The organism is Gottfriedia acidiceleris (assembly GCF_050457485.1).
GTDB lineage: Bacteria > Bacillota > Bacilli > Bacillales > Bacillaceae_G > Gottfriedia > Gottfriedia acidiceleris_D.
In genome coordinates this window covers 57,672-173,014 of the sequence record NZ_JBCMJM010000007.1, presented here as the reverse complement: position 1 = coordinate 173,014, position 115,343 = coordinate 57,672, and the positions used below count along the sequence as shown (strand labels likewise).

The window sequence follows — 115,343 nt, the reverse complement described above, 5'->3', positions numbered from 1 at the left end:
TGGTACATTTGGTAAATTATTATTATTTAATATATATCTTGCTACTTCAGCTCCAGTTAACCCACCAGATGCTGGCACTTCAGCCCAGTGATTAAAGCTAGATTTCACTTTAAATTGTGCCCAAATCGATAATCCAAAGGCAATCAAAATTAGGAAATCCATAGGGTGAAAAAACATTTACATTCTCTCCTTTTAAAGAATAAATGACAGTAACGTCTGAATTAACTCTGATGTTTGTGACGTTAATTGACGGATAATATTTAGTTTTTGTTCCTCAGTTAAATTTTCTAGTAAAAATTTTAATTGTGATAATTCATTCTGTAACTGATTCATATGAACAGTTACTTCCTCTGTTAGAGGGGCTATGCTCTGATTCTCGACCATCGCAATTTTTTTCTTTTCTAAGATTTCTTTTATTTCTTGGAGTGGTAAGTGCATAGATTTGCATTGCTCAATAAATTTTAAAGTTTCTAAAGAAGTTTCGTTATAAAAACGATGTCCCGTCTCCGAACGCTCTGGTTCTAGTAATCCTAGGTTTGTATAATAGTCAATTGTGCGCTTTGACACTCCCACTTCTTTTGCTAATTCTCCAATTTTATAAACAATCCCAATGTTTTCACTCTCCTTATATTTGTATTATATGTGAATTCGATAAAAACGTACAGTAAAACGTTACGTTGTTCGAATCTGTTATGTAATTACTATACCTTCGCTGCTTTAAAAAATGAGTCTTAAAAAAATAGAAAGAAATAAAAAATCTACATCTTAAAGTCCAGAATAGTAAGAGAGTATATGGGAAAAAATAGGAAAATATTTCATTTGAAGAAAAGAGGAGTGTTTAATGATTGCTGACCGCGATTTAGATAAAAATGAAAAATCGCTCCGGGAATTGCTATTTAATAGTTCCGACTTCAAATCCAGCAATTTCGAGTCCGGTGACCGCCATTTTCGGATTTTTTATTTAGATACAATGATTGAAGATACTTTAGTACAGGAACATATTATCCGCCCATTACTTAATCATCCAACTGGTAGTGTACGTGAAGCTGTTTCCATATTAGATTACAGCGAGACAGAGCTTCTGTCTGTTGCATCGAATGCGCTAATTGAAGGTAAAACTGTAGTCCAAATTGAGGGCGACTCAAAATTCTATTTACTTAGAACCGAGCTAATTAAAGAGCGCACTGTAAATATTCCTTTAAATGAGCGTGTGCTACGTGGATCTCATAGGGCAATGAACGAAAACTTGAATACAAATCTCAATATATTGCGTAACTTAGTTGCTACGCCAGACCTAGTCATAAAGTCATATCAAGTTGGCCGTAGATCGAATACAAAGGTTGCGATTCTTTATTTACAGTCACTTGCTAACGAAGTTGTATTACATGAATTTGAACGTAGAATTTCTAATATTGATATCGATTACATAGAAGCACCAGGTTTTTTTCAAGAATTAATTCAGGATAAACAATTCTCGCTATTTCCGAAAATGCTTATAACGGAAAGACCAGATCGTGTAAAATCTTACCTAATGGACGGAAAAATTGCGTTTCTAGCAGATGGTGCGCCAGACTGTGCTATTGTTCCCATCTCATTCTGGGCATTCTTTCAAAGTCCAGATGATTATCAAGTCGGTTGGTTATTTGGTAGTTTCTTACGATTTTTGCGCATTATTTGCTTTATAATTGCGATTAGTTTACCTGGCTCTTATGTAGCGCTTGTTACTTTCGATCCACGGGTTCTCCCTTTGGATCTTGCTCTTACGTTACAAAGCTCTATGCAATTCGTTTCGATGCCACCAATACTAGAGGCCATTACAATGCTTGCCATACTTGAGATTTTAAAGGAAGCAACCGTCCGTTTACCTAATCCAGTTGGTCAATCAATAGGTGTCATTGGTGGGATCGTAATTGGAACGGTTGTTGTCCAATCAAATCTAATTTCTAATATGATGGTTATCATCGTAGCAATAACGGGGATTGCTTCATTTATTATTCCATCGTATGAAATGAGTAATACAGCACGATTGTTAGCGTATCCTTTTATTTTCATGGCAGCACTCTTTGGTTTGATTGGTTTGGAAGTTTCATTTTTGTTGATTCTGACCCATTTAGCCCGAATGAATACAATGGGGATTCCTTACTTTTATACATGGTTTAATCGCGATGCAATTAAAGATACTCTTTTTAGAGCGCCAATTAAGAGCATGAAAAAACGTCCATTGGAAAGCTTGGCTAAAGACGAAACAAGAATTAGGGATCCAAGGGGTGAGACTGAGTGATTCAAATAAAAAAGATTACGATTAATCAGCTTATTTGTCTCGTTATTCTCAACCAGGTTGGTGTTAGTGTTTTATCTATACCATACAAAATGTCTAAAACATCAGGCTACGATTCTTGGATGTCCCTCATTATTGGAGGAGTAATCTCTCAAATTGGAATTCTAATCCTGTACCAACTTGGAAAACGTTATCCCGATCGCCCATTTCAACAATACATAAAATCAATTCTTGGAAAACCACTAGGATCGATTATTAACTTACTATTTGCGGTTTATTGTGTACAATCTTTTTTAATGGTTGTTGTTTCTTATTCTGATATCATTAATCGCTGGATATTATTTGAAACTCCTTGGTTCGTCCTAATAGGCATATTAGTTATCATCGCAGGGTATGTTGCTACATCAACACTCAGGTCAATCGCTACCATTACCCAGTCGATTATGTTCATGTTTTTTATCTGTTTTGTCATCATCTTTATAAGTGGTTTTGGAAAAGGGGACATACGGCACTTTTTACCAATTGGTACTCATGGGATTGCTCCGATCCTAAAAGGGGCGATTCCTGCCTTTTGGGCATACGCTGGGTACGAGTTACTTCTTTATGTATTTCCATACGTAAAATGTAAAAAAAATAGCGATATCTTGATTGCTATGTCGGTTGCCAATGGATTTACGACTTTATTTTACGTATTTATTGCGTTTATTGTTACCTATAACTTTAGTGAGCATCAATTAAATTACATTCCTGAACCGATGGTCTTTATTCTTCGTAAATTCAGATGGCCAGTCGTTCAAAGTCTAGATATTCTCTTTATCTCAATTTGGCTATCTGTCGTTTTAGTAACAGCATATATTTACTTGTTTTTGTCCGCACGTTATTTAGCTTTTCTCGGTAAAAGTGAAATCAGTAAACACACTCTTTTAGTTTGGATTATCGGTATAATATGCTTCGTAGCAGGGGTTTTTTTCTCAAGCAGGCATTTTATTCCCGTATTTTCCAACTATCATAATATTACCACTGCAATAGTGATATTGGGATTGCCGACTTTACTTCTTCTAATATCATTCATAAAGGAAAAGGTGGCGAAAAGATGAAAAAAGCTTTTTTTTTAATTTTACTATTGCCACTATTGACCGGCTGTTGGGATCGATTGGACTTAAAAAAACTGGATTTAGTCGATGTAAATGGCTTTGACTTAAACGAAAAAACAGGAGAAGTAGAGGCCTTCTTTCTAATTACAAAACTAAAAAGCACCGGACAAGGTACCGGGGAGTCAATTTCAGAAGTGAGGGAACTTAAAGGACCAAGTTTAGCAGAAGCAATCGGTCAATGGGAATTCAAGGACAAATCACCATTTATAGGGATAAGCACGAGAATTTATATGATTAGTCAAAGTTTTGCTTCTGATGATCCCGTTTCAGAGCTTGACTTTTTACTAGGTGCTCCCTATTCATCTATAAACACTCCTTTAGTAGTTGTTGACGCTAAACTTTCTAAAATATTTGGAGATACTTCAAAAACGAATAAAGAGTTTTCAAAGGATATGAATGAGTTTATAGTCTCGATGGAGAAGAATCGAACGATCCCTACAGTTTCTATGATGAACTTTATACAATCCCGGGACGAATCATTGGGTGATTTAGCGTTACCTATGTTAACACTAAAAGATGAGTGGTTGGAATTAGGCGGTGCCTTATTATTCCGCAATGGTACACCTACAGGGATAAAACTTGATAAAAATCAAGTTAAAATGATGATGTTATTGGAAGGTGGAAACACGGGAAGGCAAAGGTTTACTGGAAATCTATCTAAAGAAAATGGTGAAAAATCCTCCTCTGATCAGACAATCAAAAACAATTTTGGATTTACAGTCAAAAGAAATTTTTCAAAAATTACTGTCTCCAATGCAAGTAATTTGCCGAAAATCAACATTAAAGTACAGATGCAAGTAAGTGTTTTCGAGCTTGGTAAACAAGGGAATAAGTTAAAACCTGATATTGCCAAACTAGAAAAAGAACTTAATAATCATTTTGATGAAAAGGCATTGGAATCAATTAAGACGATGCAATCAGCAAATTCCGATGTACTTGGTATTGGCAAGCAACTAAAGGCATACCATCCAAAAATTTGGAAGTCTTTAAATTGGAGGAAAGACTATCCTAATATGACAATTGAACCTGAATTTGACATAACGATTCTTAACTCTAATTAAAAAAATTAATTTAGTTTGATCGTAAAAAAAGGATATTCTCATCCTACGAGAATATCCTTTTTAGTGTGTAGACAAAGTCCAATGAACTTTATTTTCAGACTGATTGTGGGTGCTTATATACTTTGATGTAATTCTAGCTGGTCGATATTTAAAATATCTACTAGTTTATTTGATTTAAATAACGATCTACTCCTTTTGCTGTATGCCGAGTTGGTCTTCTATCCGATTAATCCGATCATGCAAAAGCTTCCCTTTTACACTTGAATTAAAATATGGATCGTCCTGCCACCAATTTAAACCAATCTCCATCGCTTTATCAATTGAAGCAACTACAAGTCGAATCTTAATTGTGAGTAATTCTACATCTGCCAAGGCGATTTTAATATCTCCTGCAATGACGATTCCCTTATCCAAAATTTTCTCTAAAATATCTAAAATATTAGTCGATTGTGCTGAATGTTGCATGTTTTCTCCTTTCTTACATTAAGTTCCCTAAAGGTCCTAAATCTATATTTAAGTCTTTTCCTTCAAGTCCAAATACAATTTTTAATTCTTCCATTTTTTCTTCTAAATTCAAAAGGGCCGTACCAAGTTTTTCAATTTCTTCATCTAAAAGTGTACCACCCTCTACCCTTTTAATAGCTTGCCGCTCTACGAGTTGCCTTAGCAATTCCAAAATTGTAAGCACAAGTTGAGCTAGTCCTTGTTCAGCATCTTCTGGATTCAAATTAATTCTCTCGGAGGCTATTCCCCGATTCGCTGACATTCTTTATCCCCCTTCCATGAATCGATTCTACTGCTGTCACTAGTAAGCAAATATTCACATATACCAAATCAATATCTGCAATAGAAAGGATGAGATCACCTGTAATAACTACACCTTTATCTAGGACTCCATCTAAAATATCTAATAATGTGATGTTATCATTTTGACTGTTCATGTAATTTTAGAATCCAAACTAGCAAAATGATAGAATGGCCATGGTCCAGAAATCTCTACAATAATTCCCTTATCCTCATACTTTTGTCTAAATTCTTTTATTAGCAGTTCAAAATTCTTTCTGCCGTCTTTTGAGACTAGAGAAGTACTATTGTAGATCATATCAACATTTCTTCCTGTAGCATTTCGGCTCCAATTTTCTCTTGTTTTATTGCCAACCGTTGATTTGATTAGATTATTTTCCAAGCACTGAGATATTAAACGCAACTCACTTTGTGCTTCATTTTCGAGTAGTTGTCCTTGCTTTTTCTTCACGAAGAATTGTTTCCCAGGAGATAATACTTTCAATTCGTCCCTCATACTTTGAATTACTTTACTATGTCGCTCCAATACTTTAAAAAATTTCGATTTATCATAGTACATCTTTACGTTCCATTCTTCTTTTTCTTTTAATTGCTCAAAAAGGGATACGATATTAAGCTGTTCCTGCGACAAATCCTCTCTTAATTTTTCAATACTTGAATAGACCGTACAAAACTTAGAAGGAAGAAATAAATAGTTTTTAGAATAAGTCACAATTGTTTCATGATGATGAACTGCATTTTTGTGTACCCATTTTGGATTGTCCATCTTTTCTCTTAGAACTGACTCGGCAAATTCTTCTTCTCTTAAATAACAGAAAACTGCTGTTACTTTTTCAAAAATTTCATAACAAGTTTGATCTTGATCAATCCCCTTTACTGAATAAAAAGGTGAATCTGTTAGTTGGATTGTCGGTAGCAAACCATATAAATAAATGCTCAACTCCTTGCCTCCCGTTCATTCATTTTTGCGACTTGATATCGCAAAAGTAGTTCCTCTTCTTGTTGTTCATAAATGTCCTGCGAAATTTCTCCTAATTCATACATCATTTGTAGACGGATCAATTGTTGCTCGATCGTTTTCGAGTCAAATAAAACGCGGTCAGCTTCCTCCTTTATTTTTTCACCTAATAGAATGATTGATTTTAGTGGAAAGGCTAAAGCTTTAAAAATCATGACCGATCTCCTGCCGTTATGGTTAACTGAATAAAGTTATATGCAGGCCATGGTCCAGAGTATTTAAATTCCACTTTATCCTTCCATAATTCATAAAATTCATTAACCTTTTCATCAAAAATTTCTTCTTGTTCTCGATCAATTAAAAAGGCTGTATTGAGTAGCATGGTTTCGTATATTGGAGGGTTTGATTTAGAAGCACTCGAAAGTGTAGAAAGAGGTAAATAAATCTCATTGTACAGATCGTGTTGCAGATTGTAGAAAAAGTCCTTCGTTTTTTCTCCAAGTTTAATCTTTTCGTAAAATGCAGCTTCTTTTTGCTGATTTACTTTCTCCTTAAGTTTTTGTATGTCAGCATTCATTCGTATTTCTTCTTCCAGCCACTCCTTACGCGCAATTACCTTTAAACCAACCTCAATTTTATTGTTTATTTTATGAAAGACTGATTGCAGTTCATCATTTAATTTTTCTAGTAATAAATGAATTTCTTCTGAAGAGGAAAATACATTATTAAAACTCATTGGAATAACCGTAAACTGTTTCATAACGAAAGAGATTACACTTTGATGGGCTAGTACATTTGCACGAGTTGGAAGATAATCTCGATTAGGAACATCTGCAACAATCATTACAATTTCTTTATATTGGATCGTATTTAGTTTTATTTCCTTTCCTTCCCACTTTGTGAAACCAAAATTGGGGACGACATTTGTTTGAATCATACAAAAAGGATATACACCTTCGCTCATTTTAATCTCCCTCCATTTGCAAACTGACAATTTTTACAATGAATTGTTTTGCTTGAGAGTATGTTTGAACTTTATCTGCTTGTTTGAGATGAAACCAAAAAATATCTGTGCATAAGATTTGAAACTGTTGATCATAAATTGTAATTGGAATATTATTTCGCTTTGCGATAGTGGCTAACTTGATTGAGGTACGAAGACTTTGAGGTTCAATCTTTCGGCAATGATGACGGACAATTTGCACTAAATTAGCAATATAAAGACTTTCTTTATCCGATAATCCAGTTAGATGTGATAAGATGGAGCACTCTGTTTCATGATCCATTTTTTCTAACGGAATCGTAATTAATCGATCAAGAAGTGCATCTTGTGCTTCAAATACACCAACATACTCCTGCGGATTGCTTATAAAAATAACTGAAAAGTTAGGATGTACTGGCAAAAAAGACTCTTTCCTTTTCATTCCATATAAGGGGATCACTCTTTCTTCCAAAATTGATAAAAATAGAGTGTTAGTTTCTGGATGTGAACGAGTGAATTCATCATAAATCAATGTATATCCTTTTGTTGCAGCTTCTATAATAGGGCCGTTAACCCAGTTTTCTTTAATCGTTTCTTCTTTTTTGTAGACAGAATGAATGTAGTTATCTATCACTTTTTTGTTTGTATAGCCATTAAAACTCCCAAGTAAATCCTTATTAGTCATTTCGTGATTTCCATGAATTAATAGAAACGGTCGACCCATTTGTTTTGCAATGTGAAGTGCAAGTGATGTTTTTCCAACACCAGCTGGTCCTGTAAGATGGACTGAAAATCCAGATTGTAAATATGACAGTACCCTATCTGTTAAGCTATTCAAATAAGGAGACGATCTAAAGCTTTTTTCCATTGTTCTCCCCCTCATTCATGTAGAATTGCGCCTCTAGCACGCAATGACTTTCTTTGAAATGAAACAATTTCTAATTCAGCACTGAGCAAAACAGTATAAACTCCTACTAACTCCTCTTTAGCATGAGCTTTCATATATTCTTTTTCTTCAATTACCTCAACGGTTAGCTCCCAACCTTTGTCAGATTTATGGAGGTGAGTAATTCTATGAACTGGTCGAATATACTGCCCAAAAAAAGTTTTTACTACTTCTAGTATTTTAATAATTTCCATAATAGCCCCCTTGTCTAAAAAAGTAGACCAAAGCATAAAGCCTTGGCCCTACTTGCTTAAGCAACTTCCTCTTCCTCTTCTTCTTCTTCGTCTTTCAGCAATCCTACTGCTTCTGCATATCGTAACCAAGTATCAACACTTGCGATGACAACACGAGCTTCAATTGCTAGAAGCTCGATGCCGACAAGTGATACCCTTACAAATGCATCAATTACCACCCCTTTATCAAGAATACGGTCGATTACTTCAGCTAGGCTGGAAGAATCTACACTTTTTTGAATGGAAGCCAACATGTATCCCTCCTTTCTTAATTAAAATAAGAAAGAAATGATAGAAAACGAGAAAATAGGTTTTCTCGATCGAGATCCTATCTCTTTCCATCTATCCTATGGGACAAGCAAGTTGAGAGTGATAGACTTTATTCAAAATGAATCAAAATTACCACACTCCAATTTTTTCCAATTGAAGCATAACCTCGTTTATTGGGCAATCAGCAGAGAAAAAGCGAAATAAATCTGGTATCATAGCAAATTGAAAAAATAAAAAACCATGAACAAGTGCAATTGTTCATGGTTTTTCAACGTTTCTATATTAAGAAAACTCTCTACTTAATTATTCCTCCCAATAACGACGAGCACCAGAAAACTCTTCAATATAGCCAGGTGTGTTTAACGGAATAATTTCAACACTTCTAGCAGCATTAGGAGCTTGAATCATTAAACCATCACCGATATACATTGCAACGTGATGTACTGATCCTGTTCCGTTTTTACTTGCAAAGAATAGTAAGTCTCCTGGTTGAATCTCATCTTTGTTTACTTCCTTACCACTCTTAGATTGAGGGCCAGAATCTCGTGGAATTGTTATACCATATGACTTAAATAAGCTATATGTAAATCCTGAGCAATCAAACCCAAATCCAGATACACCAGCCCATAAGTAACGTAAACCAAGGAACTTCTTCGCTGTATTAATTAAATTTTCAGGCGTTGCCTTAGGAAATTGATTTTCGTTTTGATATACGGAAACATCTTCTTTTTTAATAAATTTATTACCATCATCTGGTGTTGCAACCATTACGACATCCCCAAAGTCTTTAATAACAGGTAATCGTGTATTAAAGCTAATTTCCATAAACTTATGATTTAGAGCTTTTCCATCATACAACCAAGCCGTTTGACTAGATACCATAATAAACGGGGTATCCTTATAATTCTCTAAACGATTATCTGTTGTTAATTGTCTTTTTGGCATCCAACCTGGATAACCTAGGGTGTTACGTGGAGTAGGTTGTCCATCTACAGCAACCTTTACCCAGTCACCTGACTCTTCTAAAATGGTTACTTTTGTACCATATACCGCTTGAGTTTCAAGATAACTTGTTAGCCAACGACGAACTTCTGTATCTTCCATATTAGCAGACCATTGACGCGGATCAACTGGATTGCTTAAAGATGGCGCATCAATATCTCTAACTTGGAATCTACCATTTGTTGTCCATTGTGTTGAAACAGACACATCTATGTAAGCTGTCTCACCTGGAGTAAGTTCTTCTTGAGATTTTGCTAAAGATTGGTTTGCCATTGTAGAAAGTAAAGTACCTGCAACACATAAACTTAAAATTAAATTTTTTGTCTTTTTCATCGTAAAGCTCCTCTCCTTATTTTAACGAAGACTTTTAGAAAATCCTCGGTGTAGCCCTAAGCCAGGTAGTAAAGATAAGTGCACTTCATCACCTATAAATTCAATTCCATCAAAATCCTGGTTCTTTAACCAAAGTGGTGCATCCAAATCGATTTTTTGAATGTTCGGATGCGCTGTAGCAATATGTGCTGCCGCAAGTACTGAGACCGAAGTTTCCATCATACTTCCGATCATGCAAGGAATATTCGCTCTTTCAGCAATATCTGCAATTTGCAGTGCTCTTCTAATTCCCCCTGTTTTCATCAACTTAATATTTAGAAGATCAACTGCATTCTCTTTAATCAATCGTAGTGCATCTTGTGGAGAAAAAAGACTTTCATCGGCCATGATTGGTGTATTGACGTTTTGCTTAACAAATTTTAATCCATCAATGTCACCTGCATGTACGGGTTGCTCAATTAACTCGATTTTAGAATTCAGTTGTTCTAATTCTTGGATAATCGAAACGGCTTGTCTTGGAGTCCATCCTTGGTTGGCATCTACTCGGATTGTGACGTCATTACCGACTTTTTCACGGATTGCCATAATTCGTTCCATATCCCTTGTCCAGTCTTTTCCGACTTTGATTTTCAAAATAGAAAAGCCGTCCTTGATTATTTGCATCGCATCGTGACTCATTTCATCCACTGTTCCTACACTAACGGTCATATCGTTTTTTAATTGATTTGTCCGCCCTCCAAGATATTGATAGAGTGGAAGATTAAGATGTTGGCATAATGCATCATACAGTGCGATTTCCATTGCGGCCTTTGCACTTGTATTTGCCACACATGAGCGTTCAATTATTAAAGAGAGTTCATTAATATTTCGTATATCTCTTCCTAGTATTAGTGGTGTAAGGACAGTCTTTAAAATCGTTTCAATACTTTCTTTTGATTCACCAGTAATGGCTAAAGTTGGTGCTGCAGCTCCTACTCCGACAATCCCGTCTTCTAACTGGACATATACAAAGACGTTCTCTATTTCGGTAGCTGTCCTAAGAGCTGTTTTAAATGGCTTTTTTAAAGGGAAAACTTCTGTTTGAACTTGTATTGATTGTATAATCATTGTTTTTTTCCTTTCTATTTAGAATAAAATGAGTTTCTAGTAAACTTCAGAAAATCTAGTATTAAATAAAAAATCCAGCTATTAGAAAGGGACTTCCCCTGCTAATAGCTGGATTTCATCTACGAAAATAGATAAAGCAGCATTACGTTTCGATTATTTGCATGTATTTTATATGTGCATTTTTAAACGCTACAGTCAAAGCTTTTTGGGATGAACCAAAATACCGTGTACTAATTTCATCTATTACTCCATCCACATTTAACATCGATTGCCCTTCGAATAAATGCTTCACAAAGGATGAAGTTAGAGAAATAGTAGCTGAGCAATCAGCATCAACAATCAAATGACTCTTTTGATCGACTACCAATCCAATAAAAAAAGCATTATACTTCTGCATAATTGGATTATTAGATGAAGTCTTTGCATCTCCAATAATATAAATAGTATCTTTACTGAACAATTTATTTCCTCCCGCAAATCAGGTATTCCGTGCAAAACTCCAACCGGAAAGGAAAGAATTGGCAACGGCATATGTATTCGCTTATAGTATATCTTAATATACGAAACTGATTTTGACAATATATTATGAATATTCTGCTTTAACAAAAGGAAATGTGAACTAGATGGAGACTCTTACTTTTTTACTAGATTTTAAGCAAACATCTAAAATTTAAGTACGAAAGAAACCTCTTGAAGTACAAGAGGTTTCTAACTTCTTATTCATTCTTTTTTTACTATCCTCTTATTAAGATATAATTTTAAAACGATACAACTAAAAGTAGTCAGTTTTAAATGGAATTATAAGAATGTTTTATTGTATTAAAGCTACCAGTTCTTAGATTTGTTCCTTGAAAATATAATGTCCAAAGTTTGTAAATGAATTAAAAAGATTATTTCCGTACCCAAATACTGCAATTTGTTTTATTAACTTTATATTCTCCTTTATCACTATATTATCTCGTTTCACGTTTTAAATAGTTTGTTTTTTTATCTTTGCAATTAAACTCGAAATACTTAAACCTTGTACTAATAAAGAAAAAACTACATTTACAAATACAATTAGTACAATGCTTTTAAAATAAGGAAAATTATGAGGTAATGTTAATGCAAGTGAAATTGATAAAGCTCCTTTTAATCCTCCCCAATTAATAAGAAACTTTTCAGCACTTGTAAAACTCTTTGCTTTAAATAAACTAATATAAACTGCAATTGTTCTGGCAATTAAGGTAATTAAAATTGAAAACAAAGTTAATTTCCAATTAGAGAAAATGTTTAATCGGTACACTTCAATTCCGATAAGCAAAAATAAAATTGTATTTGAGATAAATGAAATAATATCCCAAAAACTATACATATAATTTTTTGTATTTTCATTCATTCCTATTTTTTTGCCATAGTTACCAAAAACAATACCACCAATAACGACAGCTATAACTCCACTTCCATGAAATATTTCTGCAATTAAATAGCTACCGTAAAATAAAAGAAATGAAACCATTGTTTCAAGCGGGTAATCATCAACTAAGCTAATTAAATAAGAAGCGATAAATCCTAACACTAATCCAACAATCACACCTATAAAGACAATCTTAAGAAATAAAATAAAACTTGCCCCTAAAGCACCAAATAACCCTTTATTCATGAAGCTTATAATGTAAACTGTAGAAATTTTGAATAGCACCACAGCTATTCCATCATTAAATAAACTTTCTCCTTCTAAACTTATCGCTATTGATTTTTTAGCCTTCATCACTTTTAAAATACCCATTACTGAAATTGGATCGGTTGCACACATTAAAGAAGCAATCGTAAGCGATACGACAAATGGTAAATGGCAAATATAAGTCAATACTAGTGCAATGATGATAAAAGTTAAGAATGTCCCAAATAATGCTAGTCTTGCAATTTCCCCTTTAAATTTATTTATATCTTTAAACTCTAATTTAATTGCTGCTTCTCCTAATAAAGAGGGTAAAAAGAAGCTTAAAACAATGACAGAAAAAAACTGATGGTCACTAAACATATAGGCTATTTTATTAAAAAAAGGAAAATTTAATAAACCAATTAATAAACCTAATATGACAAGGAAAATTGTATATGGTTTTTTTAACTTACTTGCCAAAATCCACACTAAAACTCCTGCTAACAAAAGAATTAATATACTTTCAATCCAACTATTCGCATTTTCAATTAAATTTGTTTCCATATCATTTTTAAACCTACTTTCTAACAGCCTAAAACTTCATAGTTCTATTTTTTTCCATTTAATTTTTTTAATACGATATGAAGACATAATTTTGAAAATAAGGATTGAAACATTCTCATCATATTAAGATCAATATATCCTTTATACAAAAATAGCTTGTAGACAATTGGAAATTACCACTTTGTCTACAAGCTGACATTTCATATATAGAATGCGTTTTTTAGTTAGAAAACCTTTGAAATACTTTTAATTCACTTTTTGAATTCTTCCTTCAACTTCATAAACGAAAGGTCTTGGAAGTGATTTAACATAATCTACAGTCGCTCGAAGATCTTCTGGTCCTACTTCTAAATCAGTAGAACGTTCGCCAATACCATATTTTGTATTTCCGTACATATAGTTGTTTACTACTACTGAATATTCTTTGTTTGGATCAATTTTACTACCGTTTGGTAAAAAGATGTCTACTACTTTTTTAGTCGATGAGTCCCACGTATACTTAAATCCAGCGATATGGAAATCTAAGCCCTTATCGGTAATTTGGTTATTTAATACTGTTTCAATGTCTTGACCGCTAAGCATTACTTTATTTAATACATTTCCAAAAGGCTGAATTGCGAATAAATCACCAAACGTAACTTGACCAGCGTTAAGTTGCGCTCTAACTCCTCCACCGTTCATCATTGCGAAGTCAGCATTCATCGCAGCTTTCATTCCATCTGCAATTAAATTACCTAATGCAAAATCACCATAAGTATCAGAAGATGGATATCCTTTTGGTAAACTTTGCATTGAGTCTCCAACAATTTCAGCTTTAATTGGCATAATTAAATCTTCATATTTTTTCATGATCGCAGAAACTGTCGGGTCTGGTGTATAGTCTTTTTGATAAACTGTTACTACTTCTGCTTGCTTCTTAACAATCTCACCTGTTACTGCATCTAGTTCTAAGTCTACATCTGAAAATGCAGAACCGTACGAATAAGCTTGTACAATTAATTTATTATCTACTTCTTTATTAACAAATACATGATTATGAGCAGCAAAGATTACATCTACTTCATCATCAACTTTTTCAGCAATATCAGTTGCATCAAATAAGTCTGCTTTACCCGTTTGTAGTGTAGGATTATGTGCTAGTACGACAATTGCTTCGATGCCTTGTTTTTTTAGAATTTCCGTATAGTGGTTAATTGCCTCAACCTCATCACGGATTTCAAGCGTTTCGTTTCCTTTTCGAACGATCATTGATGGCGTTTCTTGTGTAACAACACCGATGAAACCAATTTTTTTACCGCCAACTTCTTTGATTGCATATGGTTGTGTGATTAATTGTCCAGTTGAAGTATCGTATGCATTAGCAGCGATTACTGGAAAGTTCATTCCATCATATCCTTTTGTACCCTTTGGATGTTCACCACCATTAATCATACGGTTTAATTCAGCTATACCTTCATCAAATTCATGATTTCCAACTGTACCAACATCAAAGCCTATTGCTTCCATAACTTCTACAGTAGGTTCATCTTGGAACAATGCGGAAATCAGTGGGCTACCACCAATCATGTCACCAGCGTGAACTAGTAATGTATTAGGATTAGTTGCTTCACGTTGTTTCATAGCAGCAGCTGTGTATTCCATGCTTCCTGCTAGTACTTCTTGTCCATTCAGCGTAACTTTTGTGTCTGTATCAAGTTGTCCGTGAAAATCATTTAATCCAAGTAATTGAACTTTAATATTTTCTTTTGGAGCAGTACCTAAATCTATTTTAAAAATGCCAAATCCTGAAAGATCCGTTTTATTTGTAAATGTAATATCACTATTTGGCTTTATAAATTCTTCCGCTCTTGGTGAAGTCGTAAACGTTACATTTACATTTCCGCTAATCGGTGCAATCGACCAGTTATGATCTGCAGTTGGTGTAATTGTTTTTGATTCAGAAATGTAATCCATTAAGATTTGACGATTTTCATCAGCAGAATCTACTACAAGTTCACTACCTTTAACACCTGGGAAATTACCACCACCACCAGCACGATAGTTATTTGTTACAACGATGAATTCCTGATTTAAATCAATTGGTTGTCCATTATAAGTTAAATTTATTACTCGACTTGAATTACTATTAACAAGATTTCCGTTCAAATCATACTTTGCTGGTTTTGTTACATCAATTTGATAGTTCACACCATCAATTACATCAAAGTTATAAACAGGGAAAGCTGGATTTAATAATGCTTGTTCTTCTGCTTTATTAGGATCAATTTGATTGTATTTACCAGCCGTCATTTCAACCCATTCTTTAACAATAGAACCTTTTACTTTAATTGCTTTTAACGTATTATCATAAAGATAAAGGTCGCCTGCACTTCTTATCGTAAGATCGCCTTTTTTAATCTCAGTATATTCAGCTACACCATTGCGGCCAGCTTTGAATGGCGCACCCACTGATAAAATTGGTAATTCTTTATATTCTGGTTTCTTTTCAGCAATATATTTTTCTACAAACCATTTTTGTGCATTTGTAACTACTTGAATCGATGGATCGTCTTGTATCAATGAAAAGTAACTATGAATATCATCAGTAGTTGTTCCAATCGGTGTATTAACATACTTAACTGTTGCATCATGATTTGGTTTAACAGCATTTACGATTTCTTGATCTGGAACTACTGTACTTTCTGTTTTTGTTTTACCAGTAGAAGGATCCTTTACATCTGCCCATATTTCTCTTGTTGAAGACTGGGAATTGATTACTGACCATTTTCCTTTTTCTTTTTTAAGTGTTAGGTCAATTAATCCTAATGAACCACCACCGTATCCCGCTTGAACGGCAGGTACGCCATTAATTGTTCCTTTCGAATTATCAACACCTGGTAATGGCTTTTTATCTGCCCCTAAAAATAATGCATCAAGTGTAGCCTCTGATTTTGCTGGAAATACCTTATGTGTATGAGAAAACGTAATTGCATCAATACCAGGTACTTCACTTAATGAATAAATAACGTCTTCAGTATTTTCTTTATTTGCATTAAATCCTGAATGAGTCATTGCAACAATAACATCTGCACCGTCTTTTCTCATTTCAGGAATGAATTTTTTAGCTGTTTCTACTATATTTTTAGTGATAACTTTTCCATCAAGATTTGCCTTGTCCCACTCATTAATTTGAGGCGGTACAAACCCAATAAAGCCAATTTTAATTTCTTGCTTCTTCCCTTGTTCATCAATCATTTTTTTCTTAATGATTTTATAAGGATTAAATTTGTTCTGATCATTAGTAGGATTTTTATCGTGATCATCTACGTAAACGTTTGCATTAATGTACGGAAAATCAGCATCATTATATGCTTCGTTTAAAAAGTCTAATCCATAGTTAAATTCATGATTACCTAAAGTTGCAATATCATAATCCATTATGTTCATTGCTTTAAATACAGGATGAACTTCTCCTTTTTTTAACGGGTCAATTTTTGCTTCATAAGTACCGAGTGGAGTACCTTGTATTAAATCCCCATTATCGACTAAAACATTATTTTGAACTTCTTTACGAGCTTCCTTTACTAACGTAGCAGTCTTAGCTAATCCCACTTTTTCATATGCTGCATCTTTATAGTAATCATAGTTTAATAAATTTGTATGGATATCTGTCGTTTCCATAATTCGAAAGTTTACTAAATCCTTTTCATCTTTATTCTTTTTAGATGCAAGCACATTTACAGGTTCAGCCTCTTTTGATGTAGCATACGCCGGTGTACTCACAACTGACATACTTAATAAAGATAATGCTAATGAAAATGATATCGCTTTCGAATTTTTACGGTTCTTTCTCCTCATTTATATTCCCCTTAAATACTTTATTAGGATTTGATTAAAAATTATCCCCAAAATTATTATAAAATTAAAATAGGTTAAAATATATTTAATTATACTTAAATAAAGTTAACTATTTCTTAAGGAGAAAATAAATGAATTTAGACCATTTAGCATATATTGTAGATGTTTCGAAAACGAAATCACTATCAATGTCAGCAAAGAACCTACATATTTCTGTTTCCGCAATCTCTCAGGCTATAAATAATTTAGAAGAAGAATTCGGATTTAAAATTTTTACACGTTTACGTAATGGTACAATTCCTACCACTGAAGGTGAAAGATTAATCGAAAAATCCCTCAATGTATTGGAACACGCCGAAAAATTAAAGCAGCTTGCTATCAACCAAAATGCTAGAATGCAAAAAGAAATCAATTTAGCTTCCGTACCTGGATTAATGAACTATCTGATCAAAGTAATTAAATTGATTAAAACGGAAAGTCCAAATACAAAAATAGAGGTTTATGGAAAAAATACGCTAGATATAATAAAAGACGTAAAAGAAAATAAAATTCGTTTCGGTTTGATTTGGATTTATGATGAGTTACTAAAAGCTCACAATGAATTAGTTTTCGATATTTTTCATGAAGTTAATATCAAAGTTTGCGTAAGTAAAAACCACCCTTTAGCGGAATGTAAACAATTAACGATAGAAGATTTATCACACGAAACATTTGTCATACATGAGGAACAATATTTGAAATGGTATTATGATGAATTTTTAAAGAGCAAGACAGACATTTTATTCACAACAAATAATATTGATAGCATTAAAAGCGCAGTCTTAGAAAATATTGCTATAACAATTAGCACAGACTTTGTCGTACAAAATGAGCCTCTTATTAAATCTGGGGAAGGCATTTCAATTGATCTAATTAATCCATATCACCGTCCCTTTTATGTAGGTTGTGTCCGTAAAGAGTATCCACCACTTTCATTAGCTGAAAAAAAATATATTAATGAATTAAAGAAAGAATTTACCTTAAAGAAAATAGGAAATGAATAGGATTGAAAAAGCTGGTCTAAAAGGTAATTTATACCTTTTAGACCAGCCTTTTTAAATAGTCATTTATTTTTTATAATTTTAGATAAAAGTTTTCATAGTTGTAGGCATTAAATATCAATTGCTTATCCACATACTAATTTACAAGAGTAGAGATTCTATCTATTCTTGGTCATAATAGAAGAAATGAAAAGCCTAACTATGATATGACAGTCGGTGCGCACACAAGTATTTAAAATTTCCTATGCATGAACTTCAGAAGAAACAACTCCTATTTCAAGAGCTGACGTTAACCCTTCATACGTAGCTTCTTCAATGGTACGAGGTGCTAAACAATCCCCGATTTGTCGAACAACTGGAGCCATACCTTTCACTTGTTCAAAAAGCTCAAAATTTGGTACTCGTCCCATCGCAAGTACAATTGTATCCCAGTCGTTTATCAGTTCAATCTCATGAGTAAAAAGATTTCTCAATTTGACCTGGTTATTATGAATACCACCAAAATCATAATGCGGACGAACGTCCACCTTTAATTGATAGAGTCTTTTTAGATATTCATTTACTAGATATGAATGTAGTTCTTTTCCAATGTGAACCTTAGCGGAAAACAAGGAAACATCGTGATTTTTCTCTTTCAAATGTATAGCTGCTTCTATTCCTGGCCAATCGCCAATTAAATCAAATACCAATACCCGCTTTCCAATTTGGATAGAGTTTCTACCGAAAATGTCATCAACTGTTATGATTCTCGGGTCATCGATGCCTTCTACATGTGGAAAGTATGGTCTTGATCCTATTGCGCATATAATAACATCTGGTTTTATCTCTGTTATTTTCTCAGGGGTAATTTTCTTTCCAAGCTGGACGTCTATCTTACTTTTTGATAGCTTTCTTTTATAATTGTCTATCATCGTTTCAGCTACTTCATGTCGCATTGGAGCCTTTCTCATTTTTCTCAGTAATCCGCCAATCTCATCACTTTGTTCAACTAATATTACTTCATGTCCTTCACCATCGGCAGTTAATGCAGCATGTAATCCAGCAGGACCTGCACCAATGACAAGTACTTTTTGTTTTACTTTTACACTTTGGACAAGCGGTAATAATTCTTTTTCTTTACCAGCCATCGGATTTTGAACGCATCCAATAGGGAGGCCTTTAGAGTAATGTCCAATGCAAGCTTGAATACAACCTAAACATGCATCAATTGAATGTAAATCCCCTCTCATTGCTTTATTTGGTAATTCAGGATCTACAATTAAAGCTCGAGTCATTCCAACAACATCCGCTTTTCCTGAACCAACAATCCGATCTGCTTCCATAGGGTCTATGATTCTTGAGCCGACAAAAACTGGAACCGCTCCAGCCATCCGAATTTTAAATGAATGTGAAGAATTATAAGCATGTTTGATTGGGGAAGGTGGAACGATATGAGTCGAACCTGCATATGTACTTGAGTCACCAGATGTTACATTTATAAAATCTACTCTAACGTTTTCAACTAAATGCTCGACGATTTTCACCGCATCTGTTACATTCGTGCCATCCATTGTCATTTCATCTGCACTCATTCGAATTCCTACAGTAAAATCTTCACCAACTTTTCCCCAGATTCGTTGTACTATTTCTACTATAAAACGCATTCGATTCTCAAAGGTACCACCGTATTTATCTGTGCGATAGTTCGTATGACTAGACCAAAATTGAGCTGGTAAATAACCATGGGAGCAACAAACTTCTACTCCGTCAAGACCAGCTTTTTTAGCTAATAAAGCTGAATAAGCATATCCTTCTATGACATCTTTAATTTCATCAATGTTCATCGGTCTAGGCATTATTCCAAATCGAAAACTTGGTTCAGAAGACGGTGCCCAAGCAGCATTACGATAATCGCTTGATACGACTTCTCTACCTCCATGAAATAATTGACTAAAAACTTTCGTGCCATATTGATGAAGTTGTTTAGCAATTTCTGCATAAGCTGGTACCACTTTTTCATCAAATCCCGCAATCGTATGTGAAGTCAGCATGCCCGATGAGTGAACCGCAGCCGCTTCAAGAATAATAAGTCCAGCCCCTCCCTTCGCACGGGCAACATGATAGGCAATCATTTCAGGAGTAGGAATGCCATTTTCTACATAATTCGTTTGATGTGCTGTCGATAAAATTCTATTTTTAAGTTCTGTATTTCCAATCGTCACTTTTGAGAATAGGTGTTTAAAGTCAGTCATAATTGAACCACTTCCTTTCTCCTAAAATAAATAATTCGTTATACATTTTCTCAGAAATTAGTAAGCATCTGATCGTTCTTTTCTACTACAAATTTAGGTTTTCTTGTAACTCTACTTACTACTAGCGTTACTGCAAAATTAATAACCATTACAACTAAACCAACATCAATATCTTGTACGACATGAGGAAAAGAGGGAAACAGAGTTGCTAGCGTAGTACCAGTTAAAGTGGAATACGTAACAGCTGCAACACCAATGATGATTCCAGCAGAAGCTCCTTGAACTGTTACTGGATTCTTTTTCCAAAGACTAAAATACAATGCAGGGAACAATTGTGCCATAAAGCTGTACGCCATAATATACAGTGTCATAATCGTATCGCCACCATTTAAGGTGAAATAAAGTGTCACTAGTGCAATAATTGGAACTAGAATCCTAGTTAATTTTATAAGCTGATCATCTGTTGTATTTGGTTTCAAAACCTTGTAAACATTTTTCGATAAGATTGTAGTTGCAGAAGTTAAAACTAACGAACTTGGAATAAGTGCAGCTAAAGCGCCCGATGCACCAATAATTCCTACAAACCAAGGATCAAATGAAATCTTTGCGAGTTTAAATAAAGCTAAATCCACATCTCCACCTTTTAAAGTTGGAGCTTTTAAAATTGCAGCGAATCCAACAAATAGAGAGAAGACAATAATAATTTGATAGATTGGCATAAATGCAGCATTCCATCGAAGAGCTTTTGCACTCTTTGAAGAAAAAACACCCATAAGCATATGAGGAAACATGTAGAAAGAGAGTGCTAGCATGATACTAGTTGTAATAAACCAAGAAACACTTAAACCTTTATCTGGAAATATCAATAAATCAGGTTTAGCAGTTTGGATTGCCTGAAACATCGGCTGAAAACCACCGTAATAATGTACAGGAAAATAGATCCCTAAGAAGATTACAACAAATAAAATCAAAAAGTCTTTAATAACGGCCGTCCAAGCTGAACCATGAATGCCCGAAACCGTTACATAAATTGTGATCGCAAAGACAGCAATCGTAATAGCAATACTTTGAGGGATTTTTCCATATGAAGCCTCAGAAACAATAATACCCAACCCTTTTAACTGCATTGTTAAATATGGAATGATTGAAATAATACTAATAACTGAAACAAGAACACCAAGTGCTGAACTATTATACTTTTTCGTATAAAAATCAGATTGTGATACAACGTTATTTTCTTTTGCATATTTCCAAACAGGAGGTAACAGCCAATAAGCTATAATAAAATAGAAGGCATTAAAAGCATAGACTGCCGGCATTCCAAAAGAATAGGCACTTCCCGATGCCCCCATAAAAGTAAATGTCGTAAACATTTCTCCTGCCAACAATAGAAAAACAAAAAGAGAACCAAAACCTCGTCCACCAATTGACCACTGTTCAAAGGTCATTTCTTTACCCTTACGTGCTTGTAAGCCTAACCAAATTGATAAAGCTAGAAAGCCAAGGATAACAATTAAGGCTGAATTCACTATTGATCGCCCCCTTTATTAGCGGGATCTAGTTTATTCACAATTAATAAAAATATAGCCGTAAGAAAAACCCATAATATCGTCCAAAATAAAACAAACGGCATTCCAAGAACATATGGCTCAACCTTATTAATAACCGAGAGTGAACCAATAGCTGGTATCGCACTTAATACATACAATAATTTTTTCATTTGATACCCTCCTTTTTTAAACGACTAGATTAATAGGTAAAAATATAATTTAAGCGTTTTCAAAAATAAAAAAAGAAAAGCTGAGTATGATTCATTTGAATTTTTTATTATGAATTCGAATACTTAGCTTTTTAAAACACAAATTCCCACTATTTATCTGATTTCAAAAACTGTCTTCTCGAGTAATAATCTTTTTTCTCAAGAAACTAGATTATAAGTCAATTGCTTCTTTAATCAATTCGTGGAAGTGCTGCATCGCGTTCTCAGTTGGAGAATAAATTCCATTTTCAAAAGCTTTAGAATGTAAACCTGTTTGCAACAATTCTACTAAATCAAAATCCTCTTCTCGGACTTGATCAACAAATTTAATCATTTCTTCTTCTTCTTTCGAAATTTCTTCATTCATAAAGAAATAGCGATAGACTGCTAACGTTTGGTTGGCATCAATTGGGATCAATTGTGTTGTCGTCATATTTCCACTTCCAGGGAATACACTCATCATCATATTTGGCCAAATCCAGTAAAAACGAGTTAAGCTGTCATCTTGGTTCTTAACATTTGAACACTGGTAAGAGAATTTATCACAAGGAACGATGCTGTAATTCGATAAATCAAAAGTTTTCGAGAATGAAGGATGTGCCACTGGACAATGATCACACTCTAAGAAATTATCAACTACCGCTTTCCAATTTGCTTTAATCAAACGACGGTTTTCTTTTACTAATTGTAATGAATCCAGGAAAGAATAACGGTTTAGTTCATTTATTAATTCTTCATATTCAACAGAAAAAGCTTTGGCATTTCGATCCAAGTTTACAAATATCATAGAGCGCTGAATTTCTAATTGGACCGACTTTAAGCAGTTATATTCTCCTAAATCAATATTTTTAAAGTTTGGTGCTCTATTTACATGCCCATCTAAATTAAAGGTCCAACCATGATAAATACATTGTAGGATCTTTTTATTACCTGTTTCACTTTGCTCCACCTTTGTACCACGATGTGGGCAAATATTATAAAACGCACGTATTTTACCATCATTAGCATGTGTTACTAAAATAGATTCACCAGCAACCTCAAAAGTAAAAAAATCACCGACGTTTTTAACTTGACTTGTATGACCTACGAAGATCCAATTTTTACTAAAAATCTCTTTTCTTTCTGTATCGAATACCTCTTGGCTGACATATGTTTTATACGGCAATGAAGTTTGTAAAGTATGTGCTGTTTCCTTTGTAGACATAATAATGATTCCTCCCTTGGTTAATGATTTTTTAGATTTCATCTGAAACTGAATCCATCCTTTATTAATTAACTCTTGCAAGATTTATGCCAATTTTGATATAGCTTTACTATAAGGAGATACCACTAATTATCTATTTCCAAATCAAAATAATTATCTTATAATTTACTCAATTCAGTCAATTTTAACTCAACTTGCTATTTTGCGAGATTAGAAAATCTTTTTAGAGGAGGTTACGTTTTGCCAAATACAACAAATGACAAACTAAAACTTGAGTTCAGTAATGAGATCCTACAAAAAATATTGGACAATTCTCCAAATGAATTTTATGTACTTGATAAAGATGCTCGTATCGTGTATATAAACAAGGCTTGTGAAAGACATTATGGTATTAAACTAAAAGACGTCGTCGGAAAATCAAACGATGAATTAATTTCAAAAGAATATTGGAAGCCTCTTATTCTCCCACGTTTATTTAAAGAAAAGAAAACGGTCATAATGAAACAAATCAGTTATGTTGGCAAGGAAATCATCACAACAGCCATCCCTTTATTGAATGATCAGCAGGAAATTGAGCTAATTATCACCACTTCACAAGATGCAAGCTATAAAGATTTATACTTACCCGATGAGCAAGAAATAAATGAAGTAGATCAAGCTGCAATTTATAAAAATAATATTATTACGAATAACAAAGAAATGAGTAATATCGTTAAGATTTGTGAAAAGGTTGCTAAAGTAGATGCAACAGTATTAATTCAAGGAGAATCTGGTACAGGAAAAGGAGTAATCGCAAAATACATACATCAGAAGAGCAATCGAAATAAAGCACCTTTTTTATCTTTAAACTGTGCAACCATTCCGGAAGAACTATTAGAATCAGAGCTTTTCGGATACAAAGATGGAGCGTTTACTGGAGCAACAAAAGGTGGCAAACAAGGACTTTTAGAACTTGCAGACGGAGGAACCGTATTTTTAGATGAGATTGGGGATATATCACCTAAGGTTCAAGCAAAGCTTCTAAAAGTGATTCAAGAATTTGAATTTATGCCTGTTGGAGGCAAACAATCAAAAAAAGTCAATATTCGCATCCTTTCTGCTACGAATCGAAACTTATATGAAATGGTACAGAATAAGGAATTTAGAGAAGACTTATATTATCGCCTACATGTAGTTAATTTAAAAATACCTCCACTACGCGAAAGAAAAGAAGATATCATTCCACTAACCTACCATTTTCTTTCCGAGTTTAATAGAAAACACCAAATGAATACGATCATTTCTGAAGAAGCTTTGAATACTTTTTACAACTATTCATGGCCTGGGAATATTCGACAGTTAGAAAATATGCTTGAAAGCCTAGTCGTAACAAGTGATGGCATTATAAAAGTGCAGGACTTGACTGATCTATTAATTGAAAATAAAAAAGAGAGTCCGGTCAATGAAGAAAAAAGTGATTGCTCGCTTCTATCTTCTCTAGAAGAAGTTGAGAAAAACATAGTAATTAATTCTTATACAAAATTTAGGAATACAAGAAAAGTAGCAGATGATTTAGAAATCAGCCAGTCAAAAGCAGCTAGATTAGTTCGTAAATATTGTAGTGATTTAGACTTTTACAAATAAATGTGAAAATACAAAAATGCCCGGTAAATAGCCGGGTATTTTTGCATTGAAGGTCCATGAATATAATACAGATAGATGCTGAATATAACTTCCTCATAGAGGGGGCATGTGGAAGTATTAAAGCTAAATACTCTAATTTACTTCCTCATAGAGAGATCATGAGGAAGTTAAAAAGCTAAATACTCTAATTTACTTCCTCATAGAGGGGTCATGCGGAAGTATAAAAGATAAATACTCTAATTTACTTCCTCATAGAGGGGGCATGTGGAAGTATTAAAGCTGAATACTCTAATTTACTTCTTCATAGAGGGCTCATGAGGAAGTATAAAAGCTAAATACTCTAATTTACTTCCTCATAGAGGGGTCATGCGGATGTATAAAAGATAAATACTCTAATTTACTTCCTCATAAAGAGTTCATGTGGAAGTATAAAAGCTAAATACTCTAATTTACTTCCTCATAGAGGGGCCATGTGGAAGTATTAAAGCTAAATACTCTAATTTACTTCCTCATAAAGGGTTCATGTGGAAGTATAAAAGCTAAATACTCTAATTTACTTCCTCATAGAGGGTTCATGTGGAAGTATAAAAGCTAAATACTCTAATTTACTTCCTCATAAAGAGTTCATGTGGAAGTATAAAAGCTAAATACTCTAATTTACTTCCTCATAAACGGGGCATGAGGAAGTATAAAAGCTAAATACTCTAATTTACTTCCACATAGAGGGTTCATGTGGAAGTAGATACAAAAAAGGTGCACATAAGTCAATTAACCTGACTTATAGGCAGCCCTTTTATTTTTCAGCCTGACTGATTACAATTGATCCATATAAACCGTTTTAACTTGTGTATAAAAGTCTATTGCTGTCTTACCTTGTTCGCGGGACCCAGTGCTTGAATTTTTGATTCCGCCAAAAGGTACTTGTGGCTCTGATCCTGCTGTTTCATTGTTTACATGCACAAGACCAACTTCAATGTCTTCAACAAAACGCTGTGCAATTGTAAAATTGTTTGTACAAATTGCTGCACTTAATCCATATTCAGTATCATTAGCCATCTCTACTGCTTCCTCATAGTTTTTCACTTTAAAGAGTGCTATTACAGGTCCGAAAATTTCTTCTCTGGCAATACGAGCATCCTGGGAGACGTCTTCAAAGACTGTGGGCTGTACATAGAAACCATTTTTTAGTTCTTCATCCGCAGGAACTTCTCCACCGCATAATAGAGTTGCCTCGTCTTTTCCAGCTTCAATCATGGCAAGTACACCGTCAAGTTGTGATTGAGAAACAGCTGGACCGACAAACGTATCTTCATGAAGTGGATTTCCAACTTTTAATGTTTTTGTACGTTCTACAAGCCTGTCACGGAATTTTTCATAAATAGCTTCTTCCACAATCACCCTACTCGTTGCTGTACACTTTTGACCAGTAGATCTGAAAGCACCGCTCACGGCAATTTCAATTGCTTTTTCTATATCTGCATCAGCAAGTACGATCAGTGGATTCTTCCCACCTAATTCCATTTGTACTTTCTTTCCTTTTGTTGTAGCCTTCTGCTGAATCTGATTACCAACCTGATTAGATCCTGTAAATGAGATTGCTTTTATATAAGGATGTTCTACTAATTCTGTACCAACGACAGAACCTCTACCAAATACACAGTTTACAACCCCTGCTGGAATACCCGCCTCATCAAGCGCTTTTATAACATGGTAAACAGATTTTGGAGTCAAATCCGCTGGTTTAATAACTACCGTATTTCCGTAAACAAGTGCAGGAGCCAATTTCCACACGGGAATTGCAATTGGAAAATTCCATGGAGTAATCAATCCAATTGGCCCAATAGGCGTTCGAGTTGTATATAAAAAGGTATTTGTATTACCTGAAGGAATTACTTCTCCAACTGGCTGCCTCGCTTCACCTGCAAAATATTCAAGGATACTTATTGCACGCTGTGTTTCTCCAATACCCTCAGCAAGTGTTTTCCCTTCTTCTAGTGTTAAATCACGCCCTATTTCATGAACTTTTGCTTTTAATAAATCTGCTGCTTTTTGGAGGTATGAAGCTCGTTGTTGGTATGAAAGTTTCTTCCATGATAAAAAGGCGGTTTTCGCTGCAAGAATAGCTTGTCGTGCATCCTCTTGTGTACTTGAAGGAAATTCTCCTAATGACTCTCCATTATGCGGACTGTAATTTTCCCGATATTCACCTAGCGTAGGCTGTTTCCATTGTCCATTAATATAGTTTTCATAACGCATATCGTTTCCCCCAATTAGATTTTTTTCACTAATTAAATAAAGAGCCTATTATTTACTATAAGATAAATTCATTTTTGACTTATCTTGACCAGCAGATAAAATCTTCGGATTAGTTACAACTTCGATAACAGCTGGACGTCCCGATGATAATGCCCTCTTAAGTGCCGGCGCAAAATCAGTATTTTTTTCGACCTTCTGACCGTATGCTCCAAATAAACTCGCAAGCTCTGCAAAGTTCGGATTAGACAACTCTGTTCCAATTACCCGATCTGGAAAATGCTTTTCTTGATGTGTTCGAATTGTTCCATACATATTGTTGTTTATCACAATCGAAATGACAGGAATGTTGTAACGTACGGCAGTTTCAATTTCCTGAAGCGTCATCATGAAGCCCCCATCTCCTGAGAAGGAAACAACTGTTTTATGCGGCTGAGCGAGTTTTGCACCAATAGCAGCAGGCAATCCATACCCCATCGCTCCAGATGTTGGTCCGACATATGTATTTTCATACTCAAAGCGATAATATCGGGATAGCCACCCAAAGAAGTTCCCTGCATCATTCGTAATAATCGTATCTTTAGGAAGATGCGAGACGATATCATACATAAAACCATCCAGATCTACAAATTCGTCCGTGTAATCTTCCTTCGCCTTTGAAAAGTTCATGTATTCGTTATGAAGCATATCTACTCGCATTTCATCTGAATTTAATGGCGTAGACAAAGCAATTGTTAATGCTTCTACTAAAAAAGCTTTTGCATCAGCTGTAACTGCCAAAGAAGGAGCATAAACTTTTCCGAACACATCCTCTGAAATATCAATGTGAATCAGTTTTCCTTTTCCTGAAAGCAATGAATAATCTTGCGTTCCTACTTGGGAAAATCTTGTACCTAATGCGATCACTAAGTCTGCATTGTCAATCACTTCAAGTAAATACTTTGGTGTTCCAAAGCCAAGCCAGCCTGCGTAACAAGGATGTGAATTTGGAAACGCATCGAAACGACGGAATGCTGTAACGACAGGGATTTGAACTCTTTCAGCAAATTTAACTAATAAAGGGACAGCTTGTGAACGAATGACTCCCCCACCAGCTATAAGAATCGGCCGTTTGGCATTTTGAATCATTTCTACTACTTGCTGAACACTCTCTTTATGTGGACGAGCCGGCTGTGACTGATAGACTGGGATTTCTACCATTTCGGCTGTCTCTTCTAGCATGTCATGAGGTAATGCTACTAACACAGGACCAGGGCGACCTGAACGAGCAATATGAAATGCACGATGTAAAAGCTCTGGAATTCGTTCTACTTGATCAATCTCCACTGTCCATTTGCACAAATGGCTAAACATCCCAACAAGATTGACCTCTTGAAATGCTTCCTTTTCTTTAAAAGGACGCTCTACTTGTCCTATAAGTGCAACTAGCGGGGTGGAATCTTGACTGGCAGTATGAATTCCAATCGCCAAGTTTGAAGCACCAACACCACGAGTTGCCATACACACACCTACTTCACCCGATGCTTTTGCATACCCTTCCGCCATAAATGAGGCTCCACCTTCATGTCGAGCTGATATCAAGCTAATTTCCGGATGTTCATATAGCGCATCCATAACACCTAGATAACTCTCACCAGGTACACAAAAAACTTTATTTACCCCTTCTTTTGCCATAACATTGACTACTGCTTTTCCACCGCTAATTTTCATTACGAAACACTCCCTTCTCCTATGCAATTACATTAGAACACTATCGATCAATCTATTTTCTACTCAAATTTTTTATTAAGATTTAACAGTTTCTACATTAACCTCTTCGAATGGCCAAGCTGGAAGCATTTTTCTTAAAACTTTATCTTCCCTATAACCTAGGTCATATTCAGCCTGCATAATTGTATGAACCTCTCTTGTTCCTTCATAAATGACTGGTGCTTTTGAATTTCTTAAATAACGCTCTACTGGGAATTCATTTGAAAATCCATATGCACCATGAATTTGTACAGCATCATTAGCTGCCTCATTTGCTGCATTACAAGAAATCCATTTTGCTAGTGATGTTTCTCTAGTGTTACGTTTTCCACTATTTTTTAACCAGCCAGCTTTATAGACTAGTAGACGGGAGATTTCAAGATTTGAAGACATTTTAGCGATCATTTGTTGTACTAATTGATGTTTTCCGATTTCTTTTCCAAAGGTTTTTCGCTCATGACAATATTTTACGCTTGCTTCAAGTGATGCTTGAATCAATCCACAAGCACCAGCTGCTACTGTAAATCTTCCATTATCAAGCGCTGACATTGCAATTTTAAACCCTTCACCTTCGAATCCTAATAGGTTCTCAGCTGGTACTCTGACATCATCTAAAAATACTTCCCCAGTGTTTCCAGCTCTAATTCCCATTTTCCCCTTAATTGGTTTTGTAGTAACCCCTTCATAAGTACGTTCTACGATAAAGCAAGAAATTCCGTGATGCTTTAAATCATGATTTGTTTTTGCAAAGATTAAGAAATGATCAGCTACATCACATAAAGAGATCCATGTTTTTGATCCGTTTAAGATATAACTATCACCATCTTTTACTGCTGTTGTCGCCATTGCTACTACATCAGATCCTGCATTTGGCTCTGTTAACCCAAATGCGCCGATTTTCTTCCCTCGCGCTTGAGGAACTAGATACTTTTTCTTTTGTTCTTCAGTTCCCCACTGTAATAATGTCATGCTATTTAATCCCGTATGTACTGAAACAGCCGTACGGAAAGCAGTATCCCCGCGCTCTAGTTCCTCGCATACGATTGCTAAAGTATTATAGTCCATTCCAACTCCACCATATTGTTCTGGAATACATACACCCATTAGTTCCAATTCAGAAAGTCGTTTTAGAATATTTACTTCAAAATGTCCTTTTTCATCCCATTCCTTTATAAATGGTATAATTTCACGATCTACAAACGATCTAACTACCTTTCTTACACTTTTTTGCTCTTCTGTTAATGAAAAATTCATTTTATTTCCTCCTCAAATTGTATTATTTCGTTTCATTTCCTCTATTTCTAATTGTGAATAACCAAGTTTACTCATCACTTCATCAGTATGTTCTCCATGCAATGGAGGATGTCTTACTACTTCAACAGGTGTTTTTGATAATTTTAATGGTGAACCAACTAACTTTAGATCATCTATGAATGGATGATTTACTTCTAGCACCATATCCCTTGATCTAGCTTGTTCAGACTGCAGGGCTTCACTTACTTTATAAATCGGTCCATTTGGAATACCAATTTTATCTAAGAGAACTTTCCACTCATTTTTACTTTTTATTTTTATTTTATTTGAAATTAATTCCTCAATTTCTTTTCTATACTGCAATCGACCAGCATTAGTCCTATATAATTCATCTAATAAATTCGGTTCTTCAATAAGTAACGCAAATCGATTAAACTGATGATCATTACCGACGGCGATCACCATCTCACCATCACTAGCTGAAAAAACTTGATACGGAACAATATTAGGGTGATAATTTCCTAGTCTCTCCGGAATGGCACCACTACATAAATAATTGCTAGCCACATTTACTAAAGCAGCCAATTGAGAGTCAAATAGCGAGATGTCAATTTCTTGTCCTTCCCCTGTACGATTTCGATTTTGTAATGAGGCAAGAATTCCAATACATGTAAATAACCCCGTTAATACGTCTGAAATGGCAACTCCCACTTTTGTTGGTTCGGCATCTTTCTCTCCAGTAATGCTCATTAAACCAGACATCGCCTGAATGATATAATCATATCCAGGAAGTGAAGAGTTAGGTCCTCCGCTACCAAATCCACTAATTGATGCAAGAATAATATCTTCTTTCATCGTCTTCATTTCTTCATAGGAAAAACCTAGTTTTGCTAAAGTTCCAGGTTTAAAGTTTTGGACGACAACATCAGCTTCAGAAATAAGTTTTTTTAAAACCTCTTGCCCCTTATCATCCTTTAAATTTAAAGTAATCCCTTGCTTGTTTCGATTAGCACATAAATAATAAGCACTTTCTCCTTCTACAAATGGTGGCCCCCATCCTCGTGTTTCATCCCCACCACTAATACTTTCAATTTTGATTACCTCAGCCCCAAGATCCCCAAGGATCATCGTACAAAAGGGACCCGCTAGTACTCTAGTTAAATCAATAATTTTGATACCATGTAATGCCCCCGGCAATTTGATCACCTCTTCATTGATTTTCTTTCGCATATTCTAGTTTCCATTGGGCAATTAAAATGGTTACAAATGTATTTTTGTTATTGCGTGTATATAGAAAATTTAAGGTATAAAAGCCCTCCATTTTCGTTATACTCTTTACAATGCAAAACCCATGCCAACTTCGAAATTCCTATTATTATTAAATGTGGGCAGTATTTAAGGATCTAATTAGTGAAAAATGAAATTAAAATCCACTCAAAACCGTCATTTTTAACTCATTCAAAAAATTTGCTACTTGTGAATCTATTAACCTAGTTCATAAATATAAGAGGCTGTCGAAATAGCCTATAAATGATAAAAACCCACAAAGAAATTTGTTTTCTTTGTGGGCTTTAGTATTTTTAATTTCTTTTAACACTCAATATAATCTCTAACTGTAGGCTCAAAAAGTTCGCAAGCAATATCTCTTTGATATCGTTTTTGCTTCTTAGATTCTTTAAATAAGTTAAAGGTATTCTTTCTGCTTAATCTTTCAATATCATCGATAACTGTCTGAGGTTCAGGTTTCACTAATCCAAAAATAACGGCGTCATAAAATCTAATTGCGCCTAAGTTCGCTACAAAATCATTCACCACATCGATTCCTCTTTGTTTGATAATCTGATCTCCCTCAGCCGAGATTGGAATATTTGCAGCCTCTACAATTAAACTCGCCTTTACTTTACTAGCATTTGATACATTAATGACATCCTCTAAAGCTGCCGGAATCAAGATGTCACACTCTACATCAAGCCACTCAGTGTTGCTTCTTACCACATAGTTCGAATCAAAAAACTCCCGATTCATTTCTCCATGTGAATTTTTGTGGTCGATTAACTTCTGTACATCTAACCCCTCTTCACATGTAACTAGTAGATTTGCATCAGAAATGCCGACAATTTTATAACCTAACTGTGATAATTTCAACGCACAACTTGCTCCTACACAACCAAATCCTTGAATAACTACTTTCGCTACTTTATTTTCACCTTTAAATTTCCATGCTTCGTCTGCGCAAAAAGCAACACCGTAGCCTGTTACAGCATCATTTAGAAGGAAACAATCTATTTTAGAAGCTAGCAGATTATTAAAATCTTTTATTCCATTTTGAACACTTACATCTTCCTTCATCGATTTTGTTAAAGGTATTCCTACATTAAATTCATCAAATACTCTTAATACATCCTCATACTTCGTACCTAAATCACTTCCTAAAGATACTCCGGCTTCTACATATGGCATCATCGCAATCAAAAATCTTCTTAATACGTCATACGCATCCGGGGCTTTATAATCATAAGCAATACCAGCTTTACACCCACCTGTAGTGATACTTTCTGAAGCCATATATTTGTAAGCCATTGCCTCTGCCAAACGTTCAACTTCTTCCCTTGTCACTGTTGGATGCATTCTTGTCCCGCCACCAGCATACCCTTTGACAAAGTTATGTACTACTAACCACCCTTTTGCATCTGTTTCACTATCATTCCACTCTACAACTAGGTAAGGTTTTTTCATACTAAATAGCCTCCTTTTAAGATGATCTTTTGCAATAGATTACTTGTGTAAGAATCTTAAGCTGTATGTATAATGGTCAAATACTCTGATGAGTTGGTACATCCCCATGATCCTTCTTAATACCGATCTTTCCTTTATTTTTTCCATGGCGTAAAAAGTAATAAAGATAACTTACACCCATGAAACCTAAACCACCTATTAAGGAAGAACGTTGAGTAGGATCAAAAGCCATAAATACTATGGAAATTCCACATAATACAATACATAGAATAGGTATTAATGGGAACAGTGGAACTTTGTACTTTAATTCCTTAACATTTCCACCATTTTTAATAAATTGTCTTCTAAAATTGTATTGCGACAAGGCAATTGCCATCCAACTGAATGTTCCAGCTAGTCCAGTTACAGAAAGCAGAACGACAAAAACTGTTTGTGCAGATACTACACTTGTAAGTAATGAAATTAGTGCAAAAAGAAGACTAAACAATACTGCATTAAACGGAACACCTCGAGAATTTACTTTACCTAAAGCTGCTGGTGCCATACCACTTTTAGAAAGTGACCAAAGCATACGAGAACATACATATAATCCTGAATTACCTACAGATAGCAACGCCGTTAAAATAACTAGATTCATAATATCAGCTGCATATGGAATACCTACACTATCAAATACTGCAACAAATGGACTTTCTACTACTCCTGCATGCCTCCACGGAATCAAAGCCGCTAATACTAAAATTGCTAATACATAAAAAATTAGGACACGAAAAATGATACTTCGAATTGCTTTAGGAAGAGTCTTTTCTGGTGCTTCACTCTCACCAGCTGCAATTCCAACAACTTCTGCACCCTGAAATGCAAATACTACCGCCATCATAGTTGAAAATATAGCTGAAAACCCATGTGGGAAAAGTCCACCATCTTTTGTAAAATTAGTTAACAAAGGTGCCGAACTACCTTTATGAACAAAACCAAATATGGTTGCTGCTCCAATCAGTATAAAAGCTATCACTGCAAATACTTTAATTCCCGCAAACCAAAATTCTGCCTCAGCGTAACCTTTTACACTAAGTATGTTTAAACCCAACAAAAGAACGATAAACACAAGACACCAGATCCAAACTGCTACATGTGGAAACCACCTTTGCATCAATATTCCAGCTGCAGTGAATTCAAGTCCAACAGTTGTTGCCCAACTAAGCCAATACATCCAGCCAATCGTAAATCCGGTACCAGGACCAATGTACTTCGTAGCATAAGTCTTAAATGAACCTGTAACTGGCATTGTAATTGATAGTTCACCTAAACAAACCATCACAAGGTACATCACCAATCCACCGAATAAATACGCAACAACCGCTCCCCCTGGACCAGCTTGATTAATCGTTAGACCTGAACCTAAAAATAAACCTGTACCGATTACTCCTCCGAGTGAAATCATAAACAAATGCCGACTTTTCATGGAACGTTGTAACTGACCTTTTTCATTAGAAGAATCCATAAATGCCCCACCTTTATTTTAGAATATTCAGAAAAAACAAAGCGAAATAATAGAAAAAGATAAAGCTAATAAAATACTATAAACTTTTTGCTTTTTGTAAACATTTACAATTTCTGATCATCTCAAAAAAATCACCGCAGAAACCGAACATAGTAATAGTTGTACCTACACTTATAAAGTAAAAATGAATAAGAAATTAAACACCTCCTATGTCTGGCCAATTAAAATCGGAAGTAACTACTTCCTCTTCTTAGTATTCATTAAGCAAAATTCATGCCAACAAAAAAACGTGGCTAAACCAAACTATAAGCCATTCCTTAAATCTAAAAACAACTAGTTTATTTTAAAATCTACTCAATTCATTTATTTTAGACTCAATTACTTTTTTTAAAAAGAGACTTTTATCATTAAGATCATACTATTTACTTAAATAATCAATCTTAAACTCTATCCAGTTAGTACAGCAGGATTGCAGAAAATTTTTTTAAAAATTTAGTTACGGGAAAATTTAATGCTTCGGATTTTGGAAAATGGTACATTGAATTACAATAAATGGAAAAGTATAATATGAAACAGAACTCCTTGAGGAATATTGCATTTTAAATTTTATAAATACAAAAAAGCCAAGAAATTGGAGAAAAAATGTGAAAAAGAAATTTTTTATTTCATTTCTTATTGTAAGTATGCTTTTAGGTGGTTGCTCTAACTATAAAGAATTAAATCAAATATCGATTGTGGTTGGAATGGGGATTGATTACTTCCCTAAAGAAAAAAAATATCATGTAATCACTCAAATTTTTAATCCTAGTGCAATTGCGACTACAACACAGTCAGGTTCTCAAAGTGTTCCAGTAATTGCGTTAGATGCAAAAGGTAGAACCATTTCAGAAGCTGTACGAAATGTGTCTAAGAAAGGATCTCGGCAAAATATATATTCTCATGTTGCTCTTGTTATAATAGGAGAAACATTAGCAAAAGAAAACTCATTGAATTATATTTTCGATGTATTTGAAAGAGATTCTAATATTCGTGTAAATATTCCAGTTATTATTGCAAGAAATAAAAGCGTTGATGAAATAATGAATAACATAGCCTCACTAGATAAAATATCTGCTCAATCAATTGTAGGTAAAATTAAAAATACATCAGCCCTTTTAGGTGAAAATCGAGATACATTAATGCGTGAGGCAATTTCTGCAATTTCTAGTAGTGGAAGGGAACCAGTAATAAATGGCGTGAGCTTAGAAAATGAAAGTGAAGCATCACAAACACTTGAAAATGCTAATAAAGTCAATTCTAGTTATGATAAGATAAATGGCACAGGGATTTTCAAAGATGGAAAATTAGTTGGTTGGTTAGATGGACCACCGGCAAAATCAATACAAATTATTGATAATCTGATCAAAGAAACGAATGTCCAAATACCATGTAATAAAAAAGAATATGACTCGATGGAGATTACTCGGGTAAAATCTAAGACGGAAATTAAAATCAAGGGTAATATACCAATTATAAATATAAAAATCGAATCAATTGGCCATATTGACGAGGTATTTTGTAATTCCAATTTTGATAAAGCAAAAACTCTCAATAAATATGAAAAATCAGCTGAAAATGTTATAAAACAATCAATAGAAAAAGGGATTTCTGAAGTAAAAAAACTCGGTGGAGATGCATTTGGATTTGGTGAAAAATTATACATGGTTAACCCAAAAATTTATAAAAAATATGAGGGTAATTGGAATGATACATTTAAAAAGGCAAAAGTTACAGTAAGTGTCGACGTTCAAATTAATAACGTCGGAATGAGAAAGAAACCTTATCCTTATTAGGAAATGTTTGGTATCCACTTTTAAATTTCTCATTGAAACAACAAGACATTAGAGCTAAGTAAAACCCCATTTGGAAACTACAAAAGCCCCCTGTACTATTCGGGGGGCTTTTCAAATTCTTATCATTAAGAAATTTGTAGATATTTCCCGGGAATTTGTAAAAATTTGATATAAAATAAAATCTACTATTCAAAAGTATTATTTTGAAATTAACTGATATCAGTTGATTTTTCATTTTACTAGTAGCTTAGATGAAAAAATCTATTAACGATCGGATATCGCATAGTGATACATCGGTTCTGTTATATGTTACTTTTTTTTGTATCGTATACCAATTTTTACGATTAAAAAGATTTTTGAATTAATTGCAATTTGTATCAGCCAATGGATACGAAACAAAAAGCCGATACATCCTTAAGGAAGTATCGACAAGAAATTACTTATTAAAGTATTCATTTTTAAAAGTTTTAATCAAATTTGTACAAGATTAGCATAAAAAGATTTTAATAGGTCCTTTATTTTCTAAATAAAGAGAAAAGCCATCCCCATTTTTCTCTAGGCTTTTGTATCACAACTTCTAAACGTTTATTGAAATCATCTTGTGATCGCCATTCTATTCTTTGTTCTTCTCGTATGTTTTGTATTTCTTCTTGTAAAAAACCAATTGATTGTTTTTCTTGTTCCAGTAATGTCTCGTATTGGATTCTTTGTTGTTCGGCTAATTTTTCAATTTTCGTATAAGTTTTATTGGATGAATTCCCAATATTTGCACTTATATCATGATGATCTTGTTGAAGCCTGGAAACCGCCGTTTTAAGTTCTGCCATATCATTTTTCAGTTGAACATTCATTTCACGTGCAGCTGCAAGTTCACTGACTAAAAACCTTAAAAACTCTTTTAATTGATTTGGGTCATGTGGTAAATTTTCATATGTATCGGATATCGCAATTTGTGTTTCATCGTAACCTTCTAATCTTTCTTTTTGTTGAAATACGAGGTCTTTTGCAGTATCTTCCAGGGGCTTTTCTGAATCGCGTAACGCTATAAGCACTCTAATATCAGATTGAACAAATATACGACGATCGCCATCTTTCAAGAACTCATATCCATTGCGCTCTAAGATTTGGCCATACTTACGAACAGTAGGTGTTGCAATACCCAGTTCTTCTGCTACTTCCTTGGAAGAAAAAGCTCGTTCATTCGGTTGTATATCACTTCGCATATCGGACCTCCTTTTTAACAAATATGAAGGATTTTTCGGCATATTGCAACATATATCACTTTGATACAAAAAAACAAGTGATGATTTCCTATTTCAATAGTTTTGAGAGTAGCACTCTTACAAAAGCATTTTCCAAAATAAATGTTGGAAACGGAAAAATTTACAGTTTGAACATTTGATTTATGAATTCGTTCTACAAGTAAGTCTTAGAAAAGCAATATGAACGATATATATACAAAACTCTTCTTTATAATCTAGAGCTATTGATCGTGAAATCACCTAAAAAAACCCCTTTTCACAATTAAGTAAAATAGGGGATAAACTCATTATACTAAAATTGACATTAATTAGAGCCTAAAGCACCAACTACCGGATGTGGAACATAAGGCTCTTCCAAATACGCAACTTCTTCAGCCGTTAAATTAACCGACAATGCACCAACAGAATCTTTTAAATGTGAAATTTTAGTAACTCCAATAATTGGTGCTGATACTGGTTCTTTCTGCAGTAACCAAGCAAGAGCAATATTTGATTTTGTTACTCCATGTTTTTCAGCAATCTCTGCAACACGTTCCACAACAAGTCGATCCGTATTTTCAGTTGCACCGTATTTAGATTTTTGAGTTTCATCAGTTTCAGATCTAAGTGTCGTATTTGACCAATCACGTGTCAATCTTCCTGACGCAAGTGGACTATATGGAATGACACCGATTTTTTCTTCTTTACAAAGAGGCAGCATCTCCCTTTCCTCTTCACGGTATATGAGGTTCAGATGGTTTTGCATCGAGACAAATTTGGTCCATCCATTTTTCTCTGCAACATGTAGAGCCTTCAAAAACTGCCATGCATACATAGCGGAAGCACCAATATATCTTACTTTTCCAGCTTTTACTAGATCATGAAGTGCCTCCATTGTTTCTTCGATCGGAGTGTTATAATCCCAACGATGGATTTGGTATAAATCCACATAATCTGTTCCGAGGCGTTTAAGACTTTTATCAATTTCACTCATAATATGCTTTCGGGAAAGTCCTGAACCGTTGGGACCTTTATGCATAGGGAAATAAACCTTCGTAGCAAGTACTATTTCATCTCGATTGCCATAATCTTTTAAAGCTCTACCAACATATTCTTCACTAGTTCCATCTGAGTAGACATTCGCCGTATCAAAAAAATTGATACCTAAGTCTAGTGCTTTTTTAATGATTGTACGGCTACTTTCCTCATCGATTACCCATGGATGAATCCAACGTTTTGCATCTCCAAATCCCATACAACCAAGGCAAAGTCTAGATATTTCTAATCCTGTATTCCCAAGTTTTGTGTATTCCATTTTTTATCCTCACTTTCGGAAATATGTAATCTATTAATCTAAAAAAACTATACCTGGACTACATCACTAAAATTGTGATTGATAATCTCTACTAATTTAAATTCCCTGTTCTCATATTCAAACTTAAGGATGCAACAATTTCCAATTCGATCTTGTTGTACAATCGAACTTCTATGCTCCCAAACCCGCATGAAATTTCGTAAAGCTGCTCCATGTGAAACAGCTAATACCACTTCATTATCTTCTTCCATTATTTTTTGGCATGTAGTAGCCATTCTTTGTTGCAGTTCTTTTTGATCTTCTCCACCAAACTTAACAAAGAAATCACCATAAGGTAGCGGTGGATTTAAATCTTCACTTTCACCTTCAAACGTTCCGAAATTCCATTCTTTTAATCCTTTTAATCTTGTATACGGCAATTCCGTAACGATTTCCAACGTATCACTAGCTCTTTCTGATGTGGAACAATAGGCATGATCAAAAATAACTTTTTGTTCTTTAAAGTACGTTGCAGCGGCCTCTGCTTGTTTAATTCCTAATTCAGTTAGAGGTGAATCACACCAACCTTGAATCTTCCTTCTTTTATTAAATAATGTTTGTCCATGTCTCATTAAATAAAAAGTCTTTTTCATTTGTATCCCCCTTTTGAATCTTAAAAGCAGATTTTAAAAATCAAGTGGTACGAGTTCAATAGACCTTTTTTGGCTCAAAATTACTAACAACTTATAATCTTATATTATCAATATATTATTTTTAATCGTTAGCTTATTCCTCTCAAATAATTGCCTAATACTCTTAGTTCTAGAAAAAGTTTAACAAACTGACCACAAAAAAGCCCAAACCTTTGTTACGTGTAGGTTTGAGCTTTTCTAAATAGATCATTTTGCTGTAGTAGTGTATTTTTCTTCCAAAGTCTTCTTTAAAAATGATGCTAATTCGAGCATTCCGAATTTTCCAGCTTTTTCTTCTGCATCTGAGTTATAGTTCGTATTTGTATTGATATCGTAAGTAAAAATTGTACCTTCAGCATCTCTGATAAATTCGATTCCGGCAACTTGAACATTATTTTTAACTAGAACCTCTTTATATTTATTTATAATTTCGTCCTCAAAGCTTTCAATAATTTGGAACTTAGGCTTCTCTTCTACCTCTTCTCCTACTGGGCAGAATAAATCACCAATTTGGCAAGCATCAGCTGGGCAAAGTTCAAAGCCTTCAGAAGTATCAACTTTAACTGCATAAACAAAGTTTCCTCCTACGAATTCACAACGAGTGATGTAGCTTTCAGGTGATTGGATGTATTCTTGAATAAGTGTAATACCATCGACTGGTTCTTCAAAAGTCGGTCCTTCAACATAAGCTTTTAAAGCATCAACACTATGGAATAGTTGAACCCCTAAGCCTTTACCTGCACGATTATGCTTCGTAATAAATGACTGTCCAGCAAAACGATTAGCTGCCTTAATAATATTTTGTTTTCCAACTGCTGCAATCGTTTTCAGAGTCTTCACACCATATTTGTCTAGCTCTAAATATTGTAAAACTTTACTAACTTCTAATTTCAAGGCATTCGTTCCATTTAACACAGTACGACCATGTGCTTCAAGCCAAGCTAATACTTGCCCAGTAAATTCAGCTGCAAAACGATGATCACGTGTATGAGAAGAAGCACTCATGCGGCTATAAAAGATTCCTTCTGGTGGTACTGTTGATAAATCTACCGTACCTTCATCTAAATGCCATTCCTCATAAGGAACTCCAAGCTCCTCTAATCTTTTTGTTAAATGGATTGTCCACTCACTGTTTTCATGTATTACATATACCTTACTCATTTTTATTTCCCCTTTCTAGCATTTTATTAAACTACGTTTTTGTTCTACTAATGGCATAACCTGCTTGGAAAAGCGCTCCATTTCCTCTAACTGAGGTGAAAATTGTAATAATAATAAGTCTAAGCCAGCTTCTTCATATTGTAAAATTCGATCTGCTATTTTCTCTGGTGTTCCTACTAGATTTGGTCTAAGACCACGGTTTGAAACTGAGTAATCTTGTAATTGAATTTGTTGCTCTAATTGTGATTTTGTCGTGAAGTCTTTAAAGCCAGCATAACCACTTGAATCTTTCACAGTCGTAATTTTTTTAAGCTCAGCCAAAGCCTCTTCTTCTGTATCTCTACAAATAACATAAGCGGCCATACCGAAAGAACTTAATGGTGCATTGCCAGTTTGTTCACGGCGTACCTTCATATCTGTTACTTTCTGATTAATTTCTTCAACTGTTCCGCCGTGCATCACATATGCGTCACATTTTTCAACAATTGTTTGCTTACCTTTTTCACTTTCACCACCTGCATAAAGAATCGGGTTTGGTCTTTGTACAGGTTTTGGAGCAAGCTTCGTATCTTTTAAGTCGTAAAATTTTCCTGAATAATTGAACGTTTCTTCTGTCCATAAGCCTTTTAGAACATCAATAAACTCCTCTGTACGAGCATAACGATCATCATGTTCTGTAAAAATACCGCCATATTGACGAGCTTCCTCTGCCCACCATGCAGAAACAACGTTTAGCGTAAAACGACCGTTACTGATTTGATCAATATTAGCAGCCATTTTTGCTGTTACCGCAGGATTATGAAAACCTGGACGAATCGCGGTCATAATTTCGATTTTTTCCGTCACTGCAGCAAGTGCCGCTGCTGTTGACCAAGCTTCAAGTGAATCATGCTCTGGACCTTTAATATCGTTTAAATATAATTCAGCAATTAAAGTCGTCGAGTATCCCCATTTTTCAGCTGATTGAATGATCTCTTTAGCATATTCAAAAGTTGGTGGCATACTTTCGTCATCCACATTGCGTAACCATCCTCCAAAAATCGGTAACCAAAAACCATATTTCATTTCTATTCTCTCCTTCATCATTAAAATTATCTAGTTTTCGCATTGGTTAAGTTGGGTTTATATTTAATGAAATTCAGTTATGTTATACCTCCTACGTAAATAAATAAGAAAAGAAAAAGCCTCTTTCATTCAGAAAGAGGCATCGGAAACAATTGTTTTCGACTTATCTATCAGAATGATTTCATTCTGCAGGAAGTGGCACCGTTCCTTAATAAGGAGGTTGCCGGACGTCATAGGGCCTGATCCCTCGGTCACTCTCGATAAGTTTGTGTTATGTAATTTCAATAACTGAATCATAAATCCTAGTAAACGGATTGTCAATAAGGGAATTTAAGCGTTTACATTTAGAAAACGCTTTCATTATTGTTATTATTAGAAATAATTAAATTTTACAAAATTTCAAATGGGCAATATTTGATAAAATATGAAAATAACTTTATCCATATTTTTGCCAACAAAAAAATCGACTAATTGTCGATCATGATATTCTTTATCAAAGCAACTATTTATAAATTATTAATCTCATTAGCAGTACGGACTCCTGCTTCTATTGCCCCTTGCATCCAACCAGGAGTAGATGATGCATGGGAGCCGCCAAAATGAATTCTTCCTTCAGGTGAGCTGATATAAGGACCGAGTTCTTTTTGTTGATTTGGTTTATACATAACAAATGCTCCACCTGAGAATGAAAATTGCGTCCAACTTTGGGAATATCCTACTAAAAATTCTTTATAAACTACGTCACCAAAAATGGTTGAAAGATTGGCTAATGCCTTATCAATACGTGTATTATTATTCATATTTTCCCAAATTTGTGCATCGTCTCCCCAAGTGTAACTTGCTATCATTACACCCATTTCTTTTCCAAAATCATGACTAGGTAAATATGAACTCTTAATTGGTAAATCAGTTACTATTTTCCCACCAAACAAACCATACTTTTCCCAAAATCTCGTTCTGAACTGTATGGCAATTTTTGTTGAATCTGCATAATGTAATTCTCTTATCACTTTCCATTTTTTATAAGAAATAGACTCAAATGGAAGAAGATCTACAAAATTAAATAAAGAATAAGGGATTGTTGAAATAACATAATCACATTTATTAATATAATATTATTGATACTTTTTTTAAAAAATAAAAAGTAAATGCGCTATCTCAGGCAAATCTCTAAATAAAATAATCGTAAGGAGTGGGCTGTTTAAAACACTAAGTCCTTCTTGATATTGGGGCATGGTAAAAGATTGCTCCTATAGTTTACTAACTTCATAACAGCTTAAAGCATTATATTGAAAAAAGTACATTACTCCGAATATGGAATAATGTACTTTTTTTCAATATCTGGCATTTCTATTGGTAGTTACCAATCAATCCTTATCCCATCTCTAAAAAATCCTCCGTTAGGTCCTTCACTTCCAATTGTTGCTAACCAAATAATAGACTTAGCAGCTTGCTCAGGAGTTCTTGGGGCAGATGGTCCACCCATGTCAGTGCTTACCCATCCCGGATCGACGGCATTTATTTTGATATCTCCTTTGCTTTCTGCAGCTAGCAATCTGGTCAATCCATTTAGAGCAAGTTTAGATAGCTTATAAGCTCCTACTTTTGGATATGCCATTTCACTCATCTCTCCATATTCTGAAGAACCATTAATAATTCTCCCATAACCTTGTTGTTCCATAATAGGAATAAATGTACGAATCACATGGTATGCCCCGAAAAAGTTGGTTTTCATCGTTTTCTCGAGAATTGTAGGTTCCATTTTTAATAAGTCTTCATCTTCATGAAAAATCACGCCAGCATTATTAATCAATACATCTAATCTTCCATACATTTTATTAACAATTCCGGCAGTGTTATTGATACTTTCTTGATTGTTTACATCCATTTCTATAAAGGAAACGTCTAGATTGAAATCATTAAATTTCTGAGTTACCCTATGCCCCTTTTCTGGATCACGACTTGTTAAAATCACTTTAAAACCATTCAAAGACAATTGTTTGACTAACTCATATCCAATACCTCGATTTCCGCCAGTTACAAGTGCAATTCTTTTTTCATGTAACATATTTGCGCCTCCTTATATCGTTACTTAATTTTTTACTCATTAAAAAGGTAGTCTCCCTTATAAGGAGAGTTGTTTAGTTGAATTATATAAATAATTTCTAAATAGAATACTTACCAAACCAAGTATCAATGATAAAATTCCCACTAATATGACATATCGTGTACCTAACTCAGTTATTAATGCCCCACCAACAGCTGCACCGATTGTTGTTCCTATGTTACAAGCAGACAAAAATAAACCGTTAGCAAAATCTGGGGCCTCGGGTGCTGATGATGTAATCCAATATTGGTTGATATTACCTCCAATACCTGCAAGAATCCCCCATGCTAATGTGATAAACAAAACAGATACTGTAAAACCACCTGTAAAGAATAAAATGATATAAATGATCGCTAATATAAATGGATAGATGAATACCGTTTTATTCGCATTTTTCGTAAGTAATTTCCCTGCTACTACGTTACCTATAATATTAGCACTACCAAATATGAAAAATATTAAACTTATAAGTTTCGGAGACATATTCGTAACTGTTTTTAAATACTCAGCAAAATAACTATATACTCCAAATACCGCTGAATTTAATAAAATAACCCCCACGATTGAAAGCAAAGTAATCGATTTTTTTAAGACGCTTAATTGCTTTCCATATGAAAGTCTTTCCTTTACAGGCATCGGCGGTACAAAGAGCAATGTAGCAAAGAAGACAATAGTATTAACAATAGCAAAGAACGCCATTGCTAATTGCAAATTAACTGCACTTGCAATAAAACTTACGATTGGTACACCAACAACCATACCTGCAGAAACTCCTATAAATACTTTAGAGACAGCTTTTGTAGCTTCATTTTTACTTACTGAAGCAGCAGCTACTGTAAAAGCTAAAGAACAATAGATGGGATGAAAAAATGCTGGAATGATACGAGCTAGCAATAGAATGTTAAAATTACTTGTAAATATTGAAACCATATTCCCTACTAAGAAAATACCAAGAACAAGTAACATCACTTTCTTGCGATCGATCCCCGAAAATAATAACGGCAATGTTGGTCCAGCTAATGCAACAGCAAATGCAAATAAACTCACTAACAACCCTGCTTGTGATACACTAACATCATATTGCGCTGCAATGTCTGGTAATATCCCTATAACCCCCATTTCAGTGTTTAAAATGCCGAAAACACCAAACGATAGTATAAATATAAGTAAGTAATTATTTCTCACTCTAATCCCCCTTATTAAATAATCTTGTTGAATTTAAAATCCACCCGAAAGAATATCGAGAGTGTATACATATTTAGATTTTAAAAGTTACAAATCCACTTGTTTAGTTTGGCAAATGATTGCCAATTCATCTTACTATTTGATTTCACACTTTGTAATCTATTCTACTGCACACTTTTGATATAGCAATTACTTATATCTTATAACCAGATATGCTTGATAGGCATAGTTATTTTATATATACTGAAATCACTAAGGGGGAGTGATGTATGGAAATTAGAGTATTGCGATATTTTCTTACTGTAGCAAGAGAAGGAAGTATTACGGGCGCTGCTAATTTTTTGCATATTACACAGCCTACTTTGTCCAGACAGTTAAAAGATCTTGAACAAGAGTTAGGTAAAAAACTATTTATTCGCAGTAGTCACAGTATCATTCTGACAGAAGAAGGAATAATTTTGAGAAAAAGAGCAGAAGAAATCGTTGATATGGTTGATAAATTAGAGGATGAATTTAGCTCAATGGAGGAAACCATTAGTGGTGATGTACACATAGGTGGTGGAGAAACAGAAGCCATGAAACAGATTGCTCGAGTAATAAAAAATCTACAGTTAAGCTATCCAGGAATACGCTATCACCTATACAGTGGTAACGAAGACGATGTGACTGAACGGCTAGACAAAGGGTTACTTGATTTTGGGATTCTAATTCAACCCGCTGATTTATCAAAATACAATTATATAAATATCCCCGCTAAGGATGTTTGGGGCGTAGTAATGAGAAAAGACAGCCCGCTTGCCTTAAAAAATACGATTCAAGCAGTGGATTTATTAAATATTCCCTTAATCTGTTCAAGACAAGCAATTAAAAAGACATTTTCTAAAAATGAATTTGCGGACTGGTTTCGTGAAGAATTTGATAGACTAAACTTCGTGACTACATACAACCTTGCTTACAATGCAGCGATTATGGTAGAAGAGGGCATTGGTTATGCTATAGTACTTGATAAAATCGTGAATACATCTAGTGATAGTAACCTTTGTTTTCGACCGCTAGAGCCAAGGCTCGAATCAGGTTTAAATATCGTTTGGAAAAGGCATCAGGTTTTTTCGGCTGCTGCTGATTTGTTTTTAAGAAAAATCCAAGAGGAATTTTTAAAATCTTCAAATGTTCTACAAAATTAATAGCCACCAATATACACACATGTCATGTATATTGGTGGCTTCTTTTTGTTACTTAGTAATACTAGTCCCGATTTTACTTTTAAAAATATTTTCTGTTCCTGCTTCCAAAGCCGTCTTATAATATGAACATTTATGCTCGATGAGTACCATTGTTTTTTTCAGTTCTTCCATCTGTGCTTCCACAATAGCTTTTCTTTCCATAAACATGTCATATCTTTGTCGTATTGTTGAGTCCCCCTCAGAACACCATTCAATGAAATTTTTAATTTCCTTAATAGGCATCCCAGTCGATTTCAGGCATTCAATTATTTTTAATGCTTCTATATCGGATTCTTTAAACACTCGTATTCCACTGGTTGTACGTTCTACAAAAGGTATAAGTCCTTCTTTGTCATAGTATCGCAAAGCATATACTGTAAGATTCAATTCTTTTGCTACTTCGCCGATTGAATATGTCTTCAATATTAATCTCCCTTTCATTAAGGCTTAGACCTCGAGTTAACTCTATTTTTATGAATGGATTTTATCATGTTATTTTTTTTATGTCACATATAAAGAAAGCAAGGTATTGGATCATTTTTAATCGAGATAAAAATCTAATGCAAAAAAGTCATAGTCTATTTTTGTATGTCGTGAAATTTTTTAAAAAAATATAATTTAATCACTTGACCTAGAGTTAACTAGAGGGAATATCATGATGGTGCGAGAGAAAAAAGTTAGTGTAAAAATGAATTCAGAGTTAAACCTGGGTAATTTTTTTGTTCTCTTAAAAATATTTGTTTGGAGGTTTTATAAATGATAACTGCAAAAGCACGAGCTGTTGATGGTCCTGACAAAGCCTTTCGAGTTGCTGAAATTAAACGACGTGATCTTGATTTAAAAGATGTTCTGATTGAAATTAAATATGCAGGAATTTGCCATTCTGACATACATACTGCACATGGAGAATGGGGACATGTGCACTACCCACTTGTACCGGGCCATGAGATTGCCGGAGTAATTACAGATGTAGGAGCAGATGTCACGAAATATAAAGTTGGTGACAGAGTTGGAGTCGGATGTATGGTAGACTCATGCGGCGATTGTGAGAATTGTCGTAAAGGCGAAGAACAGTACTGTCTCAAAGGAAATATCCCTACTTATGCTGGTGTTGATAAATATGGCGAGCCAACTCAGGGAGGCTACTCAACCCACATCGTTGTAACGGAGGATTTTGTAGTTAAAATACCTGATAACATTGAACTTGATGTTGCAGCGCCACTACTTTGTGCAGGTATAACTACATATTCTCCATTAAACCATTGGGGAGCAGGACCAGGTAAAAAAGTAGCTGTTATTGGTTTAGGCGGTCTTGGTCATATGGCAGTCAAAATTGCAAATGCAATGGGTGCAGAAGTTACCGTTCTGTCACAAACATTGAACAAAAAAGACGATGGCCTACAATTTGGCGCAAGCGACTACTATGCTACAAACGATACAGAAACATTTGATAAACTTGATGGAACTTTCGACCTAATTATTAACACTGTAAGTGCAAAGATTAATTTGGATGCCTATTTAAGATTACTCACTCTTGATGGCACGCTAGTAAATGTCGGTGCTCCAGCAGAGCCGTTGTCACTAAGTGTTTTTTCACTTATAGGTCATCGTCGCTCATTTGCAGGTTCAATGATTGGAGGAATTCGTGAGACTCAGGAGATGTTAGATTTCTGTGGGGAACATAATATTGTACCTACTATTGAAGTTATTTCTGCCGATCAAATTGACGAAGCATACAAGCGAGTTTTAGCTTCAGATGTGAAATATCGATTCGTTATCGACACTAGCACTATGTGAGTTGTGCAATTTAATTTTTTCTTTAGATGTCCCAAAAGCATTCCTTTTGTGGCATCTTTTTAATATGTAATGCCCCGTAACGATCTGGACCTATATTGTCTATTAATAAAGCCTTTAATAAAGCCTAACTGTTCAAGTTGTTAAAAATAAAGTTATAGGAGGAAATAATAATGATAAAACATTAAGAAGTTAAGAATGGTGTCATATTCCCAGTTGGCGAAAAAAATGAAGCATTCGCACAATTTTTTGTAGGACAAAGCTATCTTAAAACCTTAATTGCCGATCCTAAAGTGAATGTTGGTGTTGGGAACGTGACATTTGAACCTGGTTGTAGAAATAATTGGCATATCCATCATGATGAATTTCAAATTTTATTAGTATCCGGCGGAGAAGGTTGGTACCAAGAAGAAGGTAAATCTGCTCAATTCTTAAAGGCTGGTGATGTGATTGTTACCCACGATGGTGTGAAACACTGGCATGGTGCTGCGAAGGATAGTTGGTTTGAACACATTGCAATAACTGCAGGGACACCAGAGTGGTTGGAACCTGTTTCAGACGAAGAATATGAAAATTTAACTAAATAAATTTTAAAAATACTACTATAAAAAAAAAGATTTTAGAAAAGTGGAAAAATACCACCTTTTCTAAAATCTAAATGGACATGGGAGAACCCATGTCCATTTTAATTATTATTAAATTTAAAGCATTATATTATTGGCGAACTGTTACCGTTTTAGGTAGTGTTGTTACTTTAAAACCGTCCTTTGTAACAGCATCAGCTGTGACATAGTACGTTCCATTTGGAAGCTCCGCTTTAGGTGTCCAGTTTTGTCTTATTTGATGTGCATTTTTCACTTCGATCGTATCAACAATATTTCCAGCTGCATCTTTGATTTTAATATTCCAATCTACTCTCGAATAAGCAAAGGCTGTGATTCTTGCCGGATTGTTTTGGTTTACGTTAGTAGATGGACTTACATTGATTGTCTGTACGACCATAGTTGGTTTAATATAGCTTGGATCTCCCCAAACCTTGTACGATTGATTACCAGCAAAATCGACAGCTAACACAACAATACTTTTTGGTTCAGCATTTACAAGGAATGATTTTTGTTCAACACCTAATGAATATTGTACTCCATTCACCCATACGATGGCAGAATGAAAATCACTTGCATTATCTTCGGCATTGAAGGAAATTTCATATTTGCCATTTTTTGGTGTTGAAATAATATCTGAAACTGTAGGTGAGACCGAATCCACAGTAATTGGCATTTTAACGATTTGTGGTCTAGCGCCTGGATAGCTTAATGTCGTTTTAACTACATATTGGTACACACCGTCCTGTACATACTGTCCGGATTCATCCTTCATATCCCATTGATAGCCTCTGTATGACATGCTATTTGCCATGACACTCTTTCTGAATTTCCATCCAGGATTTTCACTATAGTCACCTAAATATTTAATTAAATTTCCAGATGCATCTTCAATATACATATCGGCTTTTTGTAAATTACGTAAAACAGTAAACGTAGAATAGATACCAGATAAAAAGTAATTTGGAGAATAAGCAATACGGTTCGTATGGTATTTACCTGTTAATGGGTCATATCCTAATGGATAGTTTTCTGAGTTATCATCCCAAAGAGCTGTATATCCTAGGAATCGATCTTTCTCCCATGCTGGAGCATCTAAATTACGTAGCTCATCCCATTTTCCATAGAAGCCCATGTAAGGGACAGATAAAGGTACTGCTTTATCTTGAGATTTTTCTACAGGTACTAGACGGACAAATCCTTCTACAAAAATATTTTTCTTCAAATCTTCTGGTAATGATATATTTACTGTCAGCATTTTGTTTTGACCTGGTTTAATCTTTAACGAAGCTCCATCTGCATTCGTTACTTTTTGATCATTTACATACACTTCTGCACCGTTAATATGCTCACTAGAAAGTGTTAAATATTCTTTTGGATCTAGTGTACCATCTGCATCTATATCAAATTCCTTTGTTGTTGTTTTATCTTTTAGTACATCTACATAAACTTTGTATTCAATATCTTCACTATTATTTTTACCCTTAGGAGTTTCAAATGCTTCTACGTTTAATTTAAAGCTTGTTGTTTGACCGATTTCCTTTAACGCAACTGCTCCTGCTTGTTCTAATGGCGTATCTCTTCTTGATACAACAACTGGTGTATTGATCGCATTTTGAATTTGCATTAATCCCGACCCTTGAATTCTTGGTGAGTAAGGAGCTTCTCCATTAGTTCGTGGATCCATGACAACCTTCGCTGTATTCATTAATGCAAGCTTTGCTTTTAAAGCAGTCTCTTTTGAATGTGATAAACCTTTTTCGTAAAGAGCCTGTAATAATAATGCTGAACCACCAGCAACATGAGGAGTTGCCATAGACGTACCGCTTAAAACTTGATAATCATTTCCAGGAACCGTTGAATAAATCATTCCACCTGGTGCTGATAGCTCTGGTTTAAAGTCTAGTGTAGTAGGAGAACCTACTGATGAGAAATAAGACATTGTATTTTTAGCAGGGTTATCGACATAAGCCCCGTTTGATAAGTGCATAGAAACCCTTTGTCCACTTGACAGTTTTTGGATTAATTCTTCACCAATTGCTTTACTTGTTGTCGCAGAAAGTGTTGTTGCACTTAATTTTATATAAGCATAATCTGGTGTATTAGTTGGTGGAATAAAAATGATTCCCTTTGCTCCGTTACGTGCTGCTTCAGTTTGAATTGAACTATGAGTACTATATGTGTTTAATAGTTTCACTACTGCGATATAGTTCGTTTTACCGACAGGAAAGTCTGTCTTATATTTACCTTCGTTTACATAAACTAAATCATAATCAGTATTTGGTGATAATGCCTTAGAAAGCTTAAAATTAGCCCCTACTTGCGTTTGATCTTGGAACGGTAAAGTAAAACCTGTTGCATCAGCTAATGTATTTAAATGCATGTTTGTATTTTCGTAAGATGCCACTGAAATGGCATATGGGCTAACCCCCGGTTCGCCAACTGCTCCAATATCAGGATTTTCTGCATAAGGTAATAAAGAAGAAAATGTAACAGCGTTCTTTGTACTGTAAGCAGCGTTACCAGCCGCCGCTACTACAAGTGTACCTTGCTCAGTTGCTTCTCGTATCACTTTCTGAGTTGGATCATCCGCTTCACCTACATAGCCTGCATCTGTTCCTAAACTCAAGTTGATTACATCAGCACCCATTGAAATTGCATGTTCAATACCAGCGATAATATCATCTTCTTGGGCACCACCACCCTTGTCGGAGAATACCTTCTCTGCTAATAATTGTACACCCGGTGCAATTCCTTGGACTCCATTATTTGCTTCGTCTCCATTTGCTCCAACTGTCCCAGCTACGTGAGTTCCGTGTGGACTACCAGTGCTTGCAGGAATAGGGTTATTATCATTGTCCGCCCAATCATATCCAGATGGAACCTTATCAGAATACCAAATGTCATTTACCTCTGTTCCATCCAATTGAGTTTGGATGCCAAATTGCGTCAGCTTAGCTTTTCCTTTTGCATATTCCGGTAGATTAAAATCTTTATGTGTATAATCAAGTCCTGTATCAACAACAGCTACAAGTAATCCTTCTCCTTTATAGCCATATTGATTCCATACTTTTTGTGCTTGTACTAATTCTTTACTTGTTCCCATCGTTGGCTGGAATGTTCTTGCAACGTGTACATTCGTAACGCCCGGAATCGATTTGATTTCATCTAAATTTTGATACTCGGTTTCTACGCTAAATCCGTTAAATCCTTTAAAAAAGCGATGCTTAACTTTAATATCAGCATTCTCGTTTGAATTTTTTGATTTATTGATATGATAAATTACCTTGTCTTGCTTTTGCTTAAATAATTCTTTTTTATTTTTTTCAGTTATTTCAGTATCAGTTGGTTCCTCGATCTCTACAATTAAACGAACAACATCAGTTGGTTTATGCTGAGTAACTGAACTTTCGTAATTGACATTTTTATATGGAGATCCCTCTACTTCATTCTCTACCTTATCTCTATTAAAAAGTGTTTGTACTTGTTCAACGATCTCTTCCACTGATTGAGTATTTAGTGAAATGTCATTTGCATCTGCCAAAGCTGTTAGTGACGAAAACATTAATGAAGTTACAGCAGCTGTTGTCATTACTCTAAAAGCCGTCAATTTTCCTCTTTTCATGAAAACCTCTCCTTACATTCCTTTAAATAAAAACAGAAATATGAATAAATCTTTAACCACTAAGATGAAGAGATTTGTAGTAATCTATATTCGTATTTAGAGATAACATCCCATTATCTAGTTGTAGAATACTAACTTCATAACATAGTGAGAAAATATTAATATTTCAAAAAAAATAGTACATTAGATATATATGAATGTAAATTGGGGGAATTTAATAGATTAAATTAAGGAATGGTTAAGAAAATTGTATAATTTTAACATTTTGTGGTGTTTTTTATCAAAAAAACGAGGAATTTGACGTTTTTTTACACTTTATAAACATAGAGTTTTATTATAGCGAAAAAATTAATAGAAAAATCTCACTCTAAATTCAGCCTAATGACCTTTTTTATAAGTGTGAGCAAAAACAACAACTACTGGAAAAGACTCATTTTAAATAAATATAACTAGATTCCACTTAAATTTTAGTTGCAAATTATTTACCTTATTATATTGAGATAAATTTAAATAACAAAAAATGATACATTAATATTTGATTTAAAGTAAATTGGGGAAATTTCAATACACCTCATTAAAAACACATTAAAAACATTGTCATATTATTAAATTCAAGACTATTTTCATCAAAAAAACATGGGCTATATAAGAATTTTTTAATCTTTGATAAAAATTCTGAAGTGGCAAAACACCATCTTCTTAGCATATTTGATTCCCCCCTACCCTGTCATTTCTAGAATATAAGTTATATTCAATGTCTTGGAATTCCCACTACCTAATAATCCCCATTTAATCTAAATATTGAGTTTACTAGACTTTAATATTCAGTTGATAAGATTGGTTTAGCAACTAATAAGGAGGCATTATAAATGAATGTGCCTGCAATATTTATTGCTATGGACGGAACATTACTAAAAGCTTCAAACATTATATCCGTCGAAATAAAGAAGCCATTTATATGCTTCATTAATCAGGGTGTCAAGTTCTTTCTAGCCACTGATCGACATTATGAAGTAACCGCTCCCTATCATAAAGAACTTGGATTAGAAACTTCAGTGATTTGTTTAAACGGTTCCACTTTTCATGATGGAGAAACTGGAAAAATTACTCAAATGAAAACAGTCGGACTGAACGAAGAACTACTCCACCATCATACAGCTGAAAATCCTTGTAATGTTATTATTCATACAGCAAATGGGATTTATTGTAAGGAAACAAATGAAGAAATTGATTACTGGAGAAAAGTTGGGCAAATTCCACCAAAGTATATTGGAGATTTAAGACAGGCATATTATCAAGAAGTTCTTAAATATAGTGTTCGAATAGCAGCTACAAGTTCTGAATTATCTGCTTTGTTTAAAAATGAAGCAGAAGTCATCATTTGGGATGACGGTTTTGAAATGGTTGCTCCTAATGTTTCAAAATGGTCTGCAATTAAAAACTTACTTCATACACTTCGAATTAGTCCTAGTGAAGTCGTAGCGATCGGTGACGGACCGAATGATATTGAGATGATCCGTATGGTGTGGCTATGAGGAACGCTAACAAAGAAGTTAAAGATGTAGCTGATTTTGTTACCAGGCATCACGAAAATGATGGTTTAGCTGATTTTATAGAACGCTGTCTTCTTAAATCTAATAATCCATTTGCAATTTAGATTCTGGAAAATAGAATTTTAAAAAAAAGAAAAAACTCAAACTCTATTTATTAGGTTTTGAGTTTTTTGTATATGATATTTTGATTTGAAATAAAAAATACAGACTAAAAAGATATCTTCAGTCTGTACATAGCTAATTTATTTCATTCGTTTTTTATATACCTTCATCGAAATTACATAAAACAATATCCCAATTCCAACTAACCAGAACACTGCTGTTAAAATCGCACTATAGTCCGGTTGCCCAGCTAAAAGGGAACGCACACTTTCGGCAATTGGTGTCATTGGCTGATTTTCGGCAAAAGCTCGAAGCTTGCTACCCATATTATTTGTTGGAACAAAGGCAGAACTTACAAACATTAAGCCCATAAGTAGATAAGAGAACACGCTCGCACCTTCATACGATTTTGACATTAGTCCGCATGCTACTGCAATCCAAGTGAAAGAAAAAACCGTGAGCAGGATCATACCAACTGCTAATAGCCATTCAACAAAATTAGCATGAGGACGGAATCCCATGATAAATGAAATGAGAATCACCGCCGCAACCGATAATAAATTTAATAGCAATGTTGAGATGACATGCCCTCCCAAAATTGATGATTTGGCAATTGGCATTGAATGGAATCGATCAAATATTCCTCTAGTCATGTCAGTATTCACTCGAACCGCTGTATAGGATATCCCCATGCCAATACACATAAGCAACACACCTGGAACGATAAAATTCACATAATCTACTTTATCCATCGTCATGGCACTACCGAAAATATAGACAAAAGCAAGCATAAGCATGATCGGCATAAGAATTGTTGTGATAATTGTATCAATACTTCTAAGTGAATGCTTGATTACCCGACTACTCATTGTAATAGTATCACTGAAAAAATGGTTTCCACTCATTATTTTTCTCCCTTCTTTCCGGTAACAGCCAGGAAAATTTCCTCAAGGTTCGGCTGTTTTTCCACGTATTCCACTTTTTTAGGTGGAAGGATCGCTTTTAATTCATCCAATGTTCCTTGAACAAGAATCTTTCCTTCATGTAAAATCGCAATTCTGTCAGCTAGTTGTTCGGCTTCTTCTAAATACTGGGTAGTGAGAAAAACGGTAATACCAGCTTTCTCCATATCACGAATCACTTCCCACAAAGCTAACCGAGCTTCCGGGTCAAGTCCAACAGAAGGCTCATCAAGAAAAACAAGTTCAGGTGACCCGAGTACTGTCATTGCTAAATCCAAGCGTCGTTTCATACCGCCTGAATAAGTAGCAAGAGCTCGATCACCAGCTTCGATTAAATCAAAGCGGCGTAAACTTTCCTCCACAGCTTCTTTCCGATTAGGCAAGTGGCGAAGTTTTGCTACTAGTTCGAGATTTTCGCGCCCTGTCAAAATATCGTCTACTGCAACGTTTTGTCCGGTTAGACTGATTTTCTCACGTACTTGTTGTGGGTTCGTTTGAAGGTTGACATTACAAACTTCAATTTCCCCTTTATCTGATTGCAGTAAAGTAGTTAAAATTTTAATAATAGTTGTTTTACCAGCACCATTTGACCCCAGTAAAGCGAAGACACTTCCTTTCTTTACTTCAAATTCCACGCCTTTTAATACTGGGACATTTTTGTATGATTTTTCAAGCCCTTTCACTGAAATTGCTGTATTGCTCATAATTGTTTCCCTCCCATATATATGGTTGAAGGCGCGTGTTCATAGAAAAGTAGCGCCCGCAACTAGGTTTATCTATATTGACTGACTATTAAACAGTTATCCTACTTATTTGTTCAAAATCTAACTGAATAGCTCGTTTTCCAAAAAGCTATTCAATTAGGGTGTTCAATACTTATTTTTTCTTACCCACACGATCTAAAATGCTTTTATTCAAATTATCTCGTAACTTATCATCCCATCTTTTCGCTTGGTCGGTAAGTCCATTAGCGAATGATGTCAAGTCTTCACCTGTCACTTCCAATACGTCTTTGCCATCTGCCGCACCTTCTTCAAACAAATCAATGAGATCGTACTGGATTCTCAGCATATCCATGCCGCTTCCAGAGGCGAAACTCCACATATAGTTGCAGATTTTTTTATAAGCCTCTGGGTAGTCGCCTGGCAAAGCCTCCACACGCGCCATCATTTCTCTGTATTCTTTTTTATCATCAAGTATCTTTTTAATGAAATTTATCATGATATATAACCCCCTAGTTTATTTTTTATTCGTCCATATTTTTACTTGCTGTTCAACTCTACTCTCAATTTCTTTTTTCAACTCTACTTGACCTCCTATTATACTCGCCGATTCTCCATCGAGTTTTGAGGCAGCCATCAATTCGTCGGCAAATGCCGCCACGTCCTCACCAGTAACATCTAGCACATGCATGCCTTCTGCTGAACTAGCTTCAAACAGTTCATACAAATTGATAATTTCTTCACCAAATCCATATCCGAAATTCCACATGTACTTTTGAATCTTTTTAAACACAAAGGCGTAATCTTTCGGTAGGGAATTTACTTTTTTCATAAATGCTTTATATTCCTTCTTGCTTTCTAAATCACCAATAATTAACTCTATAAATTTCTTCATATTATTTCTCCCCCTTTAAGCTATTAATTTTTGTTGATACAAAATTCCACTTTTTCCAAAATTGTTGTAATTCTTCATGTCCAGCTTCGTTTAAAGAATAAAACTTACGAGGTGGACCCATTTCAGAGCGTTTTTTCTCAATATTTACTAACTCTTTCTTTTCCAGCCTTACCAAAATGGTGTAGACAGTACCTTCGACAACCTCTGTAAATCCAAGATCATTAAGACGGCGAGTAATCTCATAGCCGTAAATATCACCTCGACTAATGATTTCCAACACACAACCTTCCAAAGAACCTTTAAGCATTTCAGTTAAATTTTCCATAACATACACCTCCTTTTTTTGGGTTAAATTAGTTAAGGTCTAATAGTAATTGGTAAACTGTAACGTTAAGTAGCTTAGGTCAATCATATTGAACCACCTCTTAAGCTAATTAGTACTACAGATATTCAGTATCACTTAGTACTAGGTAAAAAAAATAGCCGACTATAGATCAATTTTTATATGAACTCATTCTGCTATTTAGCACCACTGATATTCTGTGTTACTTAGTATTAGTATATTGTATTACTAAGTAGTAGAAAATGTGCATCCTTTTTAAAATATATTTTTTATTATTATTACTATTTAGTGTTACTAATATTCAGTACCACTTAGTACCAAGCGAAAAAAAAAGACGCTTTTGGATCAAGACTTTCATATCATAATTTTTAAATGAACAATTTTCTATTGTCTAGCACGACTGATATACTGTGTATTACTTAGTATTAGTATATTGTATTACTAAGTAGTAGATAATGTGCATCCTTTTATAAAAAATTTTTTTATACGTAATCAACTATTTAGTGTTACTAATATTCAGTATCACTTAGTACAGGTATATTGTATCACTAAGTAGTGATATTGTAAAGTAGTTAATCTGATAATACATCAGACTCACTCATGCCATTGAAAAAAGATGTTGTCAATTAAATAAGTATTATCTTGTTGATTTCCACTACAGGATGCTCGCTTTCCACGGGGCATGAGCTGAGCCTCCGCCGTTCCTGCGGGGTCTCACCCTCCCTGTATCTCCCATATGAGTCGAGCACCTTTTCGTTTCAATCAACTTATTTATCTAATAAGTATTCCCTTTAAAAATTTATACAAATGAATTCAAGCTTATGAGCTATAGCTTAGCAATAGTCGGATTTTCTTATTAAAATAAACTTCAATAAAAGTTTTCTGCCCCAATTTTATTCATTGTTGTTCGCTTATTTCTATTCACTAATAATTCTATGCAATTTTTGTACACCAACTAATTAATGATTTCAAGAAGGCCAGGTGTTTTTTCTAAAATAAAAAAGTGGATAAATGATCATCCACTTTTTTATTTATCATCATTTACTTTTAACTCTTCTTTTAATTTCGTTATATAGTCTTCTATCAATTTTGAATATCTTTTCTTACTAGACATAAACCATACATATTGCATTTGTAGATCTTCGTAACCTTCGATATCTAAAACCTTAACCTCTTCCTTAATGATGTAATTTTCAGATAAGAATGGTACAAATGAGACACCTAAGTTATCACCAACAGCCTTATAAATTGCATCAGCATTTGTCGATGTAAATAATTCCTTCGTTTCACCAAACTTTTTATAGAAATTATTTTTAAACCATTGCATATATACACCGTTATAAACAACTAGAGTTTCTTTAACGATTTCTTGTGGCGTAACGAATGATTTTTTTGCCAGAGGAGACTTTCTACTTACTAATAACTTCATTTTAGCTGTAAATAAATTTTGATAAATTAGATTTTCATTACTTTCTAGTAGATGTTTAATAAATGGTGCAATTCCTATATCACTACGGCCCTCTAGTACATCTTCAATAATTTCTTGTCCTGGTTTAAGAAAGACATCGATTGTGATATTAGGATATTCTTCCTTTATAGCCGAAATTGGATTTAAAAGTTCTGAAATAAAGCCTGGAACAGTAGATACTTTTAAATTGCCGCTCATATTATCATTAGTTAATTGTACTTTATGGACTAGTTCTTGATATTTTAAAACGATTTCTTTCGCTAAAGGAATAATTCGTTCTCCATCAATTGTTGGAATCGCATTATTTCCTCCTCTTGATCGTTCGAATAATTTTATCCCTAATTTCTTTTCGATACTTACAATCGATTGGCTAATAGCAGACTGACTCACAAATAGATTTTGTGAAGCAATCGAGAAGGAACCGGTTTTTGCAACTTCAACTAGATACTCTAATTTTTGTATATTCATGCTGTAAATATTCGTACTGTTGATACTCATTTTCTTCTCCTTCATATTACATTATTAATATTTTAACATAATTTGAAATGAATATATCTAGTTAATGTTATGGTATTATATGTTAGAAAAAACCTGTTCTCAAATGTAGAGAACAGGCTTACTTTTATTGTACTCCTAATTGACTCTTAACTGATTCTAAAGTACTTCCTTTATACTGTTTAACTGGTTTTGGAGGAGCTGGAATCCAAGGGTTTTGCATTAAGTAATTCTTTTCAACAAATGCCAAGTCTTTCGCATCTACCGTACCGTCGAAATTAATATCTGCACTTCGTTTATTTGTACCCCAATATGTTTGGATTGCTAATGCGTCCTTCACATCGATTACATCGTCTTTGTTTACATCTCCAGCAGTTGCATATGGAGTACTTTCTACACCTACTCTATATTGTACACCATATAATTGATCATCTAGATCATAATGAGCATTAATTTTCGAATAATACGTTGTAAAATGACCTGGAATATCTTGGATTAACGTATAATCATCTTTTGATGGATCCATTCCTGTAATATCAAACGATCCATTTTTTGCGACGATATTTGTTTTTACTACTTTTCCATTACTATCAATTACCGTTAAAGTTGGCGAACTCTTTGAGTAATCTTTTGTAGAATCCAAAGTACCGGAAGCATTTTTAAATCCTTCTGCATGTATATATCCTATAAATTCTGTTTGATCAATTTTTAAAATCCTAATTGGTGTCACGCTTGTAAAAGGACTTGAAGTTACATTATCTACATTTGTAAATGTTGAAGTAACTGGGCTAAATGAATCATATTGGCTAAATGAAATAGCATCTCTTGGCAGAAGCTGTTTAGGAACTTGAAGTGTTAAATCTACCATTGGTATATCACCATCTACGCCAGTAGTTCCATTAAAATTAACAGTAACATCAGATGAGATCGTGCTTCCTGATGTAGTTTGTTTAACATCTAGTGATCCTCCAAGTTTTTGTGCTTCAGGATTCAATGAAATGTTTGTAATTTTTGTACCTGTAGCATCTGAGAACTTATAGTTTGCCTTCATTAGCTTACTCACATTATTTGCTGTTAACGTCATTGTAAATGTGTCCCCTGGCTTTGCCAATACCTTATTGTATGTTGTCGGAGCATTTATCTGACCATATACATAAGGCGTATGCTCATTTACGAAAAAATATTGACTTTGGAGATTACCATTTGTCGCTTCATCCATTCCTTCGAATTTTACAGGTAATACTTGTAAATTCGGTGACAATGCAATTTCATCAGATGTATTACCGTCTTTATCAATTGTTAAATTATTAGTTGGCAGGTAACTATTATAATAAGCTAAAAATTGATTTTGTGTCTGATCAGCAGTGATTCCAGCAGCTTGTTTTACCGCAACATTATCATCTGTAATATGCCCTGTTACACCAACTGTAGTTTGTCCATCTTTATATTCAACGATTTGTTTTCCTGGTACTTCACCTTCTACATGAACATCCCATTTTGGTTTTGTACCATCCACAAATAAATCTTGACTGATCGTATATTGTTTTCCGTCATCATCTGTACCAACTAATTTTAATACATATTGCCCCGCTTTTGGTACTACAGCTTGGTCATCTCTCATACCAATTGGATTATTCGGATCATTTGTAAATGGGCGGTAATATCCCCAATATACGAAACCAAGTGGAATATCAACACCTTCATCAAATGCTACTCCATCAAACGAATTAGCAATACCAAGATCTTTACCAGTTTTTGCATCCGAAATAACGACATCAATTGTTTTCATATGTGAACTTAAGCTAAAGTTAGCAGCATCTGTTCGATTCCATTTTTGACTGCTTTGAATTAGTGATTCAGGCACTGATTTTTTATAAAGTTTAAAGTAATTGAACCCTTGCTCAACGTAGTGTACACCAAATGGAACTCGGTAAGTTTCTGATGGATTGTCTTTGTTTGTATACACTACATAGCCTTCGTAAATCCCTTTTTCTGCTGTTTTTGGAATATTTAAAGTAATATTTGTTTTCTTTTGGCTAATCCCTTTTAGGGTAACGGTTGAATCAGTTTGAACAGTTACACCATTTGCTTGTGCATCTTTTGAACCGCGCAGATTTGATTGGAAATTGACTTTTACATCAAATGTTTTCGATTTTTCTCCTCTGTTCATTAACGTAACTGAACGTGAATCTGAATAATCTGAACCATCAAACGCTACATTTCCAAAGCTCAATGCACCTGTATCTTCATTAATTTGTTTTTCTTTTCCATTAATAATAGTTGACGTTTTTTCTTTGACTTTAATTTCGATCGTTGAATGAATTGCGTTATAAGGATCAATTCGTCCAGCACCTTGCTCAAATACACTATATGGCTTACTTAATGAATCAGCAGTATTCATTAAAATTGCCTTGATATCTTCTGGTTGTAAATCAGGTTGTGCTGATTTTAATAAAGCTGCAACACCAGTTGTAAATGGTGTAGCCATTGAAGTACCAGACATTCTTTGATACGCATTTTTATAATCAGTCGGATCATTTGGGCTATTAATAAAGCCTGGGACAGTTGATAATACACTCACACCCGGTGCCGTAATTTCTGGCTTAATATCATATGTTGCACGTGCAGGACCGCGAGAGCTAAAGTCTGCTAATGTATCTCCCTGAGTTTTCGCTTCACCTATGTCAGTAAATGTAAAGTTAACAGATCCTGATTGTAGCTTTTTCTTCAATGCAAGTCCATCTGCGTTAGATAACGAGAACGTTGGGATAAAATTCACACCATCTCCTAAGAAAGTTGGAATTTGCCCTTCAGTTGTATTGTCATTATACATAAGAACTGCTGCAGCGCCTTGTGATTTAGCGACCGAGATTTTAGAATCTAATGTATAAGTTCCACGACTCATTAGAACAATTTTACCTTTTACATCCTTACCAGTATATGCTTCACCTAGATTTACATCTACAACCGAGTTCGTAACACCTTTTAATTTTGAAATATCATCCCCAGCGCCTTTTGCCATCAAAAGTAATGATGCAGTTACATTGTCGATTGATCCTTTTCCACCAAGTGTCGTAATTGGAACACTGCTAGCACCTACTGTTAATGCTAGAGCTGCTGTACCAGGTGATCCTACTGTATACATCTTATTACCTGCATTTCCAGCTGCTACAACTGCTGTTACTCCATTTAAAACTGCATTGTTTATTGCGATACTAGTAGGATACATTGGGTCATTATAATTAGCACCTAAAGAAAGACTCATAATGTCCATTCCGTCTGCTACTGCTCGATCGATTCCAGCTAGAATGCCATCCGTCGTTCCACTGCCCCCAGGTCCAAGTACACGATATACATAAAGGTCAGCATCTGGAGCGATTCCAGTAGTTGCAAATTCACTAGTATTTTTTCCTTGTCCTACAATCGTTCCGGATACATGTGTTCCGTGTTCAGTTTCATAATTTGCTGCTCCAGAGCTTCCTCCTGGCTTCCCAGCTTTTACCCAATCATCATATGTCGTTTCCATCGGATCATTATCATTACTAATGAAATCATATCCGCCTTTAAAAGCACCTTTTATGTCCGGATGATTGTAGTCTACCCCTGTATCCAGTACAGCGACCTTTACCCCTTTACCTGTATAACCTTCTTGATGTAATTTATCGATTTGTAGGTATGATCGCTCGTCTGCCATTCCTTGGCCTTGTGTTTTAGTTGAATCTTCTGCTTTTTCTACTGGAAGATCTTCCTTTACAGTTTCATTGCTATAAATCGCTTTAACTGCTTTTGAATTTAGAAGAGATTTAACTTTATTTGCAGGAATCTTTAATGCGACTCCATTGAAAGCATTTTTATATTTTCTACTTATTTTATATGTCGTGTCATCATCGCTTGATAACTTTTGCAAGTCTTTGTCAAACGTTGCATGATCAGCATCTTCTAAACTTTTAGCCTCACTATCTGATAAGCTATTACCTTTTAAGGCTGCTTCAAGCACCGCTACTTTATGTGGCTTTTGGTTGAATTGTACAATTACAGAAACATCTTCTGAACTATCTATATTAACATCTGGATTTAAGAATAATCCCGATTGATCATTCTTCGAAAGCTGTGTTAATGCCTCTCTTTGAGCAGGTGTTAAATTAGCTAAAATCGACTCTGCATTCGTATCGTATGTTGCAGCCTTCACCTTTGACGATGAATTAAAATATGAAGCATGAAAACTACTAGAAATTAAACCTACACCCAACGTAATAGCTGTAGCATTTTTTACAATTTTTTTGTTTGTAAACTTCTTCCCCATTTTCCAGTCCTCCTGCATATTTTTTGATCTGTACTGATAGAAATTGTTATAACCTATTATTAATTTTTCTTTAATTAGATTCGAACAGATTACCTATCAAATTTCGACTAAATTCTTTCCCCTTCCCTATTTATTGACTTAATTATACGTAATCTGAATATTCTGGTAAAATTAAAAAAAATTCAAGATTAATAAGAGAATCTAATTTTTCCTAAATTCATAAAGTATACTAAATCACTTTCAGATCCTAACTTTTATGTGTCTTTGTTAAGAAAAACCCAAGATTCATCAGCAAATTATAATTTAATAGGAATAAAAGAAAGCCATAGACTGGTGAGCCTTTTAGACTAAGCCAGAGGTGCATCTACTCATTCCCTTAAATTGGCAACAACTTCATATAATCTACTAGACTGCTGATTTACACTCCCTTAATTTAAAGAAAACTAGCTGATTGGCGAGCCTCTAAACGAAGACAGAGACGTAGTTGCACTTATACTTAATTCCTAAAATTGGAAACTACGCCTCTATTTTCTTCTACGCTGTCAATTTATACATTCTTAATGTAAAAAAAAGAGAAGCCGAAAATTTCAGCTTCCCTTCTCTTTAATTACAAACACTAATATTAAATCTTTATTTTAATCCTAACTGACTTAATACTGTATCTAGAGTTACACCTTTATAAGACGTTTTCGCTTTTGGTGCATCTTTTACAGTAGGATTTTGTAAACCATAGTTTTCAATAATATAATTCATGTCTTTTGCATCCACTACTTTATCAAAGTTAAAATCTGCAGAAGCTTTATTTGTACCCCAATACGTTTGTACTGCTAACGCATCTAAAATATCGATAACATTGTCTTTATTCGTATCTCCTGCTGCAGCGATTGGTAAGTTGTATCTAATTCGTTTTCCAACGATTTCACCACGAACATCAGAGTACAATTCAAATTTTTGGTTCATCGTAAAGTAACCTGGTACATCAACTTTTAGTGTATAAGGATTTTTATCAGCCTTAAGTCCATCGACTAGATAACTACCATATTTATCTGTAATTGGAGACTCAACAACTGTTTTTCCATCAAAAGAGGTAACCGTTACTTTTGCACCGATTTTACTTTGATCAATTGAATAATTTAATCCTTTAATTGGATCAACTGCTGCTTCTACTCGTAATGCTCCCTCTAACCTTGAATACGTTGTCTTTACTTTATAGCTTTCCATATAACTGTAAATATTTTTTGTCTCAACATTTGACTGATCAATTATTGAAGCACTAATGCCATACCAATAAGGAGCATCAGTCGTCCACTTGTTTGCAGTTTTCACGTCAAAGTTAAATAACGGTAAATCTTCTGGTAATGCTTTATCACCTAAATAATTAAATGTAAAAATATACTGCGATGGTGTACTTTCTACACTAACCTGTGCATCACCATACTTTTTAACTGCATCATTTACAACTACATTCTCAACAGAAGCGTAAGTATCCTTTCTCATTGTAATTTTAGTTGTTTTTAAATTTTTCATATTATTCGAGCGAACAGTAAAGTTTACACCATCACCTGTCGTAACAGTTTGTTTATTTGCTTTCAAATAAAAATAAGGTAAATTTTCATTCACAAATACAACTCTTAACATATTAGATGCATTACCATTAAAGTTTCTTGCTGCATCAAAACCATAAAACTGAACTGGTAATGGCTCAGCTTGTTTTCTCACTAAAATTTTATCAGTGTAATTTCCATTTTTATCTGTTTGGATTGGATTAGTTGGAAATCCGTTATTATAAAATGAAACAACTGAATTGTTTGATTGATCGACTGGAATGCCTAAGCGACTTGCTTCTTCTGTTTCTGGATCATGTAAGTTAATGTTAAAGTCATATAGGAATTGTCCATTCGAATCAAATTGACTATCTTTAACTTCAATTACTCTTTGATCCAACGAATCAAAACTTGAAGTCATTGTTGGTGCTCCTAGTTCATAAATGAAATCAGACGCTGCTGAGAATGTTTTCCCTTGCTCATTTGTACCAACTAGTCTCAATTTATAATGGCCCGTTTTTATAAATACTGGTTGACTACTAATAGGATTTTTCGAATCACCTGTAAATGGATAGTAAATTGTATTGAATGCAGGCGTATAATATTCTTGATTTTCATTTACTGCAATCGCATTAAATGTTCCTACTAATCCAAGATCTTCGCCTGTAGTTGGATCTTGTAGTACTAGATCTATCGTCTTCATATGTGATTTTAGTGTAAATGTAATATCCATAAATGGATATGCATTTGCTGGCCATGCTGTGTCTGTGCCATACATTGGATTTTCAATATTAAATTTATCAATACCTTCGTTTACAACACGTCCACCAAATGGAATTTGGTAAGTTTCAGTCGGATCTTGAGTATTTGTAAAAGTTATATATCCTTCATATGTTCCTTTTTCGGCAGTTTTAGGAATGTTTAAGTTAAACTTAATCGTTTTTTGATTAATTCCATTTAATTTAACTGAAGTTGGCCCTTCTAACGTTACGCCATTTGATGCAGCATCCTTTGAACCTCTTACTCCCGTTTGGAATTTAACATTTACATTAAATGTTTTTGCTTTCTCACTACGATTTTTTAATGTAACAGTTTTTGAGTCAGAAATATCTTCACCATTAAATCCATAAGATCCAAAGCTCATTGCACCTGTATTTTCTGTAATTAATTTTTGTTTTCCATTCACAATCATAGGTGTCTTATCATTTACTTCTAACTCAACGTTTGAATGAATTGCTTCATAAGCGTCTACACGTCCACTTCCTACTTCATATACACTATAATTTTTAGATAATGGATCAGCTGTATTCATTAAAATCGATTTTACATCTTCTGGTTGAAGATCTTTATTTGATTGAAGTAATAACGCTGATACACCTGCGACATATGGAGTAGCCATTGATGTACCTGATAAGCGTGCGTATGCATATTTATAATCTTCTGTATGTGTTCCATCTACCGTTTGATCATTTACGTAAAACGGAACTGTTGAAAGAATTGAAACACCTGGTGCTGTTACTTCCGGTTTAATATCGTAGTTAACACGGCTCGGCCCTCTCGAACTGAACGTAGCTAAATCATCAGAAGCTGTTTGAATTTTCTTGAAATCACCAAATGTGAAATCTGATTTACCATCTTTTAATGCTGCAGAAATCACTGAACCCTCTTCAAATGAAACTGAGAATGAAGGAATCGCATTCATTGATTCACCAAGGAATGTTTGAATTGCTCCCTCTGCCTTGTTTGTTTCATCGTTAGCCATGATAACACCCGCAGCACCTTGTGCTTTGGCATATGCAACTTTAGAGTCTAATGTATAAACTCCTCGGTTCATGAACACAAATTTTCCTTTTACATCTTTATTTTTATAGCCATTTGGATCTCCAAGTCCTACATCGACAAGTTGTACAGTTTTTCCATTTAATGAAGATAGGTCATCTTTATAGTTTTTCGTCAATTGTCTTATATTGTAACTTTTACCATTATTTACGCCCGTATATTGATAAATATCAATTGCAACTGAAGATGCTCCAACCGTTAATGCTAATGCAGCAGCTCCTGGCGATCCAAGGGTAAACATTTTATCGCCGCTATTACCTGCAGCTACAACGGTCGTCACTCCACTTAATACTGCATTGTTAACAGCAATAGAAGTTGCAAAAAGTGGATCATTAAGTGTTGCACCTAGTGACATGTTAATGACATCCATACCATCTTGTACTGCTCGATCAATACCAGCAATGATTGCATCACTTGTCCCACCACCACCTGGGCCAAGTACTCGGTAAGCATAGAGGTCTGCTTCAGGGGCTGCACCGACTGTTGTATACTCACTATTTGATACACCGCGTCCACCAATAATACCAGCAACATGTGTTCCATGTTCAGTATAATAGTCCGCTCCATTTTGAGATCCCGGTTTTCCTGCCTTCACCCAATCCGCATATGTAGTTTCCATTGGGTCATTATCGTTATTAACAAAATCATATCCACCTTTGTAAGCATCCTTTAAATCTGGGTGGTTATAATCCATTCCGGTATCAAGAATTCCTACTTTAATCCCTTTACCGGTAAAACCCTCTGCATGTAAACGATCTAAGCCATCATATGGAGTATAATTTGCTACTTTAGCTTCATCAGTTTTTAGCTGGTCATTTTCTTCTGCTGGAGGGTCTATCGAAAATTTTTCGTTACTCCAAACTGTTTTAACAGCTTTTGATTTTAATAGATTTTTAATTTGATTTGCTGGCAGGCTCATTGAGACACCGTTAAAGGCATGCTTATATGAACGATTAATCTTATAATTTATTTTTTTATTTTCATCACCTGTTAATACTTTCTCTACATCATTTGAAAAAGATTCGTGATCCTGATCTACTAGCTTATTAGCATCGGTTTCAGATAAAGTTTTACCTTCTACACTTGCTTCAAGTTTAGCAATTTTTGCTGGTTTATTATTAAACTCTACTATGACACTAGTTTGATCTGAAGAGTTTAAGTCAGTGTCTTTAGAAATTTGAAGACCAGTCTCTTCGTTTGTTGAAAGCTGATTTAAGGCCGCTCTTTGTTCAGAAGTTAAATTTGCCAGAACATCATCTACATTCCTTGGACTAGCTGCTTTTGTGTTTTGAGTTACATGTCCAAGTGAACCTAATATAAAACTTGAAGTTAAAGCTAAAACAGTAAAACTTTTTAAAACTTTACTCTTATTCCTCATTTCTTCAATCTCCCCATATACTATGTTTATTTTGATAGAAATTGTTCGATTCCTCTCAAACTACATTGAAAACGAACGCATAATCTATCAATTTACGACTCTTTTCTTTCCCCTTCCCTATTTAATGATTTCATTATATGTAATCTGAATTTTCTGGTAAAATTAAAAATAATCTAACTTTAATAACGAAATCTTATTTTTGTGATATGTATTCTATAGAACTGTAATAACATTTTGAGAAGATCTTTTGTGTCTTAATTCTTTTATAAAAATAATTTCTAGATCAATACATACGTTTCTATGATAAAATGATCTGCACTTATCTTTAATCTACCTCCAATTTTCTTCTCAGCTGCCAGTTTACACTTTCTAATGCGCAAAAAAGAGAAGCCAGTATTAAAGCCTCTCCTAAAATTTTTATTATTAAATCCATACCAATTCCGCTTTTACTTGATTGGTTTCGATCGGAATATCACGTTGATTACCACTATCACTAAAGAACTGAATCAATTCGATTGCTTCTTTATATTGACCTAATTCCATATAGTATTTATATAATTTTTTCCCATATTGTTCATAATAAAAAACATTATTTGTTGAAGCAAACTGTGGAATAGCTACTTTTGCCAAATAGTCAAAATACTCACTTCGATTTTTTTTACAATTCAAAAGTAAGAGGTTAAATAATGTGAGATGAATCGGGCTATTATGTTTCTTAGCTAAAGCAATTCCTTTTTTTACTTCCTCTAAAAGATTTTCTATATTCAATAACTGTCCTTCCGAGCATGATTCAATATAATTGTAAAATCGTCGTAAGTAATAGAATGATGAATGATCTGTCATGACTAATGATTTCTTAAAATAATGTGCAGCTCGCTCGAAATCTTTTCGTTTAAAGAACTCTACCCCTAAATTATTTAAAAGAATACGTTTTTTTTCATTAGCGCCTAAATTTTCACAATTATGAATTAAATTCATATAACTTTCTATTAATTCCATAAAATCGATATCATTTTCACTTTCAAATTGCATTAACATTAAAGTTCGAGCATTTATTGCTTGCAAATAGTTATGTGTTTTAATGAAATAATCGTTTGCTTTTTGAGCATAAGTATAAGCTAGTACTTTCCCCCTTGCGTAATGATAGCCAAGAGCTAAGTGATAGTAATATTCTTCATTTTTGTATTCTTCTATATTAATTTGTTTTAAAATTTTAACTGCATCTCGAAAATCTTCACTTGTAGTAGTCCTATATGTACTAATACAATACATTCCTTTAATGTGTAGAAGAAGATTTTTTTCAAAATCAGAAATCCTCTGGAAATTTTTTTCCGCATATTCGATTATCGATTTAGTTTCAGGTAACATCTTCTTTTGAAGATAGTACCTTGCTGTTAATAAGTGATAATACACTGCATATTTAGAAGCTTTGATAAACGGTATATTTTCTAATTCTTTTTTTATCTCCTCAATTTGAATGGAATTTTGCATAATAATGGCAAGACTCCAATCTTTTAACTTCTGTTCAATATGATGTAATGCTTTCATTTCTTTGTTTAGATCAATCCCTAACCGTTCTGTTAATTTGGATAAAATATCAGGTGATATACTCACTTTTCCACCTTCGAATCTACTAATATATGTTTTACAGCAAATCTCTTTGCTTAGGTTTGATTGGCTGATTCCATTTTTTTCACGATAAAATTTGAAAATTTCTCCGACTAACATTTTAGCCTCCTTAATGAACAGACATTATTAGAAATAGTTCAGTTTAGTAAATTTTCGTTATGTCATTACATTTCTTTTAAGTTGCCATAAATTATTGTTTTTTCTTTCATTTGAGTAATGACGAAAATGTAGTATTCCAAAGGATAAGATTCGTTTTTTCGAATATTTTTTTAATTTTCTAACATCAATATTTATTGGTTTTATTATACAAGAACAATCTTTTCTAATAAAATTAATTAGTTTAAAATTATAATAAGATAATCTTATATTAAGAAGGAATAGTTAGAGGACTTCTAAAATTCCGGATCATAAAAAAACATTTTTCCAAATCTGGAAAAATGCCTTTCTTAAAATTAATACTTAAGCAATGAATGACTAAAATACACTAAAAATTCTAATCCCAATCCTTGGACTGTAACTTTTTCAAATACTTCAAGCGGAATCTTAAAGAATCAGAAGTTTATTTCTTACTTCAATTTTACCGTGTAAATAAAAATAGATCACAAAAATAAAAATGCAGGTAACATTCTTTCCTGCATTTTTATTTTTGATACATTATTTTTGTAAAACGGTAACTGTCTGTGGTTTTGTAGTTACTTTAAAGCCGTCTTTATTTATCACATCTGCTGATATTGTATACGTACCACTTGGAACAGTAGCTTCCGGAGCCCATTTTAAGTGAATTTCAACTTGATTATCAACATTAAAAGAATCAACAAGGTTGCCGTTTACATCCTTAACATTAATTTTCCAATTCACTTTGTTATTGCCATAACCGCTGATTAGAGCAGGAGTACTTGCATTAACATTTTTATTCGGGTATACACTGAAATAGCTAACAAGCATTCCTTCATTAATATAAGAAGGGTCTCCCCAAACCGTGTAACGATGGTTTAAAGCATAGTCCGAACCTAATACAACAACACTCTTAGGCTCTTCTTTTACAAGTACAGATGTTTGACCAGGTTGTAAAGGCTTATATTTACCGTTATACCATACAATCGCACCGTAATAGCCACTTCCTTTTTCATTATCTGTAGCTTTGAATGAAATTTCATATTGACCATTTATAGGCTTTACTTGAATATCGGATACAACAGGTGCAACTGAATCAACATGGAAAGGAAGTTTCACGATTTGTGGTTTCGCATCCTTATAATCTAATGTTGATTTAATGACATAGTTATAAGTGCCATCCTTAACAACTTTTCCGCTTTCGTCTGTTACATCCCATACATAACCACCATTCATATAGTCGCTGTAAGACATAATATTTTTACGGAACTTCCATGGCTTTCCAGTATATTCACTAAAGTCACCTAGGTATTTAATCATTTCTCCATTTTCATTCTCCACGTACATTTCAGTCTTTTCTAAATTACGTAATACAGTAAATGTTGGGAACACTGTATTTAACCCAGCATTAGGAGAAATAACAATTCGATCCTTATTAAATGTTGCTGTTTTTGGATCATATCCTAATGGGAATGTGTTTTCAGAAAATGGTTCGTCATTCCAAAGTGTTGTATATCCTAAGAACGCATCTTTTTCATATGCTGCAGGATCAATATTTTGTGGTTGATCCCATTCACCATAATAACCCATGTATGGAACCGTTAAAGGAACTGCTGACTCACTGTTTTTACCAGATGGAACTAAACGGACATACCCCTCAACAAATGTACCTTTCTTTAAGCTTGAAGGGAGTTGAATTTGAATATCGAGATTTTTTTCTTGTCCTGGTTTAATTTTTAATGTTTTTCCTGCTGTAGACGATACTGTTTCTCCATTCACAGACGCGATAGCACCTTGTACACGCTCGCTTTTTAACGTTAAATATTCTTTTGAATCCAATGTTCCATCATTATCTAGGTCAAATTCTTTTGTTTCTTTACCGTCCGTTAAAACGTCAACATATACTTGATATTCTAAATCTTTTATATTCAGATTTTGAAGCGCTTCTGCATTTAATTTGAAGTGTACATTATCAGATTTAATCTCTTTTAACGCAACTGCTCCTGCTTGCTCAAGCGAAGTTTTTTCTCTTGTCACAAGTACTGGTGTTTTAATCGCATTTTCAATTTGCATTAAGCCCGAACCTTGTACGCGTGGGGAATACGGTACTTCATTATTCGTAGAAGGATCAAGAACTAACTTTGCAGTATTCATTAATGCAATTTTTGCTTTTAAAGCTGTTTCTTCTGAATGAGTTAAACCTTTTTCATATAGTGATTGCAGTATTAATGCTGAACCTCCTGCAACATGAGGACTTGCCATAGATGTTCCGCTCATTACCTCATATTGATTTCCTGGAACAGTCGAATAAATTTTACCACCAGGTGCAGAAATCTCAGGCTTAAAGTCTAATGTATGTGGTGTACCATAAGATGAGAAATATGACATCGTATTCTTATTTGGATTATCAACATAGATTCCAGTTGACGGTTGCATTTTCACAATATGACCGCTCGTTAACTGAGAAATTAAAGTAGCCCCAACTGCTCTGCTAGTCGTTGCAGCAGGTGTAAAGTATGAGCTAAAATATACGAATGGATAGTCAACATCTTCATTCGCAGGTACAAGGATTACTGCCTTTGCATTCTTCTTTTTCGCTTCGGTTTGAATATAAGTATATGAACCATATTTTGCATTTGGTTTTGCAATGACAATTTTATTTGTCACATCTTTATCTTTAAAATCAGCTGTTTTACCTTCTCCTACATATACCATCTCGTAAGATTCAAGTGGCGATAATACACTAGAAAGTCTCATATCAAACTGTGTTTGGTCTTGGTATGGTAACTGTAAACCATCTTCAGATTTAAGAGATGCCATGTGTATACTCGTATTTTCATAGGAAGCAACAGATAATGCATATGGGCTTACTCCTGGTTCACCAACTGTTCCAATATCTGGATTTTCAGCATACGGTTTTACGGAAGACGGTATTAGTTTATTTTTTGTGCTATAAGCAGAGTTTCCTCCCGCTACAACTACAAGCGTACCTTGTTCGGTTGCTTCACGGATTGCCTTTTGAATTGGATCATCTTCTTCACTTACGAAACCTGCGTCAGTTCCTAAACTCATGTTAATGACATCTGCTCCCATTGTCACCGCGTGCTCGATACCAGCAATAATATCATCTTCATATGCTCCATTTGCATTATCAGAGAATACTTTTTCTGCCAACAACTGTACCCCTGGTGCAATACCTTTTACTCCGTCATTTGCTTCGTCACCATTCGCTCCTACTGTACCTGCAACATGCATACCGTGTGAATTCCCTGCACTGTGTGGAATGACATCTGTATCATGATCCGCCCAGTCATATCCTGTTGGTACCTTGTCGCTATACCATACTTCGCCCACACCAGTTTCCGCGAATTTTTTTTGAATACTTTCTTTCGAATACTTTTCCTTTGCTTTTCCTTTTTCCGTCAACGTCATATCTTTATGAGTATAGTCTATTCCTGTGTCGACTATAGCAACAAGTAATCCTTCTCCTTGATAGCCATAATCCTGCCATACTTTTTGAGCTTGTACTAATTCTTTGCTTGCCCCCATAGAAGGTTGAAATTTTCTTGCGATATGTACATTTGTTACACCTGGAGTCGATTGAATTTCCTCTAAGTTACGAAATTCAGTTTCTACACTAAAACCATTAAATCCTTCATAAAAACGCTGTTTAACTTTCACATCTGATTTCTTAGAAATGTGTTCAATCGCTTCATCTTGTTTTTGTTTAAAATGTGCTCTTTTACTTTGATTAGACTCTTCCGAAACTGTTGCCGGCTTCTCAACTTCAACGATTACACGTACTTTTTCATCTGGTTTATAAGGTTTTACTATTCCCTTCTCTTTTAAATCTTTATAGCCAAACTCATCTACCGCATCTTCAGCAGTTTGTTTTTGCTCATCAGCAAAAATTTGCTGACCTTGTTTTACAATTTCTTCAATACTTGGAGCTGGGATCTGATTCTCCTCTGTTCCCTCAGCAAATCCTGTTGATGTAAATAACATTGTAACCAAAGTTGTTGTTGCAAGAACTTTGTAAGGAAAACTTTTTTTCTTTTTCATTTTTACTCTCCTCTACAGTAAACTTTCATTTTCTTAATCTATTAAAATGAAATAGATTTAACTCAAAAGCACCAAAAAGATTGATTCTCATTCTTTGGCCAAATCTGGTACTATACTAATTTTAATTGCGTTGTTGCAAGAAACATATTGGGTTATTTATATGACCTTTAGACCTATGGATAAAAACTAAAAAACAAAAACTCAAGTAGAAAATAAGGGAATTTTGACTTATTTGGTCGAGAGGCTTCTAAAAAGAATGATTTAATCGGGATTATCCAACTAAGTCGGTGAGCAAATTTATTGATTAAATAACAAATTAAAGGAAAAAATTATGAATTTCTGACTTGAAGTACAAATAAAAATAGTAAAATAGAAAGAATTAAATAAAGCTTAAATAGTTCAACTTTATTATTTTCAAGACAAGTCACTATCTTCATTTTTGGATGTTATAGCGGTCAATGGCTACCTAGATGAAGAGACGAAAAGATAGTAGGCTCCATTTTATTCAATCTATCAAAAGAGAGGATTTTCTTGTTTTTTCAAAAAAAAGGTGCCCCTAAAAAGATTTACTTTTGGGACACACTCCTCTTCTAAGATTAATATTTAAAGCAATGGATTACTAAAATACTACCAAACTTCTAACCACTATCCCGAGTCGTACTTCAAGCGGAATTTTAAAAAATCAGACGATATTCAGACAACTCGGTAAGATTTTTTAAACTTGAAAAAAGACGACTTAATAACAGTCGTCTTTTCCATTAGAAAAATTAATTCAACCCTAACTCTCTCTTAATATCCTCAAGTGATTTTGATTTATATTTTTCTAGAGGTTTTGGAGCGTTTTCCACCGTTGGATTTTGCATTAAGAAATTATTTTCGATGAATGCAAAGTCTTTTGCGTCTACGATTTTGTCAAAATTAATGTCTGCACTGCGACTGTCAGTTCCCCAATTAGTTTGGATCGCTAAGGCGTCCTTCAAATCAATGACATTATCTTTATTAACGTCTCCAGGAATTGCAGCATTAAAATTGATTTCAGGATTCCAATGAGCAGTTAGTGCGCCTTCGTCATCTAGGAAGCCCACATGGAAAGGTTCATAGATTGTGAAATGGCCAGGAATATCGAGTGATACGACCATTTCATCGAGTGTTTTTGGTAATTTATCCACGGATACTTGGCCAAATTGATTAATAACTCCTGGGTAGATGTTACCGTTTTGATCCTTTACTGATAGAACTGCACCAATCTGCGAAGGGGCTACCCTCCATGAACTCTTACCTTCTTTTTGCAATGAGACTGGAATTCCAATACTTCCTGAAATTTTTGAATAAGTTGGTTTGAACCAAATTGGTGGTATTGTTGAATTCATTGCAATTGATTGGTTAGATTCATTTATATAAGATGCAGAAGATGATTTAAAAGGCGAATAAAAATTATAAGTATTATCTTTTACTTTTAACGTTACTTCTGCAAATGGTACATCACCTGTCACTGTTCCGTTAGTCATCTCTATATTTACATTTACATTTGTATTCAATCCTGATGGAGCTGAATTAGATGTGAGTTTCGCTGAACCAAATTTTTCAATTGCTGGATTAAGCTTTACATCTACAATTTCTAATTGATTATTTGAAAATGAAAGGCTACTAGCTATTTTTTTTGCATCAGTAACGTTATATGCTGTTAGGTTCACCTTTACATTTTCACCTGCATTTACCATTTTTTGATCAACACTTCCATAAACAAGTGGAGTGCCTTGTGGAATAAATGTAAAATATTTGTTTCTTGTACCAATCTTAGCTGAATTATATCCTGCAAGTTCAACATTGACGCTTTTTGCAGAAGGGTCAATCGGGATATTATAGGCAAAATTTCCTTTTGCATCAACATTGAAACCATTTGAAAAGGTAGTATTATTATTTTTTATCATCACAAAATTACCCGATTGATCAATAGAAATACCTTGCGTATGATAATCATCTTGCGTTTTATCAAAAACTGTACCTTTAATTGGATAAGATGTTGTACCAGGTTTAACCTCGATAACGCCTTCTTCTAAATCTGTTGTAAAAGTAGGACCAGTAATATCAACCATTACATGGTCAGTCATCGAAAATGTTTTACCATCTCTATTAGTACCGATCATTTTTATCTTATAATGTGCTGGCCCATAAGGTACTTTTACAATTGTAGATGATACTGGGTTTTTCGGGTCATTAGTGAAAGGATTATAGTATCCGGTAAAGGCACCAGTGACATAATAATCAGTATTTTCATCCAATTGCGATGCAGGGATTTGTCCTAAATAACCGATTTCTTCATCTGTTTCACTATCAAGTAAAACGAAATCAATCGTTTCCATACTAGAACTTAAATTAAAAGTTGCACCTGCGTTAAATTCAAGTAATGGGTAATAATTAGTATAATCTGATGTCATCATCTTATTGTATGTAGCCGCTGAATTAAATCCTTCTTTTACATAGTGAACACCGAATGGTATTTGATACTGTTCTGTTGGATCTGCATCATTCGTAAAGACGATATACCCTTCATAAATTCCTTTTTCGGCATTTGCAGGTATTTTCAAATGAAAGTTAATCGGTTTTTGACTACTTCCATCTAGAGTTACTGAGGAAGGACCAGTTAAGGTAACATCATTTAAGTTTGCATCTTTAGAACCTCTTAATCCAGTTTGATATTTAACATCAATACTAAATGTCTTCACTTGTTCACTACTATTGTTTAGTATAATTTGTCGGTTCGCCGCAATTTCTTCGTTTTTAAAACTAAATGACCCAAAATTCATCGCACCTGTTAGCTCTTTAATTGATTTTTCTTTTCCATCAATAATTGTTGGCGTACTATCTACCACATTTAATTCTACGTTTGAGTGAATTGCTTCATATGCATCTACTCTTCCGCTACCAACTTCATATACACTATAATCCTTCTTTAAAGGATCAGCCGTATTCATCAATATAGATTTTATATTTGCTGGCTGTAGATTTTTATTTGATTGTAGTAATAGTGCTGACACTCCTGCAACATACGGAGTCGCCATTGATGTTCCAGATAGGCGTTCATATGCAATTTTATAATCTTCCGGTTTTGATCCATCTCCTGTTTTATTATTTACATAAAATGGAACAGTCGAAAGAATTGCTGCACCTGGCGCCGTTACTTCTGGCTTTATGTCATAATTTATGCGAGATGGTCCTCTTGAACTAAATGATGTTAGTTCATCCTCAGGTGTTTTAAATTTCGTATAATCACCAAAAGTAAAGTCAGAACTTCCTTGTTTAATCGCATTTGAGATTGCTAGGCCATCTTCATTTGACATCGAAAATGTAGGAATGGCTAATAGAGATTCACCGACATACCCTTGTATGATCCCTTCAGCTTTGTTGACGTCATTATTATAAATTATTACTGCAACAGCCCCCTTAGCCTTCGCTAGTTTGATTTTATCAATAAAAGAAGTTTCACCTCTTTGAATAAAAGCAATTTTTCCTTTTACATCTTTTCCGTTATAATCAATACCTTTTCCTAAACCAACATCAACTAGATTAAACGTTTTTCCTTTTAATGCTGTTGGATCGTCTGTATAGTTTCTGGCTAATTCTCTAACAGTATATTCTTTACTATTTTGAAAACCTGAAAACTGGAAAAGATCTATTGCACTAGTTGATGCACCAACTGTTAATGCTAATGCTGATGATCCTGGAGAGCCAAGTGTATACATTCCATTTCCACTATTACCAGCGGCAACTACAGTCGTAACGCCACTTAGAACAGCATTGTTTACAGCTACCGAAGTCGCAAACAGCGGATCATTTATTGTTGCACCTAGTGACATATTAATGATATCCATCCCATCACTTACTGCCCTATCTAGCGCTGCTATAATGTCAGAACCTTTTCCAGTTCCATATGGTCCAAGAACCCTGTATGAATAAATATCTGCCTCCGGTGCAGCTCCAACAGTTTTATATTCAGTATCAGCAACACCTCGACTGCCGATTATTCCCGCAACATGTGTACCATGTTCTGTATAATATGTATTTGATCCCGAGAGCTCAGGTTTTCCTGATTTTTTCCAATCAGCATATGTAGCTTCCATCGGATCATTATCATTATCAACGAAATCATAGCCACCTTTATAGGCATCTTTTAAATCAGGATGGTTATAATCAATACCTGTATCAAGAATTCCTATCTTAATGCCTTTCCCCGTATAGCCCTCGGCATGTAAACGATCTAATCCATCGTAAGGTGAATAATTTGCAATGTTATATTCATCTGCCTTTAATTGTTCACTTTGTTCCTTATGATTAGGTGGATCAATTGAAAACGTCTCATCACTCCATACATTTTTTACAGCCTTCGATTTTAATAGATTCTTAATTTGGTTTGCTGGTAGGCTAATCGAAACACCGTTAAAAGTATGTTTATATATACGATTAATCTTATAGTTTACTTTTGAATTATTTTCATCTGTTAATATTTGGTCTACATCTTCTTGAAAGGTATTATGATCTTGATCAACTAATTGTGTAGCCTCAGTTGCAGATAATTGCTTCCCTTCTAAACTAGCTTCAATTTGAGCAACTTTTACAGGCTTGTGTACAAACTCAACAATTACATTTGCTTGTTCTATAGTACTTAGATCTATATCAGAAGAAATTTGAAGACCTGTTGTTGCATTCGTTGATAGTTTGTTTAAAGCAGCCCTTTGCGTTGGTGTTAGCTTAGCGAGAATGTCCTCAACGTTTGTAGAGCTAACAGCTTTTGATACATTCGTTACATTACCAAATGAAGCTAAAAGAAAACTAGACGATAGAGCTAAAACAGTCATGCTTTTTACAATCTTACTTCTTTGTACCGATTTCCCCATTTTCTTCCTCCTAGTAATTAATAATTGTCACTAAAATTAAATGATGGCTATGATCTGTTTAACGATCATTTAATTTCTCTCTATAATTATTCAGAAAATTCACTTTTTGGTCAAATGGGTTATTTTAACCCTTTATTATCGCAAGTACTATAAAAATATTACGATTTTCGACTATATTCCCTAAAAATATTGAACAACATTTACTTAGTAGTTTTAATCAAACCTACTAGCGGCCGTTAAAGCGAAAACAAAGACGTAGTTTGACTTATACTTAATTCCTAAAACTGGGCACCACTTCGAATTAACTTTTCTCTCTCCAATTTATACTTTCATAAACAAAAAAAACTATTGAAAGATATCATTCCAATAGGACATTACATGTGCGTCCTCACAATCGTCTTCAAGTGAGAATTCTTTATAACTAATTAAAAAAGGGTGTACGTCGGTTCCCGTACACCCTTTTAGTCACAACGTGAAATATTTTTCTAACGTGTCGGCTATTTTTTTATTTCTAGCGCGCTTTTTCTGCTTTATTTTTTCAAAAATGGGCTAATAATTTGCATACAATAATCCCAAATCTTTGTTTCGTTCTCTGCTGAATAAAATTTATCACTCGTTTTTTCCTCTTTCATGTTACCAAAGTATTTACCAGTAATATTCTCTACATCTCTGGATGTTGCTAAATAAACGGTTGTGTCAGCTCCTTTATCTGGATTCGTCATGAATGGAAGAGCCAATTTAAATATCATATTACTAATAAAACCTTTGTCACTATCCTGTCCAAATCTAGTTGCGACAGCACCTGGGTGATAAACATTTGCGGTTATATTATTTAATCCTCTATCTTTCAGAACATTTGCCAGGTGCCTTGTTACCCAAATAGTATATAATTTTGACAAAGCATAAGATTTAGATGGAGTGTAGTTTTTTTCTAGTTGTAAATCGTTAAAAACTGGTTTTGCTGCTGGCATTTTATGTGTTGCAGATGATGTATTAATAATTCTAGCTGAAGGGCTTTTTGACAGAACATCCAATAATAATTCCGTTAGAAGTAATGGTGAAAATAAGTTAAGTGTCATTGTTTTTTCATATCCATCTATCGTTACTTCTCTATTCTTACCGAAGAATGCACCTGCATTATTTATTAGTACATCGAGTCGATCATATTTCTGCTTGAAATCCTCAGACATGCGCTTAATGTCAGTAAACGAAAATAAATCTGCTATTAAAATATCCACCTTTGGATTTCCCGTTTCTATTTTGATTTCATCACAAACTAACTGAGCTTTTTTTCTATTTCGACCGTGTATGATGACAGTATGGCCTTGCTTCGCCAAAGTTTTAGCTGCTACCTTTCCAATTCCATCTGTAGCTCCTGTAATTAAAATAATTTTATTTTCCATATGAATGCCCCTTTTTAATTTAAGTTAGAAAGCTGTTTTTACTACTTCATTTCACTCTGGTGCAAGATGTAATAAATTAATCTCATTAGATGAACCTAATCTCCCTCGCATCATATATGTGCCAGCACCTTCAGAGACAAATACCTTCATTTTTCCATGTTCGTGAAACCCACGGTTGTATGGGAAAATCAACTCTGAAAGTAAAGTGAAAGGAAAAATTTGCCCTGCATGTGTATGTCCTGACAGCATTAGATCGATTCCTGCAGCAGCAGCATATTTGGCACCTACTGGACTGTGATGCATAAGCACAGATGGTATCTCTTTGTTTATTGAAAGATTGGCTAAAACTGATTTAATGGTATTTGTATTATCTGAAGGATGCATGTCAAAAGTTTTCTCGTCTGCGTTCATATAATCAAGACCTACTATTTGTATGCCATGCGTCTCAATAATCTCGTTATGCAAAATACGAACCCCTTGCTGTTCAATAAGCTTTAACACTTTATCGCTACCAACATATTTCTCATGGTTGCCTTCAATAAAATAGACAGGTGCATTAAAAGTAGAAAGTGGATCTAACACGCCAGGATGAAGTGCTGTCTCAGCATCTACCAAATCTCCAGTGATAAGCACTAGGTCAGGATTTCGTTCATTTGTTTCCTTAACGATCTCGGCAAGATAATCCTTTCCCCGATGATGGCCAAGATGAACATCGGTAATGTGCATAACCGATAATTCATTTTGAAGTCCAGCTATCTGAACTTCAGATTCCTTAACGACAAACGATGATCCTATTAACGCCCCTGCAGCTGTCACAATTAAGGCAATTGTTAATATCGTTATACCACTCACTACTAAAGGTGGACTCCATATGAGTTGAATAATATTAAATATAATTAACAAAATGAACAGATAAGCAAAATACATGAGGATATTGCCACCTATGATGTTAAGTGCACTAACAAATCGATTCTTAGATTTAACCGATACTCCAATAACAATCATTGATCCAATAAGCCCTATTGCAACGATGGTTTGTATCGTCCAAAAAGACGAAAAATTCAAGAGTGAATCCAACTGATAGCCAATGTACCAAATTGAAAAGCCGAAAAAACCTAACATGGCAATCGATATTACTATATTTAATATTTTTTTCATTCTTTTTCCTCCTCTCTTATAAACAACAAAACAAAAATTATAATCGAACGTTCGTTTATTTTAGAATAAAAATTAATTGGGATACATTAAGCTTTAATCGCATCCCAACTCATCTGGATCAAATCATTTATATTTTTTTCATTTAACTCAAACTCACCATTAAAATGCATTTTAGCAAGATCCGTAATAGGAGCAGTTGTTAAAACTAACAACATCATTGTATCGCACTCTTTTAATAGTTTTTGTTCTCTACCTCTTTTTACTAAATCAAATAAAGGTTGGAACATCCAACTATGATCTTCAATGCACAAATTCTTAATTAACGGAGAATTACTAAATTGTTCTAGAAACAAAAATTCATCTTTATGGCTAAAAATGAATTCAAGTTGATTTCGAAGCACCTGTTCAAATGCAATCTTGACCGGCATAGAGTCCTCAATACCAGCTAACACTTTTTGGCTTAGCTTTTGTTTAACATTCGAATACAGCTTGCTTAACATATCCTCCTTATTTTCAAAATAAACATAGATTGTTGATGGTGATACTTTTGCTCGTTTTGCGATTTTTGACATTGAGATATCGGAAAAACCGATCTCATTCAATAATTGAATCGTCGCTTGAAAAATTGCTTCGTTTTTATTTTCATCTTTTAATCTCATGAACCTATAATAAACGTTCGTTCGATTAAAATCAAGCATCCCCTTATTCCACTATCTTCCATTCACTTAAACAAAAAACTTTATTTTCTACTCGTGATCTTGTTGAACAAACGTACCCTTAAGTTTAAGCGCATTAAAGTGGTCAGCCGTGTATGCTACGAGTGCCCATCTCAATTTAGTCGAAGTATTCTCGATTGTTTTATTGTTTTAGCTCAATAAAAAAATCGATTAATATTGCATAAAAAAAAGAGAGCATCAATATAGATGATCTCTTAAAACGATTGTCTCCTCATAAATTAACTACAAATTTCCTATGCTTAAAATACCAAAAACATAGAACGATCAGTCCTATCTCAGAATGGACCATAATTAATAAGATGAGCAATTATAACCGCTATTAAACCGATTGTGTATTCAATTAGAATTAAAGGGAGAATCCACTTTGCCCACCTTGTCCAGGAAATTCCTGCAATTGCCAACCCAGCCATTAGTGTACCACCTGTTGGAAAAATAATATTTCCAATACCATCAGCGAAGGAAAAGGATAATACTGTTGTTTGGCGTGTAATGTGTAATAAATCTGCAAGCGGTGCCATAATAGGCATTGTCAACATCGCATGACCACTACCTGATGATAAAATGAAATGAATAGCCGCTTGGAAATTGTACATTCCGACAACACTTAAAAAAGCAGGAATATGTTTCATGCCTTCCGATACTTGGTGAAGTAGGGGATCTATAATATCTCCTTGATTCAATACGACCAGAATGGCGCGCGATACACCAATAATTAAAGCTCCACTGACTAAAGATGCCGCTCCCTGTGTAAAGGATTCTACGGTATCTTCAATAGATATCTTGCCGAGTATTGCAATTACTATCGTTAAGATAATAAATAAGGATGCAATTTCTGTTATATACCATTCATACTTAATAACACCGAAAACAAGAATAACATAATTAATAAAAAATGCTGTTAATATCCACTTATGTCTCCTTGTTAGCTCTACTTTCGCTGTTAATAGATTGTCTGATTTCTTTGTATCGAATTTCCCAAAAATTCCAGTTGATGGATTTCTCTTTACTTTCATAGCATGACGATAGACAAATGTAACAGCAATAAGATACATGACTATAAATAATACCAGGCGGAAACCCATCCCAGAATACATAGGAAGACCTGCAATTCCTTGGGCCATCCCCACTGTAAACGGATTCATAATTGCGGTTGTAAATCCGACCGACGCCCCTACCAATACCATCGCAGTTCCTGTTATCGTATCAAAACCAAGTGCAAGAGCCAATGGAATAAACAGAGGTACATAAGCCAAACTTTCCTCAGCCATCCCCATTAATGATCCTCCAAGTGCAAAGAAAAGCATTATAATAGGAATCATCAGCTTTTCACGGTTAGCGAGATTTTTTGCCATGGTTGAAACAAGAGCTTCAACCGTACCTGATGCCTTTAATACACCAAAAAATCCTCCGATAATAAGCACAAAAAAGATAATATTAGCCGCTTCTACCATCCCTGTAGGAATAGCTTTTACCATATCAAAAAATCCAAGCGGTGCTGATGCAATCCATCTGAATGAATCTGGATTTACCGTTGTATGCCCATTTTTTTCAATATGTGCATATTCTCCAGCTGGCATTATATGTGTAATTAAGGTTGAAATGACTAAAAAAACAAGTAACAGTGCAAATACGTTTATTTTCCATTCTCTTTTTTCCTTTTTTTCTCCTGACTCGGCTGAAATTAATTTTTCTGACATTTGACTCATATACCGATCCCCTTTTCAAAAAATTTTTGGCAACTGATCGTCTGGTTACCTCAACTGCGAAAGCGTACCAGACTGTCATATTACAAATAACTCTTTATCCCTTAAGAGGTAACTGAATGCCATCAATTCTATTACTTAAGACACTCTAGGATTTAACTACCTTTTTACTGGTTACATTAACAAAGTGATTAAATAAACGCTGTTGTAGAATATCCTTTTCGGACATCATTTCTGGATGCCATTGGACAGCTGTTACATAATGATGAGCTTTGGATTCGATGGCCTCTATCACACCATCAAACGACCAAGCACTTACTTCAAAATCTCTTCCCAACGTTTTCACTGCTTGATGATGGAAAGAATTAACCATTAAGGATTTTTGGCCAATAGCCTCATAAATTTTTCTCCCTTCAAGAAGATTAATAGAATGGGAGCCTTGCCATTTACGAAACTGTTCCCGAACATGGAAATGTTCAGGGCCCATCTCATGTTCTAAGTCTTGATAAAGAGTCCCACCAGATGCAACATTCAACACCTGTAATCCTCGACAAATTCCTAGAATAGGCATATCTCTTTCTAAAGCTTTTCTTGCCAGGTTTAATTCAAAGTTATCTCGTTCTTCCTCTACAGTACCTAAATATGATTTAGGAGTATCACCGTAATAAAGTGGATTGATATCCGCTCCACCAGCCAATAACAATCCATCTAGTTGAGTAAGTGTGGAATCGATTTCATCAACTTCTTCGATTGGAAGCAGTACAACCGTTGCACCCGCCCGTTGAAGCGAACGGATGTAGTCATAAGAAAAGATAGCCATATCTTGACCTGGTAGCCCCCTTAATCCTTCCTTCCCTATCTCACTATGGTCAACATAATACCCGGTAACGCCAATTAGTGGTTTCATTTCCTCTCACCTCATATATTCGTTGTTTTTCACTGTGTGGTTTTATATTCTTACCTTCCTCCTTTTTCTAACAAATGATAAAGAATTGAATATGTGGATTACTACTCTACTAATTTCATTAATTCTTTACACGCTATTTATATAAGCAAGTGTCGTGCCAACATTAAAATTCAAATAATTATTTACATTCTTTTAAATATTTCGTTGTTTCTCCAGTGCTTGCCATGTTGATTTGGTTTATAATTGGTTATTATTTGGTTATATAATAACCAATTTGATTAACCAACTTTAGACCAATAAACTTCAACTAAAGAGGTGTTCTATGACCGAAATTGAAAACAATCACATTGTATTGATTACCGTTTTAAAAGAAACACGAAAAGCCCTGCATCAACAACTAGCAGAGATGTTAAGTGACCTCATAGATATTGAAAGTTTTTCTGTAGAAGAAAGTATTCCAAAAGTATTTCATTCTACATTAATCGTATTACCTAATAAATATACGATAGAAACGGTCAAAGACTTTATTGGGGAGAATTGCGAAGTAATCATTGCAAAACGGACATTAAATTATGAAAACGTGGATCAACTTTTATTTTTGCCAGAAGGAACACAAGCCCTATATGTGAATGATAATCCCGAAACAGTATATGAATCGATTGAAACCATGCGTCAATTAGGACTGAACCATATTGAATATATCCCATACTATCCAGGAAAAACTAATATACAAATGATTAAGCTTGCAATCACACCTGGCGAACTTAAAATTATCCCCAACTTTGTAGAAAAAGTGATTAATATAGGTCATAGATTAATAGATATTACAACGATCATGTCCATTTTGGAGCGATTCCATTTAATGGAGGAATACGGTAACCATGTTTCCGAGAGATATTATCGGAAAATAGTAGATTTAACAAAGAATCTAGCAAAAGCTCATCGACAACTTCATCAAGTTATTGATGGTGTTGGCGACGGAATACTAGCTATTGATAAAAAAGGAAGGATTGTTGTTTTTAATGAATTCCTAGAAAATATGCTAAAAATAGAAAACAACCATGCTATCGGTCACCCTATTCATTCCTTTATTGATAATATTGATTTGTTAACTTTTATCCTTTCAAATAGTCAACAAGAAAGCGGTATATTTGTTGTAAACGGCTTAGACGTGATCGTGGAACGTCTGCATATAAATGATCAATCAATTATTGTAACTTTTAGAAATGCCCTTAAGACCCTTGGATTTGAACGTAAATTAAGAAAAGAATTTGTAAAAAAAGGATACATTGCAAAATACAACTTTCCTGATATCGTCGGGATTAGTTCTTCCATCCAAGAAACGAAACAGATTGCCAAAAGGCTAGCTAAGAATGATTTAACTGTTTTAATTGAAGGTGAAAGTGGTACAGGAAAAGAGTTGTTTCCAAGTGCCATTCATAATGCTTCTTATCGAAATAGCGGCCCTTTTCTTGCCGTTAACTTTAGTGCTTTATCGGATGATTTAGTGGAGAGTGAATTATTCGGTTATGAGGACGGAGCCTTTACTGGAGCAAAAAAAGGCGGAAAAATAGGATTATTTGAGCAAGCAAATGGTGGCACTATTTTTTTGGATGAGATTGGAGATATTAGTCTCAAACTTCAAGCACGACTACTGCGAGTATTGCAGGAAAAAGAAATTATGCGTGTTGGTGGAGGTCAAATTATCCCCATAGATGTTCGGATTATTGCAGCCACCAATAAGAATCTACTGAAAATGATTCAAGAAAATGTTTTTAGAGAAGACCTATACCATAGGCTTAAGGTACTCTTTATACACCTTCCCGAATTAAGATTTCGTCGAAATGACGTTGAATTATTGGCTAAACATTTTGTTGCGTTATCGGACCGTAAAGTCAAAATTGAACATGAATTAATTGAAGAACTTCAAGCGTATCCATGGTATGGAAATGTAAGAGAACTTAAAAACACCATTGATTATATGCTTGCTGTCCGTACTGGAAACCAACTAACGAAAAATGATTTGCCTAATCAACATTTTTTTCAAAAACCTCCTCATAGAAAAACAAATAGCGACCCGATCGAGAGTATCTCTTCCTTTTATTCAGGCTCAATCACTCTTGATGAAGAATCACTTTTCATCCTTAACCTCATCATGAATTATGAGGAAAATGGAAAGATCATCGGAAGAAGGATTATTTCTGAGAAGAGTCAAGAACTCGAAATAAACTTATCTGAAGCACAGGTTAGACACCGGTTGAATTCGCTAAAAATTAGAGGATATTTGCAAACAAAAAGAGGTAGGTCAGGAATTAATCTAACAAGCAAGGCTCGGGAGATTCTAAACACAAACTTAGAACGTAACCTTTAATTTCTTATCATCGGTGTAATTCAATTCTAAGCTTTTTACCTAGCCTTGGTTTTTCGTTTCTACAAAATAAATGGGGGCTGATCATCAGCTCCCAAGTTTTATGTAATATATGCATGCGTTAGCCAACCATAAATCCTCGGATATCTAAGATAAAACTCAAGGAAATCTTAAATTGGCTAAACGCTCTTCCAAAATTACCCGCAGCTCATTAGGAATCCTCTCGAAATCGACCCCTTTTCCCAAAAACAAAAGCCAATCCGCATAATACTCTAGCGCCTCAACATCGGTTACATTCAGCTGTACATTGAAAATCCCACTCGACTGAAACATCCCAGTTAATGACAAAACAATTCCTGGCGGGTGCATACGTTTAAAGCGCTGAATCCCGGTCGTATCAAGCTTCACTACAAGATTAGACTCACGTGCAAAAAGCAGTTTTTTGTTTAAAATCTCTTGTTCAGACCATTTCATCTCCTTCTCAGAAATTGCCGAATCCCGCAGCATCTCAACAGGTAAATAACGAAACTCATCCGAATCAAAATCATAAACCTCAACCAGCCACTGAGCGTTCGAGTTAAAAATATGTAGTAAAAAAACGTCCATCAACTGAGGCCAGCCAGGAGTCATCTCATAAGTCACGCGTAAATGTTTATCCCGTACAGCAAGAGAAATCAATTGGTTCAGCTCTTCAGGCGCAGCATCATCGAGCTCCAAAAGATTTGGATTTGCAGGATTTGTATTTTCAAAAAGCAAAATATTATTCAGCTCGATCAGCTCGTCTTGTTGGGTTTGCGACGCGATGCCGATGAGTTTTTCAGTGATTGAGCGGCGATTTTGTAGATACGGCAGCTGCGAATTTTTCGAGGCGATAAAGCTGATAAACATCGCCTTCAGCTCTTCTGGCGTAAAGCGGGTGGCGGGCAGATACTGATTTTGCATGACATAGTAGCCACCACCACGACCAGGCTCGGACGTCAGAGGAAATCCCATAGCCTGAATCTCGTTAATGTCGCGGATCGCCGTCGCGCGGGATATCTTGAACTCTCGCTGAATCTCAGCAATCGTAAAATGTGCTCGATTATTTATGTAGCGCATGATCAGGTTCACTCGTTCTATTTTCTTCATATTTTTATTGTATCAAAAATGTATCAAAATATATAACAGGAATGACAGATTTACATTTAATTATTGAAAATGTGAAATGAATCAAAATCACAAATACTTAATAGTTCAATCAACAAAGCAGCTTATGCTGACCAGCTCTCCTGAAAATATTTAAGGTGAAAAGTTGATAAAACTTTATTTATTTGATTTTCGAAAAACAGTATCATTTTTTGATACATTTGGCTAATAGAATCAATCTTGTAAAAAATAAATCCACAAAGGAGAGAATTAAATGTCTAGATACTCAATCAAAACAATCTTAGAAAACTATAAAATGACTGCTTTCGGTGTTTCACTTGAGGACTACAACGACTGGGCAGGTAATGCAGCAAAAACTACAGCGAAAAAAGCTGAAATCACAGAAAATGGCAAGCTAGCTGAACTTCTTGCGCTTGCTGACGGGCAAGAATATCAAATTAACTACGTCATCGACCACAAGGCTTGGCGCGGCTTTGGCGTGATGGGTGAATTTGACGTTGAAGGCGCGGTTGTCCTTGATTTCCTCGCTGGTGACTACCTCGTCGTGCCTGGCACAGGCACTAACAAAAATCACCTTGCTGACGAAATCACAGGTAAGGTTTTCAGCGGCATGTTGCAAGAAATCACAGACTACAAATACGTTGGCCCTGGTAACTCAACATTCGTCAAATCAGCTGAAAACGGTGAATTCTGCGGCGAAATGTGGCTTCGTGTAAAAAAAGTCGAAGGCTAAACTCTGCTAAATTTGTCAAAATTAAAAAAACATGATCTGAAAAAAGGAGCAATCACATGGAAAATTACACACTTGAACATAAAAAATCATTCACATTGACCGCTTATGGTTTTTCAATCCAGTCGAATTTCCAAGACATGCAAGCTATGCAAAAGGAAAAAGCTGAGTTTTGGAGTGTTCTTAAGGCTGACGGACGTTTTAATAAGCTCAAAGACGCAGCAAAAGACGATCGCGAATGGTCAGTCAACGAAGTTTATCAAGGAAAACCTTGGAATTATTTTGCAGTAGAAGCTGGCAAATCAGTGTCTGACGCAACGCGCATCATCGAATTTCCAGAGAGCGAGTACATCGTGGTCGCAGGAAGTGGCGATAAGGAAACTTTGTTTGATCAGCTAACATACCGTGCTTTTGGCGAAGTCTTGGCCCAAATCACTGACTATGCGTACGTTGGTGGTCCAAACGCGACTTATCGAAAAGATAACGGCGACGGCACTTTCTACGGTGAATTTTGGGTACCTGTGGTTAAAAAATAATAAGAAAAATCATGTAAAAAAAGGATTTTTCCAGTTAGTTGTCAATGCCTCGATTTTTCGGGGCTCTTTATTAGTTAATTCGATATCTTCTATCTGAGTACTGTAGCTGTGAATGTACCATCTGGATTTACTGGGACAGGACCTTTTCTGGGATTATGATGTAATAGAAAAAAATTTCCACATGTTTATGTATATGGCTAGTACGAAAAATAGAAAAAAAAATTGTCCGAAAAGTAGGCTTGTTCACAAATGAGACAACTTTCTTTTAGCTAAAATTATGGTTAATCTGTAAAATAGTAGCGCAGGCATAAACACCCACGCTACCATTTTCTATTTAATTTTTAATCTATTTGCTATTACTTAAGCAAATTATAAATAAGCGAGAACCACCGGATTCTACACTAAAATTCGGTATAAACACTTACAGAAAGTTTTTTATTAAGTACTCGTTAATTTGGTTATATTCATGCTGGTAAACTGGTCTTCCGATGGTTCCATATATAACCTTTACATTAAGGATTCCTAAATCCTTTAAGAAGTTCATATACTTTCTCGCTGAGACCCTTGAAATGCCAACAACATTTGCCACTTCTTCGGTGGAAAACGGCACCTCTTTCAATTCCTGAACTGCTTCCCATACTTGCTTTAAAGTATCCTTAGTTAACCCTTTTGGGAGCTCTTCAATTATTGTAGTTTCATCCCTGTGTAAAAGATAATTATCAAGCTCTTGTTGGCTGACTGCTTCCAGTTTATCTGAAAACCGGGTCTTTTGCTGATAGCTGACAAGAGCAGCATTAAACCTTTCAAATTCAAAAGGCTTTATTAAATAATCGACAACGCCGTACCTTAATGCCTTTTTGATTCGCTCTAGATCAGATGCTGCTGAAATAATGATTACATCAACTTCAAGTTCATTTTTTCGGAGGTACGTCAATAGCTCTAACCCCTGTTTGCCTGGCATAAAAATATCCAGAAGTATAAGCTGTATATCTTCCTTTCTAAGCAAAAGGATAGCATCATCTACTGAATTGGCTATTGTAGTTAAACGGAAACCACCAATCTTAGAAAGGTATTGTTTATTGATTTCCGCCACCATAGGGTCGTCTTCTACAATCATTACATTAATCATGCCTTTTCATCCTCTGCTTTATAAGGTATATAAACCGCAAAATTCGTTCCCTTTCCCGGCTTAGAAGAAATGATTAGGTCCCCTTCAAGTCTTTCAATACACTGAGCTAAAAGATATAGTCCGACCCCACGGTTATCTCCTTTCGTGGAGAAGCCTTTATCGAATATTTTATTTTGTATTGCTTTCGTCATTCCCATACCTGTATCCTTAACCTCGATTGTTAAAATATCCTCTGCGTAGTCAAGCTTTAAGTCAACTTTTTTGACAGGACTGTTCGCTATCGCTTCCATTGCATTATCGACAAGGTTTCCTATAATCGTTATGAGTTCTTGGGTGATTCCCAGTTTCACAGGCTGGGGGATCTTGTTGGTGCAATCAAATGATAGTGATGCACCTGATTCTCTTGCAAAGCTTAGCTTGCCAATCAAAAATCCAGCTAGAACCGGATCCAGGACATTCTTGGTTACAAACCCCATTTCCATTTCCCGATGGTTAACCGTTTCACTCACATAGTTCGCAAGTGTGTCGTATTGTTCGGTGCGGACTAGGCCAAGAATAACATGCATCTTATTCATGAATTCATGGGCATGGGCACGAAGGGCATCCGCATAATTGCGCACCCCTGTGAGCTGTTCGGCCAATAACTGAACTTCCGTTTTATCACGGAATGTAGCGATTGCTCCAACCGGTTGATTATCCACCACTACTGGCACTCTGTTTACCAAAATAGTAACCCCATGCAGAACCTGTTCCTGATCAACCTCAGTTTCTCCAGACTGCAAAATACGGGTTAAGCGGGTCTCAGGTAAATAATCTTCTATTTTGAGTCCTTTTGGATTCCCTTCTAGGCCGGCTTTTTTAAAAAGCTTTTGGGCAGCCCTGTTTACAAGGGTAATTTTTCCTTCTTGGTCAATGGCTATAATTCCCTCACGCACCGACTGGAGCATGGAACTCCGCTCTTCAAGTAGCTTAGCAATAGCGAACGGCTCGAGGCCCAATAGGATTTTTTTGATGAACCTGGCTAAGCCCACCGCACCGGTTACCCCGATTAATATTCCGATTATTGTCCCAATCATCATCCCCATCCGACCTTTATGTACAGCCTTCGTTACGTTTTCCAAAGAAATTCCTACCGCAACAGCGCCGATTTGTTTTCCATTTGAATTCATTATTGGTGTAAATGCCCGCATGGAAGGGCCGAGAATCCCCTTTGAGATTGATACATACTCTTTCCCTCGAAGGACTGGTCCTTCATCTCCTCCCCTAAATCTCTTTCCAACTTCACTAGGATCCGGATGGGAAAGCCGGATTCCTTTCATATCCATGACGACAACAAAGTTAACATGTGTTAAATCTTTTATTTGATTAGCAAAAACTTCTATTTCTGTCGAATTTGTTTTCCCCTCAAGAGACCCAATCACTTGCGGGTTAAGAGAGACGATCTTTGCAATATTGAGTACCTTTTCTTTCTGTGTCTCTTCCACACTGGAGGTAATTCTCTTACTGATTAGCAAATCGGTTATACCTAGTGACAAAGCGACCACAAGGCATACAAAAATAATGATGATGGCTTGTAAACTAAATCTGCCCTTTTTCATAAACTCCTCCAGGTTATCTGCTTAATTATAGTATGAATAAGGTTTATCCATTACATACTAAGAGACCGCAAAGCTCTCTTGAAGAGCTTTGCAGTCTCTATATTAAATCAACTTATTAGTAAAATTTCACCCGCCACGATTTGGTTAAGCAAGGTATTGTAAAGAAATAAAGATGGAGTCAACGTAAAACTATTGCTCCATCTTTATTTTTTTTCAATATTTAGGCTCTGTTTTATTAATAAGGACTAACTTTATTAGCTATACTCTTAATTTCTTTATACTCAGCTTTCCACATAGCATCTTCAATCGCATTTTCAACATCTTGAATATCTGCTCTTGCAATTCCTTCGTGTATAGCAGCATAGGCTACTTCAATGGCTACGTATTTTGAGACTTCATGTAGCTTTTCAATGGATGGCAAAAGGGATGCTCCTGGTTTACTGGTGTCAGACATACTTGCAACCGCATAAGCAGCAGCTGCAAACATTCCTTTTGAGATCACTTCAGCTTTTGCAACAATCGCCCCCAAGCCTAGGCCAGGAAATACAAATGCATTATTTGACTGTCCAATTTCATAGGAAACACCTTTGTATTCTACATTGGCAAACGGGCTGCCTGTTGCAATTAGAGCCTTGCCATCGGTCCACTTAATCAGGTTTTCCGGCACTGCTTCAGTCAATGCAGTCGGATTGGACATAGGCAAGATGATAGGTCGTTCAACGTGCTTGGCCATTTCTTTAATAATTTCTTCAGTGAACGCGCCGGCTTGTCCTGAAGTACCGATTAGGATTGTTGGCTTCACCCTTTGAACTACTTCCATTAATGAAATGATCCCTTCCTCATTCTTTTCCCAGTCCTTAACTTCATCCACCTTTCTTGCATAAGGCTTCTGGAAGTGCAGAACATCTGGTGTTTCATCTGTTAGTAGACCACGATAGTCTACAGCCCAGAAACGATCAAAGGCTTCTTCTCTGGTCGATCCCTCTAGAACCATGACATCTGCCATTTGGTCTGCGTTACCGATGCCAGCAGCCCCTGGTCCAAAGACAACAATGCGCTGGTTCTTCAAGGATTCTCCTGTTACTTTCAAAGCAGACATAATAGCAGCAAGAGTAACAGCACCTGTCCCCTGAATGTCATCGTTGAAGGTAAGGATTTTGTCACCATATTTGTCCAAGATTTTTCGCGCATTGACGTTGCCAAGGTCCTCCCAGTGAATGAGAACTTCTGGAAAGAACTTCCTTGCAGTCTGAACGAATAAATCAATGAATTGATCATAACGATTACCTCGGACACGTGCGAATTTGTTGCCGATATACATAGGATCTGCAATCAAAGCCTGATTGTTCGTGCCAACATCCAACACGATTGGTAGAACACGGTTTGGATCAATACCAGCTGCAGCCGTGTACACGGCAAGTTTACCAATCGCAATATTAATACCGCCTATCCCTTGGTCCCCAATACCAAGAATACTTTCAGAGTCGGTCACGACAATTAAATCAACACCATTTTTTGGTTTTCCAAGATTATAAAATGCCTTTTCAATACCCTCAGGATTATCGATCGAAAGATATAAGCCATCTGAACGTCGGTATCTATGGGAGTATGACTGGATTGCATCACCGACAGTTGGAGTGTAGATGATTGGGAGCATTTCTGCCAGGTGTTCTTTCAAAAGGCGGTAAAACAAGACAACATTACGGTTATATAAATCATAAAGCAGCCCGTTTTTGAATAGATTGGTCGTCCGCATCGAATATTGTTCATAGACCCTATTAACTTGTTCATCGAGGGTTATTACTTGTGGCGGTAACAGACCTTCAAGTCCAAGTTCTTCCCTTTCCTCTTTCGTAAAAGCTGTTCCTTTATTCAAAAAAGGATTGGAGAGAACTTCTTTTCCTTTTATTGTAGTTATAATAACATTCTCAGGTACACTCTCAAGTACATTCATGGTGTTTCCTTCCTTCTATCTTAAATTAGCTATTTTAGACAATACCGAAACCATGTTAATAAAATTTTCCTTATCACACTATTTTTTTAACTAAAAACCCTTTTTTGTAACTAAAAAAAGCAGAAAGTGAAACCGCTGACTGCTTTTTCTTTGTTTCTTTTTCAAATTGGCTTCAAAGCTTCGGAAGCATGATCGACAGGATTACAGTAAATTTTTACTTTATTGTCATGATGCTCTTGCAATTGATTTATTAGCTTTTTTCTTTTCGGACATTTTAAATACATAATTAACAATAATAGGACAGACTATTGCAGATATTACACATGCTGCTGCAACTTGCGCAGTAGCTCCTGGTGCTAAGGCAGCTAAGGTTGGATCTGCTGCTGCAACAACAGCTGGTGTAGCTACAGCATTCCCTGCAGTTGACCCTGTTGCTAAACCAACGATCGGATTTTCTTTAAATAACTTTAATAGTACGTAAGCTCCAATTCCAGTGAATGCAGCTATTAATCCTAGTAATATGCCAGGACCTCCCGCTTTTATAATAGTTGAAAGATTCATTCCCGCACCTAATGGGAATGAGAAGAATGGGATTAATAATAATTTACTGCTTCCAAGGAACTTTCTCATATCAGAATCAATATTTCCTAAAATCATTCCTATTACTATTGGAATTAATACACCTATAAGAGTTTGAAAAGGAATTGAGGCTAGACCAGATGCACCTAATGCAACTAATGTGAAAAAAGGACCATCTTTTAAAGAAAATAAAGCATATGCTCCTACATCAGTTTCGTCACCATATGATGAAGCAAGGGATGCATATAATCCACCATTAGCATTTAATAACGCTGCAAGGATAGCTAATGGTGATAATCCTAATATTCCGGCTGGCCCAAAAAGCATCGCTACAGTTAAACCTATACCTGCACCCACTATAAATTTTCCTGTTAATAATATTGCACCTTTTTTTAATGCCTTTGGTGCTAATTTGAAATTAATTTGTGAACCAATTAAAAACATAAAACATGCCAAAATGGTAGATGATGCCTCTTTACTAAATAATGCCGTTGTAAAACTTCCAATTTGTAAAAATTGCGGGAAAAAGGTATTCGTTAATACTCCTAGAAATAGTGGAACAACCATCAGACCACCTGGAATTTTATCAAGCGTTTTCTTAATTGGAATTTGCATTTTTAACCCTCCTAAAATAGTTTTATAAACTCGAATGAATCCATTATTTTATCAATTGTTCAAATACTCGCAGAAAGCGGTTCCATTTTTCTTGCATGATGTTCTATGTTTTAATCTCCTTATGTTTTGTTACCTGTCTATCATATTTGGATGAAAACTATTTTCATAGTTTATGGAAGTTTAATAATCCTTTTTGTAAATAAAAAAAGTAAGCAGTTTCAATAACTACTTACAAAAAGTTTTTTTATTAGGTGTTGTTCATTGGACCACATGAATAATTTCTCACACCTGGTATATACTCCCATTGAAATGAAGAATGCAGAAAAAAACGGCTAATCGATTTGATGAAAAAATTTTTTAATTGTATAAATGTGAAGTTTCTGTGCAGTCTTGTGCAATGTATACTATTCATTACACGAAATGGAAATAATTGGAAACAAAAAAACTCAAACCTTTGATACACTTAGGTTTGAGCTTCCTTAATCGTATGATCCCAACTGGACTTGAACCAGCGACCCCTACCCTGTCAAATACAGAGTACGATTATTATTCAATAACTATGAATATTTCAGTTCAATTAAGTCCAGTAAACACTGCAATTTTATTCACTGAAAGTCTTATATTTCTATTGTTTCTAATAAGTCTGTGCAATTTTTGTGTAATCGAAAATGTAATGGTTTATTGTGAGGTAGGGTGCATTATTTTTCGTTACTACTAGATTGAAGAGCAAACTGGAAAGAATAAAAACAACTGATTAATTCTTCTAATTCATTTTTAGCTTTTCCCAAAATTTCTTCATCTGTATATATCGAGAATCTTGTGATATATCGATCTAATTTATCGTTTAGTTCGATAATATTATCTGAACTTTTATGTTTCGCATTCATACGAATTAAGTCTTTTGCAAAAGCTTCACTTAATAATTGAATACTAGGGATTTCTATTTCTTTTTGGACAGAAACAATTGCTGGTGTATAATCCATTCTGTATGCTTGACCTGGTATTTGCTCCCAAAACCGTTCCCATTCATCGAGTAATCCTGCCTTATAAAGAATCAACTTTAAATATCCACATAACCATGCCGTACAGCTCGTATTTCTATTTTTACAACCTTTACCTTCCTCTAAATCATTGCAATACTTACAACAAGACCCACCAATATCAATACAAACATTACATATGGATGAAATACCAACGCCCCTTAAATACTTATGTCCAAAGTGTATCAGTTCTTCTCTTGTCATGAGACGTTCCTTTTCATAAGTATCCATCACTTTTAATCCTTTCTTTTTTTACTAAAAGAAAGTGTTTTGCTCTAAGAAAACACTTTGAATCTTTAAAACTTAAAAACTAATCCTCATTGAATTTATCAATCATTGAGATCGTATCAATCAAATAATTGTTAACATTAAACGAACAACAGAAAGTAATTCGATAATCAAAGGGTCCCGAAGGAAATACATAACCTAGTTACCTTCTTTAGTACCAGATACAATACTTTTATTACGTAAAATTGCAAGTTGTTTTGATACCGCAGATCCTCCATTTATCATCCTCAATATATCTATCAATGATATGAAATTGTCTTGAGATTCCTGTATACCGACCCAATTGTATATTTCTCAGACACACTTATTACACTCTGAAATTACGTATGTTCATCTTTATGCACATCTCTTTTTGCTTGTATATAAAATTCAACTAATGTGTCAAAACCTTTACGAAAATACGGGTCTCGATAGAACTTGTCGACAAATCCTTCTTCCGATAATCCGTTCATCTCTTTTACTATATCTTTTACGCTCTCTGCTGCTCGTTTTTGTATTTCATATTTTAATTTCAAATGCATACGTCACCGCTCCATTACTATGGTATTCATCTAGCATTTTTTATGAGTTAACACTCATATTACCCACCTTGTCCTAAAACCTCATTAACTTTCTTATGTCATATTAATGCAGTTGTATTATCATAATCAGTCGTTTCTACTTCTCTCCTACATCCTTATATAACAATCCCGCATAATCTTTTGTCAGTAAAATCATTAAAAAAAGACCAATGAAGAAGTTTATTCTAATTATGGTCTATGCAAAAAAATGATTTTATTAATTATCTAGAATTAAATATATTCCTTTCTATGAATAACTAATTTTTTCATCTTTATTATTCTTCTTTAAATTTATCTAACATACTAATCGTATCAACTAAGTGATTATTAAAAATTTGACGTGCAACTACTAATAGCTCAGAAATTATCGGATCCCTGAGGGAGTAAGTAACTTTATTTCCTTCCTTTGTGCCATATACAATATTTTTATTTCTTAAAATTGAAAGTTGTTGAGATACAGCTGACCCTTCACTTCCGATTAAATTTTGTATTTCATTTACATTCCTCTCGCCTTCACTTAGAATTTCAAGAATTCGAATTCGTAGTGGATGACCTAGTGCTTTAAAAAAATCTGCTTTAAATTGTTGTAGTTCTAAATTCAATTGTGTTCCTCCAAACTATCTATATGATCCATATCCTAATTTCAAAATATTTATTATCATTATACCTATTCAGCATGTTTTTATAAAATTTATAAGGATAATTATTCAACGGAGTCCTTTCTATTTTGATCTACTACTCCATTTTTTTGATCTTTTAAATTTAATAGATTTGAGTTGGATAAGCTTGAACACTCTAAAAATGCATTGTGCTTGCAGCCTAAACACTTATTATAATTAATATTTAATAGTGCATAGCCAATTGCTTCACCTGAATGCTCGAAAAAATTTTGTTTACCAATTACATCATACAATTTGGTACGAATTAATAAGTCTTTTGGTTGAGATTGAAGACCAGTTAGTAACACAACACTGTCATTGTCCCTGAGGTATTTGATGATACTTGCTAACTTAGCTTCACCTGTTGTATCAATAAAAGGAACCTTTCCAAATCTTAAAATTAAAAACTTTGGTTTATTATCTGATAACTTTAGAATTGTTTTTTCAAATAGATTAGCAGTTCCAAAGAAAATTGACCCTTCAATTGTGAGAATGCTAATTTGAGGACAATCATGATTTTCATTAACCATATATGTCATCAATTTTTTATTCTGTTGGGAACGGTCAGGTAATACCTTTCTAACGATCAGAAGTTCAGACATTCTTTTAACAAATAAAATCACAGCAATGATTAAACCAACCTCCACGGCTGTTGTTAAATTTAGAAAAATGGTCAGTAAAAAAGTTAAGATTAAAATGATAGAATCACTGGATTTAGTTTTTAAAATATGAATAAACTCTTTTCTTTCACTCATGTTCCATGCTACAAGCATTAAAATTGGGGCCATACTAGCTAAAGGAATTTGTGATGCTAATGGTGCAAACAATAATAAAATGATTAGGACAATAACACCATGGATAATTCCCGAGATAGGTGAAATAGCTCCACTCTTTATATTTGTAGCAGTCCTAGCTATTGCTCCTGTAGCTGGAATTCCTCCGAAAAAGGGAATAACCATATTTGCAATCCCTTGTCCCATTAACTCTTTATTACTATTGTGCCTGCTACCTGACATACCATCGGCAACTACTGCAGATAATAGTGATTCGATCCCACCAAGCATCGCAATAACAAAGGCTGGTCCAATAAGTGTACGTATTTTTTCAAAATTCAGCTCTATTAAATGAAATGCCGGAATACTACTCGGAATAGCACCAAATGTGGACTTAATTGTTTGAACTTCCCCTTTAAAAAAGATGTAAGCCATTAAACTAGAAAAAATCAGACCAATTAATGATCCAGGGACTTTTGGGAATAGTTTAACAACTGTAATAACTGTAATTAAACATATGATTGAGGTTATTACACTATAAGAATTTATTGTCGAAATATGCACTCCAATTTCTCTCATATTTGATATAAAATCCTCATGTTTAGTTATATTTTGAAGTCCTAAAAAATTAACAATTTGTCCAGTAAAAATAATAACCGCAATCCCTGCTGTAAATCCTATGGTAACAGGACGAGGTATAAACTGTATTAGAAAACCCATTTTAAAGATCCCCATTAAGGTGAGAATAACACCAGCTAAAAAACCTGCAATAAGTAAGTTTTCATAACCATAATGAATTACAATTGATAAAAGTATAGGTATAAATGCTCCTGTTGGACCCCCTATTTGAAACTTTGATCCTCCAAAAATTGAAATTAATACTCCTGCAATAATCGTTGTATAAATTCCATATTCTGGTTTTACTCCTGAACTAATCGCAAAAGCCATTCCTAAAGGAATTGCAATAATTCCAACTATTATTCCTGAAATTAAATCCTTTCTAAAAGATACTTTATTATAATTTTCAAATCTCCCTCGCCATTTCACTTTTCGCACCTTCTAGTATATTTGATTATTTGAATATACAAATATTTAATATAATCATAATAACAGATCTCTTTCTCGTCAAACAAAATCTGATAATTAGATATTGTAACTATTTTCCAATTTCCATAGTACAAATACAAAAAGAGAAAAAAAAAAGAACCTCTTCGAAAAAAGGTCCTTTACCTATGGTGATGGGTTATATAAAAAACATCTATATTTTTTTTACAAATTCAGATTTTAACTTCATTGCTCCAAATCCTTCAATTTTGCAATCTATATCATGATCACCATCAACTAGGCGGATACTTTTTACTTTGGTACCAATTTTAACAACAAGAGAAGTTCCTTTTACTTTAAGATCTTTGATGACAGTCACTGAATCACCATCATTTAAAATATTTCCATTTGCATCTTTTACAACTTTCTTATCATCCATTTCAGTTTCAATATCCAGTGTCCATTCATACCCACATTCTGGGCACACAAATAGATTACCATCATGATATGTATATTCTGAGTTACATTTTGGACAATTTGGTAGTTCGGCCATTATCTTTTCCCTCCTTTAGTATTACTTTTAGAGCATCATTATTTCTATACTGACATAATTTAAATATCTTTACAATATGATTTTTGGATATTTGAATCTTTGAATATACTTTTTTAAAATTGGAAAAATTAACAAAAAAATAATCATATAATTAACTAGAAAAGACATTAGACGTCTTAAATATGTGTAAGGGTGTTTAATTTATTTCACATCATTAATTTTTCGTATCTATCCTGCCATTTAATTGAAACAAAAAAAAGAGCCGCCGAAGCAACTCGTTTTGTTGAACTAACGCATGCGTTAGCCAACCATGAATCGATTATTCACCACAGTGAATGGAAGTTTATAACTTACTTCCATAGTAGTTAAAAAACTTCTCAAATTAATGATACTGGAACCAAGGAATCCATTTATTATTCTGATCTTTAATAATGTAGAGCTCTCTAAGAGATAAAGGTGAACCTGGAAGTTTTGGAAATCTTAATCTAACAAACCAAGAATAATTCGTAACTTCTTACCACAAAAATTTCTTGCCATTTTATAGTAGTGTTGTTCTTCTGCTTTCAATAAATAAACCATATTTTTAAACAAAAAATGGTAGTTTATCGGCTTATTCTAGATTAGCTTTATTTAATTTTCAAATGTAAACGTTACCTTTTGTTTGTACAGTAATTGAGGCATTCATTACAGCCAATGTTAATCAATACAAGAACGAGATTGCTCTTGTACTCATTGACATCCACTGGAGACAATCAAATGTGTACTCCAATGCCTGCTGTATCTGTCTTAGACAGAGCCTCAGAATAAGATTATATTACTTTTGACTTTGCATTCTCTTTTTGTTTTTTCTTCTGCATGGAAGCAAGAACAGCAAATAAAGCCATTACCACCAGTACGCCACCAATTACAGCATTTATTTCAACACCAATTCGTTCAATTGCAATGCCACCAATTGTTGAGCCCAATGCCATTCCTACATGAACTGCTGAGTTATTTAAGCTTTGCTGAATATCCGATGTATCAGGTGCAGTTACGATTAAATAGCTTTGTATTGCTGGTTGAAGAGCCCAGCTAAACATACTCCAAACTATCATAACAATTACGAAAAGTGGTGTGTTAAATGTTGTAAAAGGCAGAATGAAAATGGATACTCCAAATACTGTAATTACAGTAATAATCGTTTTCTTTGGGCCAATACGATCAGACAATAATCCACCAACACCTCCGCCAACGATGGCAGCGAAACCGATAATCAGATACATTACGCTGATCCAGTTTCCATCAAGAGCGAGTGTGCTTTGTAAGAAAGGCGTAAGGTAGGCATACAGAGTTAAATGGCCTCCAAAGAATAAGACAGACGTAAGTTGAATGAATATGATTTTTTTATTTTTTAGTGTTTGTAGTTGTGCACTAATCGATTTACCAGGCTTGGGTTCAATTTTTCCTAATAAAAAATGGATGCATACAATTGAAATTGCAATTAATACCACAATAAAGGCAAAAGGAGCGTGCCACCCAAAGGTATTTCCGAGCATCAATCCAAAAGGAACACCTAAGACGAGAGAAGCACTGACACCCATCAAAACAAAACTTATCGCACGGGCACGGTATGCTTCTGAACTGATATTGGATGCGATTGTTACACAAAGGGAAATTAATAGTGCTGCGCTCATTGCAGATATTATCCTTGTAACTAAAAGTATAGTGTAACTTGTGCTTAAGACTGAAATGATATTGGCAAACAAAGCCGCAAATAAAGCCAAAAGCATTAATCGTTTCCGTTCTATTCTTGATGTAGCAGAAAGAAGTATTGGTCCCGAGATAGCGAAAGTAAGAGAAAAAACGGAGATTAACATCCCTGCTTTGCCTAGAGAAATACCGAGATCATTTGCAACTAAAGGAAGGATACCTCCAAGAATCATCTCTACTAGGCCGACTATAAAAGAAACAATCGTTAGTAAATAGACCCGTTTGTTCATAAAACACCTCTCTTTATTAAATTGATAAAAATGTACTTCAGTACGGAAGAATAACATTCTATTCCCTAAAGAGCAAGTGGAAAAATTTTCAGTAATAGAACAAATCATGCGATTATAAAAACTTTACAATAAAAAAAGCCGCATATTTACAGCTCTTGATCTTAAACTAATGCATTCGTTAGTTGAATATGGATTTAGATAAATAAGGGAAATACAATGATTTTAATCTTATTTCTGGAGGTCACTTAAAAAAGCATTACTTCTATGAAATAATGCTTGAAAAAGTTGAAGATAAAGCAGGTTCGTATTAACTCAACCCTTTTTTATACTTATTTATTTAAACGAAAGTTTGTAAATAACTTAAGATATTTCTATTTAAACCATTTTTTTATTTCTTGTTGAAATACCTCATGTAATCTTAGATTAACTAAGCTATTAATAATCGCTTTCTTTTCTGAGGACAAAACGTTAGATGGAATTTTAAACATAGGTTTGAGGTTATTAGCAAGTGCATTGTGAGGGACAGAGATTTTCGATAGATTATTAGCGATTTTTCGATGTGTTGCTATATGAAATCCCCATAATCCAAAGGAAGGAACAATAATATTGTACGGGAGAGTGTATAAGCCTGCCTTTTCCAAAGTCCTAGCAATACTCCAAAATGCTATTGGTGTATCTTCTGGAGAACTAGATTGGCAAACTAACGCTCCGTTCTTTGATAAAAGGTTTGAAACTTGATTGAATAGTTCTTTAGTATATAAACTACTTAGAATAGAATCGACTGGGTCTGGAAAGTCAATGATAATCACATCATATTGCTCATGATTACCTTTTATAAATATCTTGGCATCCTCAATATGAACATTCACACGCTTGTCCAAAAACGAACGATTATTTAATTCCAATAAGACTGGTTGCGTTTTAGCAACTTGAATCATCATGGGATCAATATCAACTAAATCTACATGTTTTACATTAGGATACTTAAGTACTTCACGTAATGCAAGTCCATCTCCACCACCTAAAATAAGAACACGTTTATGGGATGCTGCCATCTCCATAGCCGGGAAAACTAATGCTTCATGATAATACTTTTCATCTAATGAACTAAACTGTAACTCTTGATTTAAATACAAACGTATATCATTCGCTTTAACTAAAAAAATATCTTGGAATTGGCTAGTTCCATGAAAAAGCACATCATGATTGCCTTTACTTAATTCCTTTAATTGAATATTGTCCCAATCGTTACCTTTATCATCTTCAACTTGAAAAAGCTCCTGTACTGTTCCTCTTTTTACTTTCATTGTGATTGGGGTCAGTCTTCTCATTTTTGGTGAATTATTTAACTTACCACCGCGAACTAACTCATTTACTTGGATCCTTCTCGCCTTTAATTTGTATAGAATATCTTTAATTGTTGGCCATAGTTCTTGATTACCACAGGTATACAGATCTAAAGCAGCATATCTTTCTTCTGGCCAAGTATGAATTGAAAAGTGCGAAGTTGAAATACCAATGACCCCCGTTACACCTTGTGGTGAAAAAGAATGGAAATGAACTGAAATAATTTCCATACCTAAATTTTCTATTGCTTTTGTTAATAATTTTTTTAAACCCTCTGCATCATTTAAAATATCAGACTGACATTCAAATGCATCAATGATGAGATGTTTCCCCTCTATGTTCAATAGATCACTCCCACTTACTTATTATTTTCTTAGAAAATACTTTAAACTCTACTCCTTTTATTTATAAATTGCTTGTCTATCTACTACATTAATATATGTTCATTGAAATGATAGGATTGTGTATATTTCTTAAATTTTTACTAAAGTGAAGTAAACTTACTAGATTTACAACCACTCATTCTACATTAGTATGATTAATACTAGTTTCCTAAGTAATTCTATTAGCATGGGATATTTTTAAACAGCTACTCATGAAATTTCAGATGGATTTGACCAATATTAATAAGACAATTGTAGCATTTCCTTATTCAACAATCCTGCCATTTACTTCAATAAAAAAAGCCGCATATTAGCAGCTTGTGATCTTCAACTATTGCATGCTTTAGTTGAATAAAGAAATGTATATTTTTATATCATTTAATAGAAATTTCTTTTACAAATGGAATACTCAAATAACGATATTTAATAATTATTTTATTTATTGCTTTATCGTGTAATACAGTAATACCATATATTTTATCTTTTTCTGTTGTAGTACCGTTGTTTGCTTTTTCTAAAATATAAGATGGTGCCGTATTAGGTTCAATACTTATTGAGTTTATGTTCTTAAACACATATTTTTTCGCCTCTTTGCTCGCAAAAGAATCTGTTACAATCAGTGGTTTAAGTGCATTATTCACTTGAATTTTTACATCTAAAGGGCGTTTATTGGTATTTACTAATACATCTTTAATAAATAATTTTTTCCGACCTTTATTACCTATTTGAATAACTATTCCATGTTTCTTTTCAGTCCAAGCAATAGTACCAGTTTCTAATGGTGGGTTTCGCTTCATAAATGGTTTGAATCCAATCAAAATTATTAAAATAACTATTGCTAAAACAATCACTATTTTTTTGAAAACTGACAATTTGATTTATCCTCCTTTTATGAAACAATTCAATTTCCTTATGCAACTATCCTGCCATTATGTTGAATAAGAAATTATACTATGTTTTAAATCAATAAAGTTTTTTTGCCCCATTTAACTGTTTCCCTATAAATTTGGTACTGTTATAAAACAAAAAACCCCTTGATATACAAGAGGTTTAGGTATGATCCCAACTGGACTTGAACCAGCGACCCCTACCCTGTCAATTACATAGTACGAGTATTATACAGTAATTATGATTATTTTATTTCAATTAAGTCCAGTAAATCAAGCGGTCGGTGCAATTTTATTCATTGTAACTCTTTTAATTCTATTGTTTCTATTTTTTCCGTGCAATTTCTGTGCAATCGAAAAGTAACGGTTTATTATGAGGTAGGGTGCGTTGTAGAAATTAGTAACAAATTACTTAACAATAAAAAAGAACACAGGACGCGAATACATGCAGGTTTCCTATTTTATGCCTAACGTGATGTTTTATCTGTTTCATCATGTGGATATTTATGCGGGCTATTAATTAATTTTTGTAAATCCCCTCTAAAAAACACATCTTTGAATTCTTTTAAATTAAATGGAATAATCGGTGCTAAATATGGTACGCCAACTGAACGCAAACGAGCCAGGTGGATGAATATAGCGAACATTCCTACTCCTATTCCCCAAATACCAAATAAACTTCCTAGAAACAAAAAAATATACCTCAAATAATTAATTGTAAAGGTCATTGCTGTGTTTGTGTTCAATGTGTTTGCAAGATATGTTGTTCCTATTATGATAAGACTCAGCGGATGTATTAGTTTTGCATCAACTGCTGTCGACCCAATTGTAACTGTTGCGATTAAAGAAACAAGAATTAACAATTCTTTTGACACTCTATAGGAACCTACTGCTAATATATGTAATAATATCAGGAGAATGAAAATTTCAAGCCAAAAAGGTAGAAATGTATCTGAATGAGAAAAGAAGTGTTTAGTCACTTTTTTTGAAAACCAATTTTCATGAAAGTTTGCGATTGAAACATATGTTCCAGGTAACAATGTTGATCCAAAAAAACAAAAAAACGTGAGTAAACGGGTCAAATTAGGAAGTTTTGAGTAATAATCACTTGGATGTTGAAAGTATTGAACAAATAGATTCGGAACGATGGTTGCAGTTGGTGTTCCATTGACTAAAATAGCAACTCTTCCCTCATACAAAGCAGCGGCAATACAATCAGGTAGTTCAGTAGTAAAAGTCAAAGGAAATAAGGTTTTTTGTTTTCCTGCAACTGCTTGTTCGATTATTCTCGTTTCCAGTACATAGTCAACATATAATGAATCAATTCGATTTCGAACTTCCTTTAAAGCAGATTGATCAACTCTTTCAGTAAGAAATACGATTGCAGCGTCCGTTTTTGTTATTTTTCCAATTTTTATTTTCTCTACCATGAGTGTAGGTGACGGGATCATATTATGTAGTAAATTTAAGTTACCTTTAAGTTGTTCCGAAAATGCAATTAACGGTCCTTCTATGTTACGTTGTCTTGTACTTTGCTCTATCGGCCGTTGTTGCCATTCCACAGTATCAACGAGAATGCCACTTTCGTTACCCTCCACTAATACCAATGTCTTTCCTCTTATAATTCCATCAATTGTAGAAGAAATAGAAGTAACTTCCTCAATTGACTCAGAACGAATATGATGTAAAGCTAAAGTGCTCATAAATGCATCTTCATCTATATGCCTAATATTAAGTAATGGCTCAATAATACTTTCTCTTATCAACTCTGTATTCACAATACCGTCCATATACAAAAGTGCACCATAATATTTTCGTTTTGTATTAAATTGTATAAATCGTATAGATAATTCTGGAGAATTATATAACTGTTTTTTAACTGTATTAATATTTTTATATATATTCTTTGTGAAAGAAGACTCTATACTGCTCATGAATTAGTGCTCCTAATTTAATTTGTTAACATTTAACAATACAGTTAGTATGTACTTTCAGTTTGAATAATACGCCATTCTTTTCTGATATTTAGCCTGTTTTTGTACCTTCATGAAAAAACCATTTCATCATGGGTGGAGTTACAAGTGTAGTCACTAGCACAACTACTAATAATACTGCAAATAATGACTGATCAAGCAAATGATTCTCTAATCCAATCGATGCTATAATTAGCGCAACTTCTCCACGGGATACCATTGCTGCTCCTACACCTAACGAATTTCTCCATGAAAAACCCGATACTTTTGCACCGATAGAAGAACCAATTAATTTAGTTAGAATGGCTACCACACTTATCATAATAATAATCAAGATATTATCTAAGATCCCAGTAAATTTAGCGGATACTCCTATTGATGTAAAAAATACTGGTACAAAAAATGAGTAACTTATCGTTTCAACTTTTTCAAATACTTCATGTTTATATTCTGTCACACTAATTGCCACTCCTGCAATATATGCACCGATAATGGCAGCTACACCTGTGTATTCAGCTAAGTATGCATACATAAAACAAATAATTAACGCAGAAGAAATAACTGTTTCACTAACTTTTAAAGTAGAAAATTTTTTAAGGACAAATGGTACTACTCTCCACCCTACAATGATTGCACCTACAAAAAATAGTACTTTTTTAAGTATTATTTTTGATAAGTGTACATCACCGCTCCCCCCTGCCAAACTAAGTAAAAATGCTAAAGCGATAATAACTAAAATATCATCTATGACTGCTGCACCCATTACGGTTGCGCCTTCACGAGTTTTTAGTTTATTCATTTCTTTCAATACTTGGACTGATATACTTACACTTGTAGCAGAAAGTAATAATCCTAAAAAACTTGATTGAATAGAGTTCAGATCGATCATCATCCCAACTAAATAACCTACTGCAAAAGGAACGATAATTCCCCCAATACCAACTAAGGTGGAAGCCTTACCTGTACGTTTAAACTCTACAAGGTCAGTTTCAAGTCCAGCAATAAACATTAAAAGTATTACTCCAATTTGACTTATTTCATGTAAAATATCAGTGTTACTTATTAATCCCAATACAGCAGGGCCGAGTATTATTCCTATTAATAATTTTCCAAGTACAGAAGGTTGCTTTAATCTGACACTAATGTCACCAGCAATTTTTGAAGCAATTAGTATAATTGCAATTTGAAATATAAGCATATATTTACTGTAGTAATAGCCTTAATCATTCTACATACTCTTACTACAGTTCACCTCCTTATAAGTTATTACAAAATAAATTTCTAGTTAATAATTGATCGCGAGGTTTTATTCTTTTATATCGTGAGGGTATGTGTTAGGACTATTTATTAATTTTCGTAAATTACCTCGATAAAATACATCTTTGAATTCATTAAAGTAAAAGGAAATAATTGGATCTAAATATGCAACATCACGTTGAGAAAAAGAATTATTCACTTTAGACAATCTTGGAAAAGGTCACTTATTTACGTAAGTCGGAATGGAAAGAAACAGATCATTTTAAATTACAGTTGTACACAAAGTAAAAAAGGGATAAGCTTGCTTATCCCTTTAATCCAATAATCCACGATTCTATTAGTTTGTTTCCAAATTGAAATTACCTTTTATCTCTTCTTAACAGCTAATTGCATGTCTCAAGCAGTTTTTATAATAACATTCCGTACCAAGGTTTTTGGCTTAGTTCAGGAGTAAGAGAGCAATGTACATGCTTTACTTGCGTGTACTCATCTAAAGCATAGCGGCCAAGTTCACGACCGAATCCACTTTGTTTATAACCGCCAAACGGTGCATCACTTCTTAACATGTGCCAGTCATTTATCCAAACTGTTCCAGCTCTTAATTCACGTGAAATTTTTAGAGCTTTGTTAACATCTTTTGACCAAATACCAGCTGCTAATCCATAAATTGAGTCATTCGCAATTTCGATTGCTTCTTCAATCGTAGAGTAACGAATCACACAAAGAACTGGTCCGAAAATCTCTTCTTGAGCAATTTTCATTTTATTGTCTACATCCGCAAAGATAGTAGGTTCAATGAAATATCCATTATCATAGCTTTCACCTGTTAAACGTTTTCCACCACATACTAAGCGAGCACCTTCTTGAATTCCAGTCTCAACATATGATAACACCGTGTCAAGTTGCTGCTGAGAAGCCATTGGCCCCATTCCGTTCGCCATATCAAGCTGGTTTCCAATCGTAATTGAAGATGCCAACTTCGCTAAACGATCAACAACTTCATCATATATAGAATCATGTACTAAAAGGCGCGTGCCAGATTCGCAAAGTTGTCCCGAATGAAGACAGAAGCCAAACAAACTACCTGGAACCGTAATATCTAAATCAGCATCTGGTAAAACGATAGAAGGTGATTTTCCACCTAATTCAAGTGTAACGCGTTTTACAGTTCCAGATGCTAATTTCATAATGCGTTTTCCAACTTCTGTTGATCCCGTAAAAGCAATTTTATCAACTTGTGGATGAGTAGCAAGTACTTCTCCTACAGTAGCTCCTGGTCCTGATACAACATTGAACACGCCCGCTGGAACTCCAGCCTCAGTAGCTAATTCTGCTAATTTCAACGTAGAAAGAGGTGTATTTGTAGCTGGTTTAACAACAATAGAATTTCCCATTGCTAGTGCAGGTGCAATTTTCCACATTGCTAAAAGCATTGGAAGATTCCAAGGTGTAATTGCAGCTACGACGCCAACTCCTTCTCGCCAAACCTGATTATTGCTTGGTCCAGGAAATGGCAGTACTGGCAGAGACTCAACAAATGGGTATTCAACAGTAAATTTCGCTGTTTGATGAAGTAGATCTGCTAAATATAAAATATCAAGATTTGAAATTCGTCTTACAGTTGCACCTGAGCTAATTGCTTCTAAGAATGCAAGTTCTTGAGAATTTTCTACAATTTTATTTCCAAAATTAATTAAGATTTGAGCTCTTTCTTGTGGTGATTTTTTTGACCATACTCCTGAATCAAAAGCTTTGCGAGCAGAAACAATAGCAGCTTCAGTATCTTCCTTTCCTGCTTTAGCGACCAGAGCAATCACTTCTCCAGATGCAGGATTTTTCACACTAAATGTTTCACCACTTTTTGCAGGTGTCCATCTACCATCAATATAAAGTGGAAATTCCAATACTTTTACAGTCGTTTGCATAAAATACCTCCTAAAATTAATTTTGTATTTTTCAAGTCAAAAACCCCATTTAAACCTAGAAGTAACGATATTGACCATAGATCAAAATAATCTAATAAAGATTAAAATTCTTTATTATAAGGTTATTACTTGCTCAATGAATTTTACATAAGACCAATGGTTTCCCATTGACTGTTTGAATCGTGGTAATCCACATGTATTGTTTGAATCATTAATAGTTATTCCTGGTATACCGGATTCTTGAGGAGTTTACATTCGTTGTTTGTTTATTGATACCTCTATCTAAATATGACTGAAGGGATTTCTTAAAATCCCCAGCAAGAATGGATTCCTTGGCAAGTCTAACAGAAATGGTGCTATTATATTCTGAACTATCGCCAAAATTTCTGCACAGATTTTTTATGGTATGTAAACCATTAGCTGGAATCTGAATGATTTGTTCCGCCAATGATAATGCAGTGGAAAAACATTCACTATCCTCAACTACTTGATGGGCAATCTCAAAATCCAATGCCCCCATCGAATCCAGCGTACGTCCCGTCAATGTCAACAGTCTACTTCTTGCAGGACCCACCTCATGGATCAATCTCCGCGTCCCTAACACCACTCCAAACTGTGATCCAGGAAAACGAAATTTAGCCGATTCTCCTGCAATCCTGAAATCACAGGCCAATGCAAGGTCTGCTCCAGCCCCATAGACGTATCCAGTGACAGCTGCTATTGTTGGACATTTAAAGCGTATCACTATCTCTAACAATCCAGCTAAGTCAGCAAAAAATTCAGCAGCATCTTCATTTGAAAGGGATTGCAAATAATGGACATCCACACCTGAACAAAAAGCTTTGTTCAATTGACTTCCAATCACTAAGATTTCTACTGCGGAATCTTCACTCAACCTGTTGAGTTCGTTTGATAGACTCTGAATCATCTCTCTATTCAATGCATTTAATTGTTTAGGCCGATTTAATGAAAGAAGTACAATTCTTCCATCTAAAAAACTTGTACAAACTAAAAGATCTTCAACACTCACCCTTTTCACCTCCACTGCCAATCTTTCAAATCATCACTTATGTATAATTATCTGTAAATTAAGTTTATTTTAATCCTCTAATGATTTTATGTCAATACTATTTATTTAGATAAACACTGGACTTATAGGGGCTTGAAAATCGGTTGTCTTCGGCACTATAATATTACAAAAGTAGATATGTATACATATCTACTTTACAGAGTTTTGAAATATACAACTTACTTAAAGAATCCAAACATATTTTTTAGATAAAATCCCCTTTGCAGTAAAATAATCACAAATAGATCTTTTATGTACTACTACCAAGAGAATTTAGTCTTCAAAAAATCGTAAACACTATGAACAAATGGTTAATTTTGACCATCTAAAATAAAAAGAAAAAATGCCACGAAAAGATTCGTGGCATTTAATTGACATATTCTTTTTTCAACACCGCGTACAGCAGAAATGTATCCATAACTGCTGTAGTAATACCAAAAATTATTTTCAAGAGAATTATTCCAAAATCTCCTCTAAAATTACTTTTTGACCATATTGGGGATCATGTTTGTTTTTATCAATGATAGAATTAACAATATTTTGGGCTTGCCTTATGTGGATCCTTGCAAAATTCTCAGCTAGATCCACTTCTCCTTGCTGGATGGCACGAAGGATCATATAATGCTCATCAAGCGCAGCCTTCCCTCTTTGGGGATGAACTAAAATAGCAGGATAAAACATTTCTCCCGACATTCGTAAAAGAGGTTTTTGACTGATGAGAGGTGCGTTTTCGGTAGCTTCGACGATTGAGGTGTGAAAATCGACATTACACTGTGACCATTGAGCTGGATCCCAAGAATAAATAACGCTTTCCATTTCCTCTAATATTTTTTTAAGTTGTTCGATCACCTTTTGAACTTTAATCGTTTTTGATTGCTCTGCCAGAATTCTAGCACCGAGTCCATCAATAACTTCCCTCACACGATACAATTGACTCAAATGTCGAAAATCAAGCCCACGCACCATGATTTGTCGTCTTTTACCTGTAACGACGAAACCTTCATGCTCTAATTTCTTCAGAGCCTCTCGGATCGGTGTACGACTCACTTTAAATTCTTCAGCAAGTAATGGTTGATTAAAAATCGTCCCAGCTGGATAAACTCCAGAAACGATTGCTTCCCTCAATTGAGACGTTAATTCATCGACGAGACTAATGTGCGGTGTTTTATTAAACATAGAAACCACCTTTCATTATAAAAACATTTAAACCTAATAGAAGTGAACTTAAACTCTTATTTCAGAACCTAATAGTCTTTAAAATAACAAATGATATATTCTTTAACCATAAATAAAGATATATGTATACATATATCCTTTTTTCACAACTAGAAAATCAATAAACCAACATTATTTTTCAATATAATTATTATATTGACAGGATGATACAGTGTCAAGAATGAGTATTTTGAGTAAACAGAAATGTATACATAATTGTTTCATTATATCAATGAGAAAGGTTAAAAATCGAGTTTTACTCTGATTTTTATCCGATTATAAGGATGCAAAATAACTATTGTCCCTTTTCTTTTTTCTACTGAAGTACTGCTTTAAAGCAGTTTGGCAAAGCACTCTAACCCCCGCCATCTTCTCTATTATTAGCAATCTAAAAAGCTGATTACTTCTCACTTAACGTAGAAATAATCAGCTTCAGTTTTCAACCGCATTCAAAGCAGAAAGATGTTTATCGACAGCGAACCATATACCTAGATAGATCATCAAATTAAGAGTAAAACTATGAGTACAAACTTTAACTATATATTTTTACTGAGTTAATAGAATTGCATTTATCCCAATAAGTAGACAAGCGGAAGGAAAGCCCCCCATGACCGAATTTAATCTCACTGTTTCGGGTAGAGTGACTAATATTCTCCAAAAAGTGTAATATTCTTTTTCTTCGATTTGCAATATCAATGACACCTTTATGATAAAACCAGGAGTCAATGGTGTTATATACCCCACGGTTCAACCCAAATCTTTCTTCACAAAATTGAAAAAATTTAAGATCAGGTAAGTGGATTCTATTTGAGTTTATCCCCACGAAACAAACCTACCTCCAATAGTATTTTCTTACTCAATCAGTACCATCATCTCAAATTGTTTTTTCATTAGCCACATCCTTATATGATCTCGACTCCCCGTATGTCATTTTATTGAACGGTTAAACCCAAAGCTCCGACTTAAGCACCCACCGTTTTCTCAATATCAAAAGCGCAACTCATCTACAAAGTCATTCAGCCCTAGGGGTTTAGTGCGAAAAGTAACTTTTTCTGATTTTTCAGTCTTTTTAACCTATCAACAAGATTACATCCTAAAGACTTTGATCCGGATCTACTTTTATCTTAACACCTTTACTTTGTCTGAAAGTTAATAATATCACGCTCGAAAGGAAAATTAATGCACCAATCAAAAACATTCCCTTTGAAAAACTCAGCATCCCAAATAAAAACGGACCTACAAATCCTCCTAAACTCCCTAACGTATTAACTGTTGCAATCCCTATTGGTGCAGTTGATTCGGTAAAAGACATTGAAACATATGAAACAAAGAGAACTAACAAGCCCATCAACCCAATTGCAACAATCGAAATAGAGACCATCAACAACCAAGCACTGTCCATAAATCCACCTATGGTAAATGCTGATGCAGTTATTAAACAGCAAGCCACTAAATGTTTTATACGCTCATTACGTTTATCAGAACTCCATGCCCAAAATATCATGGATGGAATCCCTACTATCGGAGGAATAATTGAAAGCCTCCCAATATCTGTATTACTTAATTCCGTAGACAGCGACTTGATAATCGTAGGTAAGAAAAAAGCCAGAGCGTACATTGAACAAAAAATAGTAAAACAAACAAAAGATAACTTCCAAATTTTTAAACCTTTAAACATTTCTAGTTTTGATGTTTCTTTTCTATCATGACTTTGGCTTTTTTCAAATCTCAACTCATTTTCAAGCCAATTCTTCTCTTCACCCGATAGCCACTTTGCATTTTCAGGTCGATTCTCTAAGTAAAAGAATGTAACTATCCCTAAAATAATAGCCGGTAGCCCCTCTAATACAAACATCCATCGCCATCCAGCTAACCCACCCCACGTAATATTATCCATTATATAAATAGATACGGGTGCCCCTACAATTGAACATACCGGCCAAGCAAGCATAAACGCAGCGGATGCACGCGCTCTTTCCTTACTTCTAAACCAGTATGTTAAATAAAGAATAATCCCTGGGAAAAAACCAGCTTCAGCTATCCCAAGTAAAAAGCGAGCAATATAGAGATGCATTGCAGTTTGTACAAATGCTGTACATACCGAAATAATCCCCCAAGTAATCAAGATTCGAGCAATCCAGATCTTTGCACCAACTTTGTGCATAATCATATTACTTGGTATTTCAAAAATCATATATCCAATAAAAAAAATCCCTGATAATAAACCAAATGCTTCAGCAGATAATGTTAAATCAGCATTCATTTCTAAGGCGGCAAACCCCAAATTAATCCTATCCAAATAAGCAATGACATAGCATATGAAAAGAAATGGTAAAATACGTAGCATTGTTTTTTTAACTGTGCTATTTTCAATAGATTGGTTTAATACCTTCATCCAATCGTCCCCCATATTCAACTTATTTTTTTAAGCGAGCTGGATCATAGATGATACTGAAGCAGAAAACAGTAGGTCCCCACAGAGACCGAGATTACTTGATAACCATACGAAATGATAATCCTTTTATTAAAACTATATTTTTTTCAGATATACGTACGATAAAAGATGTTTCGTTTTTTCCTTTACTTCACCGACCGATACATCTTCTGGAGTCTCATCGAGTACCACATTTAGTTATAAAGACATCACTCCTTGCTAAAAGGTGTTCCTCCTATTATTCTAACGAGCGATGTCATCATTTTTTAAATCATTTGATTGGATAAGGTATACCTGTTCTCTGGTTTCGACAAGCCCAAATTCCCCCGTAATGTATCAAATTCGTATTCAGACTTAAACAAACCTCGCTCTCTCAATACCGGAAGCACCTCATCTACAAAGTCATTCAGTCCTGAGGGGTTCAGCGCAAAAAGCAACATAAACCCATCTGCTGCTCTTCCCTCAAACCATTTCTGCATCTGATCAGCTACTTGATCTGGGGTTCCAGTGAATTCATCTCTCGGTGTAGTAAGTTCCAGAGCAGCTTGACGAAGCGTCAAGTTATGCTCACTTACCCTCTTTTTCAAGTTAGTCACGATACCTTCCCATCCGTTTTTGGCATAGTCCCAAATATCTGGGAACGGTTTGTCCAACTCAAATTGCTTAAGATCGATATCAGCAAAAAAACGACACATAAAATTCAAGGAAGTCTCTATATCTGCCAATTTTGCAATCTCTTGATATT

84 protein-coding genes, 1 pseudogene and 1 riboswitch (2 of these 86 cut by a window edge) are annotated in these 115,343 nt (G+C 34.6%); of the genes and pseudogenes, 13 read left to right on the top strand and 72 right to left on the bottom strand.

The window, feature by feature from the left end:
• On the bottom strand, positions 1–177 hold the 5' end (the start) of the coding sequence (locus tag ABEY15_RS07305; RefSeq protein WP_429889461.1) for a zinc metallopeptidase. 513 nt of this gene lie to the left of the window's left edge; the window shows 177 of its 690 coding nt (coding positions 1–177); it begins with the start codon at positions 175–177; its stop codon lies off the left edge, out of view.
• A 15-nt stretch (positions 178–192) separates the two neighbouring features.
• Complete coding sequence (locus tag ABEY15_RS07300) at positions 193–612, bottom strand: MerR family transcriptional regulator (RefSeq protein WP_429889653.1); 420 nt, start codon at positions 610–612, stop codon at positions 193–195.
• 229 nt (positions 613–841) lie between these two features.
• On the opposite strand from ABEY15_RS07300, the gene ABEY15_RS07295 reads away from it, so the two are divergent.
• The 3 genes from ABEY15_RS07295 to ABEY15_RS07285 are packed head-to-tail and all read left to right on the top strand — an operon-like array spanning position 842 to position 4,493.
• Complete coding sequence (locus ABEY15_RS07295; RefSeq protein WP_429889460.1) at positions 842–2,281, top strand: spore germination protein; 1,440 nt, start codon at positions 842–844, stop codon at positions 2,279–2,281.
• Positions 2,278–3,375, top strand: coding sequence for a GerAB/ArcD/ProY family transporter (locus tag ABEY15_RS07290; RefSeq protein WP_429889459.1), 1,098 nt, complete (start codon positions 2,278–2,280; stop codon positions 3,373–3,375). Before ABEY15_RS07295 ends, ABEY15_RS07290 begins: the two co-directional genes overlap by 4 nt.
• The gene (locus ABEY15_RS07285) at positions 3,372–4,493 is read left to right on the top strand and encodes a Ger(x)C family spore germination protein (RefSeq protein ID WP_429889458.1); all 1,122 of its coding nucleotides are present in this window, start codon (positions 3,372–3,374) and stop codon (positions 4,491–4,493) included. Before ABEY15_RS07290 ends, ABEY15_RS07285 begins: the two co-directional genes overlap by 4 nt.
• Before the next feature lie 186 nt (positions 4,494–4,679).
• On the opposite strand, the gene ABEY15_RS07280 is transcribed toward ABEY15_RS07285, so the two are convergent.
• From ABEY15_RS07280 to ABEY15_RS07215, 14 genes are all read right to left on the bottom strand, one after another.
• Positions 4,680–4,958: a gas vesicle protein gene (locus tag ABEY15_RS07280; RefSeq protein ID WP_429889457.1), complete on the bottom strand. Its 279-nt coding sequence runs from the start codon at positions 4,956–4,958 to the stop codon at positions 4,680–4,682.
• A 13-nt stretch (positions 4,959–4,971) separates the two neighbouring features.
• Positions 4,972–5,259 carry a gas vesicle protein K gene (locus ABEY15_RS07275; RefSeq protein ID WP_429889455.1) on the bottom strand — a complete coding sequence of 96 codons (288 nt, stop codon included), beginning with the start codon at positions 5,257–5,259 and terminating at the stop codon, positions 4,972–4,974.
• Positions 5,222–5,434: a gas vesicle protein gene (locus ABEY15_RS07270; RefSeq protein ID WP_429889453.1), complete on the bottom strand. Its 213-nt coding sequence runs from the start codon at positions 5,432–5,434 to the stop codon at positions 5,222–5,224. Before ABEY15_RS07270 ends, ABEY15_RS07275 begins: the two co-directional genes overlap by 38 nt.
• Positions 5,431–6,237: a GvpL/GvpF family gas vesicle protein gene (locus tag ABEY15_RS07265; RefSeq protein WP_429889451.1), complete on the bottom strand. Its 807-nt coding sequence runs from the start codon at positions 6,235–6,237 to the stop codon at positions 5,431–5,433. The genes ABEY15_RS07270 and ABEY15_RS07265 overlap by 4 nt, the downstream gene beginning before the upstream one ends.
• A complete protein-coding gene (locus tag ABEY15_RS07260; protein ID WP_429889449.1) occupies positions 6,234–6,470 on the bottom strand; it encodes a gas vesicle protein GvpG in 237 nt (78 codons plus the stop codon). The genes ABEY15_RS07265 and ABEY15_RS07260 overlap by 4 nt, the downstream gene beginning before the upstream one ends.
• Positions 6,467–7,219, bottom strand: coding sequence for a GvpL/GvpF family gas vesicle protein (locus ABEY15_RS07255; RefSeq protein WP_429889448.1), 753 nt, complete (start codon positions 7,217–7,219; stop codon positions 6,467–6,469). The genes ABEY15_RS07260 and ABEY15_RS07255 overlap by 4 nt, the downstream gene beginning before the upstream one ends.
• 1 nt (position 7,220) lies before the next feature.
• On the bottom strand, positions 7,221–8,105 hold the full coding sequence (gene gvpN / locus ABEY15_RS07250) for a gas vesicle protein GvpN (protein ID WP_429889447.1): 885 nt from the start codon (positions 8,103–8,105) through the stop codon (positions 7,221–7,223).
• Positions 8,106–8,116: 11 nt separating this feature from the next.
• A complete protein-coding gene (gene gvpO / locus ABEY15_RS07245) occupies positions 8,117–8,377 on the bottom strand; it encodes a gas vesicle protein GvpO (RefSeq protein ID WP_429889446.1) in 261 nt (86 codons plus the stop codon).
• Positions 8,378–8,433: 56 nt separating this feature from the next.
• Positions 8,434–8,670 (bottom strand): gas vesicle protein GvpJ, encoded by a 237-nt coding sequence (gvpJ, locus tag ABEY15_RS07240; RefSeq protein WP_069033480.1) that lies wholly within the window; start codon positions 8,668–8,670, stop codon positions 8,434–8,436.
• 319 nt (positions 8,671–8,989) lie between these two features.
• Positions 8,990–10,021, bottom strand: coding sequence for an NlpC/P60 family protein (locus tag ABEY15_RS07235; RefSeq protein ID WP_429889444.1), 1,032 nt, complete (start codon positions 10,019–10,021; stop codon positions 8,990–8,992).
• Positions 10,022–10,042: 21 nt separating this feature from the next.
• Positions 10,043–11,128 (bottom strand): dipeptide epimerase, encoded by a 1,086-nt coding sequence (locus tag ABEY15_RS07230; protein ID WP_429889443.1) that lies wholly within the window; start codon positions 11,126–11,128, stop codon positions 10,043–10,045.
• A 142-nt stretch (positions 11,129–11,270) separates the two neighbouring features.
• A complete protein-coding gene (locus ABEY15_RS07225; RefSeq protein ID WP_429889441.1) occupies positions 11,271–11,588 on the bottom strand; it encodes a DUF3870 domain-containing protein in 318 nt (105 codons plus the stop codon).
• Between the two features lie 510 nt (positions 11,589–12,098).
• Positions 12,099–13,334: a cation:proton antiporter gene (locus tag ABEY15_RS07220; RefSeq protein ID WP_429889440.1), complete on the bottom strand. Its 1,236-nt coding sequence runs from the start codon at positions 13,332–13,334 to the stop codon at positions 12,099–12,101.
• A 246-nt stretch (positions 13,335–13,580) separates the two neighbouring features.
• Entirely contained in the window at positions 13,581–17,171 is a 3,591-nt protein-coding gene (locus tag ABEY15_RS07215) for a bifunctional 2',3'-cyclic-nucleotide 2'-phosphodiesterase/3'-nucleotidase (protein ID WP_429889439.1), read from the bottom strand.
• A gap of 131 nt (positions 17,172–17,302) precedes the next feature.
• Here ABEY15_RS07215 and ABEY15_RS07210 point away from each other — a divergent pair, with 131 nt between their 5' ends.
• Positions 17,303–18,214 (top strand): LysR family transcriptional regulator, encoded by a 912-nt coding sequence (locus tag ABEY15_RS07210; protein WP_429889437.1) that lies wholly within the window; start codon positions 17,303–17,305, stop codon positions 18,212–18,214.
• 239 nt (positions 18,215–18,453) lie between these two features.
• On the opposite strand, the gene ABEY15_RS07205 is transcribed toward ABEY15_RS07210, so the two are convergent.
• The 4 genes from ABEY15_RS07205 to ABEY15_RS07190 form a co-directional block, all read right to left on the bottom strand.
• The gene (locus tag ABEY15_RS07205) at positions 18,454–20,442 is read right to left on the bottom strand and encodes an FAD-dependent oxidoreductase (protein WP_429889436.1); all 1,989 of its coding nucleotides are present in this window, start codon (positions 20,440–20,442) and stop codon (positions 18,454–18,456) included.
• Positions 20,443–20,492: 50 nt separating this feature from the next.
• The gene (locus tag ABEY15_RS07200; RefSeq protein ID WP_429889435.1) at positions 20,493–21,971 is read right to left on the bottom strand and encodes a sodium:solute symporter family protein; all 1,479 of its coding nucleotides are present in this window, start codon (positions 21,969–21,971) and stop codon (positions 20,493–20,495) included.
• Positions 21,971–22,162: a DUF3311 domain-containing protein gene (locus ABEY15_RS07195; protein ID WP_429889434.1), complete on the bottom strand. Its 192-nt coding sequence runs from the start codon at positions 22,160–22,162 to the stop codon at positions 21,971–21,973. Before ABEY15_RS07195 ends, ABEY15_RS07200 begins: the two co-directional genes overlap by 1 nt.
• 211 nt (positions 22,163–22,373) lie before the next feature.
• The gene (locus tag ABEY15_RS07190) at positions 22,374–23,405 is read right to left on the bottom strand and encodes an aromatic ring-hydroxylating oxygenase subunit alpha (RefSeq protein ID WP_429889432.1); all 1,032 of its coding nucleotides are present in this window, start codon (positions 23,403–23,405) and stop codon (positions 22,374–22,376) included.
• A 240-nt stretch (positions 23,406–23,645) separates the two neighbouring features.
• Here ABEY15_RS07190 and ABEY15_RS07185 point away from each other — a divergent pair, with 240 nt between their 5' ends.
• The gene (locus tag ABEY15_RS07185; protein WP_429889430.1) at positions 23,646–25,028 is read left to right on the top strand and encodes a sigma-54 interaction domain-containing protein; all 1,383 of its coding nucleotides are present in this window, start codon (positions 23,646–23,648) and stop codon (positions 25,026–25,028) included.
• 813 nt (positions 25,029–25,841) lie between these two features.
• On the opposite strand, the gene ABEY15_RS07180 is transcribed toward ABEY15_RS07185, so the two are convergent.
• The 6 genes from ABEY15_RS07180 to ABEY15_RS07155 form a co-directional block, all read right to left on the bottom strand.
• On the bottom strand, positions 25,842–27,284 hold the full coding sequence (locus ABEY15_RS07180) for an aldehyde dehydrogenase family protein (protein WP_429889428.1): 1,443 nt from the start codon (positions 27,282–27,284) through the stop codon (positions 25,842–25,844).
• 48 nt (positions 27,285–27,332) lie between these two features.
• Positions 27,333–28,991, bottom strand: coding sequence for a thiamine pyrophosphate-dependent enzyme (locus ABEY15_RS07175; RefSeq protein ID WP_429889426.1), 1,659 nt, complete (start codon positions 28,989–28,991; stop codon positions 27,333–27,335).
• 75 nt (positions 28,992–29,066) lie between these two features.
• On the bottom strand, positions 29,067–30,284 hold the full coding sequence (locus ABEY15_RS07170) for an acyl-CoA dehydrogenase family protein (RefSeq protein ID WP_429889424.1): 1,218 nt from the start codon (positions 30,282–30,284) through the stop codon (positions 29,067–29,069).
• 12 nt (positions 30,285–30,296) lie between these two features.
• Complete coding sequence (locus tag ABEY15_RS07165; protein ID WP_429889652.1) at positions 30,297–31,481, bottom strand: CaiB/BaiF CoA transferase family protein; 1,185 nt, start codon at positions 31,479–31,481, stop codon at positions 30,297–30,299.
• 393 nt (positions 31,482–31,874) lie between these two features.
• Complete coding sequence (locus ABEY15_RS07160) at positions 31,875–33,020, bottom strand: Glu/Leu/Phe/Val family dehydrogenase (protein ID WP_429889422.1); 1,146 nt, start codon at positions 33,018–33,020, stop codon at positions 31,875–31,877.
• 76 nt (positions 33,021–33,096) lie between these two features.
• The gene (locus tag ABEY15_RS07155) at positions 33,097–34,524 is read right to left on the bottom strand and encodes an amino acid permease (protein ID WP_429889420.1); all 1,428 of its coding nucleotides are present in this window, start codon (positions 34,522–34,524) and stop codon (positions 33,097–33,099) included.
• Between the two features lie 644 nt (positions 34,525–35,168).
• Here ABEY15_RS07155 and ABEY15_RS07150 point away from each other — a divergent pair.
• A complete protein-coding gene (locus ABEY15_RS07150; RefSeq protein WP_429889418.1) occupies positions 35,169–36,356 on the top strand; it encodes a Ger(x)C family spore germination protein in 1,188 nt (395 codons plus the stop codon).
• Between the two features lie 515 nt (positions 36,357–36,871).
• Here ABEY15_RS07150 and ABEY15_RS07145 read toward each other — a convergent pair.
• The 8 genes from ABEY15_RS07145 to ABEY15_RS07110 all read right to left on the bottom strand — a co-directional run bounded on the left by ABEY15_RS07145 (position 36,872) and on the right by ABEY15_RS07110 (position 45,107).
• The gene (locus tag ABEY15_RS07145) at positions 36,872–37,579 is read right to left on the bottom strand and encodes a hypothetical protein (RefSeq protein WP_429889416.1); all 708 of its coding nucleotides are present in this window, start codon (positions 37,577–37,579) and stop codon (positions 36,872–36,874) included.
• Positions 37,580–37,922: 343 nt separating this feature from the next.
• Positions 37,923–38,912 carry an aldo/keto reductase gene (locus ABEY15_RS07140; protein WP_429889415.1) on the bottom strand — a complete coding sequence of 330 codons (990 nt, stop codon included), beginning with the start codon at positions 38,910–38,912 and terminating at the stop codon, positions 37,923–37,925.
• 47 nt (positions 38,913–38,959) lie between these two features.
• Positions 38,960–39,544, bottom strand: a complete 585-nt coding sequence (locus ABEY15_RS07135; protein ID WP_429889413.1) for a histidine phosphatase family protein — start codon at positions 39,542–39,544, stop codon at positions 38,960–38,962.
• A gap of 246 nt (positions 39,545–39,790) precedes the next feature.
• Positions 39,791–40,744: an ATP-grasp domain-containing protein gene (locus ABEY15_RS07130; protein WP_429889412.1), complete on the bottom strand. Its 954-nt coding sequence runs from the start codon at positions 40,742–40,744 to the stop codon at positions 39,791–39,793.
• 15 nt (positions 40,745–40,759) lie between these two features.
• On the bottom strand, positions 40,760–41,809 hold the full coding sequence (locus ABEY15_RS07125) for an LLM class flavin-dependent oxidoreductase (RefSeq protein ID WP_429889411.1): 1,050 nt from the start codon (positions 41,807–41,809) through the stop codon (positions 40,760–40,762).
• Between the two features lie 160 nt (positions 41,810–41,969).
• Positions 41,970–42,076, bottom strand: a riboswitch (SAM riboswitch).
• A gap of 239 nt (positions 42,077–42,315) precedes the next feature.
• Positions 42,316–42,918 carry a flavin monoamine oxidase family protein gene (locus tag ABEY15_RS07120; RefSeq protein ID WP_429889651.1) on the bottom strand — a complete coding sequence of 201 codons (603 nt, stop codon included), beginning with the start codon at positions 42,916–42,918 and terminating at the stop codon, positions 42,316–42,318.
• 251 nt (positions 42,919–43,169) lie between these two features.
• On the bottom strand, positions 43,170–43,877 hold the full coding sequence (locus tag ABEY15_RS07115; protein ID WP_429889409.1) for an SDR family NAD(P)-dependent oxidoreductase: 708 nt from the start codon (positions 43,875–43,877) through the stop codon (positions 43,170–43,172).
• Positions 43,878–43,934: 57 nt separating this feature from the next.
• Complete coding sequence (locus tag ABEY15_RS07110; RefSeq protein ID WP_429889650.1) at positions 43,935–45,107, bottom strand: MFS transporter; 1,173 nt, start codon at positions 45,105–45,107, stop codon at positions 43,935–43,937.
• Positions 45,108–45,370: 263 nt separating this feature from the next.
• On the opposite strand from ABEY15_RS07110, the gene ABEY15_RS07105 reads away from it, so the two are divergent.
• Positions 45,371–46,285 carry a LysR family transcriptional regulator gene (locus tag ABEY15_RS07105; RefSeq protein ID WP_429889407.1) on the top strand — a complete coding sequence of 305 codons (915 nt, stop codon included), beginning with the start codon at positions 45,371–45,373 and terminating at the stop codon, positions 46,283–46,285.
• 48 nt (positions 46,286–46,333) lie between these two features.
• On the opposite strand, the gene ABEY15_RS07100 is transcribed toward ABEY15_RS07105, so the two are convergent.
• On the bottom strand, positions 46,334–46,747 hold the full coding sequence (locus ABEY15_RS07100; RefSeq protein ID WP_429889405.1) for a MerR family transcriptional regulator: 414 nt from the start codon (positions 46,745–46,747) through the stop codon (positions 46,334–46,336).
• Positions 46,748–47,080: 333 nt separating this feature from the next.
• Between ABEY15_RS07100 and ABEY15_RS07095 the strand changes: the two genes are divergently transcribed.
• Positions 47,081–48,121 (top strand): NAD(P)-dependent alcohol dehydrogenase, encoded by a 1,041-nt coding sequence (locus tag ABEY15_RS07095; RefSeq protein ID WP_429889403.1) that lies wholly within the window; start codon positions 47,081–47,083, stop codon positions 48,119–48,121.
• A 203-nt stretch (positions 48,122–48,324) separates the two neighbouring features.
• Entirely contained in the window at positions 48,325–48,705 is a 381-nt protein-coding gene (locus ABEY15_RS07090) for a cupin domain-containing protein (RefSeq protein ID WP_429889649.1), read from the top strand.
• 127 nt (positions 48,706–48,832) lie between these two features.
• On the opposite strand, the gene ABEY15_RS07085 is transcribed toward ABEY15_RS07090, so the two are convergent.
• Positions 48,833–52,345: a S8 family serine peptidase gene (locus ABEY15_RS07085; RefSeq protein WP_429889401.1), complete on the bottom strand. Its 3,513-nt coding sequence runs from the start codon at positions 52,343–52,345 to the stop codon at positions 48,833–48,835.
• Between the two features lie 869 nt (positions 52,346–53,214).
• Here ABEY15_RS07085 and ABEY15_RS07080 point away from each other — a divergent pair.
• Positions 53,215–54,002 (top strand): annotated as a pseudogene (locus tag ABEY15_RS07080) (HAD family hydrolase).
• A 138-nt stretch (positions 54,003–54,140) separates the two neighbouring features.
• On the opposite strand, the gene ABEY15_RS07075 reads toward ABEY15_RS07080, so the two are convergent.
• The 16 genes from ABEY15_RS07075 to ABEY15_RS07000 all read right to left on the bottom strand — a co-directional run bounded on the left by ABEY15_RS07075 (position 54,141) and on the right by ABEY15_RS07000 (position 84,557).
• Positions 54,141–54,905 carry an ABC transporter permease gene (locus tag ABEY15_RS07075; protein ID WP_429889399.1) on the bottom strand — a complete coding sequence of 255 codons (765 nt, stop codon included), beginning with the start codon at positions 54,903–54,905 and terminating at the stop codon, positions 54,141–54,143.
• The gene (locus ABEY15_RS07070) at positions 54,905–55,666 is read right to left on the bottom strand and encodes an ABC transporter ATP-binding protein (protein WP_429889397.1); all 762 of its coding nucleotides are present in this window, start codon (positions 55,664–55,666) and stop codon (positions 54,905–54,907) included. Before ABEY15_RS07070 ends, ABEY15_RS07075 begins: the two co-directional genes overlap by 1 nt.
• A 172-nt stretch (positions 55,667–55,838) precedes the next feature.
• Positions 55,839–56,183, bottom strand: a complete 345-nt coding sequence (locus tag ABEY15_RS07065; RefSeq protein WP_429889395.1) for a DUF1048 domain-containing protein — start codon at positions 56,181–56,183, stop codon at positions 55,839–55,841.
• An 18-nt stretch (positions 56,184–56,201) separates the two neighbouring features.
• Positions 56,202–56,579, bottom strand: a complete 378-nt coding sequence (locus ABEY15_RS07060; RefSeq protein WP_429889393.1) for a DUF1048 domain-containing protein — start codon at positions 56,577–56,579, stop codon at positions 56,202–56,204.
• Position 56,580: 1 nt separating this feature from the next.
• The gene (locus ABEY15_RS07055; RefSeq protein WP_429889391.1) at positions 56,581–56,904 is read right to left on the bottom strand and encodes a PadR family transcriptional regulator; all 324 of its coding nucleotides are present in this window, start codon (positions 56,902–56,904) and stop codon (positions 56,581–56,583) included.
• Between the two features lie 1,045 nt (positions 56,905–57,949).
• Positions 57,950–58,888, bottom strand: a complete 939-nt coding sequence (locus ABEY15_RS07050; RefSeq protein WP_429889390.1) for a LysR family transcriptional regulator — start codon at positions 58,886–58,888, stop codon at positions 57,950–57,952.
• 124 nt (positions 58,889–59,012) lie between these two features.
• On the bottom strand, positions 59,013–63,188 hold the full coding sequence (locus ABEY15_RS07045; protein ID WP_429889388.1) for a S8 family serine peptidase: 4,176 nt from the start codon (positions 63,186–63,188) through the stop codon (positions 59,013–59,015).
• A gap of 630 nt (positions 63,189–63,818) precedes the next feature.
• Positions 63,819–67,949 carry a S8 family serine peptidase gene (locus ABEY15_RS07040; RefSeq protein ID WP_429889386.1) on the bottom strand — a complete coding sequence of 1,377 codons (4,131 nt, stop codon included), beginning with the start codon at positions 67,947–67,949 and terminating at the stop codon, positions 63,819–63,821.
• Positions 67,950–68,372: 423 nt separating this feature from the next.
• On the bottom strand, positions 68,373–69,677 hold the full coding sequence (locus ABEY15_RS07035) for a helix-turn-helix domain-containing protein (protein ID WP_429889384.1): 1,305 nt from the start codon (positions 69,675–69,677) through the stop codon (positions 68,373–68,375).
• 555 nt (positions 69,678–70,232) lie between these two features.
• The gene (locus tag ABEY15_RS07030) at positions 70,233–73,754 is read right to left on the bottom strand and encodes a S8 family serine peptidase (protein ID WP_429889382.1); all 3,522 of its coding nucleotides are present in this window, start codon (positions 73,752–73,754) and stop codon (positions 70,233–70,235) included.
• Positions 73,755–74,521: 767 nt separating this feature from the next.
• Positions 74,522–78,649 carry a S8 family serine peptidase gene (locus ABEY15_RS07025; RefSeq protein ID WP_429889381.1) on the bottom strand — a complete coding sequence of 1,376 codons (4,128 nt, stop codon included), beginning with the start codon at positions 78,647–78,649 and terminating at the stop codon, positions 74,522–74,524.
• 530 nt (positions 78,650–79,179) lie between these two features.
• The gene (locus ABEY15_RS07020; RefSeq protein WP_429889380.1) at positions 79,180–80,052 is read right to left on the bottom strand and encodes an SDR family NAD(P)-dependent oxidoreductase; all 873 of its coding nucleotides are present in this window, start codon (positions 80,050–80,052) and stop codon (positions 79,180–79,182) included.
• Positions 80,053–80,103: 51 nt separating this feature from the next.
• Entirely contained in the window at positions 80,104–81,117 is a 1,014-nt protein-coding gene (locus ABEY15_RS07015; RefSeq protein WP_429889379.1) for a metallophosphoesterase, read from the bottom strand.
• A gap of 179 nt (positions 81,118–81,296) precedes the next feature.
• Entirely contained in the window at positions 81,297–81,908 is a 612-nt protein-coding gene (locus tag ABEY15_RS07010) for a TetR/AcrR family transcriptional regulator (RefSeq protein WP_429889377.1), read from the bottom strand.
• 314 nt (positions 81,909–82,222) lie between these two features.
• Positions 82,223–83,653: a YfcC family protein gene (locus ABEY15_RS07005; protein WP_429889375.1), complete on the bottom strand. Its 1,431-nt coding sequence runs from the start codon at positions 83,651–83,653 to the stop codon at positions 82,223–82,225.
• 145 nt (positions 83,654–83,798) lie between these two features.
• On the bottom strand, positions 83,799–84,557 hold the full coding sequence (locus tag ABEY15_RS07000) for a gamma-glutamyl-gamma-aminobutyrate hydrolase family protein (RefSeq protein WP_429889373.1): 759 nt from the start codon (positions 84,555–84,557) through the stop codon (positions 83,799–83,801).
• Positions 84,558–84,879: 322 nt separating this feature from the next.
• Between ABEY15_RS07000 and ABEY15_RS06995 the strand changes: the two genes are divergently transcribed.
• Complete coding sequence (locus ABEY15_RS06995) at positions 84,880–86,928, top strand: sigma 54-interacting transcriptional regulator (RefSeq protein WP_429889371.1); 2,049 nt, start codon at positions 84,880–84,882, stop codon at positions 86,926–86,928.
• 156 nt (positions 86,929–87,084) lie between these two features.
• Here the strand turns inward: ABEY15_RS06995 and ABEY15_RS06990 are convergent, their stop codons facing one another.
• Entirely contained in the window at positions 87,085–88,053 is a 969-nt protein-coding gene (locus ABEY15_RS06990) for a helix-turn-helix transcriptional regulator (RefSeq protein WP_429889369.1), read from the bottom strand.
• 271 nt (positions 88,054–88,324) lie between these two features.
• Between ABEY15_RS06990 and ABEY15_RS06985 the strand changes: the two genes are divergently transcribed.
• A complete protein-coding gene (locus tag ABEY15_RS06985; RefSeq protein WP_429889367.1) occupies positions 88,325–88,804 on the top strand; it encodes a hypothetical protein in 480 nt (159 codons plus the stop codon).
• Positions 88,805–88,860: 56 nt separating this feature from the next.
• Complete coding sequence (locus tag ABEY15_RS06980) at positions 88,861–89,337, top strand: GyrI-like domain-containing protein (protein ID WP_429889365.1); 477 nt, start codon at positions 88,861–88,863, stop codon at positions 89,335–89,337.
• 421 nt (positions 89,338–89,758) lie between these two features.
• Here ABEY15_RS06980 and ABEY15_RS06975 read toward each other — a convergent pair whose 3' ends face one another.
• The 19 genes from ABEY15_RS06975 to ABEY15_RS06885 form a co-directional block, all read right to left on the bottom strand.
• Positions 89,759–90,466, bottom strand: coding sequence for a response regulator (locus tag ABEY15_RS06975; RefSeq protein ID WP_429889363.1), 708 nt, complete (start codon positions 90,464–90,466; stop codon positions 89,759–89,761).
• A complete protein-coding gene (gene dcuS / locus ABEY15_RS06970) occupies positions 90,463–92,064 on the bottom strand; it encodes a DcuS/MalK family sensor histidine kinase (protein ID WP_429889361.1) in 1,602 nt (533 codons plus the stop codon). Before dcuS ends, ABEY15_RS06975 begins: the two co-directional genes overlap by 4 nt.
• A gap of 235 nt (positions 92,065–92,299) precedes the next feature.
• Positions 92,300–94,018 (bottom strand): NAD-dependent malic enzyme, encoded by a 1,719-nt coding sequence (locus ABEY15_RS06965; protein WP_429889360.1) that lies wholly within the window; start codon positions 94,016–94,018, stop codon positions 92,300–92,302.
• Positions 94,019–94,243: 225 nt separating this feature from the next.
• The gene (locus ABEY15_RS06960) at positions 94,244–95,212 is read right to left on the bottom strand and encodes a 2-keto-3-deoxygluconate permease (protein WP_429889359.1); all 969 of its coding nucleotides are present in this window, start codon (positions 95,210–95,212) and stop codon (positions 94,244–94,246) included.
• Between the two features lie 698 nt (positions 95,213–95,910).
• A complete protein-coding gene (locus ABEY15_RS06955; protein ID WP_429889358.1) occupies positions 95,911–96,483 on the bottom strand; it encodes a hypothetical protein in 573 nt (190 codons plus the stop codon).
• A 377-nt stretch (positions 96,484–96,860) separates the two neighbouring features.
• Complete coding sequence (locus ABEY15_RS06950) at positions 96,861–97,061, bottom strand: hypothetical protein (RefSeq protein ID WP_429889356.1); 201 nt, start codon at positions 97,059–97,061, stop codon at positions 96,861–96,863.
• A 314-nt stretch (positions 97,062–97,375) separates the two neighbouring features.
• Positions 97,376–97,702 (bottom strand): ArsR/SmtB family transcription factor, encoded by a 327-nt coding sequence (locus tag ABEY15_RS06945; RefSeq protein ID WP_069033014.1) that lies wholly within the window; start codon positions 97,700–97,702, stop codon positions 97,376–97,378.
• A 101-nt stretch (positions 97,703–97,803) separates the two neighbouring features.
• Positions 97,804–99,579 (bottom strand): SulP family inorganic anion transporter, encoded by a 1,776-nt coding sequence (locus ABEY15_RS06940; protein ID WP_429889354.1) that lies wholly within the window; start codon positions 99,577–99,579, stop codon positions 97,804–97,806.
• A 211-nt stretch (positions 99,580–99,790) separates the two neighbouring features.
• Positions 99,791–100,129, bottom strand: coding sequence for a zinc ribbon domain-containing protein YjdM (locus tag ABEY15_RS06935; protein ID WP_429889352.1), 339 nt, complete (start codon positions 100,127–100,129; stop codon positions 99,791–99,793).
• A gap of 809 nt (positions 100,130–100,938) precedes the next feature.
• A complete protein-coding gene (locus ABEY15_RS06930) occupies positions 100,939–102,108 on the bottom strand; it encodes an MFS transporter (RefSeq protein WP_429889351.1) in 1,170 nt (389 codons plus the stop codon).
• A 371-nt stretch (positions 102,109–102,479) separates the two neighbouring features.
• A complete protein-coding gene (gene speD, locus ABEY15_RS06925) occupies positions 102,480–103,799 on the bottom strand; it encodes an adenosylmethionine decarboxylase (RefSeq protein ID WP_429889349.1) in 1,320 nt (439 codons plus the stop codon).
• A gap of 413 nt (positions 103,800–104,212) precedes the next feature.
• Positions 104,213–104,710, bottom strand: a complete 498-nt coding sequence (locus tag ABEY15_RS06920; RefSeq protein WP_429889347.1) for a hypothetical protein — start codon at positions 104,708–104,710, stop codon at positions 104,213–104,215.
• 482 nt (positions 104,711–105,192) lie between these two features.
• Positions 105,193–106,659, bottom strand: coding sequence for a spore germination protein (locus ABEY15_RS06915; protein ID WP_429889345.1), 1,467 nt, complete (start codon positions 106,657–106,659; stop codon positions 105,193–105,195).
• A gap of 91 nt (positions 106,660–106,750) precedes the next feature.
• Entirely contained in the window at positions 106,751–107,896 is a 1,146-nt protein-coding gene (locus ABEY15_RS06910) for a cation:proton antiporter (RefSeq protein WP_429889343.1), read from the bottom strand.
• A 466-nt stretch (positions 107,897–108,362) separates the two neighbouring features.
• Positions 108,363–109,880: an aldehyde dehydrogenase family protein gene (locus ABEY15_RS06905; RefSeq protein WP_429889341.1), complete on the bottom strand. Its 1,518-nt coding sequence runs from the start codon at positions 109,878–109,880 to the stop codon at positions 108,363–108,365.
• A 211-nt stretch (positions 109,881–110,091) separates the two neighbouring features.
• Positions 110,092–110,910: an enoyl-CoA hydratase/isomerase family protein gene (locus ABEY15_RS06900; protein WP_429889339.1), complete on the bottom strand. Its 819-nt coding sequence runs from the start codon at positions 110,908–110,910 to the stop codon at positions 110,092–110,094.
• Positions 110,911–111,405: 495 nt separating this feature from the next.
• The gene (locus ABEY15_RS06895) at positions 111,406–112,125 is read right to left on the bottom strand and encodes a GntR family transcriptional regulator (protein WP_429889337.1); all 720 of its coding nucleotides are present in this window, start codon (positions 112,123–112,125) and stop codon (positions 111,406–111,408) included.
• Between the two features lie 1,132 nt (positions 112,126–113,257).
• On the bottom strand, positions 113,258–114,559 hold the full coding sequence (locus ABEY15_RS06890) for an MFS transporter (protein WP_429889335.1): 1,302 nt from the start codon (positions 114,557–114,559) through the stop codon (positions 113,258–113,260).
• Between the two features lie 305 nt (positions 114,560–114,864).
• Positions 114,865–115,343 carry the final stretch of an LLM class flavin-dependent oxidoreductase gene (locus ABEY15_RS06885; RefSeq protein ID WP_429889333.1) on the bottom strand. 853 nt of this gene lie beyond the right edge of the window, so only the last 479 of its 1,332 coding nucleotides appear in the window; its start codon lies off the right edge, out of view; the stop codon is at positions 114,865–114,867.

Bases quoted from the DNA above. Each gene is read 5' to 3' on its own strand.
- ABEY15_RS07295 (WP_429889460.1), top strand. From the start codon at position 842: ATGATTGCTGACCGCGATTTAGATAAAAATGAAAAATCGCTCCGGGAA.
- ABEY15_RS07285 (WP_429889458.1), top strand. From the start codon at position 3,372: ATGAAAAAAGCTTTTTTTTTAATTTTACTATTGCCACTATTGACCGGC.
- ABEY15_RS07280 (WP_429889457.1), bottom strand. From the start codon at position 4,958: ATGCAACATTCAGCACAATCGACTAATATTTTAGATATTTTAGAGAAA.
- ABEY15_RS07275 (WP_429889455.1), bottom strand. From the start codon at position 5,259: ATGTCAGCGAATCGGGGAATAGCCTCCGAGAGAATTAATTTGAATCCA.
- ABEY15_RS07270 (WP_429889453.1), bottom strand. From the start codon at position 5,434: ATGAACAGTCAAAATGATAACATCACATTATTAGATATTTTAGATGGA.
- ABEY15_RS07260 (WP_429889449.1), bottom strand. From the start codon at position 6,470: ATGATTTTTAAAGCTTTAGCCTTTCCACTAAAATCAATCATTCTATTA.
- ABEY15_RS07255 (WP_429889448.1), bottom strand. From the start codon at position 7,219: ATGAGCGAAGGTGTATATCCTTTTTGTATGATTCAAACAAATGTCGTC.
- gvpN (WP_429889447.1), bottom strand. From the start codon at position 8,105: ATGGAAAAAAGCTTTAGATCGTCTCCTTATTTGAATAGCTTAACAGAT.
- gvpO (WP_429889446.1), bottom strand. From the start codon at position 8,377: ATGGAAATTATTAAAATACTAGAAGTAGTAAAAACTTTTTTTGGGCAG.
- gvpJ (WP_069033480.1), bottom strand. From the start codon at position 8,670: ATGTTGGCTTCCATTCAAAAAAGTGTAGATTCTTCCAGCCTAGCTGAA.
- ABEY15_RS07235 (WP_429889444.1), bottom strand. From the start codon at position 10,021: ATGAAAAAGACAAAAAATTTAATTTTAAGTTTATGTGTTGCAGGTACT.
- ABEY15_RS07230 (WP_429889443.1), bottom strand. From the start codon at position 11,128: ATGATTATACAATCAATACAAGTTCAAACAGAAGTTTTCCCTTTAAAA.
- ABEY15_RS07220 (WP_429889440.1), bottom strand. From the start codon at position 13,334: ATGGAAACAAATTTAATTGAAAATGCGAATAGTTGGATTGAAAGTATA.
- ABEY15_RS07215 (WP_429889439.1), bottom strand. From the start codon at position 17,171: ATGAGGAGAAAGAACCGTAAAAATTCGAAAGCGATATCATTTTCATTA.
- ABEY15_RS07210 (WP_429889437.1), top strand. From the start codon at position 17,303: ATGAATTTAGACCATTTAGCATATATTGTAGATGTTTCGAAAACGAAA.
- ABEY15_RS07205 (WP_429889436.1), bottom strand. From the start codon at position 20,442: ATGACTGACTTTAAACACCTATTCTCAAAAGTGACGATTGGAAATACA.
- ABEY15_RS07195 (WP_429889434.1), bottom strand. From the start codon at position 22,162: ATGAAAAAATTATTGTATGTATTAAGTGCGATACCAGCTATTGGTTCA.
- ABEY15_RS07190 (WP_429889432.1), bottom strand. From the start codon at position 23,405: ATGTCTACAAAGGAAACAGCACATACTTTACAAACTTCATTGCCGTAT.
- ABEY15_RS07180 (WP_429889428.1), bottom strand. From the start codon at position 27,284: ATGCGTTATGAAAACTATATTAATGGACAATGGAAACAGCCTACGCTA.
- ABEY15_RS07175 (WP_429889426.1), bottom strand. From the start codon at position 28,991: ATGAAAATTAGCGGTGGAAAAGCAGTAGTCAATGTTATGGCAAAAGAA.
- ABEY15_RS07170 (WP_429889424.1), bottom strand. From the start codon at position 30,284: ATGAATTTTTCATTAACAGAAGAGCAAAAAAGTGTAAGAAAGGTAGTT.
- ABEY15_RS07160 (WP_429889422.1), bottom strand. From the start codon at position 33,020: ATGAAAAAACCTTACCTAGTTGTAGAGTGGAATGATAGTGAAACAGAT.
- ABEY15_RS07155 (WP_429889420.1), bottom strand. From the start codon at position 34,524: ATGGATTCTTCTAATGAAAAAGGTCAGTTACAACGTTCCATGAAAAGT.
- ABEY15_RS07145 (WP_429889416.1), bottom strand. From the start codon at position 37,579: ATGCGAAGTGATATACAACCGAATGAACGAGCTTTTTCTTCCAAGGAA.
- ABEY15_RS07140 (WP_429889415.1), bottom strand. From the start codon at position 38,912: ATGGAATACACAAAACTTGGGAATACAGGATTAGAAATATCTAGACTT.
- ABEY15_RS07135 (WP_429889413.1), bottom strand. From the start codon at position 39,544: ATGAAAAAGACTTTTTATTTAATGAGACATGGACAAACATTATTTAAT.
- ABEY15_RS07130 (WP_429889412.1), bottom strand. From the start codon at position 40,744: ATGAGTAAGGTATATGTAATACATGAAAACAGTGAGTGGACAATCCAT.
- ABEY15_RS07125 (WP_429889411.1), bottom strand. From the start codon at position 41,809: ATGAAATATGGTTTTTGGTTACCGATTTTTGGAGGATGGTTACGCAAT.
- ABEY15_RS07115 (WP_429889409.1), bottom strand. From the start codon at position 43,877: ATGTTACATGAAAAAAGAATTGCACTTGTAACTGGCGGAAATCGAGGT.
- ABEY15_RS07105 (WP_429889407.1), top strand. From the start codon at position 45,371: ATGGAAATTAGAGTATTGCGATATTTTCTTACTGTAGCAAGAGAAGGA.
- ABEY15_RS07095 (WP_429889403.1), top strand. From the start codon at position 47,081: ATGATAACTGCAAAAGCACGAGCTGTTGATGGTCCTGACAAAGCCTTT.
- ABEY15_RS07085 (WP_429889401.1), bottom strand. From the start codon at position 52,345: ATGAAAAGAGGAAAATTGACGGCTTTTAGAGTAATGACAACAGCTGCT.
- ABEY15_RS07075 (WP_429889399.1), bottom strand. From the start codon at position 54,905: ATGAGTGGAAACCATTTTTTCAGTGATACTATTACAATGAGTAGTCGG.
- ABEY15_RS07070 (WP_429889397.1), bottom strand. From the start codon at position 55,666: ATGAGCAATACAGCAATTTCAGTGAAAGGGCTTGAAAAATCATACAAA.
- ABEY15_RS07065 (WP_429889395.1), bottom strand. From the start codon at position 56,183: ATGATAAATTTCATTAAAAAGATACTTGATGATAAAAAAGAATACAGA.
- ABEY15_RS07060 (WP_429889393.1), bottom strand. From the start codon at position 56,579: ATGAAGAAATTTATAGAGTTAATTATTGGTGATTTAGAAAGCAAGAAG.
- ABEY15_RS07055 (WP_429889391.1), bottom strand. From the start codon at position 56,904: ATGGAAAATTTAACTGAAATGCTTAAAGGTTCTTTGGAAGGTTGTGTG.
- ABEY15_RS07050 (WP_429889390.1), bottom strand. From the start codon at position 58,888: ATGAGTATCAACAGTACGAATATTTACAGCATGAATATACAAAAATTA.
- ABEY15_RS07045 (WP_429889388.1), bottom strand. From the start codon at position 63,188: ATGGGGAAGAAGTTTACAAACAAAAAAATTGTAAAAAATGCTACAGCT.
- ABEY15_RS07040 (WP_429889386.1), bottom strand. From the start codon at position 67,949: ATGAGGAATAAGAGTAAAGTTTTAAAAAGTTTTACTGTTTTAGCTTTA.
- ABEY15_RS07035 (WP_429889384.1), bottom strand. From the start codon at position 69,677: ATGTTAGTCGGAGAAATTTTCAAATTTTATCGTGAAAAAAATGGAATC.
- ABEY15_RS07030 (WP_429889382.1), bottom strand. From the start codon at position 73,754: ATGAAAAAGAAAAAAAGTTTTCCTTACAAAGTTCTTGCAACAACAACT.
- ABEY15_RS07025 (WP_429889381.1), bottom strand. From the start codon at position 78,649: ATGGGGAAATCGGTACAAAGAAGTAAGATTGTAAAAAGCATGACTGTT.
- ABEY15_RS07020 (WP_429889380.1), bottom strand. From the start codon at position 80,052: ATGGAAAATAAAATTATTTTAATTACAGGAGCTACAGATGGAATTGGA.
- ABEY15_RS07010 (WP_429889377.1), bottom strand. From the start codon at position 81,908: ATGCTTGATTTTAATCGAACGAACGTTTATTATAGGTTCATGAGATTA.
- ABEY15_RS07005 (WP_429889375.1), bottom strand. From the start codon at position 83,653: ATGAGTCAAATGTCAGAAAAATTAATTTCAGCCGAGTCAGGAGAAAAA.
- ABEY15_RS07000 (WP_429889373.1), bottom strand. From the start codon at position 84,557: ATGAAACCACTAATTGGCGTTACCGGGTATTATGTTGACCATAGTGAG.
- ABEY15_RS06995 (WP_429889371.1), top strand. From the start codon at position 84,880: ATGACCGAAATTGAAAACAATCACATTGTATTGATTACCGTTTTAAAA.
- ABEY15_RS06990 (WP_429889369.1), bottom strand. From the start codon at position 88,053: ATGAAGAAAATAGAACGAGTGAACCTGATCATGCGCTACATAAATAAT.
- ABEY15_RS06985 (WP_429889367.1), top strand. From the start codon at position 88,325: ATGTCTAGATACTCAATCAAAACAATCTTAGAAAACTATAAAATGACT.
- ABEY15_RS06980 (WP_429889365.1), top strand. From the start codon at position 88,861: ATGGAAAATTACACACTTGAACATAAAAAATCATTCACATTGACCGCT.
- ABEY15_RS06975 (WP_429889363.1), bottom strand. From the start codon at position 90,466: ATGATTAATGTAATGATTGTAGAAGACGACCCTATGGTGGCGGAAATC.
- dcuS (WP_429889361.1), bottom strand. From the start codon at position 92,064: ATGAAAAAGGGCAGATTTAGTTTACAAGCCATCATCATTATTTTTGTA.
- ABEY15_RS06965 (WP_429889360.1), bottom strand. From the start codon at position 94,018: ATGAATGTACTTGAGAGTGTACCTGAGAATGTTATTATAACTACAATA.
- ABEY15_RS06960 (WP_429889359.1), bottom strand. From the start codon at position 95,212: ATGCAAATTCCAATTAAGAAAACGCTTGATAAAATTCCAGGTGGTCTG.
- ABEY15_RS06955 (WP_429889358.1), bottom strand. From the start codon at position 96,483: ATGGATACTTATGAAAAGGAACGTCTCATGACAAGAGAAGAACTGATA.
- ABEY15_RS06950 (WP_429889356.1), bottom strand. From the start codon at position 97,061: ATGCATTTGAAATTAAAATATGAAATACAAAAACGAGCAGCAGAGAGC.
- ABEY15_RS06935 (WP_429889352.1), bottom strand. From the start codon at position 100,129: ATGGCCGAACTACCAAATTGTCCAAAATGTAACTCAGAATATACATAT.
- ABEY15_RS06930 (WP_429889351.1), bottom strand. From the start codon at position 102,108: ATGAACAAACGGGTCTATTTACTAACGATTGTTTCTTTTATAGTCGGC.
- ABEY15_RS06915 (WP_429889345.1), bottom strand. From the start codon at position 106,659: ATGAGCAGTATAGAGTCTTCTTTCACAAAGAATATATATAAAAATATT.
- ABEY15_RS06910 (WP_429889343.1), bottom strand. From the start codon at position 107,896: ATGCTTATATTTCAAATTGCAATTATACTAATTGCTTCAAAAATTGCT.
- ABEY15_RS06905 (WP_429889341.1), bottom strand. From the start codon at position 109,880: ATGCAAACGACTGTAAAAGTATTGGAATTTCCACTTTATATTGATGGT.
- ABEY15_RS06895 (WP_429889337.1), bottom strand. From the start codon at position 112,125: ATGTTTAATAAAACACCGCACATTAGTCTCGTCGATGAATTAACGTCT.
- ABEY15_RS06890 (WP_429889335.1), bottom strand. From the start codon at position 114,559: ATGAAGGTATTAAACCAATCTATTGAAAATAGCACAGTTAAAAAAACA.